Source organism: Grimontia sedimenti (assembly GCF_011045095.1).
In the GTDB taxonomy this organism is placed as follows: domain Bacteria; phylum Pseudomonadota; class Gammaproteobacteria; order Enterobacterales; family Vibrionaceae; genus Enterovibrio; species Enterovibrio sedimenti.
The window spans coordinates 57,672-173,014 of record NZ_JAALDL010000011.1 but is presented as its reverse complement, the minus strand read 5'-3'; the positions used below and the strand labels follow the sequence as shown (position 1 = coordinate 173,014).

110 protein-coding genes and 3 pseudogenes (2 of these 113 cut by a window edge) are annotated in these 115,343 nt (G+C 48.1%); 60 read left to right on the top strand and 53 right to left on the bottom strand.

Annotated features, from left to right (window positions below):
• Nucleotides 1–592, top strand: partial view of an ABC transporter permease gene (locus G5S52_RS15310; protein ID WP_165015459.1) — the 3' portion only. Its footprint begins 179 nt before the window's first position; the window shows 592 of its 771 coding nt (coding positions 180–771); the start codon falls outside the window, past its left edge; it ends in the stop codon at nucleotides 590–592.
• A gap of 76 nt (nucleotides 593–668) precedes the next feature.
• Here G5S52_RS15310 and G5S52_RS15305 read toward each other — a convergent pair whose 3' ends face one another.
• The 3 genes from G5S52_RS15305 to G5S52_RS15295 form a co-directional block, all read right to left on the bottom strand.
• On the bottom strand, nucleotides 669–1,817 hold the full coding sequence (locus tag G5S52_RS15305; protein ID WP_165015456.1) for a Na/Pi symporter: 1,149 nt from the start codon (nucleotides 1,815–1,817) through the stop codon (nucleotides 669–671).
• Nucleotides 1,818–2,376: 559 nt separating this feature from the next.
• A complete protein-coding gene (locus tag G5S52_RS15300; RefSeq protein ID WP_165015453.1) occupies nucleotides 2,377–4,086 on the bottom strand; it encodes a hypothetical protein in 1,710 nt (569 codons plus the stop codon).
• Between the two features lie 173 nt (nucleotides 4,087–4,259).
• Nucleotides 4,260–4,802 carry a glutathione peroxidase gene (locus G5S52_RS15295; RefSeq protein WP_165015450.1) on the bottom strand — a complete coding sequence of 181 codons (543 nt, stop codon included), beginning with the start codon at nucleotides 4,800–4,802 and terminating at the stop codon, nucleotides 4,260–4,262.
• Nucleotides 4,803–5,144: 342 nt separating this feature from the next.
• Between G5S52_RS15295 and G5S52_RS15290 the strand changes: the two genes are divergently transcribed.
• Both G5S52_RS15290 and G5S52_RS15285 read left to right on the top strand, forming a co-directional pair.
• Nucleotides 5,145–5,912, top strand: coding sequence for an IclR family transcriptional regulator (locus tag G5S52_RS15290; protein ID WP_165015447.1), 768 nt, complete (start codon nucleotides 5,145–5,147; stop codon nucleotides 5,910–5,912).
• Nucleotides 5,913–6,221: 309 nt separating this feature from the next.
• Complete coding sequence (locus G5S52_RS15285; protein WP_205743923.1) at nucleotides 6,222–7,247, top strand: Tle-like phospholipase domain-containing protein; 1,026 nt, start codon at nucleotides 6,222–6,224, stop codon at nucleotides 7,245–7,247.
• A 112-nt stretch (nucleotides 7,248–7,359) separates the two neighbouring features.
• On the opposite strand, the gene G5S52_RS15280 is transcribed toward G5S52_RS15285, so the two are convergent.
• Genes G5S52_RS15280 through G5S52_RS15270 form a run of 3 tightly spaced genes read right to left on the bottom strand, consistent with a single transcriptional unit; the run spans nucleotide 7,360 to nucleotide 9,520 of the window.
• The gene (locus G5S52_RS15280; RefSeq protein WP_165015444.1) at nucleotides 7,360–8,091 is read right to left on the bottom strand and encodes an amino acid ABC transporter ATP-binding protein; all 732 of its coding nucleotides are present in this window, start codon (nucleotides 8,089–8,091) and stop codon (nucleotides 7,360–7,362) included.
• Nucleotides 8,088–8,762: an amino acid ABC transporter permease gene (locus G5S52_RS15275; RefSeq protein ID WP_165015441.1), complete on the bottom strand. Its 675-nt coding sequence runs from the start codon at nucleotides 8,760–8,762 to the stop codon at nucleotides 8,088–8,090. The genes G5S52_RS15280 and G5S52_RS15275 overlap by 4 nt, the downstream gene beginning before the upstream one ends.
• Nucleotides 8,762–9,520 carry an amino acid ABC transporter substrate-binding protein gene (locus G5S52_RS15270; protein WP_165015438.1) on the bottom strand — a complete coding sequence of 253 codons (759 nt, stop codon included), beginning with the start codon at nucleotides 9,518–9,520 and terminating at the stop codon, nucleotides 8,762–8,764. The genes G5S52_RS15275 and G5S52_RS15270 overlap by 1 nt, the downstream gene beginning before the upstream one ends.
• Before the next feature lie 335 nt (nucleotides 9,521–9,855).
• Between G5S52_RS15270 and G5S52_RS15265 the strand changes: the two genes are divergently transcribed.
• The 7 genes from G5S52_RS15265 to G5S52_RS15235 all read left to right on the top strand — a co-directional run bounded on the left by G5S52_RS15265 (nucleotide 9,856) and on the right by G5S52_RS15235 (nucleotide 18,435).
• On the top strand, nucleotides 9,856–11,538 hold the full coding sequence (locus G5S52_RS15265; protein WP_165015435.1) for a vWA domain-containing protein: 1,683 nt from the start codon (nucleotides 9,856–9,858) through the stop codon (nucleotides 11,536–11,538).
• Nucleotides 11,539–11,560: 22 nt separating this feature from the next.
• Nucleotides 11,561–12,106: a sigma-70 family RNA polymerase sigma factor gene (locus G5S52_RS15260; protein WP_165015432.1), complete on the top strand. Its 546-nt coding sequence runs from the start codon at nucleotides 11,561–11,563 to the stop codon at nucleotides 12,104–12,106.
• Entirely contained in the window at nucleotides 12,103–12,660 is a 558-nt protein-coding gene (locus G5S52_RS15255; protein WP_165015429.1) for a hypothetical protein, read from the top strand. The genes G5S52_RS15260 and G5S52_RS15255 overlap by 4 nt, the downstream gene beginning before the upstream one ends.
• Nucleotides 12,661–13,543: 883 nt before the next feature.
• Nucleotides 13,544–15,232: an ABC transporter transmembrane domain-containing protein gene (locus tag G5S52_RS15250; RefSeq protein WP_368737475.1), complete on the top strand. Its 1,689-nt coding sequence runs from the start codon at nucleotides 13,544–13,546 to the stop codon at nucleotides 15,230–15,232.
• A gap of 224 nt (nucleotides 15,233–15,456) precedes the next feature.
• On the top strand, nucleotides 15,457–16,545 hold the full coding sequence (locus tag G5S52_RS15245; RefSeq protein ID WP_165015426.1) for an efflux RND transporter periplasmic adaptor subunit: 1,089 nt from the start codon (nucleotides 15,457–15,459) through the stop codon (nucleotides 16,543–16,545).
• Entirely contained in the window at nucleotides 16,532–17,194 is a 663-nt protein-coding gene (locus G5S52_RS15240) for an ABC transporter ATP-binding protein (RefSeq protein WP_165015423.1), read from the top strand. Before G5S52_RS15245 ends, G5S52_RS15240 begins: the two co-directional genes overlap by 14 nt.
• Entirely contained in the window at nucleotides 17,191–18,435 is a 1,245-nt protein-coding gene (locus G5S52_RS15235; protein WP_165015420.1) for an ABC transporter permease, read from the top strand. Before G5S52_RS15240 ends, G5S52_RS15235 begins: the two co-directional genes overlap by 4 nt.
• On the opposite strand, the gene G5S52_RS15230 is transcribed toward G5S52_RS15235, so the two are convergent.
• The 6 genes from G5S52_RS15230 to G5S52_RS15205 form a co-directional block, all read right to left on the bottom strand.
• Nucleotides 18,430–19,044: a CPBP family intramembrane glutamic endopeptidase gene (locus G5S52_RS15230; protein WP_165015417.1), complete on the bottom strand. Its 615-nt coding sequence runs from the start codon at nucleotides 19,042–19,044 to the stop codon at nucleotides 18,430–18,432. The genes G5S52_RS15235 and G5S52_RS15230 overlap by 6 nt on opposite strands.
• A 2-nt stretch (nucleotides 19,045–19,046) precedes the next feature.
• Complete coding sequence (locus tag G5S52_RS15225) at nucleotides 19,047–19,649, bottom strand: GNAT family N-acetyltransferase (protein ID WP_165015414.1); 603 nt, start codon at nucleotides 19,647–19,649, stop codon at nucleotides 19,047–19,049.
• On the bottom strand, nucleotides 19,642–20,091 hold the full coding sequence (locus tag G5S52_RS15220; protein WP_235956285.1) for a GNAT family N-acetyltransferase: 450 nt from the start codon (nucleotides 20,089–20,091) through the stop codon (nucleotides 19,642–19,644). Before G5S52_RS15220 ends, G5S52_RS15225 begins: the two co-directional genes overlap by 8 nt.
• A 97-nt stretch (nucleotides 20,092–20,188) precedes the next feature.
• The gene (locus G5S52_RS15215) at nucleotides 20,189–20,695 is read right to left on the bottom strand and encodes a 3-hydroxyacyl-ACP dehydratase FabZ family protein (protein WP_046303701.1); all 507 of its coding nucleotides are present in this window, start codon (nucleotides 20,693–20,695) and stop codon (nucleotides 20,189–20,191) included.
• A gap of 22 nt (nucleotides 20,696–20,717) precedes the next feature.
• Nucleotides 20,718–21,968 (bottom strand): beta-ketoacyl-[acyl-carrier-protein] synthase family protein, encoded by a 1,251-nt coding sequence (locus G5S52_RS15210; RefSeq protein ID WP_165015411.1) that lies wholly within the window; start codon nucleotides 21,966–21,968, stop codon nucleotides 20,718–20,720.
• The gene (locus tag G5S52_RS15205) at nucleotides 21,961–22,248 is read right to left on the bottom strand and encodes an acyl carrier protein (RefSeq protein ID WP_235956284.1); all 288 of its coding nucleotides are present in this window, start codon (nucleotides 22,246–22,248) and stop codon (nucleotides 21,961–21,963) included. The genes G5S52_RS15210 and G5S52_RS15205 overlap by 8 nt, the downstream gene beginning before the upstream one ends.
• A 541-nt stretch (nucleotides 22,249–22,789) precedes the next feature.
• Between G5S52_RS15205 and G5S52_RS15200 the strand changes: the two genes are divergently transcribed.
• Entirely contained in the window at nucleotides 22,790–24,793 is a 2,004-nt protein-coding gene (locus G5S52_RS15200) for a PhoX family protein (protein ID WP_165015408.1), read from the top strand.
• A 64-nt stretch (nucleotides 24,794–24,857) separates the two neighbouring features.
• Here G5S52_RS15200 and G5S52_RS15195 read toward each other — a convergent pair whose 3' ends face one another.
• Nucleotides 24,858–25,286 carry a YybH family protein gene (locus G5S52_RS15195; protein ID WP_165015403.1) on the bottom strand — a complete coding sequence of 143 codons (429 nt, stop codon included), beginning with the start codon at nucleotides 25,284–25,286 and terminating at the stop codon, nucleotides 24,858–24,860.
• Nucleotides 25,287–25,375: 89 nt separating this feature from the next.
• Here G5S52_RS15195 and G5S52_RS15190 point away from each other — a divergent pair, with 89 nt between their 5' ends.
• Nucleotides 25,376–26,215 carry a LysR family transcriptional regulator gene (locus tag G5S52_RS15190; protein ID WP_165015400.1) on the top strand — a complete coding sequence of 280 codons (840 nt, stop codon included), beginning with the start codon at nucleotides 25,376–25,378 and terminating at the stop codon, nucleotides 26,213–26,215.
• A gap of 52 nt (nucleotides 26,216–26,267) precedes the next feature.
• Here G5S52_RS15190 and G5S52_RS15185 read toward each other — a convergent pair whose 3' ends face one another.
• Nucleotides 26,268–27,131, bottom strand: coding sequence for an MBL fold metallo-hydrolase (locus G5S52_RS15185; RefSeq protein WP_165015397.1), 864 nt, complete (start codon nucleotides 27,129–27,131; stop codon nucleotides 26,268–26,270).
• A 117-nt stretch (nucleotides 27,132–27,248) separates the two neighbouring features.
• Here G5S52_RS15185 and G5S52_RS15180 point away from each other — a divergent pair, with 117 nt between their 5' ends.
• Nucleotides 27,249–28,133: a LysR family transcriptional regulator gene (locus tag G5S52_RS15180; protein ID WP_165015393.1), complete on the top strand. Its 885-nt coding sequence runs from the start codon at nucleotides 27,249–27,251 to the stop codon at nucleotides 28,131–28,133.
• Nucleotides 28,134–28,180: 47 nt separating this feature from the next.
• Here G5S52_RS15180 and G5S52_RS15175 read toward each other — a convergent pair whose 3' ends face one another.
• A complete protein-coding gene (locus tag G5S52_RS15175; RefSeq protein WP_165015388.1) occupies nucleotides 28,181–28,684 on the bottom strand; it encodes a lactoylglutathione lyase family protein in 504 nt (167 codons plus the stop codon).
• 112 nt (nucleotides 28,685–28,796) lie between these two features.
• Here G5S52_RS15175 and G5S52_RS15170 point away from each other — a divergent pair, with 112 nt between their 5' ends.
• Nucleotides 28,797–29,681, top strand: a complete 885-nt coding sequence (locus tag G5S52_RS15170) for a LysR family transcriptional regulator (RefSeq protein WP_165015385.1) — start codon at nucleotides 28,797–28,799, stop codon at nucleotides 29,679–29,681.
• Nucleotides 29,682–29,725: 44 nt separating this feature from the next.
• On the opposite strand, the gene G5S52_RS15165 is transcribed toward G5S52_RS15170, so the two are convergent.
• Nucleotides 29,726–31,348: a methyl-accepting chemotaxis protein gene (locus tag G5S52_RS15165; RefSeq protein ID WP_165015383.1), complete on the bottom strand. Its 1,623-nt coding sequence runs from the start codon at nucleotides 31,346–31,348 to the stop codon at nucleotides 29,726–29,728.
• 231 nt (nucleotides 31,349–31,579) lie between these two features.
• On the opposite strand from G5S52_RS15165, the gene G5S52_RS15160 reads away from it, so the two are divergent.
• Both G5S52_RS15160 and G5S52_RS24230 read left to right on the top strand, forming a co-directional pair.
• Nucleotides 31,580–32,440: an AraC family transcriptional regulator gene (locus G5S52_RS15160; protein ID WP_165015381.1), complete on the top strand. Its 861-nt coding sequence runs from the start codon at nucleotides 31,580–31,582 to the stop codon at nucleotides 32,438–32,440.
• A 491-nt stretch (nucleotides 32,441–32,931) separates the two neighbouring features.
• Nucleotides 32,932–36,255: a calcium-binding protein gene (locus tag G5S52_RS24230; protein WP_165015378.1), complete on the top strand. Its 3,324-nt coding sequence runs from the start codon at nucleotides 32,932–32,934 to the stop codon at nucleotides 36,253–36,255.
• 73 nt (nucleotides 36,256–36,328) lie between these two features.
• On the opposite strand, the gene gcvA is transcribed toward G5S52_RS24230, so the two are convergent.
• Entirely contained in the window at nucleotides 36,329–37,240 is a 912-nt protein-coding gene (gene gcvA, locus G5S52_RS15150; protein ID WP_165015375.1) for a transcriptional regulator GcvA, read from the bottom strand.
• A gap of 123 nt (nucleotides 37,241–37,363) precedes the next feature.
• Between gcvA and G5S52_RS15145 the strand changes: the two genes are divergently transcribed.
• Complete coding sequence (locus tag G5S52_RS15145) at nucleotides 37,364–37,657, top strand: hypothetical protein (RefSeq protein WP_165015372.1); 294 nt, start codon at nucleotides 37,364–37,366, stop codon at nucleotides 37,655–37,657.
• A 35-nt stretch (nucleotides 37,658–37,692) separates the two neighbouring features.
• Here G5S52_RS15145 and G5S52_RS15140 read toward each other — a convergent pair whose 3' ends face one another.
• On the bottom strand, nucleotides 37,693–38,910 hold the full coding sequence (locus G5S52_RS15140) for an EAL domain-containing response regulator (RefSeq protein ID WP_165015370.1): 1,218 nt from the start codon (nucleotides 38,908–38,910) through the stop codon (nucleotides 37,693–37,695).
• A gap of 977 nt (nucleotides 38,911–39,887) precedes the next feature.
• On the opposite strand from G5S52_RS15140, the gene G5S52_RS15135 reads away from it, so the two are divergent.
• Entirely contained in the window at nucleotides 39,888–40,346 is a 459-nt protein-coding gene (locus G5S52_RS15135; RefSeq protein WP_165015367.1) for an exoribonuclease R, read from the top strand.
• Here G5S52_RS15135 and G5S52_RS23995 read toward each other — a convergent pair.
• Nucleotides 40,347–40,451 (bottom strand): annotated as a pseudogene (locus G5S52_RS23995) (DUF6506 family protein); the annotation flags it as partial. It abuts the gene before it with no gap.
• A gap of 127 nt (nucleotides 40,452–40,578) precedes the next feature.
• On the opposite strand from G5S52_RS23995, the gene G5S52_RS15130 reads away from it, so the two are divergent.
• The 10 genes from G5S52_RS15130 to G5S52_RS15085 all read left to right on the top strand — a co-directional run bounded on the left by G5S52_RS15130 (nucleotide 40,579) and on the right by G5S52_RS15085 (nucleotide 48,969).
• A complete protein-coding gene (locus tag G5S52_RS15130; protein WP_165015364.1) occupies nucleotides 40,579–41,466 on the top strand; it encodes a LysR family transcriptional regulator in 888 nt (295 codons plus the stop codon).
• Between the two features lie 162 nt (nucleotides 41,467–41,628).
• On the top strand, nucleotides 41,629–42,402 hold the full coding sequence (locus G5S52_RS15125) for a putative hydro-lyase (protein ID WP_205743928.1): 774 nt from the start codon (nucleotides 41,629–41,631) through the stop codon (nucleotides 42,400–42,402).
• Between the two features lie 35 nt (nucleotides 42,403–42,437).
• Complete coding sequence (locus G5S52_RS15120) at nucleotides 42,438–43,415, top strand: TRAP transporter substrate-binding protein (RefSeq protein WP_165015358.1); 978 nt, start codon at nucleotides 42,438–42,440, stop codon at nucleotides 43,413–43,415.
• A 93-nt stretch (nucleotides 43,416–43,508) separates the two neighbouring features.
• Nucleotides 43,509–44,075, top strand: a complete 567-nt coding sequence (locus tag G5S52_RS15115; RefSeq protein WP_165015355.1) for a TRAP transporter small permease — start codon at nucleotides 43,509–43,511, stop codon at nucleotides 44,073–44,075.
• Nucleotides 44,072–45,382: a TRAP transporter large permease gene (locus G5S52_RS15110; protein WP_046303681.1), complete on the top strand. Its 1,311-nt coding sequence runs from the start codon at nucleotides 44,072–44,074 to the stop codon at nucleotides 45,380–45,382. The genes G5S52_RS15115 and G5S52_RS15110 overlap by 4 nt, the downstream gene beginning before the upstream one ends.
• Before the next feature lie 49 nt (nucleotides 45,383–45,431).
• On the top strand, nucleotides 45,432–46,172 hold the full coding sequence (locus tag G5S52_RS15105; RefSeq protein WP_165015352.1) for a 5-oxoprolinase subunit PxpA: 741 nt from the start codon (nucleotides 45,432–45,434) through the stop codon (nucleotides 46,170–46,172).
• Nucleotides 46,159–46,845, top strand: a complete 687-nt coding sequence (pxpB, locus tag G5S52_RS15100) for a 5-oxoprolinase subunit PxpB (protein WP_165015349.1) — start codon at nucleotides 46,159–46,161, stop codon at nucleotides 46,843–46,845. The genes G5S52_RS15105 and pxpB overlap by 14 nt, the downstream gene beginning before the upstream one ends.
• Nucleotides 46,842–47,762: a 5-oxoprolinase subunit C family protein gene (locus G5S52_RS15095; RefSeq protein ID WP_165015346.1), complete on the top strand. Its 921-nt coding sequence runs from the start codon at nucleotides 46,842–46,844 to the stop codon at nucleotides 47,760–47,762. Before pxpB ends, G5S52_RS15095 begins: the two co-directional genes overlap by 4 nt.
• Nucleotides 47,759–48,373 carry a hypothetical protein gene (locus tag G5S52_RS15090; RefSeq protein ID WP_235956282.1) on the top strand — a complete coding sequence of 205 codons (615 nt, stop codon included), beginning with the start codon at nucleotides 47,759–47,761 and terminating at the stop codon, nucleotides 48,371–48,373. Before G5S52_RS15095 ends, G5S52_RS15090 begins: the two co-directional genes overlap by 4 nt.
• A 95-nt stretch (nucleotides 48,374–48,468) precedes the next feature.
• Nucleotides 48,469–48,969 (top strand): GNAT family N-acetyltransferase, encoded by a 501-nt coding sequence (locus G5S52_RS15085; protein WP_165015343.1) that lies wholly within the window; start codon nucleotides 48,469–48,471, stop codon nucleotides 48,967–48,969.
• 82 nt (nucleotides 48,970–49,051) lie between these two features.
• On the opposite strand, the gene G5S52_RS15080 is transcribed toward G5S52_RS15085, so the two are convergent.
• A complete protein-coding gene (locus tag G5S52_RS15080; RefSeq protein ID WP_165015340.1) occupies nucleotides 49,052–49,594 on the bottom strand; it encodes a hypothetical protein in 543 nt (180 codons plus the stop codon).
• Nucleotides 49,595–49,599: 5 nt separating this feature from the next.
• A complete protein-coding gene (locus tag G5S52_RS15075) occupies nucleotides 49,600–51,750 on the bottom strand; it encodes an LruC domain-containing protein (RefSeq protein WP_165015338.1) in 2,151 nt (716 codons plus the stop codon).
• Nucleotides 51,751–52,068: 318 nt separating this feature from the next.
• On the opposite strand from G5S52_RS15075, the gene G5S52_RS15070 reads away from it, so the two are divergent.
• The 3 genes from G5S52_RS15070 (at nucleotide 52,069) to G5S52_RS15060 (ending at nucleotide 53,784) form a co-directional block, all read left to right on the top strand.
• Nucleotides 52,069–52,920 (top strand): SDR family oxidoreductase, encoded by an 852-nt coding sequence (locus tag G5S52_RS15070; RefSeq protein ID WP_165015335.1) that lies wholly within the window; start codon nucleotides 52,069–52,071, stop codon nucleotides 52,918–52,920.
• Between the two features lie 78 nt (nucleotides 52,921–52,998).
• Nucleotides 52,999–53,328: a cupin domain-containing protein gene (locus G5S52_RS24465; RefSeq protein WP_438590723.1), complete on the top strand. Its 330-nt coding sequence runs from the start codon at nucleotides 52,999–53,001 to the stop codon at nucleotides 53,326–53,328.
• A 216-nt stretch (nucleotides 53,329–53,544) separates the two neighbouring features.
• On the top strand, nucleotides 53,545–53,784 hold the full coding sequence (locus G5S52_RS15060) for a hypothetical protein (RefSeq protein ID WP_062665348.1): 240 nt from the start codon (nucleotides 53,545–53,547) through the stop codon (nucleotides 53,782–53,784).
• A 78-nt stretch (nucleotides 53,785–53,862) separates the two neighbouring features.
• On the opposite strand, the gene G5S52_RS15055 is transcribed toward G5S52_RS15060, so the two are convergent.
• The 3 genes from G5S52_RS15055 to G5S52_RS15045 form a co-directional block, all read right to left on the bottom strand.
• Entirely contained in the window at nucleotides 53,863–54,096 is a 234-nt protein-coding gene (locus G5S52_RS15055; RefSeq protein ID WP_165015329.1) for a serine protease, read from the bottom strand.
• A 134-nt stretch (nucleotides 54,097–54,230) separates the two neighbouring features.
• Complete coding sequence (locus tag G5S52_RS15050) at nucleotides 54,231–54,473, bottom strand: HP1242/YdcH family protein (protein WP_062665349.1); 243 nt, start codon at nucleotides 54,471–54,473, stop codon at nucleotides 54,231–54,233.
• A gap of 116 nt (nucleotides 54,474–54,589) precedes the next feature.
• On the bottom strand, nucleotides 54,590–55,435 hold the full coding sequence (locus tag G5S52_RS15045; RefSeq protein WP_165015326.1) for an enoyl-CoA hydratase/isomerase family protein: 846 nt from the start codon (nucleotides 55,433–55,435) through the stop codon (nucleotides 54,590–54,592).
• A 456-nt stretch (nucleotides 55,436–55,891) separates the two neighbouring features.
• Between G5S52_RS15045 and G5S52_RS15040 the strand changes: the two genes are divergently transcribed.
• Nucleotides 55,892–56,077, top strand: coding sequence for a Flp family type IVb pilin (locus tag G5S52_RS15040; protein WP_062665360.1), 186 nt, complete (start codon nucleotides 55,892–55,894; stop codon nucleotides 56,075–56,077).
• A 36-nt stretch (nucleotides 56,078–56,113) separates the two neighbouring features.
• Here the strand turns inward: G5S52_RS15040 and G5S52_RS15035 are convergent, their stop codons facing one another.
• Nucleotides 56,114–58,168 carry a prolyl oligopeptidase family serine peptidase gene (locus tag G5S52_RS15035; protein WP_165015323.1) on the bottom strand — a complete coding sequence of 685 codons (2,055 nt, stop codon included), beginning with the start codon at nucleotides 58,166–58,168 and terminating at the stop codon, nucleotides 56,114–56,116.
• Nucleotides 58,169–58,461: 293 nt separating this feature from the next.
• Here G5S52_RS15035 and G5S52_RS15030 point away from each other — a divergent pair, with 293 nt between their 5' ends.
• The 3 genes from G5S52_RS15030 to G5S52_RS15020 are packed head-to-tail and all read left to right on the top strand — an operon-like array spanning nucleotide 58,462 to nucleotide 60,626.
• On the top strand, nucleotides 58,462–58,878 hold the full coding sequence (locus G5S52_RS15030; protein ID WP_002538230.1) for a DUF350 domain-containing protein: 417 nt from the start codon (nucleotides 58,462–58,464) through the stop codon (nucleotides 58,876–58,878).
• Nucleotides 58,879–58,889: 11 nt separating this feature from the next.
• The gene (locus G5S52_RS15025; RefSeq protein ID WP_165015320.1) at nucleotides 58,890–59,459 is read left to right on the top strand and encodes a DUF1190 domain-containing protein; all 570 of its coding nucleotides are present in this window, start codon (nucleotides 58,890–58,892) and stop codon (nucleotides 59,457–59,459) included.
• A gap of 3 nt (nucleotides 59,460–59,462) precedes the next feature.
• On the top strand, nucleotides 59,463–60,626 hold the full coding sequence (locus G5S52_RS15020; protein ID WP_165015317.1) for a glutathionylspermidine synthase family protein: 1,164 nt from the start codon (nucleotides 59,463–59,465) through the stop codon (nucleotides 60,624–60,626).
• 76 nt (nucleotides 60,627–60,702) lie between these two features.
• Here G5S52_RS15020 and G5S52_RS15015 read toward each other — a convergent pair whose 3' ends face one another.
• On the bottom strand, nucleotides 60,703–62,148 hold the full coding sequence (locus G5S52_RS15015; RefSeq protein WP_165015312.1) for a glyceraldehyde-3-phosphate dehydrogenase: 1,446 nt from the start codon (nucleotides 62,146–62,148) through the stop codon (nucleotides 60,703–60,705).
• A 571-nt stretch (nucleotides 62,149–62,719) separates the two neighbouring features.
• Between G5S52_RS15015 and ectA the strand changes: the two are divergent.
• The 5 genes and pseudogenes from ectA to G5S52_RS14990 all read left to right on the top strand — a co-directional run bounded on the left by ectA (nucleotide 62,720) and on the right by G5S52_RS14990 (nucleotide 69,404).
• Nucleotides 62,720–63,255: pseudogene (gene ectA / locus G5S52_RS15010) on the top strand (diaminobutyrate acetyltransferase).
• Nucleotides 63,256–63,287: 32 nt separating this feature from the next.
• Complete coding sequence (gene ectB / locus G5S52_RS15005; protein ID WP_165015308.1) at nucleotides 63,288–64,553, top strand: diaminobutyrate--2-oxoglutarate transaminase; 1,266 nt, start codon at nucleotides 63,288–63,290, stop codon at nucleotides 64,551–64,553.
• Between the two features lie 14 nt (nucleotides 64,554–64,567).
• A complete protein-coding gene (locus tag G5S52_RS15000; RefSeq protein WP_002538224.1) occupies nucleotides 64,568–64,954 on the top strand; it encodes an ectoine synthase in 387 nt (128 codons plus the stop codon).
• Between the two features lie 69 nt (nucleotides 64,955–65,023).
• Nucleotides 65,024–66,466, top strand: a complete 1,443-nt coding sequence (locus G5S52_RS14995; protein ID WP_165015306.1) for an aspartate kinase — start codon at nucleotides 65,024–65,026, stop codon at nucleotides 66,464–66,466.
• Between the two features lie 616 nt (nucleotides 66,467–67,082).
• On the top strand, nucleotides 67,083–69,404 hold the full coding sequence (locus G5S52_RS14990; protein ID WP_165015303.1) for a PKD domain-containing protein: 2,322 nt from the start codon (nucleotides 67,083–67,085) through the stop codon (nucleotides 69,402–69,404).
• Between the two features lie 65 nt (nucleotides 69,405–69,469).
• On the opposite strand, the gene G5S52_RS14985 is transcribed toward G5S52_RS14990, so the two are convergent.
• Nucleotides 69,470–70,336 carry an NAD(P)-dependent oxidoreductase gene (locus G5S52_RS14985; RefSeq protein WP_165015300.1) on the bottom strand — a complete coding sequence of 289 codons (867 nt, stop codon included), beginning with the start codon at nucleotides 70,334–70,336 and terminating at the stop codon, nucleotides 69,470–69,472.
• 186 nt (nucleotides 70,337–70,522) lie between these two features.
• Between G5S52_RS14985 and G5S52_RS14980 the strand changes: the two genes are divergently transcribed.
• Nucleotides 70,523–71,866, top strand: a complete 1,344-nt coding sequence (locus tag G5S52_RS14980) for an aminotransferase-like domain-containing protein (protein WP_165015297.1) — start codon at nucleotides 70,523–70,525, stop codon at nucleotides 71,864–71,866.
• 72 nt (nucleotides 71,867–71,938) lie between these two features.
• Nucleotides 71,939–72,292 (top strand): DUF2750 domain-containing protein, encoded by a 354-nt coding sequence (locus G5S52_RS14975; protein WP_002538220.1) that lies wholly within the window; start codon nucleotides 71,939–71,941, stop codon nucleotides 72,290–72,292.
• Nucleotides 72,293–72,342: 50 nt separating this feature from the next.
• Here the strand turns inward: G5S52_RS14975 and G5S52_RS14970 are convergent, their stop codons facing one another.
• The 5 genes from G5S52_RS14970 to G5S52_RS14950 form a co-directional block, all read right to left on the bottom strand.
• Nucleotides 72,343–73,029, bottom strand: a complete 687-nt coding sequence (locus G5S52_RS14970; protein ID WP_165015527.1) for an MOSC domain-containing protein — start codon at nucleotides 73,027–73,029, stop codon at nucleotides 72,343–72,345.
• A 12-nt stretch (nucleotides 73,030–73,041) separates the two neighbouring features.
• Entirely contained in the window at nucleotides 73,042–74,043 is a 1,002-nt protein-coding gene (locus G5S52_RS14965) for a cytochrome-c peroxidase (protein ID WP_165015294.1), read from the bottom strand.
• Nucleotides 74,044–74,278: 235 nt separating this feature from the next.
• Entirely contained in the window at nucleotides 74,279–74,950 is a 672-nt protein-coding gene (grxB, locus tag G5S52_RS14960) for a glutaredoxin 2 (protein ID WP_165015291.1), read from the bottom strand.
• Nucleotides 74,951–75,127: 177 nt separating this feature from the next.
• Nucleotides 75,128–75,277: a hypothetical protein gene (locus tag G5S52_RS14955; RefSeq protein ID WP_002538214.1), complete on the bottom strand. Its 150-nt coding sequence runs from the start codon at nucleotides 75,275–75,277 to the stop codon at nucleotides 75,128–75,130.
• A 95-nt stretch (nucleotides 75,278–75,372) separates the two neighbouring features.
• Nucleotides 75,373–76,542 carry an MFS transporter gene (locus G5S52_RS14950; protein ID WP_165015288.1) on the bottom strand — a complete coding sequence of 390 codons (1,170 nt, stop codon included), beginning with the start codon at nucleotides 76,540–76,542 and terminating at the stop codon, nucleotides 75,373–75,375.
• A 276-nt stretch (nucleotides 76,543–76,818) separates the two neighbouring features.
• Here G5S52_RS14950 and G5S52_RS14945 point away from each other — a divergent pair, with 276 nt between their 5' ends.
• The 5 genes from G5S52_RS14945 to G5S52_RS14925 all read left to right on the top strand — a co-directional run bounded on the left by G5S52_RS14945 (nucleotide 76,819) and on the right by G5S52_RS14925 (nucleotide 82,191).
• Nucleotides 76,819–77,568, top strand: a complete 750-nt coding sequence (locus G5S52_RS14945) for a calcium-binding protein (RefSeq protein WP_165015286.1) — start codon at nucleotides 76,819–76,821, stop codon at nucleotides 77,566–77,568.
• Nucleotides 77,569–78,066: 498 nt separating this feature from the next.
• On the top strand, nucleotides 78,067–79,146 hold the full coding sequence (locus G5S52_RS14940) for an ROK family transcriptional regulator (protein WP_046304223.1): 1,080 nt from the start codon (nucleotides 78,067–78,069) through the stop codon (nucleotides 79,144–79,146).
• A 21-nt stretch (nucleotides 79,147–79,167) separates the two neighbouring features.
• Nucleotides 79,168–80,955, top strand: coding sequence for a beta-N-acetylhexosaminidase (locus tag G5S52_RS14935; protein WP_165015281.1), 1,788 nt, complete (start codon nucleotides 79,168–79,170; stop codon nucleotides 80,953–80,955).
• Entirely contained in the window at nucleotides 80,952–81,749 is a 798-nt protein-coding gene (locus tag G5S52_RS14930; RefSeq protein WP_165015278.1) for an AAC(3) family N-acetyltransferase, read from the top strand. Before G5S52_RS14935 ends, G5S52_RS14930 begins: the two co-directional genes overlap by 4 nt.
• A 202-nt stretch (nucleotides 81,750–81,951) precedes the next feature.
• Nucleotides 81,952–82,191, top strand: a complete 240-nt coding sequence (locus tag G5S52_RS14925; RefSeq protein WP_205743920.1) for a hypothetical protein — start codon at nucleotides 81,952–81,954, stop codon at nucleotides 82,189–82,191.
• A 49-nt stretch (nucleotides 82,192–82,240) separates the two neighbouring features.
• Here the strand turns inward: G5S52_RS14925 and G5S52_RS14920 are convergent, their stop codons facing one another.
• The 9 genes from G5S52_RS14920 to G5S52_RS14880 form a co-directional block, all read right to left on the bottom strand.
• Nucleotides 82,241–82,639 (bottom strand): GFA family protein, encoded by a 399-nt coding sequence (locus G5S52_RS14920; RefSeq protein ID WP_165015275.1) that lies wholly within the window; start codon nucleotides 82,637–82,639, stop codon nucleotides 82,241–82,243.
• 143 nt (nucleotides 82,640–82,782) lie between these two features.
• Nucleotides 82,783–83,331 carry a hypothetical protein gene (locus G5S52_RS14915; RefSeq protein ID WP_165015272.1) on the bottom strand — a complete coding sequence of 183 codons (549 nt, stop codon included), beginning with the start codon at nucleotides 83,329–83,331 and terminating at the stop codon, nucleotides 82,783–82,785.
• A gap of 216 nt (nucleotides 83,332–83,547) precedes the next feature.
• Nucleotides 83,548–84,732 carry a tetratricopeptide repeat protein gene (locus G5S52_RS14910; RefSeq protein WP_165015269.1) on the bottom strand — a complete coding sequence of 395 codons (1,185 nt, stop codon included), beginning with the start codon at nucleotides 84,730–84,732 and terminating at the stop codon, nucleotides 83,548–83,550.
• Nucleotides 84,729–85,388, bottom strand: a complete 660-nt coding sequence (locus tag G5S52_RS14905) for an energy transducer TonB (protein WP_165015266.1) — start codon at nucleotides 85,386–85,388, stop codon at nucleotides 84,729–84,731. Before G5S52_RS14905 ends, G5S52_RS14910 begins: the two co-directional genes overlap by 4 nt.
• Nucleotides 85,388–85,792 carry an ExbD/TolR family protein gene (locus tag G5S52_RS14900; protein ID WP_165015263.1) on the bottom strand — a complete coding sequence of 135 codons (405 nt, stop codon included), beginning with the start codon at nucleotides 85,790–85,792 and terminating at the stop codon, nucleotides 85,388–85,390. The genes G5S52_RS14905 and G5S52_RS14900 overlap by 1 nt, the downstream gene beginning before the upstream one ends.
• On the bottom strand, nucleotides 85,789–86,340 hold the full coding sequence (locus G5S52_RS14895) for a MotA/TolQ/ExbB proton channel family protein (RefSeq protein ID WP_046304216.1): 552 nt from the start codon (nucleotides 86,338–86,340) through the stop codon (nucleotides 85,789–85,791). Before G5S52_RS14895 ends, G5S52_RS14900 begins: the two co-directional genes overlap by 4 nt.
• Entirely contained in the window at nucleotides 86,337–87,671 is a 1,335-nt protein-coding gene (locus G5S52_RS14890; RefSeq protein WP_165015260.1) for a MotA/TolQ/ExbB proton channel family protein, read from the bottom strand. Before G5S52_RS14890 ends, G5S52_RS14895 begins: the two co-directional genes overlap by 4 nt.
• Nucleotides 87,668–88,438 (bottom strand): DUF3450 domain-containing protein, encoded by a 771-nt coding sequence (locus tag G5S52_RS14885; RefSeq protein WP_165015257.1) that lies wholly within the window; start codon nucleotides 88,436–88,438, stop codon nucleotides 87,668–87,670. The genes G5S52_RS14890 and G5S52_RS14885 overlap by 4 nt, the downstream gene beginning before the upstream one ends.
• A gap of 130 nt (nucleotides 88,439–88,568) precedes the next feature.
• Nucleotides 88,569–88,946 (bottom strand): response regulator, encoded by a 378-nt coding sequence (locus G5S52_RS14880; protein ID WP_002538193.1) that lies wholly within the window; start codon nucleotides 88,944–88,946, stop codon nucleotides 88,569–88,571.
• Nucleotides 88,947–89,198: 252 nt separating this feature from the next.
• On the opposite strand from G5S52_RS14880, the gene G5S52_RS14875 reads away from it, so the two are divergent.
• The 3 genes from G5S52_RS14875 to G5S52_RS14865 all read left to right on the top strand — a co-directional run bounded on the left by G5S52_RS14875 (nucleotide 89,199) and on the right by G5S52_RS14865 (nucleotide 90,952).
• Nucleotides 89,199–89,528 (top strand): hypothetical protein, encoded by a 330-nt coding sequence (locus G5S52_RS14875; protein WP_205743919.1) that lies wholly within the window; start codon nucleotides 89,199–89,201, stop codon nucleotides 89,526–89,528.
• A gap of 118 nt (nucleotides 89,529–89,646) precedes the next feature.
• A complete protein-coding gene (locus G5S52_RS14870) occupies nucleotides 89,647–89,925 on the top strand; it encodes a VF530 family protein (protein WP_165015254.1) in 279 nt (92 codons plus the stop codon).
• 169 nt (nucleotides 89,926–90,094) lie between these two features.
• Nucleotides 90,095–90,952, top strand: a complete 858-nt coding sequence (locus tag G5S52_RS14865; RefSeq protein ID WP_165015251.1) for a sterol desaturase family protein — start codon at nucleotides 90,095–90,097, stop codon at nucleotides 90,950–90,952.
• A 150-nt stretch (nucleotides 90,953–91,102) separates the two neighbouring features.
• Here the strand turns inward: G5S52_RS14865 and G5S52_RS14860 are convergent, their stop codons facing one another.
• On the bottom strand, nucleotides 91,103–91,495 hold the full coding sequence (locus tag G5S52_RS14860; protein WP_062665438.1) for a RidA family protein: 393 nt from the start codon (nucleotides 91,493–91,495) through the stop codon (nucleotides 91,103–91,105).
• Nucleotides 91,492–92,937 carry an N-acyl-D-amino-acid deacylase family protein gene (locus tag G5S52_RS14855; protein ID WP_165015248.1) on the bottom strand — a complete coding sequence of 482 codons (1,446 nt, stop codon included), beginning with the start codon at nucleotides 92,935–92,937 and terminating at the stop codon, nucleotides 91,492–91,494. The genes G5S52_RS14860 and G5S52_RS14855 overlap by 4 nt, the downstream gene beginning before the upstream one ends.
• A 127-nt stretch (nucleotides 92,938–93,064) precedes the next feature.
• On the opposite strand from G5S52_RS14855, the gene G5S52_RS14850 reads away from it, so the two are divergent.
• The 5 genes from G5S52_RS14850 to G5S52_RS14830 all read left to right on the top strand — a co-directional run bounded on the left by G5S52_RS14850 (nucleotide 93,065) and on the right by G5S52_RS14830 (nucleotide 97,930).
• Nucleotides 93,065–94,339: an amino acid deaminase gene (locus G5S52_RS14850; protein ID WP_165015246.1), complete on the top strand. Its 1,275-nt coding sequence runs from the start codon at nucleotides 93,065–93,067 to the stop codon at nucleotides 94,337–94,339.
• Nucleotides 94,340–94,557: 218 nt separating this feature from the next.
• Nucleotides 94,558–95,868 carry a molybdopterin-dependent oxidoreductase gene (locus G5S52_RS14845; protein WP_165015243.1) on the top strand — a complete coding sequence of 437 codons (1,311 nt, stop codon included), beginning with the start codon at nucleotides 94,558–94,560 and terminating at the stop codon, nucleotides 95,866–95,868.
• Between the two features lie 4 nt (nucleotides 95,869–95,872).
• Complete coding sequence (locus G5S52_RS14840) at nucleotides 95,873–96,532, top strand: c-type cytochrome (RefSeq protein WP_165015240.1); 660 nt, start codon at nucleotides 95,873–95,875, stop codon at nucleotides 96,530–96,532.
• A 193-nt stretch (nucleotides 96,533–96,725) separates the two neighbouring features.
• The gene (locus tag G5S52_RS14835; RefSeq protein ID WP_165015237.1) at nucleotides 96,726–96,905 is read left to right on the top strand and encodes a hypothetical protein; all 180 of its coding nucleotides are present in this window, start codon (nucleotides 96,726–96,728) and stop codon (nucleotides 96,903–96,905) included.
• Nucleotides 96,906–97,462: 557 nt separating this feature from the next.
• A complete protein-coding gene (locus G5S52_RS14830; protein WP_002538177.1) occupies nucleotides 97,463–97,930 on the top strand; it encodes a DUF302 domain-containing protein in 468 nt (155 codons plus the stop codon).
• A 71-nt stretch (nucleotides 97,931–98,001) separates the two neighbouring features.
• On the opposite strand, the pseudogene fusA reads toward G5S52_RS14830, so the two are convergent.
• Nucleotides 98,002–100,088 (bottom strand): annotated as a pseudogene (fusA, locus tag G5S52_RS14825) (elongation factor G).
• 466 nt (nucleotides 100,089–100,554) lie between these two features.
• On the opposite strand from fusA, the gene G5S52_RS14820 reads away from it, so the two are divergent.
• Nucleotides 100,555–101,622: an acyltransferase gene (locus tag G5S52_RS14820; protein WP_165015234.1), complete on the top strand. Its 1,068-nt coding sequence runs from the start codon at nucleotides 100,555–100,557 to the stop codon at nucleotides 101,620–101,622.
• 26 nt (nucleotides 101,623–101,648) lie between these two features.
• Here G5S52_RS14820 and G5S52_RS14815 read toward each other — a convergent pair whose 3' ends face one another.
• From G5S52_RS14815 to G5S52_RS14790, 6 genes are all read right to left on the bottom strand, one after another.
• A complete protein-coding gene (locus G5S52_RS14815; RefSeq protein ID WP_002538173.1) occupies nucleotides 101,649–101,924 on the bottom strand; it encodes a DUF3081 domain-containing protein in 276 nt (91 codons plus the stop codon).
• A gap of 153 nt (nucleotides 101,925–102,077) precedes the next feature.
• Nucleotides 102,078–102,869: a FadR/GntR family transcriptional regulator gene (locus tag G5S52_RS14810; protein WP_205743918.1), complete on the bottom strand. Its 792-nt coding sequence runs from the start codon at nucleotides 102,867–102,869 to the stop codon at nucleotides 102,078–102,080.
• On the bottom strand, nucleotides 102,835–103,788 hold the full coding sequence (locus G5S52_RS14805; RefSeq protein WP_165015231.1) for an ABC transporter ATP-binding protein: 954 nt from the start codon (nucleotides 103,786–103,788) through the stop codon (nucleotides 102,835–102,837). The genes G5S52_RS14810 and G5S52_RS14805 overlap by 35 nt, the downstream gene beginning before the upstream one ends.
• Entirely contained in the window at nucleotides 103,785–105,662 is a 1,878-nt protein-coding gene (locus tag G5S52_RS14800; protein ID WP_205743917.1) for a dipeptide/oligopeptide/nickel ABC transporter permease/ATP-binding protein, read from the bottom strand. The genes G5S52_RS14805 and G5S52_RS14800 overlap by 4 nt, the downstream gene beginning before the upstream one ends.
• The gene (locus tag G5S52_RS14795) at nucleotides 105,659–106,606 is read right to left on the bottom strand and encodes an ABC transporter permease (RefSeq protein ID WP_165015228.1); all 948 of its coding nucleotides are present in this window, start codon (nucleotides 106,604–106,606) and stop codon (nucleotides 105,659–105,661) included. Before G5S52_RS14795 ends, G5S52_RS14800 begins: the two co-directional genes overlap by 4 nt.
• Nucleotides 106,607–106,675: 69 nt before the next feature.
• Nucleotides 106,676–108,259 carry an ABC transporter substrate-binding protein gene (locus G5S52_RS14790; protein ID WP_165015225.1) on the bottom strand — a complete coding sequence of 528 codons (1,584 nt, stop codon included), beginning with the start codon at nucleotides 108,257–108,259 and terminating at the stop codon, nucleotides 106,676–106,678.
• 160 nt (nucleotides 108,260–108,419) lie between these two features.
• Here G5S52_RS14790 and G5S52_RS14785 point away from each other — a divergent pair, with 160 nt between their 5' ends.
• The 3 genes from G5S52_RS14785 (at nucleotide 108,420) to G5S52_RS14775 (ending at nucleotide 111,119) form a co-directional block, all read left to right on the top strand.
• Nucleotides 108,420–109,073: a DUF1028 domain-containing protein gene (locus tag G5S52_RS14785; RefSeq protein WP_165015222.1), complete on the top strand. Its 654-nt coding sequence runs from the start codon at nucleotides 108,420–108,422 to the stop codon at nucleotides 109,071–109,073.
• A gap of 3 nt (nucleotides 109,074–109,076) precedes the next feature.
• Entirely contained in the window at nucleotides 109,077–110,300 is a 1,224-nt protein-coding gene (locus tag G5S52_RS14780; RefSeq protein ID WP_165015218.1) for a M20 family metallo-hydrolase, read from the top strand.
• Between the two features lie 279 nt (nucleotides 110,301–110,579).
• Nucleotides 110,580–111,119, top strand: a complete 540-nt coding sequence (locus G5S52_RS14775; protein ID WP_165015215.1) for a hypothetical protein — start codon at nucleotides 110,580–110,582, stop codon at nucleotides 111,117–111,119.
• A 140-nt stretch (nucleotides 111,120–111,259) separates the two neighbouring features.
• On the opposite strand, the gene G5S52_RS14770 is transcribed toward G5S52_RS14775, so the two are convergent.
• Nucleotides 111,260–111,796, bottom strand: a complete 537-nt coding sequence (locus G5S52_RS14770; protein WP_165015211.1) for a DUF924 family protein — start codon at nucleotides 111,794–111,796, stop codon at nucleotides 111,260–111,262.
• A 255-nt stretch (nucleotides 111,797–112,051) separates the two neighbouring features.
• Between G5S52_RS14770 and G5S52_RS14765 the strand changes: the two genes are divergently transcribed.
• A complete protein-coding gene (locus G5S52_RS14765) occupies nucleotides 112,052–113,572 on the top strand; it encodes an FMN-binding glutamate synthase family protein (RefSeq protein WP_165015208.1) in 1,521 nt (506 codons plus the stop codon).
• Between the two features lie 155 nt (nucleotides 113,573–113,727).
• Here the strand turns inward: G5S52_RS14765 and G5S52_RS14760 are convergent, their stop codons facing one another.
• Both G5S52_RS14760 and G5S52_RS14755 read right to left on the bottom strand, forming a co-directional pair.
• Entirely contained in the window at nucleotides 113,728–113,931 is a 204-nt protein-coding gene (locus tag G5S52_RS14760; protein WP_165015205.1) for a hypothetical protein, read from the bottom strand.
• 652 nt (nucleotides 113,932–114,583) lie between these two features.
• Nucleotides 114,584–115,343, bottom strand: the 3' portion of a protein-coding gene (locus G5S52_RS14755; protein WP_165015202.1) for a hypothetical protein. 497 nt of this gene lie beyond the right edge of the window; the window shows 760 of its 1,257 coding nt (coding positions 498–1,257); its start codon lies beyond the right edge, outside the window — the gene reads right to left on this strand; it ends in the stop codon at nucleotides 114,584–114,586.

The following is a 115,343-nucleotide window of genomic DNA, read 5'->3' as shown; positions in this document are numbered from 1 at the left end:
CTTCGCCAGCTTCTGGCTTAACACGGCTTGGTTGCTGGTGATGATACTGGTGGCAAGCTGGACTATCTGCAAACAGGCCGACACGCCATGGCGCAAAATGCTGCCAGCAGTCTTATGCGGACAATTGGTTTCCCTTGGCATTGTGCTGCCACTATTGATGGTCGGGGTAATTCAAACTTCTCCGTGGTGGCAGGCACAGTACCTAATCCCAGTGGCTGGTATGTTGCTCGGCAATATGCTGTCTGCCAATGTATTGGCGATTGAGCGTTTGCATTCCAGCATGAAACAGCGCCACGCGGAATATCAGTTTTATGTTGCCCTTGGCGCGAAAGAGCCGGGTAAGCCATTTCTGAAAGAAGCTTTTTCTGCCGCCCTGAGACCGCCGCTGGCTGCCATGAGCACTTTAGGTATTGTCAGCCTACCCGGAATGATGACAGGGCAAATTCTGGGTGGTACAGAGCCCTTGCTGGCGGTGAAATATCAACTGGTGATTATGGTGGCCATTTTCATCACAGTCACCTTGTCAGTCGCCACCACGCTCAAACTGAGTAGCCTGCGACTCACTGATAGCTATGGAAGGCTAAACCAATAGCCACATCGCAGAAAGCCAGAAAGCAAAAAACCCGACCAAAAAATGGTCGGGCTTTCGTTATTCAGTAAGCTGTCGATTATGACACTGACAGTACCAAGCCTGGCAGCACAACAAACACAGCAGTCAGGTAGGCTACTACAGCCAATTTTGTTTTCGCCGCGTAGTCGGCCAGCAGTTCTGCTGCTTTCAGCGGCAGTTCGCGCAGGAACGGAATACCGAAGATAACCAGAATACCCAGAACATTGAATGCCAAGTGAACCAGTGCGATCTGAAGAGCAAATACTGCATTACCACCTGTTACAGCGGTTGCAGCTAACAGTGCTGTGATACAAGTACCGATGTTTGCACCCAAAGTGAATGGGTAAACCTGACGCACGCTCAGTACGTTGGTACCTACCAGTGGAACTACAAGGCTTGTCGTTGTTGAAGAAGACTGAACCAGAATAGTCACCAGCGTACCCGATGCAATGCTATGAATCGGGCCACGGCCGATTGCACCGTTCAGTACTTCGCGCGCCTTACCTACCATCAGTTTTTTCATCAGCTTGCCCATCACAGTGATAGAAACAACAACCAGAAGAATACCGAACAGAACCAGCGCTACACCGCCGAACGAACCAGGGAAGATTTCGAAGACTGACTTAGCACCACTCACAACCGGCTTAGTCAAAGGCTTGATGAAATTCAGGCCTTTCAGGCTTAGGTTGTCAGCTTGCATCAGTGGGGATACCAGCCAAGCGGAGATTTTCGCCAGGAAGCCAGTCATCATTTCCAGAGGAAGGAAAATGGCAACCGCAAACAGGTTGAAGAAGTCGTGTACGGTGGCACAAGCAAATGCGCGACGGAACTCGTCTTTACAGCGAGCGTGGCCCAAACTTACCAGGGTGTTTGTTACCGTGGTACCGATGTTTGCGCCCATTACCATTGGGATTGCCATTGCAACTGGCAGACCACCAGCGACAAGACCAACGATAATCGCGGTGACTGTACTTGAAGATTGAATGAGAGCGGTACCAACGATACCAATCATCAAACCTGCAACAGGGTTAGAGGCAAACTCGAAAAGCTCTTTTGCCTGCTCACCTACAGCCCATTTGAAACCACTGCCGATCATAGATACGGAAACCAGCAGAAGATACAACATACCAATGAGTGTTGCCCATTGCATTGCACGTTTTGGATTCGCGGACTGAGGTCCTTGTAGCGCATCAGACTGGATGCTCATAACTCACTTCCTGATAGTAATGTTTTCAGTTCGAAGTGGATGCTATGAATTAAATATTACAGAAATATGAATCCAAGATTGCGACGACACTTTTTTTACTCTTTTTGCGCTCAAAATATGACCAAACAGAAAATTCCCGAATGGCTAGCAGAAAAATCTTTCATGACAAGCCATAAAGATGTTTCGAACTGTTACTATTTCTCTCCACAATGTGACCGCAAAACAACGCCTATAAAGTCAGGCTAACTACCTTAATTTTCATCAATGGGAACTTATTTTACGAAGAACTTGGTAGGCAGAATTTTCCCCCGCACTATTTTTGGCTGATTTGGGATTCTACTAAGGTCGTCAGTTTGGGCGATGTCGGTGTTACCGAACTTAGAAACGTAGCGACTGTATCTCGGCGGCGCTGGCTAGGGTCTGTTGACCTTTGGTGATGACTTTTGCAGCAGTTTGTATGGAGTGTGGCCACCTCACACAATATAACGTCGAAACTTATGCAAGGATCTGAGCCAGCTTAACGAGGTCGTGGCTGGCTCCTTGATATCACTAAAAGTGTTTACTCACCCGGGTAGATGATAAACGTAATGCAGCTGTTATCTACGTAGCTCCAGCTATAGTCATTTTGAGCGCAGAAGGTGACAGGTTGTACCTGGCCAGAAGAAAGGTCGTGTGTATAAGTCTCACCTAATTGATAAGTCGACTCAGCAACCAAACTAGCGGCAGCGACAAAGAAACTTCGGTTGAATGGATTGTCCGATTTAAAGACAGTGGGGGACGCGTCAAAGCTGACTTGTTTTGCGTCAGCGACATCTAGGTTCACTCTCTTACTTGTCTCTCCATTATATTCTTCACCATTCACTCTTACGATAGCTGTAGGAGCGTCTGTTCTGACTCCTCTTGCGTAGATGTATTGCGACACATTGAAGCCTTTTGACGAGTTCCCGAAATAGTCATCTTGATACGCGCCATTACTTGCTCTTACCTCAAGTTTAAAGTTCCTTGTATTGGCAGGAAGGTCAAAATCCAAATGCTTTTCACTGGTGAGAAGATTCAGTACGCGATGCTCTGCAAAAGTTCTGTCCGTTAGCGACCATTCATAAGTGATAGGATCGGGTGCCGTGTAATTCACTTCATTCTCAATCTGAACACTTCGAGTAACAGTGGTAGATACGGTCTCTTCAGATTGGCTAGTGAGATTTTCGAGTGTGGGGCTCGATATAATGTCATCGTCAGTCAGAGACGAAACAACTTTCCAAGTGTCAGACTCACAGTCGTTTAAGTCATAACACCACATAAAGTGCAAGTCGCCATACTGCGGATACTTAAAGCGCAGTACCGACGTTCCTTCTTTAAGACCAGCATAAATCAGGAAGCTATCCAACGGGCTTTTTAACAAATCCCAATACCCGTCTTCTCTGTAGGCAGCAGCATCAAGCTCAACGCACTGATCAGGGCCAACGGTTACCGCAACCGCAGGATTCGCTGGCGAGACTGACAAACTATTACCATCATGACAGGTTGGCAGTGTCGCCGTTCCATTCACTTCGATATTCAAATACCGCTTTACAACTTCTCCACCACCCTCAAGTCGGACAAACACTTTTTGGGTTTCTGCCCCGTCGGTGTCCATCAAATAATCGTAATGATTCAAAGGGCGATAGGTGAGTGTGTTTCTTGCCTGATTGACGATTAGCTGTCCGCGGCTTGGCTGTTCAACCTCAATAAACTTAAGGTCCAAATCACTAAACGCATCCACACCAACTGTTTTGTCGGTTTCTTTGTCCGTTGTCAGCGTGATCGCTTCTGGGCTGTGGTTGGTGATGGCTACATTGATGCACTTTTCAAAACCTTCCAAGGTCTCACTGTCGTAGCTCGACTTATCAGCACAGCCCGTCAGCAAAAATTCACCTGGGCTGTTTTGCATGAACGTATAGGAATCGCCTTGGGATTCTGACAAAACCGCCATGCTGCCATTGCTGACCTCTTTCAACGTCCAATCGTGCTCGGGTAACCCCTCTCCTTCAACCGTTGCAGTAAACGTTGAAGACTCGCCTGCAAAAAGATGGACCGTTCCCTTATTGTCCAGCGGCATTGGAATAAAAGTGCGTTGATCGTACGCCAAAGAGTATGATTCAAGCGAACCACTGCTGGGCTTTGACTCTTCAGGAGAAGTCGACCCGCCATTACTCGTAATACCTGAATCACTACTTCCACCGCCACAGCCCAATAGAGCCAACGCTATTAGTATGCAAGTCATTGTGCGCATAGAACTTCCTTGTCAGTTTGTTCAAATTGTTCTTTGCACACACTATGAACTTACATTCACAAGCTCAATGCTAGTAATCGATTACATAATCAATAATTTGTATTTCCTTTTAACTTCTGGCGAGTCGCTCAAACTTTGTTGCAAATAAAAATAGTTTTCATTTGAGAGTAATTTTATTTCTGGACGATACTATCCAAAGTCATTGTTATCTTTGGGGATATAGGGCTGACCGAACTCGGGAACGTGGCAACCACTTCACCCTTTGCGTTGATCAGGTACTTGTAGAAATTCCATCTCGGTTCGACCCCTGCCTGCTTACTGATTTCTGCAAACACCGGGTTAGCATCACTCCCTTTTACAGGACTTCTCGCCATCATTGGAAACGTCACGCCATAATCGAGGTAGCAGATTTTTGCTGAACGCTCCTCGTTACCTCTGTCTTGGTTAAAGTCATTGGACGGAAAACCAATCACACTGAAGCCTTCCTCTTTGTATTTTTGATAAAGCGCTTCTAATTGCTCAAACTGCGGCGTATATCCACATTGGCTAGCAGTATTCACCACCAGCAAGGTTTTGCCTTTGAAGGTCTCGCAAAGGTCGACTATCTCGTTAGAGTTAAGCTTTCGCTGCGAGCCATTGAGAATATCTGGACAACTTTGTGCTGATGCTGGGGCGCTGAGAACCAGGGTGATAACGGCTGGGATGAGCATTTTCATTAGCAAACCTTTTTGAGTAGTTGTCGACATTGAGCATTACCCAATCCAGAGAAAAAAGATCAGCTCACTGCACTGTCGATTGACCGTAAACCGTTTTCATTTCACCCCAGCATCGACTACCCGTAAGTCTCAGACGTATCAGTGAAGTCCTCTCTCGATACTCGCCTTAAAGAGCCGTAAAAAAGAGTGTGTCATTTTCAATGCCAGTGGTGAATTAGTGTGAAAACAGGATACTTAAGGGACTCACTTGTGTGAGCAAGCTTATACAGGTTCGCCCCGACAATACGGTTTGCTGCCTGACGCGGATATACTTTCTCCATATCGATAGAATCAGGTGCAGGGATGACGACAGAAAGACGCGAAAAAGCCTCATCAATAACCCGTGTATTGGAAATTATCCAAGCAATCTCCTGCTCAGAGCGGCCTCCGAGTCCGGCCGAACTGTCTATCATGCTCGATATTCCTAAACCCAGCATTCACAGATTGCTGCAACAGCTTGAACGGGAAGGCTTTGTACAAACCAACATGCGTGGAAACCTTGTACCAGCCAACCGTATGCATGACATAGCGCTCGGTGTATTACACACCACACACTTTAAAGCTATTCGACAAGCCATTTTGCAAAAGCTCGCCAATGAGGTAGGTGAAACCTGTGGTATCTCTCTGCCAAATGGCATCGATATGATCTATTTCGATCGCGTGCAAACTAACTGGCCACTGCAGATTAATTTGCAGACTGGAAGCCACACGCCAATTTGGTGCACTGCCAGTGGAAAGCTCTATCTCAGCACCTTGTCGAAACGTCGCCGCCAAAGACTTGTCAATAATATGAACCTGGAACGGCATGCGAAAAACACCATCACAGATCCCATTGATTTGGAGCGTGCACTCACGGAGATCGAAAAGCAGGATCTTGGCATCGACAATGAAGAGTTTATCGATGGTATGGCAGCTATCGCAGTGCCTATTCGTAATGAAGATGGACAACTGCATGCATGCTTGTTTACCCATGCTCCGGTATTTAGAAGTTCATTAGATGACTTACTGAAGTTCGAGCCGCAACTTCGACGTGCAGCAAGGGACCTTGAAGCCCTCATGAAAGAAGGTTAAGACACTTAAAATCCCGATTTTTACCTGCCCGCCCTACAGCTATTCTGCTACATCACCTATGATGTCGGCAGTCTTGTTTTGTGGGTAAACTCATCATATTCAAAACCATCTCAATATAAATATTCGTAACAATTTCAGATGCTTAAAATCATTTTTGGATAATACCCCCACTAGAATTAAGCAGTCTTATCATTGCTACAGTTTTATGCTGGCAGGATATCTCAGACGCCCTACGATGAATATCGATACATAAAGTATCGTTTTGACACAAGGCAGTATCGTCAATCATCAATAAAGGGATAATTTCTCATGAAGAAGATCACTGTATGCTCATTAGCCATTCTGATGGGCTTCTCCGTTCACTCAGCTTCAGCAACAACTCAGGAAGAGCTGGGCAATATTGGCGCTTATGTTGATTCAATCCTGAATCCGAACATGACCAACACAGCAAACACCACAGGCACGACGTATAAAACCCACCAGCCTCCTTCCATTAATCAAGCTGGTAACGCGCTACATTATCTTGCCTTTGCAGAATATGTTTACAAAAGTTGGGGCGCACCAAGCGGATGGACACTGACGGAAACTATTCACGATAGCAGTACGGGTTTTCATGCCGCCGTTTATACCAGTGGCAGCAACGCAGTGATTGCATTCCGTGGCAGTGAACTGGGGACTTCTGATTGGGTAAACAATGGCATTATGGCCGCAGGAGAAGTGCCACCGCAGTACCGTTTAGCCATTTCAGAGTCAGCGCGACTGGCTAGCCAATACAGCGGCTACAACATTCACTACACTGGTCACAGCCTTGGTGGTGGTCTTGCTACGGTTGCCGCCATTCGCACAGGCAAATCAGCTACCGTCTTCGACGCATCAGGCATAGGTAACGCCGTATTAAGTGAGATTCAACAATCCATGGCTAACGCAGGTGTTAGCGCCGCATCGTGGTCAACCAATGCCGGGCGAATCACCAACTATAACCTGGAAGGCGAATTCGTATCTGATGGCGATTACCAACAGGATGCCGACGTGATTGGCGTGGATTCAAAACAGTATGGCAATATTTTCTACCTCTCCGCCGCACGTTTCACACCTCTGTTTTTCCTCGATACTGGCCTTTCCCGCCACTTCACTACGCCACTGAGAGAAGAACTGCAATTTCTTTCCCAACCGGTTTTTCGTGTTAATGCCAATGACTGGAACAGCATCGACAACGATATTAATGGCTTTACCGCCCTGTTCTATATCGATTGGACTGACGACACGTTGGACTTGATGGCGTGGCAGGCTGAATACGCCATTAACTCTTTCCCAAGTTTCCTTGAAGATCTTTAACAGCAACGTTGGCTAGGGGCTGTTGACCCGCGGCAAGAAAAAGCCCCTTAATCGGCCAGATTAAGGGGCTTTAATTTAAGGGAACATCAACCAGGGGGAACAGTTGAATTCTTTACGCCGCACGAGCCACGAAGGCTTTGGTGCGTTCGTTTTGAGGGTTACCAAAAATCTGGGATGGCGGCCCCTGCTCGACAATCACACCACCTTCCATGAAGATCACCTTGTCGGCAATCTCACGGGCAAACTGCATTTCGTGGGTCACCACAATCATGGTTTGCTTTTGCTTGGCGAGTGCTTTCATGACCGCCAACACTTCTTCTACCCATTCAGGGTCGAGCGCAGACGTGGGTTCATCAAACAGGATCACTTCGCCTTTACACGCCATAGCGCGGGCGATGCCGACACGTTGCTGCTGACCACCGGAAAGTTGCGCAGGGTATTTCTCTAAATGCGCTTCCATCCCGACGCTGACCAACAATTTACGTGCAGTTTCCAGCGCTTTATCTTTTGGCTCTTTCCATACGGTGATCAGCGATTCCGCCACGTTTTCCAGTGCGGTTTTGTTGGCGAACAACGCATAGCTCTGGAACACAAAACTGCTTTGTTTACGAAGCTGGTGAATCTCGTTTTTCGAGACCTTGCCAGCGTTAACACGCACATCACCAATCTGGATTTCACCACCACTTGGTACTTCCAGATAGTTCAGACAACGAAGCAGTGTTGACTTTCCCGTGCCAGATGGACCGATGATCACCACAATCTCACCTTGTTTGACGTCGAGATCGATTTGCTTCAGCACCTCGACATCACCAAAGCGTTTGCTCAAATTTTTTACTTCAATCATCGTGCATACGCCTTGTTCAATCGGACTTCCATCACCGTTTGAATACGGGTGAAGAAAATCACCACCAGCCAGTAAATCAAAGCCACCGCCATGAAGGCTTCAAAAAACTTGAAGCTCGAAGAGGCTTCCATTTGTGCCTTCGCCATGATTTCCGCCACACCCAGCGTAAACGCCAGTGACGTACTTTTGATCATGTCGATGAAGTAGTTCATCAATGAAGGTGTTGCGACGCGTGCTGCCTGCGGCAGGATAATGCGTTTCATTGCCTGGAGTTCAGTCATGCCGACACTCAGGCTGGCTTCCATCTGGTTCTTATCTATCCCCAGAATCGCCCCGCGAATACTCTCGGCCATGTAGGCGGAGAAATGGAGCGACAAGCCAATCACAGCGGCAGTGAAAGCATCCATCCCTACAAATATCGGGAAGACCTGAGGAAGTCCGTAATACAGTAAAAAGAGCTGAACCAGTAGCGGTGTGCCGCGGAAGAACGAAATGTACACGGCGACGACAGAGTCGAGCACTTTGACTTTGAACACCCTTACCAGTGCCAGCAGCACCGACAGCACCAGAGCAATCACAAAGCCAATCAGTGACATTTCCAGAGTTATTCCCAGATACTTCACCAGTATCGGGAACAACTCCAGCATGTAGTTAAAGTCGAAGCTCTGCATTATTGCGTGATGTCAGAGTCAAACCACTTCTCTGAAATCTCGCTGAGGGTGCCATCAGCTTTCATTTCAGTCAGTGCCTGATCCACTTTAGCTTTGATAGCCAGCTTCTCAGGAGTGTTCAGGAATGGCATTGCATTCTGGATAGTTTCGAACGGTTCCCCCGCCAGTTGCAGTGGCAAACCGGACTTTTTGATCAGCTGTGCAGAAGAAACGCGGTCCATCACGAATGCATCGGTACGACCCAGTGCCACATCTTGTTCGAAACCAGAATCGTAAGTGATGATGTTGATCTCGTTGGCTTTGTCGTAGTTGCGCAGCAGTTGCTCGAAGTTACTGCCAAGGTTAACCGCGACTTTCTTGCCTTTTAGATCCTCGATACCTTCGATGTCTTCGCGGCCTTTACGTATAACCACCTGAGCACCGTCTACCACATACGGAACAGAGAAAGCGTATTTCGCTTTACGTGCGTCAGTCATGGTGATTTGGTTACTGATGGTGTCGATGTGACCCGCTTCCAGCATGCCGAAAAGGCCAGAGAAGTTTGCAGTTACGAACTCAACGTCGTAGTCCGCACGCTCGCCAATTTCATTCCACACATCGATCTCAAAGCCTTGCAGCTTGTCCATTTTCACAAAGGTGAATGGGAAGTAGCGGCCAGACATACCCACTTTAATTTCTTCTTGGGCAAGCGAAGCGGTCGAAGTGAAGCTCGCTGCAAGTGCGACAGTAGCAAGCAAAACGTTTTTCATAGAAGGCATGGTTACAACTCCAATTGTTATTCTGTTTATTCCCCAAACGGCCTTTGGGCTTCAACACCTTACTCCCGATACGCTTAATGTTCGTAAGGTGTTTCGATTTATGGAGCCAAATGTAACTCATACATTTTTTTGTGATAAATAACGAAATGTTCTATGTAATAATCTGCAAATGAGAGCATTTATAGATACATTCGCCGCATTGATTACTTTTTGTGCAAACAATGCTCTGAGCTATCCTCGCTCCGTCGAATTTTAAAAAGCCGTAAAAAATTTCACCCCCTCTGCCTCACTCGCCCGTTTATACCGACAAACCAGCAAGAAAAAGGAATCGGTATATGAAATTCAATCAAGTCACTATAGCTATTGTCACAGCACTGACCGTGATTGTCGGCTGTTCAGAATCCATGAACGACCCAACCCAAACTACGCCTCAACAAGAATCGTCAAGGATTCAGGAAGAACAGGAAGAATTGGTGGAACTGGAAGTTATGGATGCAACAAATACCCTACCCGCTGCGCCAACCACAAAAATGGCGCATAGCCGCGTTGCGGCGAACCATCAATTCATGGTGATGCCCATGCCCGGCATTGACCCTTATATACAAACCGAAAACCGCGACAATTACCTCGATACACCGAGCAATGCCACAAAATTAGTGACAGCGTCACCTTTATCGACATTTTCTATTGATGTCGACACCGGCAGTTACGCCAATGTGCGTAGTTATCTGAAGATGGGAAACAAGCCACCTGCAGATGCCATTCGCGAAGAAGCCTTCATCAACTACTTTGATTACGCCTACCCGACGCCCGCAACCAAAGCCCGACCTTTTTCTGTCAGCACAGAACTTGCGCCAGCGCCATGGAATGTCGAACGTAAAATAATGCGCATTGCGCTCAAAGGTTACGACATTCCGGCCAACGAGCGTAAAGCATCGAATCTGGTGTTTCTGGTAGATGTGTCAGGCTCCATGAATGAACCCAATAAGCTGCCATTGTTGGTACAAAGCCTCTCTCTGCTCGCTAAAAACCTTGGTGAGAAAGATAAGGTCAGTCTGGTGACCTATGCCGGAAACTCCTCCGTCGTGCTCGAACCCACCAGCGGTGACAATCAACAAGCGATCGTCGATGCCCTTAAAAGCCTGCAGGCAGGCGGCGTCACCTATGGTGAAAGCGGGATCAAACTGGCTTACCGCCAAGCGAAGAAAGGCTTTATCAAAGATGGCGTAAACCGCGTGGTTCTGGCGACAGACGGTGATTTCAACGTCGGTGTAACCAGTTTAGATGCGTTAAAAGATTTGGTGGAAGACGAGCGTCAGAAAGGCATTTCACTCACCACACTAGGCTTTGGACGTGGTAACTACAACGATGCCATGATGGAGCAACTCGCCAACATCGGCGACGGCAACCATGCTTATATCGATACCTTGCACGAAGCGCAAAAGGTACTGTTGCGACAGATGAGCGGCACACTGCAAAGCATCGCGGAAGATGTGAAAATTCAGGTCGAATTCAATCCTGACACGGTTAAGGAATACCGCCTGATTGGTTACCAAAACCGTAAGCTGCGTGATGAAGATTTCAACAATGATAAAGTCGACGCTGGTGAAATCGGTGCAGGACACACAGTCACCGCCTTATATGAACTGACACTGGTTGGTGACCAAGGACGCATTGACGATCTGCGCTATCAGCAGCAAAAGACAGACGCCGCCTCACACAGTGACGAACTCGCCCAGGTCAAAGTCCGATATAAGCTGCCCGGCAAAGACAAAAGCCAGCTCACCACTCAGGTGATTACCGGCAGCAAAGGCAAGCCAACATTCACTCAGGCCAGTGCGGGTTTCCAGTTTGCCATTGCGGTTGCCGCCTTTGCGCAGAAGCTCAAAGACAATCACTATGTGGATGGTTTAGCCTACAGTCAAATAGCTGATATCGCGCGTGAAAACCGGGGCAAAGACCCATTCAACTACCGCGGCGAATTTATCACACTGGTGGAGATTGCGCAGAACCTTTAGGGGCATTCGTTAACAGGCATCCATGGATAAACAAACCGACGAAACATTGATGGTGAACTTCAGCAAAGGTGACCAGCGCGCCTTTGCTGAGCTCTATCAGCGCCATAAAAATCCTTTGTATCGCTATTTCATGCGTCAATTAGGCGCAGCACAACATGCCCGAGCCGAAGAGTTATATCAGGATGTCTGGTACCGCGTGATTGATAAGCGGGAAAGCTATGCGCCGACCGCCAAGTTCACCACCTGGCTGTATCACATTGCCCATAATCTGGTGATTGATGAACACCGAAAAATGATGTCATCCAGCACTTATGCTCAATCACTGGACGACAATCAGAGCGAAGTGCCTGATTGGGACGGCGATAAGCAAACTGCCATCAAAGCCTGTATGGCACTGCTCGCCCCTTTACAGAGGGAAGCGTTTCTACTTCGCCATGAAGCAGGCTTTGAGCCAGCACAAATTTGCGAGATCGTCGGCGCGAAAGCAGAGGCTGTGAAAACCCGGCTTCGCTATGCCATGGATCAACTTCGCCAGTGCCTGACCAAAAAACTCGGAGAAAGACAATGACAGCGCCAATCAAAGACGAAGACATCGTCGCGCTGTACAAGGAAAGCGCGACAGAGACACCAGGCAAAGACCTGGACGATCGCATCCTTGCTTACGCCAACAGCCAGCATAAAAAACGCATACCTTGGTGGACCTACGCAGGTCTCGTGGCAACAGTCTCTTTTGTCGCCTTGCTTGCGCCTTGGCAGTGGGTGGATCAGACCCTTGAAGCTCCTCAGGACATTGAGTTTATGAGCACACCAGAAACCATGAGCGAGGAAGCCTTGTCCGACAGCGCAATAGAAGCGGTCCCGTCTATGGAAATATTGCCACCAAAACCTGAGGAGCAGCGTCTATTCCGCAATTCACCTGCGGCAGCGAAATCCCTGACGCAAATGGAGATGGAACGGGAAGATGCAACAAATACTGAGTTTGCTGAAGTCGAAAAGCTGCTGAATGCAGGCAAAGAGCAAAAAGCACTAGAACTGCTGAAGCAGATGCTGACTGAAGATCCAACTCTGCTAGAGAAGCTACCGCAAAGACTGAGAATTTTGGTAGAAACAGAAGGAAAATAAAGTGAGATCTGGTTTATCACCAGATCTTGTCTTTGAAGGGAGATCTTTTTCACTTTTGGACAAAAGCTTTCCCTTATACTTATAAGGGTAAGTTAGATGGAGATTTCGGACAATTTTGGCTTAGATGGGTTTGACTGACATTGAGTACGCTAATTTCTACAGAGACTGCGACCAAACAGAGCAACAAAATCGATCCAAATATCACGTCTACAACCTCCATACACCGCCAAACCTGACCATTAGATTAAGTGCAATTAAAATCAATGCTTTAGCACCCCATATCGGCTGACAACATCCTTGCGGTCATCAATGCTCAATTTTAAAACATCACCCGTATTTAATTCACTGGATTAGAAATTAATTAGACATGGAATTTAATTAAACTAGTTCTTAATTGGTAATTAATTAAAAATTAATTAACAGGTATAAAGTTTACAGCTTTAATTTAAACATTATAGATATCGTCATGAGTTGACTTTCAAAAACGCCTCTACAACAATGGAGTTGCATTTGTTTAATAGACAAACTAAATGCATATATTGATTCCGTTAATCATTAATTTAATTAGCAAAAGGGAAAAATGATGAAGAAAGTCAGTTTCGTTGCAAAAAAAGGCCCTGTTTTAGCCACTAAGAGCAAGCCTCACAAGCCAGGTCCTAACCCAGGCCCTTGCTGTACGCCTTAATATTTTAGAGTAGACTCCTAATCTCTGAAATTTAAACAATATAATTTAAGAAAATCCTTTTAAAAGGCATTGTCATTCTTAAATTTAGGGGATGTTAATTCATCCCCATTTTGTACTAAAGTTGTGAGATTCGTGGTTTCTAACATGTCTTTTTGATTTTATAATTGAAATATACTTTCATTACATAACGATAAGATTGTGACAAGAATTTCTTATTTATATCAACTTATCTATAAAACGAGAAAACTTCATTCTTTTTCATTTTTGCTGTTGGCTGTGTTGTTAACCGCATCTCAAGCGCCGCTTCCCTACCTGTCTGGCCATCTCATCGACCAAGTTCTTCCCAGCTCAGACTCAAATTTGCTACTCAAAACTGTATTACTGCTCGCTGCGCTTTACTGCAGCTACCTGATTCTAAGCTATGTTAATGCTTGGTTTCGTCTGAGAGTACGGAAAGAGATCATGATTGAGTTCAATCAGGATGTGATAAAGAGCATTCTGGGTATGAATTACAATCAAAGACTTAGAATCAATAATGGCGATCTCTTGTCTCGGGTAACAAGGGATATCGAGCAATTCGAAGATATTATGCCTTACGGGCTATCAAGTGCGGTTCATCATATCGTCTTGTCTTTAGTGCTTTTAATCATCATTTTCATTATGAACTGGAAATTGAGTTTAATATTACTCGTTCTATTGCCTATAGCCGTTATCGTCTACATGAGGTTTGATGGCGCGCTATGGTCATCTTCTAAAGATGAAACTGATGCCTCAGTAAGAAAAATTACAGTCATACAAGAAACCATTGAAGCTGATGCTGAAATAAAACTATATGACTCTTCAAATTTCTTCTTAAAGTACTGCCGAAAAGCGGTTGAAAACCTAGAACATAAACGTTTAATCCGTCAGTTATACGATACCAAAGTGAGCATGATTATTATGGGAATACCCATGCTGGCGATGGTGATCATTTGGTACCTTGGCGGTGCGATGGTTATTGAAGAGCAACTCACCATTGGCTTAATCATCACCTATACCGCCACATTAAACTTGATGGTGCCTTCACTGATTAGAATTATTGAGTTTGCTTCAAGCATCCCCAATGAATTGACTGCTTTAATGCGTGTAAAGGAATTGTGCGATTTAGCTCAGGCGCAATCTGAACCAGTTTCGGAGCGCAACACTGAGCCATCTCCTCTCATTGAAGCCATGGAATTAGAGGGAATGAGTTTTTCCTACCAACGCGACTACCCTTTGTTCTCTCATCTCGACTTAGCATTCGATAGAGGCAGGGCACATTTGATCAATGGTGGTAACGGTGCAGGTAAATCGACGCTGCTTACCATTTTGAGTGGAGAGCTGAAACCCCAGTCAGGGCATATCAAGCTGGACACGGCGCTTTTAGACACCTTATCAAACCGCTCTCAGTGGATTTCGATGGTTCCGCAGCGAATCCATATTATTTCTGATTCCATTCGCAACAATGTCTCTTTTGGTATGGATATTGAGGATGAAAAGATTCATAGCGCCTTGTCTCTTGTGGGTCTGGATAACTGGGTACAACGACTCGAGCAAGGTATCGATCATGTCATCAAAGACACACATTCAGAACTATCTGGCGGTCAAATTCAAAAATTAGGCCTGGCTCGGGCGTTATTGCGTGATACGCCAGTTTTGTTAATGGATGAACCTACCAATAACCTAGATAGTAAAGCAGTAAAGTTACTCATAGATATTATTCGAACACAAAAACAGTCCAAGATTGTCGTGATTGTTAGCCATGATGACCGCTTATTTGATGCGGTTGATCGGGTCGTTTACCTTGAAAATGACAGTTCAAACGATTCAACTCGAGTGACAGAAACATCGACTAGACAAGGTAAGTAGGACGAAAGTGTGGTTTTTCTACGAAATCTCAATCTTTGGTAGTCATCAACGCACTCAGGATGTTTAAGTGAGGCTAGGCGGCAGCTGAAAAATCAAAGGGACGCCCCTTCTAACAACCGACTCAAAAGCCGAACAATGTAAACGAGATAACGTCTTCATGTTGTTTGGGTACATAGGGAATTGAAAACCTCTGTTATGAAGTTAAAACAGTATGGACACAATCAATGAGACGCTATTTCAAAAGCATATTCGCCGCCGTCATTCTGGCTGCCATTGCTGCTGGCTACTTTTTCTATGAAGAGCCGCCTCTTAGTGTTTCTGGTGTTGAGGTGCAACGTAATGACATGGCCTACATCATTCGCGTTACAGGTGAGGTGATCAATGACCGAACCGTTTCCCTGACCGCCTTGGTTAATGGCCGTATAGAGGAAGTTTATGTTGCCCGTGGCGATCGGGTGAAAAAGGACGACACCTTGGCTTCCATGGATAACCGCGCATCAATTGCCAGACTCAAACGCGCTCAAGCCGTCGTTCAGCAAGAAACTGTTCGCTTGAAAGAGCAGAAACAACGTTACAACAGACTGTCCGAACTCTCCGATAGAAAGCTCGTCGCTGTCGAAGCCCTCGACCAAGCTCAATATGAACTCGAAACGGCGAAAGCCTCGGTTGCTATTGCTCAAGCCGACGCTCAAATGAGCGCAATTGAACAAGATTGGCAGAGACTGGACGCTCCCTTCGATGCCGTTGTCACGGATAAGTGGACCGAGTCCGGGCAATGGGTTGAGGCCGGCACACAGCTTTTCCAACTCGTTGCTGTCGAGGGTTGGGAAATAGAAGCCAATTTAGATGCTGTGGACACTGGAAGAATTCATCTTGGCCAGGTCGTCAACGTAAGTTCTGATGCTTTTCCTGACCTAGTTTGGCAAACCCAAATCCATTGGATAGGCCCCGCGATTGAACGCTCAACAGAGCGCTATTTGAATACCTTTCCCGTTCGCATGGCACTGGGAGCAGATGCGCCACAATTGCTCTTGGGGCAACAACTGGATATCGAAATTGTTATCGAAGAACGTGGCAATGCGCTCAGCCTGCCCTACAGCGCCTTACGCGAGCGCGAGCCGGGGCTTTTTGAGGTTGCGCTGATTGAACAAGGTGCGATTCGCTTACAACCTGTTGAATCAGGGTTAGAAACCGACACACATGTCGAAATACTCAGCGGGGTTCAAGAAGGACAGACAGTGGCGCTGTTTGATAGCGGATATCTAGAGAATGGGCGTTCAGCAAGGTTTATCACTAACGATGATCAAAATTGAATCCTTGCATAAATCCTATTTTCGGGGAGACACCCCGCTACCCATCATCAGGGGTGTTGACCTGACTATCGATCAGGGTGAATTCGTCGCGATCATGGGTGCCTCAGGTTCGGGGAAAAGTACCCTTCTCAACATCATTGGCTGTTTAGACAAAGCAGATAAAGGCACCTACCACTTAGACGGCATAGGTGTTCATCAAACTGACGATGATGGACTTTCAAAACTCCGCTCATCTTTAATGGGGTTTATATTTCAGTCGTTTAACCTGCTCTCGCGCCGTGACGCATTAGCGAATGTCATGCTTCCATTGGTGTATCAAGGCACTCCGTCTTCTCAGCGCCAGGCGCTTGCTATTGCCGCTCTTGAACGCGTCGGCCTCGCAGATCGTGCCACTCACTTACCTAATCAACTCTCAGGTGGTCAGCAACAGCGGGTTGCCATCGCTCGGGCACTGGTCAACAAACCCAAACTACTGATTGCAGATGAACCCACCGGCGCTTTAGACAGTAAAACAGGTCAGCAGGTGATGGACTTGTTCAAGGAGTTGCATGCTGAGGGTCATACCATTGTGATGGTCACACACGATGCGCATTTAGCGCAGGCGGCTGACAGAGTTGTGCATATGCGAGATGGCAGGATAGTGGTATGAAGGAATTACGAATTCTGCCTGATTTGTTCAGAGAAGCCCGGCTTGCCATGCTGGCGAACTGGGGCAGATCCATGCTGAGTATGATTGGTATTGCCGTCGGTATCGCCGCAGTCATGACGGTAGATACTGTCAGTACTGGCGGTAAAGCTTTCGTCATGCAGGAGTTAGAAACCTTTGGTCTCAAGTCTGTTTGGGTATATCGCGCAAATAGCAGCAAAGATCCCCACAAGCGGATGCGGACAGGCACAGGCATCACCAATAACGATTTAATCGCACTTCAGGGAGATTGTTGCCCATCCGTCAACCTGATCAGCCCCATCGTTAAACCCAGAGGCTCACCTCCCATCGTCCAAGCCGGCAATCGCTACAGCAATGCTGAAGTGGTTGGCGTCAATGCCGCCTTTTTAACCATCAACAACGATCAATTGCGGATTGGCAGAGGCCTAAGAGACACAGAAATCAGAAATCGCAGACCTGTCGCTATTATCGGCGAAACCGTCGCCTCAGATTTGTTCCCTGGCATATCGAACCCTTTAGGTCACCCGTTTCGAATATCGGGTCGTGAATATCAGGTTGTTGGCGTGCTCCGTTCTAAAAGTCGGGATTTACTGGCCAGCATCGGCTCTGCGGGAGGCGATGTGAATAACCGCATCTTAGTCAGTTACCCACTGGTACAGGCACTTAACGGCAATAATGACGTGAGCTACATTCAAGCTGAAGCCACAACGGTAGAGGCCGCAGAAGCAGCCGCTGCACAGATAAAAGGCGTGCTTTCCCGTCGTTATCAAGGCGTTTTTGAATATCAAAGCAGCACACTCGCTTCCTACATTAGAACCACAGACAACATTCTTGGCGGCGTGACCATTATCGGCATTATTGCCGCTTCTAGTGCGTTGATCGTTGGTGCCATTGGCGTTGGTGGGATCATGAGCACGGCGGTTGCTGAACGGACGCGGGAAATCGGAATTCGTGCCGCGATTGGCGCCCACCGCAGCCACATCATGATTCAGTTTATTGTGGAATCCGTGCTCATTTGCCTGATTGGCGGTTTGGCGGGTTTAGCCGTGGGCATGCTGATCGGCGTGATCTTGGACTTCTTTACCGGCTTTCCGTTATTCCCCGGCATCTTGGGCATCAGCATTGCCCTTTTTGTATCTATTTTGGTTGGATTAGTTGCGGGATACTTGCCCGCCCGAAGAGCAGCCCAAATGAAACCCGTGGACGCGCTTAGGGACTCATGAACTGACCTTAAGGCTGTCCTGATATTCCTCATAGAATGATGCGGAAAGGATAAAGATATTTCTAGTGAGATGAACAATCCAGACGAACAACAGGGAATCAGTCACCACATACGCAACGCCAAGGAGTATTACGAAAAGAAAGAACTCTAATGAGTGCCACCCTAGCGGTCTGTTTTCCTCATGAACAGCCCAAAACAATAAGGCTGACAGGAAAATAGCGGCCCACGCCGGTAAAGCCAACATCAGCGTACTGATTAAAAATACCCGCCATATCAGCTCTTCGTAACCTGTTATCCCCAATTGAAATATCAGATAGTTTCTGTTTTCTTTTAGGCACTTGATCCCGCGGATGCTATCAGCCATAAACTTTTTGGGTTGTGGCGAACTCAGTGGCATTCCCGCGATAAGTAAGACGCAGCCAACAACAATGCCACCCAAGACCGAAGCGCTGATTTGAACAAAGGATGCCAGTTGCCAATCCAGATAGAAATACAAGGTATAAGCGATGACGGGCAGCATGAGCAGAATGCCAACGCGATCCCCAATGAATCGCGGGTAAAGAAAAGACAAACAGACAACGGCGATGAGCAGCAATACAAGCAAGGCCACGTTTAGAAGAGCCCTTGCCTAAAGTGACGGCGCAATACGCCCTCTTTGTGCTCTTGCAAAAATGCCCGGAAATCCTCTGAAAACATGGCGTAAAGATGGTAGTCGTTCCATCCATCCCCCACAGGGACATAGTTTTTCAGCACACCTTCTTTGATACCACCAAATTCTGCCAGACGAATGGAATCCTCATTCCCTGAAAGAACATAACCATAGACCTTATGTAAATTCATGACATTAAAGGCCATTTGCAAACTCAGCAGTGCTATCTCTGGCCCAAAGACACTGGTACGGTATTCCGCTTCTCCCACGAGGTAACGAAGATCTGCAGTGCGGCTTTTCCAATCGATGTTATTGAACCAGACCATCCCGATTGGCTTGCCACTTTTGACTGAACACACCAAGCCTAAAAGGTTGTCTCCACCATAAACCGCAGCATTTTGTTCAAGCCAACTCATCACTTGGTCCTGAGCACCATCTACAAACGTCGAGCTGTCAAAAACCGTTGAATTCAGATAGGGGTCTTCCAGCCAGCGAGCAATGGTATCAATATCTTCGAGATTGGGACGACGCAAAGCACAATAAATTCCACGAACACTGTCAAACACGTTGATCCTCACTTCCCAGCATTAATAAATCGTAATAAGCGCCTTCAACAAACAACTGATCTCTCAAACGGGCTTCTTCAGTAAAACCTAATCGTTTCAGGCAATCTATCTCTTGCTGTTCATGAGGGAGTAACTGGACATAATACTTACCGATGCTGTAGTTCCGGGCCAACCAGTTCATGACGAACTTGATATTTTCGTCAGCAGAGTCACACAGCAAATGAACATCTATATAGGCAATGCCCTCGAACACAGCTCTTATTCTGAGAAACCCGACTTTGGTGGTTCCACTCAATACCACGAAATCTCCATCACCCAACGCCGCATCAAGTTCGGATTGTGAGCAGCCAAGAGGGTAAGCCAGGTTTTTATATGTTGAACATTTGAATCCTGATGATGCTAAATCAAGATAATCATCCACCGTTGCCAATCTAAATGACACTGAAATCTCCACTCTTTTTTATAAGGAAAACACGCTCACTATTCGGCGAGGTCTATACCCAAACGACCTGAATATGCAGGATTCAGGTCGTTCAGGCCTATGAGGCATGTTGAGAAATATGCTCAATGAGATTTTTTCGCTTGATAAACGACAGATCGAACGTGGCAGCCAACACTTCCCGCCCATTCACATAGGAATTACCCGTTAGCCTAGCGCCCAATCGGTTGATGGCCTTTATACTGACGCGCGCTTCTAAGGTGTCTCCCGGCAGAGCAGGAGACTTAAATCGCATTTGGCTGACAGTGCTGGCAACCACATCGGTTTCTTCTTCAAATTCACTCCGGTAGTGAATCAATACAATGCCGGCCTGTGCTAATGCTTCACCCATCAAAACGCCAGGCATCATGCTGACATGTTTGAAGTGTGCATCAATCAGATCTGAAGATTCAGGGATATGGTATTGCGCCACGGCCTCAGACTCAGTCAAATAACTTACTGAATCAACGAATAAAAAGGCATCACCATAGGGCAAGATTGAACGGACAGCCGCTTTACTCAATCCACCCTGTGGCCCCCTCAATCCATCAATAATATTTCGATTCATAGACGCCATTCACAGACAAAGGTCATTCCACTTTTTGCAGAATGGTCGCCGCATTCGTGCCACCAAAACCGAAATTTAAAGACAGAACTCTCTTCAAATCAGCTTGTGTGGTTTCACGTACGATGGGAGCATCCTCAAACAGAGGGTCAATATTTTCGATATTGATGGATGGCGCAATGAAGCCATCTTTTAGCATGGCGATGCATGCAATCAGCTCGATAGCACCCACCGCCCCTATGGCGTGTCCAGTCATGGATTTCGTTGACGAGAACCTTGGAACATTGCCGCCAAATGCACGGCGTAATCCATTGACCTCCGCCACATCACCCGCGACGGTGCCTGTCCCATGCGTATTGATTGCATCGATATCGGCAGAGTCAATACACGCGTCTTCTAACGCGCTGGCAATACAGTCAACAAATGTACCGCCATCAGCTTGAGGCAGAACCAAATCATAAGGATCTGAGTTAGCGGCATAACCTGCGATTTCTGCATAAATTGGCGCATTACGCGCCAACGCAGAATCAAGTGACTCTAAGACAAGCACTCCTGCCCCGCCGCTAATCACAAAGCCATCTCTGTCGCGATCGTAGGGGCGTGATGCCGTTTCGGGGGTGTCATTAAAGCCGGTGGACAGCGCCATTCTCAACGCTTGAAAGGAAGCGACGATCAGGTCGCTCACTTCCTCACAACCACCTGTGATGGCTCTGTCTATCACTCCATCACGTATCAGTTCATACGCATGTCCGATATTGTGCGTACCTGTCGCACACGCCGACGAAATAGAATAGCTTCGCCCATTAATACCAAAGAGTTTGGTGAGAAGTGCACTCGGGGTGCTGCTCATGGATTTGAGCACGGTATAAGGTTCAGTTCTTCGAACCTGACCATCGAAATACCTTACGCCTTCTCGGTGTATCACACCGACATCCGCCACACCGCTGCCGACAAGACAGGCCGTTCGCGGGTCAGAGAGCGCTTCAGAACTTAAGCCGGAAGCCGAAATCGCGTCATTGGCGGCAACACTGCAATAGAGTGTTGAGGTCGGCATCGCCCGGCGGAGTTTGAGCGGAATGTTCGTGGACTGTATTTTGGCTTCATCTAAATCAATTAAACCGGCAACACGGCTCGTTAATCCATATTCAGACCAAGATTCGACAGCGCGAAGACCACTGCGACCAAGCTTTAGCGATTCAGTAAAAGTGTCAAAGTCGTTGCCGATGGATGAAACAACGCCAACCCCTGTTACGACAACACGTCTACGATTATCCATTTTTTTCGCTTAGCTTGGATTCAATGATTTCTAAAAGATCACTCACAGTGTCAAGCTTGATTAAGTCTTCGTCATCGATGGATATCCCCAAAGAGTCTTCCAAATCAAGAGTGAGTGAAACTGCTTGCATTGAGTCCATACCAAGATCATCACGCAATGACATCGATGGGACAATATCTTTCGCTGAAATAGCACTTTCTGACTCAGACTCTAATCGACTCATGATTTCCGATATTATCGAATCTGTTAAATATTGTTTGTTCTCGAGGATAGAATTCATATTAATTACACCAACCACATGAATTAATTATAAGGTTCGTATATCCGAACAACGACAAGACGAAATAATTCAATCAATTGTTTTTATTGCCATCGATGTGGAGAATTATCTAGTTGCCGTTAGCTTATCTTTCACGGCAGCCTGCTTCAAACCCTTTCAACATTTCTTCTGTCAAAATATCATCACATCTCAAATACAAAACATAAAATACAATTTAAATACCATTCCCATTCGAATGAGACCAATGGATAACCTTGAATTTTTATAGCCCTTTCAAACAACTCACACTATTCTAATTAAAACTCATTAAATACAACCTACATGTTAATTTGGGAATTCGTGATACTCTCCCATAAATTATTCAGTGAAAAATCAAACTTCATTTTCAGCCATTTTTAAAAATACTACCTTTGCTGTATATATACCCAAACCGAATAGTATTCATTTTTCCTCCACCGAATGTTCATCTTTGTTCATCAAAAGTGTCAATTTCTGCTCCCAGACTGGCTGCGCCACAAACATAACCAATAGGAATTGAGCAATGAGTAAGGAAACGTTTGACCCTACGCTACGCAACCATAGCGGCAACAAACCGTTTGATGAGGTTCTGGAAGCAAACCTGTCACGACGCAGTGTATTGAAAGGCGGCGTGGGTGTTGGCGCACTCACTGCGATGAGCTCACTCGGCCTTTCCGGTTGTTTCTACCCAAACGTATCGAATGCTAAGCTGAATTTTGAGTCGATTCCTGGCTCACTGACTGACGCGGTGACTGTGCCTCCTGGCTATAACGCTCAGGTGCTTGTTCCTTGGGGAACACCGCTCAACGCACAAGGCAACACATGGCAGGATGACGGCACCAACACTGCAGAAGACCAGATGAACGCCATTGGTATGCACCATGACGGCATGCATTTCTTCCCGTTAAACAATAGCGACGAAGAAGGCCTGCTGTGTATAAACCATGAGTACATTGATTTGCGTGCCCTGCATCCGAATGGCCCAACCGTCGACAATGGTCTTCGTACTATCGTTGATGAAGTTCGCAAAGAAATTAACGCGCATGGCGTGAGCGTGGTGCGTATCCGCCTGGAAGCTAACAAGTGGGTCATGGTCGATAACGACCCACTGAACCGTCGCTATACCGGTGCAACGGAAATGGACGTTTCCGGCCCGCTGGCATACACCCCGCTCTTGGTGACTAAACACTCGCCAAACGGTAACACTGCACGCGGTACGCTGAACAATTGTGGTAATGGCTATACGCCTTGGGGCACTTACCTGACCTGTGAGGAAAACTGGCCGGGTTACTTTGTGAATACGGGCACTCAGACGGAGGACCAGGATCGCCTCGGTGTCTCTGACGACAACACCCGCTATCTTTGGGAAACACTGGCTGGTAACGCGGAAGAATTAGACGATGAATTCACCCGCTTTAATGTGACACCTTCCGGTGCATCTGCGTCTGACGATTACCGCAATGAAGCCAACGGCCACGGCTATATTGTTGAAATCGACCCTTACACAGCTGACTCCCGCGCCCGCAAACGTACCGCGCTTGGCCGTTTCCGCCATGAAGGTTGTGTATTCGGCAACGTGAAGCACGGCAAACCTGTCGTATTCTATGCAGGCCATGACTCGCGCTTTGAATACATCTACAAGTTTGAATCTGCAGCGCGATGGAACAAACGTGATGCGCACCGTGCTGATCGCCTGTCAGTCGGTGATAAATATATGGACGAAGGTACGCTGTATGTTGCCCGTTTCAACGACGATGGTACAGGCACCTGGCTACCGTTGACGCTCAACAGTGCAACGACTGACGGCGGCACTTTGTCGGATCATTTCGATTCGCTGGAAGCGATAATCCTCAATACACCAGGAGCCGCTGACAAAGTGGGCGCAACCCCGATGGATCGCCCTGAGTGGTGTGCCGTTGACCCCTTCTCTGGCTCGGCTTACATGACGTTGACCAACAATACCCGCCGCACTGAAGGCAATTCAGCGAACCCACGTGTAAACAACAAATTCGGCCATATTATCCGTTGGGATGAAGGTCGCCGTTCTACTGAGTTCAGCTGGGATATCTTTGTCTTTGGTGCACCGGCAGATGGCGATGCGGACACTAACCGCTCAGGCTTGACTGAATTCAACCAATTCGCAAGCCCCGATGGCTTGGCATTTGATAAGCGCGGCATCATGTGGATTCAAACTGATAATGGCACAGATGAAGTAGAAGAGTACACCAATGACCAGATGCTGGCAGTGGTGCCTTCGCCGTTGATGGATGACGAATTTAACCAACTCCCCATCAGCGAAGAAAACCAAGGTGAGCTGCGCCGTTTCTTCGTTGGGCCAAACGGCTGTGAGGTCACCGGTTTCGCGATTAGCCCTGACTACCGTTCTGTGTTCGTGAACATTCAACACCCTGGTAACTGGCCATATTCGGATGATGCGACGGAAGAAACCCCTAGCGATGTGGATTTGCGCCCACGCGCCGCAACCGTAGTGATTCGCCGCAACGACGGTGGTCCAATCGGTACTTAATGAGCCATTGGCTTAAAGAAAAAGGGACGCATCAGCGTCCCTTTATATATCGAATTGATGCTTGTTAGTCACGCTTTTCAACGGTGAAATCATCAAGCTCCAGACGCCAAACGCCATCAGCTTCTTTCACCCACTTCTCCAGCGTGATATGGCCTTCGCCGATATTCATTTTCCAGCGGGATTCCATCACCACAGTTTTGTCATCCAGCTCTGTAAATTTTGGTTCTATGTAAACCAAATCTGTCGCACCATCACTGATCAATTGCTTCCAGAATGCCGTTGCCGCCGGGCGGCCATGATACACACCAAACGGGTGGGAAATCATGGTCGATTCCATGGTGTAAGCATCACCCAGATATTTGTAGTCACCTTTATTGAATGCAGCGATCCACTGTTTCGATGCTTCTTGCGCCTCTTCAATCGGACCCGCATAAGCTGCACCTGCGAATACCATTTGAGTCGCGATTGCCACTGCCATTAATTGCTTTTTCATCCTTCACTCCACATCGCTTTATTTGGGTTGAGCAAAGAGTACCTACGCATTATTGTTAGATATATATCGCACAATAGAAAACACTGTTTATGGAAACTAAACATATTAGCTACCAAATGCAGCTTTACGTCGCCTTGGTTAGGGCAGGCAGTTTTACTCAGGCCGCAGAACAACTGGGCATTACCCGCTCTTGGCTCAGTCAGCAAATCAGTGGATTGGAGAAGTCACTAAACACCCTGTTGTTGCATCGCACCACCCGCACGCTGCGGATGACAGATTCCGGCGAGCGCTTTTTTGAACATGCCGTAGCAATGGAAAATTTGCTGGAAAAAGCCCAAGAAGATATTTCTTCAACCCAAGCGGGCATAAAAGGAAGAGTCCGAATTTCCTGCCCAACAGCCCTGGCATCGGTATTGGTTGTCCCTACGATTAAAACCTTAAGGTGCGAACATCCTGAACTGGATATCGAACTTGTCGTGACGGATACCATCCAGGATCTGCTCCAGGAGAATATCGATGTGGCGATTCGTGTGGGTAATCTCCCAGATAGCAATTTGAAAGCCAGATTACTCGGGCGCTTTCACCAATGCTGGTATCAGTCACCTGAATTGCCGGAAGATTCAGATGACCAGATTCTGCTGCCATGGCAAACCGCAGAGCACGCCAACGTGCTGCGTGTAAACAATATCCTTACCGCTGCAGAAATGGCAAAGCAGGGATTGGGACGTGTATTGCTGCCTGATCTTTTTGCCCAATCTTGTTGTAAACAAGGATTGCTGGCGTTGGTTTCAGGAGCAGAGCCTGAGCCAGAACAACAACGTGATGTTCACGCCATTCACGCTTTCTCAGAATTTACACCGGCGCGAATTCGTTTGGTCATCGACACCCTGATATCGCAGTTCCAGCTTTCGCAATCAAACATGGGCTAAACAAAAACGGTGACAGCCAGAGTCACCGTTTTAAGCGCTGCTTGTTAGCACATCACCACTGGGTTTCACCTTCGTGCACCTGCGCGCCAAGCTCCAGCGTGAAGGTGGCACCCAGTTTCGGGTAGTAACCCACCATAGTATCAATCACGCCTTTGCTGTTTTCATTCTTGGCTTTCGCGTCTGCAAAACGCTCAATCCAAGTGGCTGTGTAATCAATGGTTGAAGGATCCAGTTTGCCTTCGGTTTTCATGTGACCCGGGATCACCAGCTCAGGTTTTAGCGATTGCATTTCTTTGAGTTGATCCAACCAAGCGGTCACTTCTTCATCGGTTTGGGTGTCTGCCATCCAAACGTGCATACCTTCAACAATACCGACGTTACCCAGAATGGCTTTTTCTGAAGGGATCCAGAGGTACGGACGATGCGCCAGCACGCCTTCTGTGCCTTTGATTTCGATAACTGCATCATCGACTTTTAGCTCTGTGCCGTTAAATACATCCGGTACACGTGGTTGCTTCGGGGCATTCGAACCCATTTTGGGGCCCCAGAAACTGATCTTGGTTTCCAGCTTTTTCACGATAGCGTCACGTACTGCCTGCGTGGTCAGCACATTCGCATGTGGGAAGATTTCAAGTAGCTGTGAAGCGCCGAAGTAGTAATCCGGATCCGCCTGACTGATGTAAATGGTTTTCAACTCTTTGCCGGAGTCCAATACTTTGGCGGCGATTTGCAAAGCATCCGCACGGGTAAAACCTGTGTCGATCACCATCACTTCTTTTTCACCTGCAACGACGGTAGAAGTCACGTTGAAGCTGTTGTCGTCTCCGTAGTAAACGTCAAATGTCAGTGGTGTAGTCTCCGCCATTACTGGGGCAGTCAGAGCGAAAGAGAGCGCTAAAGCAATGGTTGTTTTCATTGTTGTACTTCCTCGTTATTTGGGTTTGGGAAGAAGCATAACGATTGGATATGCTCGGAAATAGCGCCTATTCTTTGCATCATTATTTCTTTAATCGATCTAATTAAAACTGAACTTATGGATAAGTTGACTGCCGCAAGGGTGCTTCTCGATGTGGCGCAAACGGAAAGTTTCACCGCCACAGCTGACAGATTAGCGATGTCCCGACCTATGGTGACGCGCTATGTGGAAGCTATGGAAAATTGGCTTGGAGCGAGGCTGTTAAACCGCACTACCCGCAAAGTGTCACTTACCAATATGGGTAAGCAAGTGCTGCCAGATATGCAGCGATGGGTGGAGCAGGCGCTGCACTTGGAAGAAAGCTTGATGCCCGGCGAAGCGCTGAGTGGATTTATCCGCATCAGCACCAGTATGTCGTTTGGTTTTTCCCTGCTGATGCCAGCACTGCACGAGTTTCGGGAGCGTCACCCTGGTGTCACCATTGATATCGACGCACAGGACAGAGCGGTTGATCTGGTCGCCGAACGTGTTGATCTCGCTATTCGCACCGCCAGCAATCCTGATCCTGCGCTGATTGGCCGACCGCTTGCGCCCTGTGAATCAACCTTGGTTGCCTCTACTGCTTACCTGAAATCGCGGCCGCCTATCTTGGTGCCGGAAGATCTCAAGGCGCACGAATGCCTGGGCTATAAGAACTTTGGCCGGCACGAGTGGCATCTCACCAAAGGTCATGATAAACAAACCATTGAAGTGAACTGTCCGATCACTGGCAACGAGGCAACAGTGTTGCTTCATGGCTCATTAGCAGGAATGGGAATTTCCATGCAGCCGACGTATCTGGTAGAGGAAATGCTGGAAAAAGGCGAGTTGGAAGAGGTATTGCCGGAATGGGAATTGAACACCCTGACCATCTATCTGCTGTACGCATCACGCAAGCATCTTTCAAGGCCTGTGCGCGCTTTGATTGATTTTCTGGTTGAGTATTTTTATGGGAAATTCTGACGTTCAGGAGCAAGCCCTCCCCTTAAAAGAGGAGGGAGTGTAGACGCTTACTTGTAAGCACCCGCCGCGTAATGCAGTTCGTAAGAGTGACTGTAGATCTCAAGGATGTTACCGAACGGATCTTCCATGTAGATCATGCGGTAAGGCTTCTCACCTGGGTAGTAGAAACGTGGCGCTTTCATGCGCTTCTTGCCACCTGCCGCGACAATTTTTTCTGCCAAACCTTCCACATCCGGGTCCTGCACACAGAAGTGGAAGATGCCGGTTTTCCAGTATTCGAAGTTGTTCTCTGGGTTTTCCTGATTCTTGAATTCAAACAACTCAACACCAATGCGGTCACCAGTAGAAAGGTGCGCGATGCGGAAGCGTTCCCAGCCGGCACCGAATACGTCAGTACACATTTCACCGATGGCAGAATCGTCTTCAACAATCTCAGTCGGCTCCATGATGAGGTACCAACCCAGTACTTCGGTGTAAAACTTCACCGCTGCATCCAAGTCAGGAACGGAAATACCAATGTGTGAAAAGTTACGTGGATATGGCGTTGTCATGGTTAAAATCTCTCAATGCGTTATCGGATGAAGAGAAGTTTACCCACCACCTTTTTCATTGAAAAATTATCGATTATTATTGAATCCATAATATTCTGTTATTCATTTCCATATGCTGAACCCTAAATGGCTCAACACCTTCGCCACGCTGGTTGAAACCGGCAGCTTTACCAAAACCGCTGAACGGCTCTACATGACGCAACCCGGCGTCAGTCAGCATGTGAAAAAGCTGGAAGACGAGTTGGGGGAAACCCTCATATACCGTGAAGGAAAGCAGTTCGAACTGACACGTGAAGGCATCATGCTGAATACCTTTATCGCCGAGCAAAAGCAGCAGCAGGCAGACTTTCTGGCGAGAATGAAAGATGATGCTCCCCATCAAGGGGCCATCCGCATTGCCTGTTCCGGAGCAATGGCGATGAAGCTGTATCCGTCTTTGTTGAGCCTTCAAGCCGAACACTCCGGTTTATCGGTGCAGCTTGAAGCCGCGCCCGCAGACAGAATTCGTCAGATGCTGATGGATAACCAAACCGATATTGGCATCACTACCCAAAAGTTCGATCACCCTGCTTTTGAAGAAACCTTACTCGGTGAAGAAGCACTTTGTGTGATCGTGCCTTCCATCGCTGATATTCCCCAAGGCGACTTCCATACCCTTGCCTCGCTGGGCTACATCCATCACCCTGATGGAAGGCACTATGCTGATTTGGTGCTTGGAAGTAACTTCCCCGAAGAATACCGTGGCGTCGATTCCTTAAATCATCGCGGTTACGTCAACCAACTGGGGCAGATCCTTTTGCCCGTATCAAAAGGCATTGGTTTTACCGTGTTGCCAGAAAGCGTCATGAGTCGATTTGAGCAAAAAGAACAGCTTACGTCGCTCCCGCTCGAGTCACCGGTTTCGCAATCCCTGTTTATTTCGAAGAAGAAACATCGTGATTTGCCGAAGCGGTTCGAAGCGGTGATGGAAATCATTCACCAATCAACATGCAAATAAAAAAGCCGCCCAAGCTGGCGGCCAATGTCTTCAAGCGTGAAGACTTAACACACTTTAAACTTGCCAATCAGTGCATCAAGCTCATCCACTTTTCTGTCGAGCGAGGCAATGCGATCGGCACTTTGCTGAGCACTACCCAGCGACTTAGAAGAAATATCGCTGATAGCGGTAATATCTGAGGCGATTTCTCGGGTCACGGATGTTTGCTCATCCGCTGCTGTCGCAATCGTGCTTATCATGCTTTGCACGGATGCCGCGCCATTGAAGATGTCATCCAGCGCTTTCACAGCGCTCTCGCTGTGGTTCACACCAATCTCAACCAAACCACAGTTCTCTTCGGTACTGGTGACGGCATTTTGTGTGCCCGTCTGGATCGATTGGATGATAGTAGAGACTTCCTGCGTCGCCTGCGTAGTACGCTCCGCCAGTGCACGAACTTCATCTGCTACAACGGCAAACCCACGCCCAAACTCGCCCGCACGCGCAGCCTCGATTGCCGCATTCAGTGCAAGCAGATTGGTTTGTTCAGCAATCCCCTGAATCACTTTGATCACATTGCCAATTTCTTCACTGTGGCTGCCCAGCTCACGCATCGATACCGACATTTCCTGCATTTGCACAGACACCTGCTGAATACTGTTTACCATCTCACCAATCACGCGACGGCCTTCATGCGCTGCTTCCTCTGAGCGTTTGGCTTCATCAAAGGTCGCTGTGCCCTGATTCGCTACTTCAGAAATGGTCAGGCTGAGCTCTTCAGACGCAGTCGCAATCAAGGTCGCTTTTTCATCTTGCATCGATGCGCCTGAAACCACATCCTGACTGATGGTAGACAGTGCTTTAGCCGAAGAATGCACCTCTTCCGTTACGCCACGGATGGATGAAATCAAGCTTACCAAAGATGCTTGCATGGCATTCACAGACACCGCCAGACTGGCGAGTTCATCACCAGACTTATCTTCAATCGACTCATTGGAAAGCTCTCCATTGGCGATACGCTGGGCCGCTTGATTCAAGATTGTCAGACGACGTGTAATCGAGGTGGAGAGCAAATAAGCGATGCCGCAGGAGAGCAAAATAGCCACCACTGCGAGAGAAAGCAGAGTCATTCGCATCACTTCATAGGCTTCAAGCAGACTGCCAAGTGCCTTATCAGTTTCAGCCACTTCCTCAGAAGAGACTTGATCGAGAATGTCTTCGATGGGCGACAAATGGAGCAGATAAACATCGTGAAGTTCTTCGACCAGTTCAGCCATTTCACCGCCATTACCTACCCGAGGAAGAATGTTGTTTTCAAAAGCAGTCAGGTAGGCCTTCATGTGGTCTTCAATTTCAGCCAGTTTCTGAAAGTCTTCCGACCCCGGTGTTTCCAGCAACCGTACTTGAGCAATCAAATCCATATACTCTTTGGTATTGCTCTTTAAATCTTTCGCTGCACCGGTTACTCCATTTATCACCCCCATAGAATCGCGGTAGACATCACCCGCCTCATCAATCAATCCTAAATAGCCAATGGCTTCCGGCACGTCATCGGTTCTTACTTCAATACCGACTTCCTGCAGAAACGCCAGTTTTATCCAGACAAAAGCCACCATGGTAACTAATAGGCTTAGAATGCCACCAAAACCCAAATACAATTTTTGACTGACTGTCAGCTTCCTCAACATGCTGCTTCTCCTTCCCGATGAAATGAATCATTTACCGTATGATGTATCGACCCACACACCATTCGCTTTAGTGATAAATCGAACAATTACACAACATGCAGACCGCGTTCTCTCAGGTTGGGCACATCATGCGTTACTATTCAGAGGGTTAGTTTTCGAATAAAAAATGCGCAGGATTTGTTAAAAAGCCCGCTGATAACTTGTAGGGATGGAAACAAGGGAGAAACAGCAATGAAACGCCAATCAACTGCCGAGCACTACCAGAAAAGGCTTTCTGTACTATCGGATTACATCTACGAAAACCTGGAAGGTGATCTCGATATGGATAGGCTCGCTGAGGTTGCGTTGATTTCGCCTTACCACCTGCACCGAGTCTATCGCGGGATTTACGGCAGTAGTCTGACGGACTCGATTCGTTGGATACGCCTTCACTATGCGGCGGATAGATTAATTAAGACGGACATGAGCATTGAAGCGATTGGCCGCCTCGCGAGATACAACTCTGTGCAAAGCTTCACCCGTGTTTTCAGTGAGACCTTTGGCATGCCACCTGCACGCTTCAGGCGTGAGGGTGACCATGTTCAATTTTCGCAACCAATACGGAAAAACGAGGACTACCCCATGCAAGAGATCACAGTAAGAGACAGTGAAGCACTGACACTTATCGGATTCGAACACCACGGCGATTACATGAAGGTTGGACAGCAATTCGAGAAGCTGCAGGGCTGGCTGGCGACCCGCAACCTCTTTGATCCAAGCACCCGTTTCTTCGGCGTGTATTTTGATGACCCGGATACTGTGCCTACCGACGAGTTGCGCTCTCTGGCTTGTATCACAGTAGCGAATCCAGATGAGTTCCCTATAGAAGAGGGATTGAAGCGTTTTGACATTCAAGCAGGTAAATGTGCGGTAATGCGCTACAAAGGCCCATACGCAAATATGGATGCGGCCTATCGCTGGTTATTTTCTGAATGGTTACCAAATTCCACTGAGCGTGTGGGCAACCAACCGGCCTATGAAGAGTATCTCAATGATGTTCATTCAGTACCACAAACTGAGCTGCTAACGGATATTTATATCCCTCTTGAATAGGATTTATTTCCCATATTCTTTAGTAAACACGCCATTCAAGGCGGCGTTCAATTGGCCGCCTTAATCTTCTGTTATTTAAAGTATTAATAATCAGACATCTTCATATTAATGCCCGAATACTGCGCCAAAAACCTAACTAAACCTGCTGTTTTACAAGGTTGAAGACAACAGAAAACGTTAACGTTTATATTTTAAATCTCATGCTTTTTTCATCCCCATTCAAAATGGCGAATAAAAATTCAGTAATGAATGTTACAAATAGCGTAATGATCATTAGATACAGTCAGTTGCAGCCCTACTTTTAGCATGGCTATTTGGTGGCAAATTTTCATCCTTCATACTTCCCTAAAACTCCTTATATGCAACTGACAACATTGTCTTATTGATAAGACTTAGACACATTCCCTGTGCGGTTTTTGACCTTTATATTTCACAGCTGAATAAACCAGCACAAAACAATAACAAGACATGCTCAAAAGGGAGACTATGACGTGGCAAACATTATCAATGGGACAGAAGAAGACGATAACCTGCGCGGAACCAATGATGTAGACACGATCTACGGTTACGGCGGTAATGATTTTATCCAGGCGGATGGCAACACCGACTACGTTTACGGTGGCGATGGCGATGATACGGTCATCGGTGGAGACGATGACGATATCGTCCATGGCGATGCCGGTAATGACTGGGTACGCGGGGGGTTTGGCAACGATTTTCTCTACGGCGATGATGGCGATGATCGCGTCGAAGGCAATACAGGCGATGATTTCCTTTACGGCGGTCGAGGCAATGATTTCCTCTACGGCGGTGAAGGGATAGACGTCCTGTATGGCGAAGAAGGGAATGACCGTTTAAGAGGTGGCGAAGGTAACGACACACTTCACGGTGGCACAGGCAATGATGTGCTTTTCGGCAACGAAGGAAATGACATCCTAAATGGTGACACAGGCAACGACGTGCTTTGGGGAAATGAAGGCAATGATCACCTCGTGGGTGATGATGGCAACTACCCTGAAGTCGGCCAAGGTTCAAGCGGTAGCAACGGTGTCCAACTGAAAGCCGATGGTCCAGCCATTGAAAGTGCAGCAAACACCGGGTGGACCACCACGACTGTCACTATCGACGGCGTGCCTTATGTGGTGACCACACAGTTCGGCTATAGCGGTACCACCATCATTTCCCGCGTAGAAACAGATGGCACCCTAACAGAAACCGATCGCATCACCTTTGATAACAGCACCAAAACAGCGTCTATCTCTTCCAGCGGCGACATTACCGCTGACATGGCTGATGCAGGCCTGTCGGTTAACGCACTCGGTAATGGTCTCCACCACTCCAATATTTCGTTTGTTGATGGAAAAGCAACCCTGTTCCTGACATCCCAGAACAGCGGCTCTATCACCACGTTTGAAATCTCTCCAGACGGTACTCTCTCTTTGGAAGGTGGCTTGTCAGAATTCGGCGGTTCGCAAACCTGGCTACGTGACGGCATCATCCGTGAAAACGTGGTGTTTGAAGCCAACGACGGTAGCGAATATGTCTATGTCACCCGTCCTTTCCAGGATCGTGTCGATATCCTGACCTACGATCCGGAAACCGGTGTAATGGCAGAGACCGGCAAATCGGTTGTAGCTGGTGATATCACCTCAAGCATCGATATCATCGAGGCTTACGGCCAGACATTTGCCGTCGCGAGTGGCAATGCCAGCGTTCATCTCTACTCAGTCAATGAAACGACAGGCGACTTGACCGCGATTGATACCGAGGCCGTCACTAACGGCAGCGGTAACTCTGTTAACTTTTATCAAACCTCAGATGGCACCACGTATGCCATTACCTCAAGTTCTGGTGGTGATTATGCCTCGGTCTTTGAATTGGGTGCTGATGGTTCACTGACGCTGACTGACACTGTCGATGGTGGCGGCGCGTATATGTCGACCGCAGGCTATGTGGAAGGCCAGCCTGTGTTTGTGATGCCAAATGCGACCGAAGGTGTGGATCTCTTCACTATTGATGCAAACGGCCTGCTTGAGCTGCGCACGACCATCACGGATCTTCAAAATGACAACACGCCACCCGTGATTGTCCAGACAGTTGATGGCAGCTATTACCTTGTCGATGCAGACGGCAATGCCTCTTCGGTAAAATTAGCGGTTGACGATTTCTTCAGCGAACCACGCAATGACTTGCTGTTCGGTGGAGACGGTAATGATTTACTGGAAGGTGGTGCTGGCAATGATGTTTTGCGTGGTGACAATGGCTCAGCCTCTGAAATTGGTCTTTTCCAGCAAGGCGATGTGGTCACCAATGATGCTAACTCCGGCTGGACCACCACCACGATCGACATTGACGGTGTGCCTTATGTTCTGACAACCGTATGGGGATACAGCGGTGCAGCTATTCTCTCCCGTGTGGAAAATGATGGCACACTGACAGAAACCGATCGCATGGTGTTCGACAACAGCACCAAGACTGTCACTACCACCTCGCAGGGTGACATTACCGCACAAGTCCAAGATGCCGGTTTGTCCGTGGGCTCAATGGGTAACGGCCTGACACATTCCAACATGGCGTATGTCGATGGACAAGCCACCCTGTTCCTCACTTCACAGAACAGTGGCTCAATCACAACCTGGCATATTTCAGACGACGGTAAGCTGTCTCTGGATGGCGGCCTGTCCTATTTTGGCGGCTCGCAAACCTGGTTACGTGGCGGTATCGTGCGGGAAAACGTGGTATTTGAAGCAAACGACGGCACTGAATATCTGTATGTCACCCGCTCTCAGAATGACCGCATTGATATTCTGACCTACGACTCTGAAACCGGGAAAATCGCCGAAACAGGTAAAACCGTTGAGGCGGGCGATCTGGTTTCCGGTATCGATATCGTTTCCATCGGCTCACAAACTTACGTAGTTTCCAGCGCCAATGGCAGCGTCAACCTGTATGACGTTAATCGCGTTACCGGCGACCTGACGCTGGTAGATACCCAAACGGTCACTGAAGGTGGTGGCAACTCCGTGAACTTCTACCAAACGTCAGATGGTGCTACCTACGCCATTACCTCTGGTAGCGGCGCGGACTACGCATCTGTATTTTCTGTCAGCGAAGAAGGCACGCTCAACCTCACTGACACCATCTCTGGTGGTGGCGCTTACATGTCCTCGGCAGGTTATGTGGATGGCGAGCCAGTGTTTGTCATGCCAAATGCAACCGAAGGTGTTGACCTCTACACCATCGATGGAGATGGTAAGTTGATTCACCAACTTAATGTCACTGGCATTCAGAATGACAATACACCACCTGTTATCGTTCAGACAGAAGACGGCAGCTACTTCCTGGTTGATGCCGATGGCAATGCTGCCTCTATAGAGCTTGGCTTTGGCTATGACACCATGTCCATTGAAGGAAATGGTTATGACGATGAGCTTCACGGTGGCACAGGCAATGACCGTCTGGAAGGCAACCAGGGCGATGATAAGCTCTATGGCGATGAAGGAAACGATGAGCTTAAAGGCCAAGACGGAGAGGACTTCTTATCTGGCGGCGCTGGATTTGATACCCTCACAGGCGGCAAGAATGCTGACGTATTCTTCTTCGACAGCGAGTCTGGTTCTGACACCATCACCGACTTTAATCTGCGTGAAGATAGCATCCAGATTGACAGCTCACTCGCCAGTGGTGCCGATGCACTTCTGTACTGGCAAAGCGGCGCTGATACCGTGATTTCCGTTAATGATGGTGCTGCGACGATCACGCTGGAAAACGTCGACGTGGACCGCATGTCTGCGGACATGTTCGATTTTACGTGATCGACATTACCTGATAGTTCACATCAAAAAGCAAAACGGCCCTCAGGGGCCGTTTTTACTGTCTAACGCTTTCTTATTCAGCACTGAGCTCTGACGTTATCCAACGGTGGAATGCCTGAACCTTTTTAATCCTGAGGTGAGATTCCGGGCAGACAAAGTAGTATCCAAATGCCACTTTCTGGTTGTGCTCACGACCAAAGGGATACACCAAACGCCCTGCTTTCACATCCAAGTCCGCCAGTGCAGTGGAAGTGAGAGCCACGCCTTGCCCTTCTATCGCCGCCTGCATGGCGAGCGCTTCGCTTGAAAACTGATGCCCGGAATTGGCATCTAAATGCTCAACACCCGCCGCGCACAACCACATTCCCCAGCAAGGTGCCTGCGCCTGCGTGGTTTGCCAATCAGAGCGTAATAACATGTGGTGCTTCAGGTCTTCTGGCGAACGCAAAGCATGTTTACCTTCCAGCAACGCGGGGCTACATACTGGCACCACTTCTTCTGGAATCAGTACCTCACAGTGCACACCAGTGTAATTGCCACCACCATAGCGAAGCGCAATATCAACGCCATCCTGTCTGAAATTCACCAGCGATTCGCTGGCATCTACACGCAAGCGATACGCCGGATACTGCTGGTAAAAGCTCCCTAATCTTGGCAGCAACCACTTTGCGGCAAATGTAGGGGATACACTTACCACCAGCTCGTTGCTGTGACGATGCCGATGCAGTTGCCGAATTCCCTCCTCGAGTTTGGCGAACCCTTCTTCCATAAACGGATAAAGCTGTTCACCCACTTCGGTAAGTGAAATTGAGCGCACCTTGCGCTCAAACAACTCAACCTCTAGATAGCTTTCCAGGGTTTTAATTTGCTGACTAACGGCAGCTGGCGTGACATGCAGCTCTTTCGCAGCCTGCTTAATACTGAGGTGCCGAGCTGTACTTTCAAAAGCTCTCAGCGCGTTCAACGGGGGAAATTGAACTTCCATGATTTAGTTTTCCTTATCCATGAAGCAGGAAACCTCGTTTGTTGTAGCAGAAGTAGTAGCCCAAGATTGGTTTCAACTTAAGCATATCTTAGTCAACAGAGAGAAAAACTGGAGGAGAGGCAAATGAGGATATCAGAAAAGAAAAGCCATACTTTGTTGGTCGCGCCTTTTGAGCAGAATCAAGAGACGCGTATTGAACTCAGCCGAATGATCTGGAAATTGGTCGAAAGCGTGATGGCGAGGTATCGGGCACTTCGGCTCATACATCAAAGGGAAAAGCTTCGCGATTCACTCGCAAGCTATCCGGACTACCTCCTTAAGGATTTCGGATTAAGCCCGGAAGAAATCAGTGTTATTAAAACCCGTAGTGCTCATTTAAAGTCAGAACAAATTGTGCACAGTGTGAGAAGGAATTGAGCGCTGACCTACCCTAGGTGAACTTTCCACCTAGGCTAGGACTTCACTTTATCGCTAAGTTCACACTGCGCTTCCCACTTTACATACCAAGCCTCCAACTCCTCTATGGGCTTGGGATGACAGATAAGAAAGCCTTGTATCAGCATATTTGGGTAATTGGATGTCAGGTATTCCAACTCCTCATCCAACTCCACGCCTTCGGCAACCACTTTGCATTCGGATTCCAGAGAGAAATCCGCCAGAGAACGGACGATAGCCTGACCAAAGTGATCTGTGTGGATCTTGCTAATCAGTGAGCGATCAACCTTCACTTCTGTAAAAGGTAAGTGACGAAGATGTCGAAAGTTGGCAAAGCCCGTCCCAAAATCATCAAGCGAAACACCGAAACCCTGCATCCGCAAACGATTCAAGGACTCCAGTTGTTCCGGGGAATTCAACGCCGACTCTTCGGTGATTTCCAACGTGATTCGCTGTCGTAATACATTCTTTTCTTTAAACAGCGCATCCAAACGGTTGGGAATACTCAGATCGTCCAACTGCTCCGCAGATAAGTTGATGCTAACAGTCACTTCCTGCCCGAAAATCGCCGACAAGGTTTCCATGTCAGACGCTGTTTTTTCCGCAATCGTCGTTGTCAGTAAGTCGACTAAGTCATGCTGAACTGCCGTAGACAGAAAACATCCAGGTAAAATCACCCCTCCACTGTCAGCGTCCAGAATGCGTGCTAATACCTCAACACTTTCAACGCAACGAGTGACGGGATTCACTTTCGGCTGGTAATAAGGCACCACACTGCCATTGATCAGGTACTTGATCAGGGCTTCACGCGCCATTGCAGAATTTTGTTGAAACTGCATTTCATGCGGCTTTGGCAGTTTGTTCAGTGTGTTTTCCAAGGCATCAAGGGTGATTGGCTTTGAAATGCTACCCAGTAGATAGACCCACTGAAGCTTAGCGATTTCCGCAGCCAATTCGGTAACGCGGTTTTCCAAATCGGAAATAATGCATACCGCACCTCGGAAGTTCATCTTCCCTAATTCACGGATAACGCACATACCATCAATATCTGGCATCCCTAAATTAGTAAAGACCACGTCATAGTGTGTCTTTCCGATGTTTATTTCATCTAATGCTGTTTGTGGGCATGAAAAACAGCTGACTTTTTCATAACCCAAGCAGTTAAGCATTTTTTGAATCAACAACAACACGGACTCGGAGTCATCTATGACTGCAACATGTTTAGTATTTTTCACTCTCCCACCAACCCAATGTCCTATTAGTGCCAAGAATACTTCAATCTTGTTGTTGACTAAAAGATCTGCGTTTTATGGTAATTAAAATTGACACACAGACCTCTTCTCTTCTCTATATTTTTTATTCTTAGAAGAGTGATAAATCTAATCATTGATATGAAATTAACTTGATAGAAAATCACCAAATCAAACCAAATCAACGATTAATAATTAATAGAAAACATATCAGCTTTGTGCCAGAAGCGTTTGAAAAAATTGTCTCCTTTTTGGGAGTAATTACAATAAAATCACCTAACCCCATGTTTGTAAAATTATTTTTCCGCAGACGAGTAAGTTTACATCCATATCACTTCGTATCAAATGGTTTCATATCGTCATCATTGAACCATTTTAGAGACATATGACTTAATCATATGAATCAATTTACATATATAAAATCAGATCTCTAATAATACGTTTCGAGCACATGAGATAAAAGCTCGAGAAATAATGTATGAGACTCTTAACTCATAAACCATAGACATACATTTAAACAGACATTTTAAACACAAGAAAGCGGTTGCTGTCATAAATGATGTCGCTATCAAGATATGTCAAACATCTCCATCTTACTGCGGGAAAATTCAATCATTTCAATTAAAGATTTTAATTTAACTGATACTAATAAAACGAAAGATGAAAATTATTGAGGGACATCTTCGTCTTTAAAAGACTAACATTCATATCAATATTGGAAGGAAGATCATTAATTTGAGGAATCAAAATGAAGCCTCAATCGACACCAAAGCATTTTGTTCATCCCGCAAGTCAGAGTTCGTTGCTCCAGGATTCATTCGTGTTCGTCACCTAAACCCAAAAAACATAAAGAGTACAGCACCAGTCAACTCACCCTGAGGGAAGGCTTCAATTCGAGCATCTTCAGGTCATTTGGGTATAGAATACGGGCTTGAGAATTTGTAACGAATTAGAGTGCCCTTATGTCTCGTGACTACACCTTCGAATGCCTTGTCACCATGCCACGTCATGAGCTGGAAGAATTCAGCGCCCGAATGATTAGCCGTATGGTGCCAGAAGATGTGATGACTGAAATCTTCACATTTGATCAGGAAGAAATAGACAGTGAAGAACGTTTATTGTCAGCACGTCTTGATGCCATGTTGCGAATGACTGCAATCGCACTGAATGAAACTCAACAAGCTTTTGACGATTCAGAACATGCAAAGCAGAACAGCGAAAGAATGACGCGATTGCTCCTTTGGCATTTCTACGCCATCTCTTTTCGTTTGGAGCAAGCCATTACGTTGGAAAGGCATTGTGAAGAAGTTGAGAAACTGCTGAAAAACGCACCGAGAGATGTGTTTGGCTGGGTGAATACCCTGACAGAATTACTACACACCTATGCCGAGATCAGTGCAGAACAGAACCCTGAAAGCTAACTAAGCATTTTCCCCCAGCTTTTTCAGCTCCTTTTCGCTGAAGTTTACAAACCCGATCGGAACATCGCTGCCTAGTGCAGCGATGATCTTTTCTGCACTTTCCGCCCCAAATCCACCTCAAGCGCGCTGTGGCAACTGTTGCCTATCCCCACCTCCCATAATCTACCCACGAAATTGAAACCTTAAGATTTTGCTCTATCTTTTCAGATACACGCAGTTTGTAGAACTCCTCATGAACCTGAAACGCATTGAAACCTTTGTACTCGTCGCCACCCTTCGCAGTTTTCGCAAAGCCGCTGAACAACAGTTCACGACCCAGCCTGCCATCTCGTCGCGCATTGCAAGCCTGGAAAAAGAGTTGGGCGTTATTCTGTTTGACCGCGAAGCCTCGCCCATTACCCTGACCGCCAAAGGCCGCGAACTGCTGCCCTACGCTGAGAAAATGCTACTTACGGCGGAACAATTTCAAAAGCGGGCTGAAAACAATGCACTGTTTACGGGAACCTTGAGACTGGGAATTTCTGAAACCGTCGTGCACACCTGGCTGACGGAGTTTCTTCGGAGCTTTAACGATAAGTTTCCGCGGCTGGATATCGACATCACGGTGGATGTGACGTCGAACCTCCGTCATGACTTATTGGATAGAACGCTGGATTTGGCCTTCCTGATGGGACCGATTTCGGAGCCTTCCGTCCAAAATATGCCGCTTTGCCGCTATCCGCTGGTATGGGTGGGAAGCCCGTCGTTGGGGCTTTCTAATCACAAAATGACACTGGCTGAACTGGCCGACTTCCCCATCATTACTTACGCACGCAATACACAGCCCTTCGGCGAAATTAAAGAACAGTTTGCTCAGGCTGACGCCGCCAACGCCCGCTTCTTTACCTCAAGTTCTCTTTCTGCCTGTTTGCGGATGACCAGAGACGGATTGGGTCTGGCGACCCTACCGACTGTCATTGCCGCTCCTGAAATTGAAACGGGAAATCTGCTACTTGTTGATTGCGGATGGGGGCCCTCTCCGCTCGGCTTCACCGCTTCTTATCTACATGCCCCAATGAATGGCGCGGCGGAAGAAGCAGCAAAACTGGCGGTGGAAGTGGCGGGGAAAGCAGGACATTAATTTTATTTATCGGAAAAGGTAAAAAACTATAATTGGACGAAATGACACCAACCTGCAACATTTAGTTAACACAACATGCATTCAACGAGGCGAAGGAAAGCCATGAGTCAACTTGCAGGACAGGAAGCCCCTCTGTCGTCTAATCACTATGAAGCTGCATTAATGCAGGCCCGCGAACTAAGAATGCTGGCACGAGACGGCAAGTTTATTGGCCCCACCAGCGGATTTGCTCCGGGTTTGGCTCAAGGAAATGTAGTCATCCTGCCTAAGACTTGGGCGGATGATTTTTTGGTGTACTGCCAGAAAAACCCCGTCGCTTGCCCGCTACTTTCAGTATCGGCTCCTGGCGAGCCATTGATTGATTTACTTGGCGAGAACATAGACATCCGCTCAGATGTGCCGGAATACCACATCTTCAGAAACGGCGAGTTAGCAGAGAAAACACACGATATTAAAGATCTCTGGTTGGGAGATATGGTGACCTTTGTATTGGGTTGCTCATTCTCGTTTGAAGATGCCCTGATTCGTGCTGGCCTGTCCCTTCGTAATATTGATTGCCAATCGAATGTGTCGATGTACCGCACCAATTTACCGACAGTGCCAAGCCAATACTTCAACGGCAACATGGTGGTCTCCATGCGCCCGTTTAAGCCAGCGGATGCCATCCGCGCTATTCAGATCACATCCCGTTTCCCTAAATCTCACGGTGCGCCTGTGCATTTTGGGAATCCGGCTGATATTGGTATTGAAGATCTCTCCAACCCGGATTTTGGTGACGCAGTACCCATCAAAGACGGTGAAATTCCTGTTTTCTGGGCGTGTGGCGTGACACCACAATTAGCGATTGCTAACGCCAAACCCCCTATCGCTATTACTCATGCGCCCGGCAAAATGCTGGTGACGGATGTCAGTAACGAACAACTCTCAGTTTTATAAATATTAATAGGACACTAGTGAAAAGGAGACTTCCGATGAAGTTGTTGAAAAACCTGCTGCCAGCCATGGCAGTGTCTCTCGCTGCACTTTCTGTGCCTTCTGCACTCGCTGCGCAATGGCATATGCCGACACCTTACGGTGATGCTAACTTGCCGACCAAAATCGCCTATGACTTTGCTGAGCAAATCAAAGAGTCCACAGATGGAGAGGTCGATATCAAAGTTCACTCGGGCGCATCTCTGATGAAGCACCCTGAAATCCCTCGCGCGGTGCGCACAGGACAAGTGCAGCTTGGCGAAGTCTTCATTGGCATCATGGGTAATACCCACCCTATTTTTAAGCACGACAACATTCCTTTCCTCGCCACTGACTATGAGCAAGCCCAGAAACTGTGGGAAGCCGCTAAACCAGAGATTGAAAAGCAACTCAGTAAAGAAGGCATGATCCTGCTCTACACCGTGCCATGGCCTGCACAAAGCCTTTACACTAAAAAGCCGGTGAACTCGCTGGCTGACATTAAAGGCACCAAGATGCGCGCTTATAGCCCATCTACATCCCGTCTTGCTGATCTGATGGACACCACACCCACCACGGTTCAGGTGCCGGATATTCCACAGGCATTTAGCACTGGCATTATCGATGCGATGGTGACTTCACCATCGACTGGCGCAAACGGTCAGGCATGGGATTACCTGAGCCACTTCACCGAGATCAAAGCCTGGATTCCAAAGAACTTTGTCGTCGTGAACAAGCGCGCATTTAAGCGTTTGGACAAAGACGCTCAGAAAGCCATTTTGGATGCAGCAGCAGCAGCCGAAGCACGTGGCTGGGCAGAGGTTTTAGATCAAGAAGCCAAAGACACCAAAACACTCGCAGACAACGGCATTGTGGTATCGAAACCTTCCGAGCAATTGCTAAACGAGCTTCAGGCGATTGGCGTGACCATGACAGAAGAGTGGGAAGCAGAAAACTCACAAGCGCTAGCGCCTGTTTTGAAAGCCTATAAAAACTAAGTAAGTAGTTACTTACTACGACGTACCCTCCCCTGGAAACGGACTTGGGGAGGGCTTTAATACCCTGAGCTACGCCTGTCTGGAAGCATTATTATGAAACGAGCTCTGTACCTGCTGTCGGGTGGTTTATCCGGCTTCTTTATTGTGTTGATCATGCTGATCATCCTCGCCCAAATTATTGGCCGTATGATGGGCTTTATTGTCCCGTCGGCAGAAGATTTCTCCGGTTACGCTTTGGCTGCCTCAACCTTCTTTGGCCTTGCCTATACCTTTCGTGAAGGTGGTCATATCCGCGTTAACCTTGCTATTCAAAGGTTGCCAGAATCGCTGCAACGCCCTCTGGAGACTCTGGTCCTAACCCTTGCGTTTTTACTGCTTTGTTTCTGTAGCTATTACTGCACTTACATGGTCTGGGAATCCTATGACTTTGAAGAAGTCACCCACGGTTACATTCCGATTCCTCTGTGGATTCCACAAGTGCCACTCGCGGTCGGCATGATTGCATTCAATCTCGCTGTGCTGGATAGCCTGATTGACAACATTCGCGGTATTACCCCCCATTACAAGCAGTTGGAAGGTGAAGACGTTTCGCTCGAACTGATTGAAAGCCCTGACGAAGCATCAGCTCCGCAGGTAAGCAGCAAGGAGCGCGCAAAATGACGGACATGACCTTAATCTCATTTATTCTTGCCATCTCCATGCTGCTGTTTTTAGCCGCTGGTTTATGGGTATCCCTTGCCTTAATTGGTGTCGGTGTCATGGGTCTGTACATGACGGGCAACGAACAAATCGGCCTGCTGTTTGGTTCTTCAAGCTGGGGAGCGAGCACCAGTTGGTCGCTGACAGCCCTACCAATGTTTATCTGGATGGGTGAGCTTCTGTTCCGAACCCGCCTCTCGGAAGATCTGTTTAAAGGTCTTTCGCCTTGGCTGAGCAGTTTTCCCGGCAAACTGCTACATGTGAATGTGTTGAGCTGCGGCATATTCGCTGCGGTATCAGGCTCATCCGCCGCCACTGCGGCTACCATTGGACGCATGACCCTGCCCGAGCTGAAAGCACAGGGCTACAGCGAGAAAATGGCCGTCGGCACGCTGGCAGGTTCAGGTACTCTAGGTCTTCTTATTCCACCTTCCATCATTTTGATTGTGTATGGGGTGGCCGCGGAAGTCTCCATCGGCCGCTTGTTTATCGCCGGAGCCCTACCCGGCATCATGTTGATGCTCCTGTTTGTGGGTTACACCACCATCTGGGCATTGATGAATAAAAATGAAGTGCCTCAGCACTCGAGTAACGATGTTAATTGGCAAGTTAGATTCAAAGCGCTGAAAAAGCTGCTCCCGATAGTCGCCCTTATTTCCTTTGTTTTGGGGTCGATCTACGGCGGTTTCACTACACCGACAGAAGCAGCAGCGCTTGGCGTGTTTGGCGCCATGGTTTTGGCCGCCCTTACCGGCTCGTTGAGTCGCCAGAGTTTTATCGACAGTTTACTGGGTGCCGTGAAAAGTGCCTGTATGATTGGCTTTATTCTCGTGGGCGCGCATTTTCTTACACTGGCAATGGGATTTCTCGGCATTCCCCGCGCGTTAGCGGAGTGGATTGCTGCGATGTCGCTGTCGCCGTTTGAACTCCTGCTTTACCTCACCATCTTATTTGTGGTGCTGGGCTGTTTCCTGGATGGTATTTCTGTGGTGGTTCTGACCGTTGCAGTGGTATTGCCCATGGTGCAGCAGGCAGGCATTGATTTACTGTGGTTCGGTATCTTCATCGTTCTGGTGGTGGAGCTGTCGCAAATCACCCCGCCCGTCGGTTTCAACCTGTTTGTTATTCAGGCACTCACGGGCAAAAACATTCTGTATGTCGCACGCGCTGCGTTTCCGTTTTTTATGCTGATCCTTTTAGGGTTAGTGTTGATTACCGCCTTCCCGGAAATCGTGACCTATCTGCCGACTACCATGAGTCAGCGCTAGCAGGACAAACTGCTTCTAAAGAAAGCAGAGCAACAAGGAGTGAGTTGAGATGAAATTAAATTGCGACATGGGAGAAAGCTTCGGTGCCTGGACCATGGGGAAAGACGCTGAAGTGATGCCCTGCATTGATATGGCAAGCATCGCCTGTGGCTTCCATGCCTCGGATCCAGTCACGATGCAAAAGACCGTCGCCTTAGCCCTTGAACATGGCGTCACCATTGGCGCCCACCCTGGCTACCCAGATTTGATGGGATTCGGCCGCCGCAAATTTGATTGTACAGAAGAAGAGCTTTTTGCCTGGCTTGGCTATCAAATCGGTGCGCTGAAAGGTATTTGCCGTCAACAAAAAGCCATTGTCGATTATGTAAAACCCCATGGCGCGCTCTACAACACCATGATGAAAGACATGGCAGTGCTGAAGACGGTAATGCTTGCGGTAAAAGCTGCTGCACCGGGTTGTCCCTTGGTGGTGATGGCAATTCCTAAGCGCCAACCTATTCTCGATTTAGCCGCAGACGTCGGCATTGACGTGATGTTTGAAGCTTTTTCTGACCGCGCTTATGACGATGAAGGGTTCCTCGTCGACCGCCGTATTGAAGGTGCGGTTCATGGTAGTGCTGATGCCATTATCAAGCAGGTACAGCAGATTGTTGAACAAGGTTCTGTCACAACTCTGAGTGGAAAAACACTCAAGGTGGATGCAGATACGCTCTGCATTCACGGAGATGGTCCCCACGCTTCGGCGGTAGCCCAAGCATTGAAACAGTGGAGGGCAAATGGCGCGAATTGAGGCAGTCAATGAACAGACATTGATTGTGTATTTTGGGGACAGAATTGATGATGCTATCGCCGCTGACGTCAACCGCGCCATCTTTCAGGTTCGGGAAAGTCTGGGGGATTTAGTCACAGACATCATCCCCTCCTACAACTCAATGTTGATTGGCTTTGACTTAAACAGAACGGATCGTTTTGACATCATAAAACGCATTCGGCTGGCGCTAGAATCCAACACTGACGCCGTCACCAATAACAACGACAATCAGGTAGTTGAGATTCCTGTCTACTACGGTGAGGAAGTCGCGCTGGATATGTCGGATGTGTGTGACAAAACCGGCCTAGACAGTGAGTCTGTCATCAAACTACATAGCGAGAAGGAATACCGCGTTTATGCCATCGGCTTTAGCCCCGGTTTTGCTTATCTTGGCAGTTTGGATGACGCGATAGTCATGCCGCGTAAATCCACACCACGCCTCAAAGTACCAACGGGCAGTGTAGGGCTGGCAGACAACCAAACAGCCATTTATCCAAGCAGCACACCGGGTGGCTGGCAAATTATCGGCCGTACACCATTGAATATGGTGGACTGGGACAGCGAATCATTGGCCAAAGTCAATGTCGGCAACAAGGTAAGGTTCTGCCCTATCGATAAGGACGAGTTTTTGAAGCAAGGCGGCGTGTTATGAGCTTTGAAGTACTGAACCCTGGCATGCTTACCCTGCTGCAAGACAGTGGCCGCATCGGCTTCCAGCATTTGGGCATCACCACTGGAGGCCCAATGGATGAGCACGCTTTTTACTGGGCAAACCGTCTACTGGGAAATAAACCAGATGCAACGCAGCTCGAAATCACCTTCGGCCAACTGCAGCTGCAGGTAAATGCCGCCACAACCCTTGCTATTGCAGGCGCAGATCTTTCAGCCACCTTAAACGACAAAGCTATTCAACCCTGGCGCACCTATGCAGTAAAGCCCGGTGATGTCCTGGCGTTTGGTGCACCCAAAAGCGGACTGCGGGCCTATCTCTCCGTGGCTGGCGGCTTTGAATGTGAGCCCAAGCTGGGCAGCTGCTCCACAGTGAAAAGGGAGCAACTGGGCGGTTTAACCGGTCTTGGTGATGCCCTGAAAACGGGGGATATTCTGCCCTTCACCGCAACGACTGAGTTCACCGAACAGCGCACGCCTAAATGGGCGATTCCCGACTACGATGCGCCGCTCGAACTCGGGGTAATGCCGTCCTATCAGCATGCGTCATTCAGCCATGATGAACAGATGACGTTTTTCACCAGTGAGTATGAAGTCAGCCAGAACATCGACCGCATGGGTTATCGCTTATCTGGCGCACCAGTGAAAAGCAGTCTCGATGGCATCATCTCAGAAGGTATCGCCTTTGGTGCGATTCAAATTCCGAATGATGGCCAACCGATCGTACTGATGAAGGACAGGCAAACCATTGGTGGCTACCCAAAAATAGGCTGTTTGAGCAGTTTAGGTGCCGGCCAACTTTCGCAGCGCCAACCCGGGCAGATTGTTACCTTCTCCCCCATGGATGTTGCGGATGCCGAAGTGGAAAGAAGGCTCTTCAACCGGGTCATTTTCGGATGAGTTCATCTCAGGGGAAAATGGTGCACATCGACAAGACCACGAATGCGCGGCCGGATGATGTGCGCCCTTTCCTCAAGGCGATTAATCGGTATATCTCAGCCAAAGATAACAACAAGCCACACCTGCTCACCAAAGTGTTTACAGAAGCATCGCTGCTGGAAATGAAGGTCAACACCGACAGTATTTCGTTTCCCTCAGATGTGGTTGGCGTTGAAGCAATCAGCCATGTGCTGTCCTCCCAGTTCAACCAGCGTTTTGAGAACGTTTATACCTTCTGCTTGTCGGACTCCATTGTCAGGGATGACACTCTTCTCACCTGTAAGTGGCTCGTCGTGATGACAGAAAAGGACAATGGCACTCTGCGCATAGGTTGTGGCTATTACGACTGGCTGTTCAACGATGATTCTTCTATCTCGGCAAAAGATCCGAAAGTGGACAAGCTCACCATCACCATTGACTACATGGCTGCCATTCACTATTCGAATAAAGATCACTTGCTCGATGGGATAGGCGAGCTGCCTTACCCTTGGTGTTTCAGCAGTTCCCTGAGTATTGAAATGCCAATGATTGAGGACTTAAAAACAGTGAGACGCTTTCTGGAACAGGATTAGAAGCAGCCCTATATTTTATCTGGCGAAACGTGACGATTTTACGCTACGCTTCGCCTACACCCTTTGCTTGTTTACTGTCAGAAAAACAAAGAAATATGAATCTAATAACAAGAACTGCGCTAGCTTCAGATGCCAAAAGCATCACCGATATCGTCAACCCCATTATCGAAAGCGGTCGATACGTGATTCTCGACTCTGCTTTTTCGGTGTCAGACCAGAGTTTCTTCATCCAATACTTCCCGGTAAACGGCGTGTTTTTGGTTGCTGAAGACCATGACTCGAAAACCGTTCTTGGCTACCAAACCGTTGAGCCATACGCGAGTTATTCACGCGCACTGGACCATGTCGGCATTATCACCACCTATGTCGATGAAAAACATCATCGTCAAGGCATTGCAACGTCGCTGTTTGCTTCCACGCTCGATATCGCGCGCTCACGTGGCTTTGAAAAGCTGGTAGCCCAAGTCCGAGCTGATAATGAAACCGCGCTGCACGTTTATTTGAAACATGGCTTTGAAGTGTCAGGACGCGCGAAAAATCATGCGAAAATTGGCGGCAAGTACATCGATGAGATTACGCTGGAACTGTTTCTGTAACGTTTAAATTTGCCTTTTAAAAAACAGCCCAGACAAGTGTCTGGGCTGTTTTTTGGTAGCGTCGCTTTCAAATTTACACTGCTTACCAGACCCAGCTCGTTTCTGTGTTCGGAATCCTTTTCTGGACAGGCGGCGTTCCATCAGTAAACCACACCTCAGCAAGCACGTAATAGTGAGATTCTGAAGAAACAAAATCGACAATCGCTTCTCCTGATTCCAAGGAAGAGAAAGCCATTCGACTGTTGTAGGCCGCCGTGTAGGTTCCGTTGTCATTCGCAGAAAACTCGCTGTATATCGACACTACACCGGGTGATGTTGAATAGCCGCTGATGTCGACGACAAAACTCTGCTCCAACACAGGGCTATATGAGAAACCATCAGGCACAACTGTTTCGTTAAAACTCGATGCTGAACTGGTGACGGTCTCCGGAATGTTTGCTTCGCCACCAGAGGTATCAACCATTATTTCAAACTCTGACAGACTCGATACTTCAACATTACTTTCCGGTGCAGACTCATCAGCGGTAACGGTTGAAGACACATTTGAACTACCGCTTCCATCACCACCGCCACCACATGCGCTCAGAAGGGCCATTAACGCTAACAGACTGATATTCTTATTCATGGCACTTACTCCTCAGACAAGTAGTATTTGTTTTCAGTCGCTTTTTCTAATAAATACCACTGAAGATTATTTTCACCACCAGACTCCGCATAGCCTGCAAACTCTGGGTATGCCTCGACAAGGTCGACATGCTCTCTCGGCCAAGACCACTCATCCGGAATAAGCAGCGCCCAAGGATGATTCGAAGAGGTTTTAAAGTAACGTGATGTTGCTGGGTCGCTGGAGTCGCTCCACCACCCCAGCCAGTAGGTGTCGAATTGCTCTGTCGGCGCCTGATCGGCGAGGTGGATTTCTAATCCTCGTCCAGGGTTATACCAGAGCCCGTCGCGGACATAAGCACCCGGTGTGGCAAAAATAAACGGGTCATAAGGCATTGTCATCAGAGAGCTCGTATCAGTACCCTCGTTGAAATACACATCTATTTCGAACTCGAAGACCAACGCTTCCTGACAATGCTGCGCCGTTCGATAGTACATACAGCCTGCTGGGAGTTTCTGTTTGAGATCGTCTGAAACAATGAATATTGCCTCATTGGAGTCGCTCTCTAAGCCGTTGCTCTCTTGTAACACTGAATTGTGTGTCAAAGTGCTCGCTGAGCTGATGTCAGACCGGTTTATTCCCCCGAGTCTGAATGCAAACCCATTGTGATAACCAGCGCCGTAGGCTGAAAGATAACCTTGAATTAATACACGGGTAATCGCGCTGTTTTCATCCAGTGTTTCTGTGATGCGGAATTTAAAGACAACATCGTTGAGATCGTAATCCCCTTCTTTAGGCCAGTTGTCCTCAAAAGCAATCGTGGCATATCCACTCTCGCTGGGGTAGTACCGCAGCGAGGAGCCATTTTCCATGATAGTCACAGGATGATCCTCAACTTCGCCGGTTGTGGCACCACCGAAGTAATCGAGGCCAGACGCTTCTGAAAAACGGAAACGAGACCAGGTCGAACCAATCGTCGCTCCTGCCGGAACCGCAATGGAGAGAGAATTGATGCCCGAGGTTAACAAACTGTCGCTAAAGACCTTCTCACCTGTGTCTTGAAAATCGCCGTCCTGGTTCCAGTCTATCCATGCTGACAAATAACCAGCAGTAGATGCCTGAACAGAAACCAGAGACGTGTTACCCACTTCCAATGCGGTAACAAAGCCAACACCGTCTTCATCCGCTAAACCGGCTTTGTTGTCATCAAGAGGGGATGTAAAGCCGTCACCTTCGCTGTCTGGTGCGATGGAGCCTAAGTAGAAACCGCTATCCACTTCGTGACGCGGACCGTTGGAGGCAAGCAACGTTTTGTAGCTGTCTGGCGCGTCACCAAAATCAATCGTCGAATCTTCATCAATAATAGGGGCGTTTGCACAACGTGCACCGTCATTTTGTCCAGATATCGGCCCTGAGGCGAATAGCACTGCCTCCAGGTTTTTATCATCGATATCGTCTTCGTTTGAAAGGTCAATTCTGAAGATTTTGCCATCATCATTTCGGGAGATGTAAAAGTTGCCATCAACGTCGAAATAGACCGCGCCAAAGCCACCAGATGGTGGGCCGATATCAGCCACCAAACTGTAAACCATATCGGAATCACCTGTTTCTAAGTCCACGCGATACAGGTTGTAGGAGTTGTTGTTGACTGCATAGAGATTGCCATCAATCGGGTTGATCGCAACGTCTGACGTCCTGAGATTATTGAGGTCGGTGTCTAATGTGGTCGCTGTTAATGTCGCCGAAGGGTCTGATTCCAGTGGAGAAAGGTCAATTTTGATGATTCCCAGCTCTCTGCGGTGCAGATAGTAAATCTGATCATGCACATCACCACTAATAAACTTCGTGTTGTTAGGCAACCCATTCACTGTGAGTTGTTCACCAACATAGTTTTGACCAATCCGTATCACCACCTCGTTGTCATAATCAAAGCCGTATATATAGCGGTCTGATTGGTTAAACCCAACAGCATTGATATGGGTGTTGAGACCAGTGGTTTCTGCCAACGTTGAATAGCCACCAGTGACAAGGTTCACACCATAAACTTTACTGGGTGAGCTCTGGAACAAGAAGGCTTTACTGGGACATGTATCAAAAGGCTCAACGGAAGCTGGTGTTTCAGCGTGTACCGAGGAACCAAAAAGAACGGTTAATAAAATGGGGATAGATAGACGCACGACATAGGCTCCAATTAAGTCCGGACTTAAGAGCGTATAAACAACATCCATGCCATGTCATTATCTTATTGATTAAAAAGAATTTATCAATTTGCGTCTCAGGAATACTCTCACTTCAAATCCAGTACTGAGAAAACAGATCTGTACTGTGTCATTTTGAGAAAACAGGATGAAGTAACACTTAGTCATTGTTTGTATCTTCCATAAGCCAAAACTCAGAAAGCGCTTCCTGCACAATGTACCCGAGCTACATTTATTAGGAACATAGTGCAAGCCAATCATCACTCGCTTGCCCGTTTATCGATGAGGGAAAAGACCGTGAAAATTGCCGTTACCGCCGCCAGTGGGCAATTGGGCTCAGAAATCGTCAAAGCGCTGATTGACGTAATACCGAGAGAAAATGTCATTGCTTTAGCTCGCACCCCAGAGCGCGCCAAAGAACTTGGTGTTGAAATCCGTCCCGGTGATTACGAAGAGCCAGAAGAGCTTGAACAATCACTACAAGGCATTGGTACCTTGTTACTGGTATCCGGAATGGACGCGCCTGACAAGCGCATTGGCCAGCACCGCAATGTGATTAATGCTGCCAAAAAAGCAGGGGTTAATAAGATTGTTTACACCAGTGTTCAAGGCGCTGAAGAAGGCACAGCTTTTTCACCCATTATTCAAAGCAACAGGCAAACCGAGCAAGATGTTCGTGAATCGGGGCTTAACTGGGTGATAGGCCGCAATGGTATCTACATTGAACCCGATATCGAATACATCGAGAATTACAAGAAAGCTGGGGTTATCACCAATTGTGCGGGGGAAGGCAAATGCGGGTATACCTCCCGTGGTGAACTTGGTTATGCCTATGCCCGAATGCTGACTGAAGACAAGCACAACGGGCAAACTTACAACCTGCATGGTGAAGCCCTCACTCAAACCCAGTTAACGGAATACCTCAACGCGACATACCACACTCACCTGACTTACGTGCCTCTGTCTTTTGAGGATTATCAAGCAGAACGTATCGCAGAGTTGGGGGAGTTTCTCGGTACGGTTATCGCTGGCATTTATCAGGGTATCAGTGAAGGTAAGGTCGACAACCCCAGCCATTTTCTGCAAGCTGCTGGACGCGAGCACCAAAGCTGGGGCGATTACTTTGCGGATATAGAGACGGAAGATTGAGCAACCGGTTTTATCAGTCCTTTTAGAGTAAATAAGCGCGCTTTACTGGCGCGTTTTTACTTCATGAGCTGAGAAGCTTTGGTTATACAAGCTTCAAGCAGTTCATCGACAACCCCATCATCATTCAGTGCTCGGGACACCACCACACCGCCTATCATCAGGGCAGCGAGCGGGCACGAAGAAATCTACATTTTCATAGGAGGACAAGGCGAATTTATGGTGGATGATAATCGATTCGAGGTCACCACTGGCTCTGTCGTCCGTGTGGCTCCCGAAGGCGTACGCGGTTGGAGAAACACCTCTAATTCACCGCTTTACTACGCCGTTCTTCAGGTAAAAGCAGGTAGTGAAACGGTGAAAAATACCATTGAAGATGGCCGTGGTGTAAATCGCCCTGTTATCTGGTAAAAGCACCTATCAAATCTTCAAATCAAGGCGGGTTGAGTTTCATTATCACCCGCCTTTCTCTTAGCTAATTGTGCGATCCATGCCCACCGATAATGGCGGCTTTTCCGACCTGCTCAATGGTATTATTAACCGGTAGCACAGAGCGTCTAACTTATTGACTCACGGTAAAAACCTTCTATTTACCCCTATTAAGGTGAAGCCAATAAGGAGAACACTATGCTCAGATTTCAGTTCTATAAATCGCAAGACGTTGTGACTCACGTGAAACTGGATACACCAACCACTAAAGAAGAAATCAGACAGCTGACTGAGCAAGGTTTTATGGCGTCAGGTGAGATTGTTTCAGCACCGACAATTCTGAAAGCTATGGAACAATATCAGGCCAGCCAGGAAGAGAGCATTCATGCTTACGCTACCTTCGGTGTGGTCATGGGTCTATTTCCGGGAATCCGTTAAATCCCTTTGATTCAAAGAAAGTGCGCCACTTGCATAAACAAATGGCGCGCTTTTTATGCCGCTTTGCTAACACTGTTGTTACTCAGCGCAGAATGCTTCAAAGAGCTCGGGCGTATTATCAAACCCTTCAACTTCAGCAAGCTCCCAAGGGCGCTCACATCGGTTGGTATGGGCACACCACTGAAAACCTGCAGAAGGGATGCAGCCATGGCTATCACGATCTGCGCCTACCATGGTGTCAGTATCTGCAGCATTCTCTGCGCAGCCGGCCATTAATAGTGCCATCAGAGAAGTTAGGGTGAGGTTTTTCATTAAACACCATCTTTTTGGGGTATTCAGGCCTGAATGTAAGCACACTTTTTCCGGTAAAGAGAGCGCGAATTTGGGATAAGGAGAATAAAAAAACGCGCCGGAGGCGCGTCTTGTCGTTCAAAACTGACTGCTTTCTATTTTGCCTGTTGTAGGCGGTGATAAAGCGAGTCTTTCAACACGGCACGGTCGTGCTTAAGCTTGTGCATTTCTTCATCATCAATCGGAGAATCTCTCAGCTCCAGACTACGAATTTCTTTATCAAGCGCATTGTATTTTTTTGTGTCTTCTGCGAATGCAGTATCTTGATTGGAGAGCTCAGCGATCAGGTCCTTGAACTCTGGGAACTCATTAACGAGTGAGTGGTTTTCACCTAACATATCAGCCCCTTATTTTTATTTCCTTGGTAGTTGAGCTTTCACCATAAAAAATTCTCAACCATGTAGATATACCCATGGTTGAGAATAGTCGACTTCTCGCTTTAGCTAAAACTGGATCAGTTGATGTTTTGCACATCCATGACCAGATTGTTCCAGTTACGCTGATTCTCGATATCGTGCTCAAGCCCTTGATCGTCAGCGATCTGGAAGCGCTTCACTGCTGGGGTTTTGCTGGTTGCCTGGTACAGCCAGTAAGCCTCAGCTTTCAGTGCTTCGTCGATAGGTTTATCGATGGACTCGTAAACCATTTGCTTACAAGCATTGATAGATTCTGCAGGGAATTTCGCAATACGCTTCGCCAAGGTATCAACATATTCACCAATCTCATCCGGCTCCAATGCCTTGTTGATGGTGCCATAAGCCTCTGCTTCATCTGCATCGAAGTCACGCGCACTCAGGATAATTTCCAGTGCACGGCCAAGACCGACCTGACGAGCCATTCGCGATGCACCACCGCCGCAAGGCAAGATACCCATGCCAACTTCCATCTGCATAAACTTGTATTTTCCGCGAGCCGCAAAGCGCATATCACATGCCAACGCAAACTCATGGCCGCCACCTCGGGCAAAACCTTCCAGCTTGGCGATGGTTGCTTGAGGTACTTTACTGATTCGTTCCAGCACTGCCTGCAAATCGAGCAGCTGCGCTTCCTCGCGGGAAACAGCTTCTGTCGACATGTCTTTTAACAGATTGGTGTCGTAGTGACATACCCAGATTTCAGGATTTGCAGATTGAAAGACAACCACTTTTACATCGCGGTCACGTTCCAGGCGCATAGCCAGTCCGTTCAAATCAGACAACATTTCCTGTCCCTGAACGTTTACTGAGCCAAAATCGAAAGTCACTGTCAGGACACCTTCGTCCTGACTAGCGGTAAATGTGGTGTAGCCTTCATAAGCCATATTGAGCGTCCTTTTGTTTTTTTGTTTCGGTCGACTTTTAAGCTAACAACGGCACCGAACAGCAACAATAAACAAAAGGAAGGAAACAGTTTCCGCTAAAAGTTGAAAATGCTTAGGACTAGAAAAAAATTTAACCACCAAAGGTCAATAGACCCTATAAAGGCCAAAAATCAATGTGATAGCGCTCAAGGAATAATGAATTCGTCTCTACGAGACAACGGCACCAATCAATCTGTTTAATAGGCCTCATGCTCATAATCAAACTTGCTATATGAGACACAAATATATTGAAAATAATTCTACTGTTTTCATCAGTTTTTTATTTGTAGGACACTTTACGTATTTCGATATAAAGCGGCGAGAATTTAAAGGGTTAGTTAAAGTTTGACCATGACTGGAATATCGGACAGCACACGGCTATGTTAGAGCAGGAAAAAGAACCAAAAAGGTATGAGAATGTTCAATTACATTCGACGTTACATCTTGGATGAGTCCGGAGTGACCGCCATCGAGTATGCCATTATCGGCGTTGCTGTTTCTGTGATTACGCTTGCCATGTTTGCAGAAAATTCTGCGCTTCCAAGTGCATTGGTTAGTGCAATAACAGTCATAGAAACCAATATTAATGCCGCTGGCAATTAAAAAACGCGCCTTATCTGGCGCGTTTTTCTTATCCCGTTACAGCACGGGCTCTACACCCATCTGGTCAAGACAGAAAGCATACACATCAGCGCCTAAATCCAACACTTTGTGCATCGGCATGCCAGCTCCATGTCCTGCATTCACATCAATACGGATCAATACAGGGTTGTCTCCACCATGTTTTGCCTGAAGCTCTGCAATAAACTTGTAGGAGTGCGCGGGCACCACGCGATCGTCATGGTCAGCCGTCGTCACTAATGTCGACGGATAAACAACGCCTTCTTTCACATTGTGCACGGGTGAATACCCCAGCAGATATTGGAACATCTCTTCACTTTGCGCAGAAGTACCGTAATCGTACTTCCAGCCCTCACCGGATGTGAAGGTATGGTAGCGGAGCATGTCCAACACGCCAACCGCTGGCAATGCCACTTTGAAAAGGTCGGGACGCTGCGTCATACATGCGCCCACCAGCAAGCCGCCATTAGATCCCCCGCGAATAGCCAGTTTCTCTGATGACGTGTACTTCTCAGCAATCAAAAATTCAGCTGCCGAAATAAAATCATCAAACACATTTTGTTTCTGAAGCTGGGTGCCAGCCTGATGCCAGGCTTTTCCATACTCACCGCCACCACGCAGGTTGGCGACGGCATAGATGCCGCCCATTTCAATCCATGCTGCAATGCTTGGGTTGAATGCAGGCTCCAAGCTGATATTGAAACCTCCATAGCCATACAGAATAGTGGGATGAGAACCATCGAGCTCTATGCCCTTGCGGTAGCAAATGGTCATCGGTACTTTGGTGCCATCTTTGGAGGTGTAAAACACCTGACGCGACTCAAGCTTTTCACTGTCGATGGTGCAGGCGCTTTGACGATAAAGTGCTGTCTCACCGGTTTCCGGATCAAAGCGGTAAGTGTCTGCTGCCGTGGTGTAATTGGTAAAGGTGAAATACAGCGTTTTATCTTTTTCGCGACCTGAGAAGCCAGATGCTGTGCCTACACTTGGCAGAGCCACATCACGCACCTTCTCGCCACTCAGGCGATACTGCTTAACCTGGGTCTGAACATCGACGAGGTAGCTGGCGAACAAGTAACCCGAACCCGTTGAGATACTAAGTTCATGTTCGGTTTCCGCAATCAAATCTTCCCAATTCGTCTGCTGTGGGTTTGCAACGTCCACCGCCACGATACGCCCCATTGGTGCGTGCCAATTGGTGTAGATAAGAAGTTTTCCGTCGTGATGATCGATAACATCACTGTCTGCGCTGTCATCGTCGGTCAGGCAAACGCGATCACCACCGCCCTTCAGGTCTTGCACATAAAGCATGTTTCCTGAGGTGGCATTAGCACCTGAGATCACCAAATAGTGATCATCCTCTGTGGTGTAGCCACCAACATAACGGTACTGCGGATCATCATCTCCACCAAACACCAACACATCGTCCGTCTGTGCGGTGCCTAAAGTGTGAAAGTAAAGCTTATGGTGTTCAGTTCTGGCTGAAAGCTCGCTACCTTCTGGCTTGTCATAGGTCGAGTAGTAGAAACCTTCACTGCCACGCCATTCGATCCCCGAAAACTTTACGTTCTCAATTTTGTCAGTCAGCAACTCGCCGGTTTTTGCATCCATCACATAGATGGTTCGCCAGTCGCTGCCGCCTTCAGAGGTCGAATAGGCAATAAATTTGTCGTCGCGGGAAAAGCGCAGTTGGTCAAGTGATGTGGTGCCCTCTTCACTCCAGCTATTTGGGTCAAGAAACACCTCGGCGTCCGCAACCTCTCCATTGGTATTGGTACGGTATACCACGGACTGATTCTGCAGGCCGTCGTTGCGATAGAAATAGGTGTAGTCCCCGCGATCGAACGGTGCAGATTCTTTCACATAATTGTTGGCCGCTTCGAGTCGCTCACGAATGGCGTGACGGAAGGGAATATTATGCAAACAACCAAAGGTGACCGCATTCTGGGCTTCTACCCATTGCGCGGTTTCGTCACTTAAATCATCTTCCAGCCAACGATAAGGGTCGGCCACTTTCTCGGAGAAATATGTATCGACGATCGTATCTTTGCGTGTTTTTGGGTAATCAAACATGACTTCTCCATCCATGGTTTGGGTCTAAATGAGCGAATTATAGAAAGTGGGCTTTAATGAGACCTTGGTCATACAATATTTTTCATAGGTCGCTCGCAAACTCACTCATAGGAACGTTGTAAACCAATAATTCCAGCAATAACTGAGTGTCTTTAATTTTGAGACGATTTACTTCGCAAAGTCGTGATAGCTTAAGGCCGTTTTTCGCTAACAAACATAAGCTTATACTTATCGACCCCGCAAGCCTTTAGCTTAGGTGGGGATAATGATTAAAGGACTCACAGGATACCACTATGGATATGCTCGCCGGACTGCTTTCAGGTCTGCCAAACTTCATCATCTATTTTGCTGCTTCGCTGGCATTTGTGCTGATTTTTAAGTTCATCTACATCCGCATTACGCCTTACGACGAGTGGTCACTGATCAAAGATAAGCAAAGCGTAACAGCAGCAGTTGCTCTTGGCGGTGCATTCTTGGGTTACTGTATTGCCATTGCCGGTGCGGCGCAAAACTCCGTCAACATCGTCGACTTTATGGTGTGGGGCGTGATTGCCATGCTGGCACAATTTATTGCCTTTGCCATTGTCCGCTTTGTCATGCTGAAAGAGCTGACTACTCGCATTGAAAACGACGAATTGCCAGCCGGTATTATTCTGGCAGTCGTCTCTGTTTCCATCGGCGTACTGAACGCTGCGTGTCTGACCTACTAACGGAGGTAGTCATGAAACGGAGTCAAAACGTTATTCGTCCAACCATGGACAAAGCCTCCAAAGTGATCCCTTTTGCGTTTGTCGGAGGTATCTCAGGTTGTTTTTTCGAACCTGAAACTGAAGGTTTCGTGTTCCAGTCTGCACAAGATTGTGCGCGCTCATTTCCGGATCAAATTGAAGAGTGTCGTATCGCCTATCAGGATGCACTGGCGGATGCCGCGCAATCTGCACCCCGTTATAACAATGAATATGAGTGCGAAGCGGACTTTTTAGATGGCTGTGATCGTTACAACAACTGGTACATTCCAGCGATGGCAGGCTTTTTCTTCGCCAACATGCTGGATGACGACTACTTCAAGAAAAAGAAGAAACGTTACTATTCCAAGCCACTGTATGGATACCGCGGAAAGTACTATTCCGGCGATGGTAACTTCTTCAGCTCGTCGAGCAACAAATCGGTGAAAGTCTCCACCAGCTCGATCACCAAGCCAAAATCCAGCGGTACTATCGGACAAGTAATGTCACGCGGCGGTTTTGGTAAATCCGTATCACGCGCGTCTTCTTCGCGCAGTGGCGGTTAAGCAATGTTCAGGCGGGATATCCCAGAGCGCCCTCACTGGCGCGAACTGGCAAAGCAATACGGGTTTGGATTTCATACCATGTATGGCGAACCTTACTGGGATGAAACCGCCTACTATCAATTCAACCTCAAGCAAATTGAGGAAGATCTGGAGAAACCTACCGAAGAGATCCACCAGATGTGTCTTGATGTGGTAGAGCGTGTCACCCGAAGTGATGAACTACTGACCAAGTTCGGCATTCCCGAAGCCATGTGGGATTTGGTCGCAAGTTCCTGGCGACGCCGGGACCCATCTCTCTATGCCCGTCTTGATTTCACCTATGACGGTGTCAATCCAGCCAAGCTTTATGAAAACAATGCAGACACACCAACTTCCCTGTTTGAAACCGGCTTCTGGCAATGGGTATGGCTTGAAGATGTGGTGAACAGCGGACGCATCCACCAGAGTGCTGACCAGTTTAATATCCTTCAGGATTACATCATGGAGCGCTTTGCCGAGCTTGCCAAACGCCAACCGGGCCAGACGCTTCACTTCAGTTGCTGTAAAGACACAGAAGAAGACCGTGCGACGGTTCAGTACCTTGAAGATTGTGCCAAAGAGGCGGGATTACACACTGGCTTTGTCTACGTTGAAGATATTGGTGTGAATGATGCCGGCGAATTTGTCGACATGAAAGGACGGGTCATCCGCTGGATGTTCAAGCTATATCCCTGGGAGTTCATGTTTGACGAGGAGTATGCCCAATTCTTGGGTAGCGCTACGATTAACTGGCTGGAGCCGATGTGGAAGTCAGTGCTTTCCAACAAAGCACTGCTTCCGATGCTTTGGCAGCTCCATCCTAATCATCCTAATCTATTGCCTGCCTACTTCGCGGATGATCCGAAAGCATCTTCCCTGTCTGACTATGTGGTGAAGCCATTATTTTCACGAGAAGGTGCCAACATCGAAATCGTCAGAAATGGCGCGCCGACCTTTAAAACTGATGGGCCTTATGATCTTTCCCAAGCTATCATCCAGCAGTACCAACCCCTGCCAAAATTCGGCGACAACTTCACCTTGATTGGCAGCTGGCTGGTTAATGATCGCGCGGCTGGCATTTCGATTCGAGAAGATGCTTCCCTCATTACGCAGGACCTCGCCCGTTATCTGCCTCATATTATTCTTTAGAATTTGTCGCTCATGGAGATAAAAAAAGCGACTCAGATGAGTCGCTTTGGCTTAGGGGGATGTTTTCTTTAAATGATTACTGCTGATTTACCGAAGGGATCACTGGGTACTGGACACCCGCCATCTGCTCGATGCAGTGAATCACCTGACAGCTGTAACCGAATTCGTTGTCATACCAAATGTAAAGCACACAGCGATTACCGTCGGCGATAGTCGCTTCGCTGTCTACCACACCCGCATAACGAGAACCAACGATGTCCGAGGACACGATTTCTGTCGATTGGGTGTAATCAATCTGGCCCGCCAACGGAGACATGAGCGCCGTCTCACGCAGGTAGGTATTCAGTGAATCGCGGTCCACGTCTTTACCCAAGTTCAAGTTGGCAATCGCCATCGAGACGTTGGGGGTTGGAACGCGGATAGCATTACCCGTCAGCTTTCCTTTTAATTCAGGTAACGCTTTCGCAACGGCTTTTGCAGCACCTGTTGATGTCAGTACCATGTTCAATGAAGCTGCACGTCCGCGGCGATCACCGTTGTGGAAATTATCAATCAGATTTTGATCGTTGGTGAATGAGTGTACCGTCTCGATGTGACCCGACTCCACGCCATAACGATCGTTCATCGCTTTCAGCACAGGGGTAATCGCGTTCGTGGTACAGCTTGCGGCTGACACTATGGTGTCGGTGTCTTTGATGTCGCCATGGTTAACACCAAATACGATGTTTTTAATGTCGCCTTTGCCAGGAGCAGTGAGCAGAACCTTCGCAGCACCTTTCGCCGTCAGGTGGTTACTCAGGCCATCAACATCACGCCACATGCCAGTGTTATCCACTACCACTGCGTTATTGATGCCATGCGCTTCATAATCCACTTCAGAAGGATGGTTCGCATAAATGATTTGAATGTAGTTACCATTCACGATCAGAGCGTTACGGGCATGGTCCACCAGAATGGAACCGTTAAAAGGCCCGTGAACAGAATCACGACGCAGTAAGCTGGCGCGCTTTTCAAGATCGCCATCTTTACCGCCACGTACAACAATCGCGCGTAGACGCAGTGGGTAGCCTGGTCCGCTTTTTTCTACCATCAGGCGCGTTACCAAGCGCCCAATTCGGCCAAAGCCATACAACACGATATCTCTGGGCTCCTTAAGACTCGTGGATGGTGGCAGGTCTGCGATTGCTGTTTTTAGAAAATCGTCTAGTTGAGCTAGGTCTTCGTGATCACGCCAGTAAACGCTGGCGAGGCGGCCTAGGTCAATTCGGCATGGAGAAAGTGGAAATTGTGCCAATGCTTCCAGAATAGGGAGCGTATGCGCGGTAGTGACTTCCTGTCCTGTGTACCAACGTGCAACACGGTGTGATTTTAACAAATCAATGGTGTTGGCATTAATGACTGCACGGCCATAAATTTGGATTTCAACGCCCTTTTCACGGTAAAGCTTACCAATGAGGGGGGACATAACTTCTGCGTCGGTCTGACTTTGTTGCCATTGGGTAAGATGTTGTTCTGGACTCATCGTGACTTTCTTTGCCTTTTTGGGATTTAGGGTATAAAAGTGTAATCAGTAACTGTTTTTATTATTTTGGCGAAGAGTCTAACGGCCTGATTATTATTAACCTAGCAAAAATAAGTCATCATTTATCTCATTAAAATTCAGCCAGTTACTCTTCTTTCCGTTAAAATATTACAAGTGTAAAACGCTTTCATTTTGTTTCTCTTAAAATCTGATTGAAAGTTTACTACGTAAAACTTTCAGTTCTTCCCTCCAAATCAACTTAATATGCCTCACTAAAAAACGATATCACCATAGGTGTTATTGCCCTTTGATCAGCGAAACAACAACAGTTAACACGGGATCTGTCGCTGTATTCGGTTTTCATCTCTTATCGATACAGAATGATTCACTCAAAGCACATTGATTACACATCTAAATGTTTCGTTTTTGCGTCATTTTTATTGAGCGCATATAAAACAGTGAGTTATAGACATAAATATGCTTATTTGTGACTCAGACTTGATAAAAATTCCATCAGATGTATCATTTAAAGGGCTTAAATGCTTAGACCTCTAAAGGATTAATTGAAACAATGAGTACCGAGACGATACACCAGAGCGCGACATTGACGCGTTTGAGGACGGACGAAGACGCCTGGGTATTTCGCACTCCGCGAATCGAAGATGGCATCAGGATCCACGAGCTTATCGCCAGTTGTCCCCCACTCGATGAAAACTCCTCGTACTGCAACTTCCTCCAATCTTCCCACTTCAATGAGACCTGCATCCTCGCAGAGCATAAGGGTTCCGTCGCCGGGTTCATTTCTGGATACCTAAAGCCTGGAGCCCCTAACGAGCTGTTTGTCTGGCAAGTCGCTGTTTCTCCGAAAGCACGCGGCAAAGGTCTCGCCTTTCATATGCTGCAAGAGCTGTTGATGCGCGATCACCTCTCAGACGTCAATGTCGTAGAGACGACTATCACCGGATCCAACAAAGGTTCCTGGAGCTTATTTCGTAAGCTTGACGCCGCACATGGTGAAAACGGTGAAGTCACAGTGTTTCTCGACGAAAACAGCATTTCAAAGGAAAACACGACACGGAGTTTTTGTTCCGCATTCCTTTGAAATAAAACCATTCTTAAAAATAGAAAACGGATTCCAAATGGAAATTTTTAACAAGCAAGAGTCAAACGTTAAGTCATACTGCAACAACTTCCCAGTTGTCTTTACCTCGGCAAAAGGTTGCTGGCTGACCACAGACTCAGGAGCACGCTACATTGATTTTCTGGCCGGCGCAGGTTCACTGAACTATGGCCATAACAACCCCATTCTGAAAGAAGCCTTGGTCGAGTACATTTCAAACGACGGCATTACCCATGGCCTGGATATGTTTACCGAAGCCAAAGCTGCTTTCCTAACCGCACTCCGTAATCACATCTTCGCTCCCAGAAATCTTGATTACAAAGTGCAGTTCACGGGCCCAACCGGTACGAATGCAGTAGAAGCAGCGATGAAGTTGGCTCGCAAAGTGACGGGCCGCACCAACATCGTCACATTCACCAATGGTTTCCATGGGTGTACCATGGGCGCACTCACGGCTACTGGTAACCAACACCACCGTGGTGGCGCCGGCACTCCGTTGTTTGGCACGTCCCGCATTCCTTATGAAGACTACGCTGGCATTGACGGCCTTGCGCTGTTCGAAGCCATGCTGAACGACAACTCAAGTGGCCTCGATAAGCCTGCTGCTGTGCTGCTTGAAACCCTACAAGGTGAGGGTGGTCTGAATGTCGCTTCAAACGAGTGGCTACAAAAGCTGAGCAAAATCTGTAAAGCCCACGGCATTCTGCTAATTGTTGATGATATTCAGGCTGGTTGTGGCCGTACTGGCACCTTCTTCAGCTTCGAACCATCTGGTATTAAGCCAGACATCGTGACCCTGTCTAAGTCTATCGGCGGATACGGTCTGCCAATGGCGCTGGTGCTGCTGAAACCTGAGTTGGACAAGTGGCTACCAGGTGAACATAACGGCACTTTCCGTGGTAACAACCACGCCTTCATTACGGCAACAAAAGCGATTGAGCATTACTGGCAGAATGATGATTTTGAAGGCCACATTGCTGAGCGCAGCCAACAAGTTTCCAAGACTATCGACCGCTCGCTGAAGCAACTTTCTTCGCTGTTTGTTCGCGCAAAAGGCCGCGGCATGATGCAAGGTATTGAGTGTAAAAGCGGCGATATCGCCAGCGCGATTTCGCGTCGTTGCTTTGAGAAAGGCATGGTCATTGAAACCGCAGGTCCTGACGATGAAGTCGTGAAGTTCTTTTGTCCGCTGACAATCAGTGAGTCAGAGCTTGAACAAGGTCTGCACATCTTTGAAAAAGCTGCGCAAGAAGTTGCTAATGAACTTACCCGCAAAGCGTCTTAAGGGAAATAAGAAACATGATCGTAAGAACTCTGGAAGAGTGTAGAAACAGCGAGCGCCGCGTAGCATCAGAAACCTGGGAAAGTGTTCGTATGCTGCTGAAAGATGACCAGATGGGTTTTTCATTCCACATCACGACCATCTTTAAAGGCACTGAAACCCACATTCACTACAAAAACCACTTGGAGTCTGTGTACTGCATGTCTGGTGAAGGTGAAATTGAAGTGGTAGGTGGCGAAACTTACCCGATCAAACCGGGCACACTTTACATTCTGGACAAACACGATGAACACTTCCTTCGCGCTTACGAAGGCGCGGACATGGTAATGGCATGTGTATTTAACCCGCCAATTACCGGACAGGAAGTTCACGATGAAAACGGCGTTTATCCGCTGGTAGATTAATAAAAATTAGCGTCTTTTGGGGGCCATTTGCCCCCTTTTTTCTATTTACGACAGACAAGGATTGCAATTATGACTTACACCGTTGAGAAAATCGGCGGCACGTCTATGTCGGCATTTGATGCCGTATTGGACAACATTTTCCTTCGCCCCAAGAATCCGTATAACCGTGTATTTGTGGTTTCAGCCTACGGCGGCATTACTGATGCCCTGCTTGAAAGCAAGCGTTCTGGCGAGCCAGGCATCTACCAACTGGTTGCCAAGCGTGATGAACAATGGGCCGATGCCATCGATGCGCTCGAAGTGCGTTTGAAAATGATCAATGAAAACCTGTTTGCAGATCCGCTTAACCGCACCCGTGCAGACAACTTCATTGCTGAGCGTCTGAAAGATGCCAAAGACTGTATTTCAAACATTCTCGCGACATGTAGCTATGGTCAGTTCACGCTGCGCCAATACTTGCCACAAATCCGAGAGTTTTTATCTTCAATCGGCGAAGCCCACAGCGCTTACAACACTGCTCTGAAGCTAAGAACTCTTGGTGTAAATGCCAAGTTTGTCGATCTCTCAGGATGGGACAACAAGCTTTCCGGCACGCTGGATGAAGTGATTGTTGAAGCGTTTAAAGAGATTGATGTCACTACCGAGCTGCCAATTGTGACTGGCTACGCCTACTGTGACGAAGGCCTGATGAAGACTTACGATCGCGGCTACAGCGAAATGACCTTCAGCCGCATTGCCTGTCAAACCTCTGCGGATCTGGCGATTATCCACAAGGAATATCACCTCAGTAGCGCTGATCCTCGTATTGCGGGTCCTGAAAATGTATTGCCAATTGGCCAAAGTAACTTTGATGTCGCCGACCAGCTAGCCAACCTCGGCATGGAAGCCATCCACCCGAACGCAGCTTCCGGTCTTCGTAAAAAAGAAATTCCGCTACAGATCAAAAACACCTTTGAGCCAGAGCACAAAGGCACGTTGATCTCTCAGGCTTACCAGCCAGATTCCGAGAAAATCGAAATCATTGCGGGTCGCGACAAGGTTTTCGCCCTGCACATTTTTGATCAGGCGATGGTGGGTAACGTCGATAACGTCGGTTATGAACTGATGGAGATGATCGCTGACGAAAGCGTAAATCTGGTCGGTAAAGAGATGAGTGCCAACTCCCTCACTTACTACCTGAGCGGCGTCGCCAAGAACCTTAACAAGCTACTTTACCGCGCAGAAAAACGCTTCCCTGACTCGACAATCACGAGCCACATGGTTGCTCTAATTTCCGCGATTGGTTCGCAGATCAATACCAACACCACCTTGAGCAAAGGCGTGCTGGCGCTGATGAACAGCGATATTTCACCGATTGCTGTTCACTCTTCAATGCGCAACGTGAACGTGCAGTTCGTGGTAAAAGACGAAATGTATGAAGGTGCTATTCGCGCACTACACGACGAGTTTTTTGTGCAAAAAATAACAAAGATAAACAAGTCGCTTAGATTACCGCCTTCATCTTTTTATTAACGTCTAAGCCGGAGTTATCTCCGGCTTTTTATATTTGAATATTGGCAACGAATTTGTTGTCGCCACTTATACCAAATAACTTAAAGGCACTTTGATATAGGCATAACATCTTGAAAACTGCAAATGTCAGCCGTTTTTTTAACGCTAAAATTCTTATACATGAACTATTGAAAATGTAAGATATTCTTTCCTACCGTCTCGTTAGGTGAATATTCATCGAACAAACAAAATAACAATTTTTATCCCATGCTTTTCAATGCATTAAGGTATCACACAAGCCAAACAGTCGCCGTCACACAACCCCACCAAACAGTACGCGCAACAATTTCGTTACACAACAGATGAAAAGAGCACCAGCCACCTACCAAACCCACTATTTTTACGAGTCATGTCATATTAATTGTGCAACAAGACAACGAGAAAGCATTTAAATATAAACTTATTCATCATTTCACCTTCACTATTAAATTTAAATAGAAAATCGCCAGCCTAATAGTTGCCAAATCTCCTCTAGACACTCATTGATAAAAGTCAGCCTTTTTTGACGTAGCTGAAAACACGTAGGTATTTATCGCTGTTGCCTCTAACCCATAAATACACATTGGTGAACAAATAAATGAAACCGAAATTTCATATGCTATCTCTTGGTGTCGCGATCGCAGTAACTTCGCTACCCTCTTTTGCTGCACAACGGATTAATCTTGAACTTACAAGCTTTGCTAAAGCGGACAATCAAGTTGAAGCATTGTTGGAAGGTCAGTCCTACATAGAGGGCTTTTCAGGAAGAGACCTTAGCGGTAACGAGGTGGTAAGAATCAGTCAAACCTATCAAGGCCTTCCCATTTATGGAGAGAGCTTTGTAGCAAACAAAGGTCAGCTAGGACGCTTCAGCGGCTTTGTTGGGAGCGCTATCACTGGTATCGAACAAGACCTCCCGACAACAACACCCTTAATTAGCGATGATGAAGCTCTGTCAACCTTACTAGCACTAAAAGGACACGAGCTATACCAAATCCAACATCCCGAAAAGCAGCTCATGGTTTGGTTGGACGAAAATGATACCGCCCACCTAGCATGGAAGGTCTCCTATGTTGTTTACAGCGATAAGCCAACGCGCCCTATTAGCTTTATTGACGCGCTATCCGGTAAAGTGCTGGACAGCTGGGAAGGCCTAAATCATGCGCAAAGCACAGGACCGGGAGGAAATCCAAAAACAGGTCGCTACCATTTTGGTACTGACTATCCTGCATTTGACGTTACGCAGTCTGGGAGCACATGTTATTTAGACAGCGAAAACGTCGAAACTCTAGATATGAGGCATCAAAAAAGTGGAGGCACTGTCCATAGTTTTAACTGCTTCGAAAACAGTGAACGAGAAGTCAACGGCGCATACTCCCCGCTAAATGACGCTCATGCCTTCGGACAAATTGTTTTTAAAATGTATAAGGAGTGGTACGGCATCGCTCCTATACGCCAGAAACTTCGTATGCGCGTTCACTACGACCGTAATTACGAAAATGCTTTCTGGGACGGCCAACAAATGACATTCGGAGACGGTCAATCCTACTTTTATCCTCTTGTTTCTCTGGATGTTGTTTCTCATGAAGTCAGCCATGGTGTCACTCAGCAAAACTCCGATCTGGAGTACAAAAATCAGTCGGGAGGCATTAACGAAGCGTTTTCTGATATTGCAGGCGCAGCGGCAATTTACTATCTGGAAGGAAGCTACAACTGGAAAATTGGCGATAGGATCAAGAAAGGCAGTGGTGCCATGCGCCATATGGATAATCCTCCACTGGACGGAAAATCCATTGGCCATGCTAAAGACTACTATTCAGGGATAGATGTACACCACAGCTCTGGAGTATTTAACAAAGCCTTCTATCTATTGGCCACAAAGCCGGGTTGGGATATACGCAAAGGGTTTGATATTTTCCTTCGCGCAAACCAGCTTTACTGGCAAGCGAGATCAACGTTTGACCATGCTGCGTCAGGCGTTTTCAATGCTGCCAGTGACTTGGGATACTGTGTTGATGACGTTATCGATGCATTCCAACAAGTGGGCGTTACAGCAGGCGGTAAAACTGGTGAGCACTGCGAAGACGTTTATCCTGTTGTTGATGCTTCTTTCTCACATGAAACCAAAGCACTAACCGCAGTATTCAGCAACCTGTCGACAGGCCCGATTGCTTCATATCAATGGGATTTCGGTGATGGCCGCTCTTCTTCTCAGCAGAGTCCATCACACACTTATGCGACAAGTGGGACTTATTCCGTCTCGTTGACAGTCGCTGATAGCAAAGGTAACAGTGACATTGCGGTTAATACGGTAACGGTGTCTGATTCAGACAGTTCATGTTCAGTTGCTGCTTGGGATCCCAACAAGAGCTATGCTTCCGGTGATATTGTGAGTTTTCAAGGTAAAACATATAAAGCGACTTGGTGGTCTACTGGCGCACAACCAGATCTCTACCCCCAAGTCTGGTCTGTAAACGGAGACTGCCAAACATTACCGGGAGATAACCTACCTCCTGTTGCGGATTTCAACTTCTTCGCTTCAGGGCTCACCATTAGCTTCCAGAGCACATCGACCGATGATACAGGCATTGTTAGCCACACATGGCAGTTTGGGGACGGCACTGAGTCATCAGAAAAAAGTCCGACGCATACTTACCAGCAGCAAGGTAGCTATGAAGTAAAGCTTATTGTGGCTGATACCAAGGGATTGACCGACGAGAAAGTCATCACGATTGTGGTTTCCAACGATAATCCGACAACAGAGTGCTATCCCGTTTGGCAGTCAGGTACGGTTTACAGCAGTGGAGAGCGCGTTTCCCATAAAGGCAGTGCGTTTGAAGCAAAATGGTGGACGCAAAATGAAGAGCCGGGTACAACGGGCGAGTGGGGAGTTTGGGAGAACTTGGGGCCTTGTTCTTAACTCTGTAAATTAAAAAAGAGCAGCTTGGCTGCTCTTTTTTACTGGCTGTTCAAGGGCTTAATTTATCACTGAGCCTTAATAAGAACGGAAGTATCCATTCGACCAAAACCTTGAACTTGGAGGCGGGCGTATTTTTCGTCTACCTCTTTGGTCAATGGCAGTTCAAGACCTTTGTCTGCCGCTTCATCCAAACAAATTCCCAAGTCTTTGCGCATCCAGTCGATAGCAAATCCAAAATCGAATTTGTCCTGCGCCATGGTGACAGCACGGTTTTCCATCTGCCACGAACCCGCCGCGCCATGCTTAAGCACGTTGACCATTTGTTCAATATCCAGACCTGAGGCCTGCGCCAATATTAACGCTTCACTTAAGCCTTGCAAGATACCCGTGATGCATATTTGATTGGCCATTTTACAGCGCTGACCCTGACCATTTTTACCCATCAAAACGGCTTGCTTGGCATAAGCATCAATCACAGGTTTCACCGCATCAAATACTGTCTGGTCGCCGCCACACATCACGGTTAATACCCCGTTTTCCGCGCCTGCCTGACCGCCTGAGACTGGCGCATCAATAAAGTGAACACTTTTCTCCTTGCATGCTTCGGCGAGCTCTTCGGCCAATGTTGCGGATGTAGTGGTGTGATCAACCAGCACACTCCCTGCTTTCATACTGGCCAGTACGCCATCATCGCCATAAATCACACTGCGGACATCATGATCATTGCCAACACATACAAAGACCACATCACAGTCTTGTGCCGCCTCACGTGGCGTAACGGCAAAGTCACCTTTGTATTCATCTGCCCAGGCTTGAGCTTTTGCCGTGGTACGGTTGTAAACGGTGGTATTGAATCCAGCGTTTTTGAGGTGGCCAGCCATCGGATAGCCCATAACGCCGAGACCGATAAATGCGACTTTTTCCTGAGCCATGATGACTTCTCCTTTTGGTATGCGTTGATGTCCGTAATGGAGGTTGTTTAACTATTTCTTGAGCGACTATAATTGCATCAATTGACATATGTCAATTTTAAATAATGATATAATTAAGTTATTTCAATTATTCGTACCTTTGGTCATAATTTAGTCCATGCCGCGAGCAGACACAGGGAAGACCTTTTGAGTGAAACCAAATTCAAAGACATTGCCAATCAGATAACCTCTCGAATCGAGCAAGGTATTTACGCTGCTGGGGCCAAACTACCGCCTCACAGAGAATTGGCCAATGAACTTGGCACCACGCCAGCCACCGTTTCAAAAGCCTATAAGCTACTGGCGGAGTTAGGACGCGTTGAATCATTTGTTGGGCGTGGTACCTTCGTTCGGGACAAGTCTGCTCTTAGTCAGGTTATCCAACCTCAGCATCAGGAATTAGATTTTAACTTTTCTATTCTCCAGCCCTGTTTGGGTTTGAACCTCAATACACTTACTCAAGCATACTCTCAGGCAGCTGAAACCCTTTCACCGGCGTTACTCGCGTACGCTGATGACTCAGGCCATTCAGCCCACCGGGCGGCTGGAGCAACCTGGTTACAGAAATATGGCCTTCAATCTGCAAGGTCCCAGAATGTACTGCTGACAAACGGTGCGCAGCACGCATTGTCGCTCTTAGTTGAAACCCTGACAGAGCCTGGGGACACCATCGCGGTCGAAGCGCTGACATACCCCGGCATTCTGGCGATTGCCAATCTCGCTGGCCGAGAGGTTGTCGGTGTTAACCTTGATGAAGATGGCCTCTGTCCCAAACATTTAAGGAAGGTCATCAAGCAGCACTCGCCGAAGCTGGTTATCTGTATTCCTTCACACCAAAACCCGACTGGCATCACCATGCCTGTTTCAAGACGTCAGGCAATCGCCGACGTCATCAAAGCCTCTTCTGCCTATCTGGTCGAAGATGACATCTATGCCTTCTTGAACAATGCCCCTATCCCAGCTATTTCTGACCTGCTGCCACAGCAAAGTATCTATATCACCAGTTTGTCGAAAGCTGTCAGTCCGGCGATGCGCTGCGGTTATATCAAAGCACCGGATGCCTTACTGCCTGTTCTGGCAGCTCATATCCGCGCGAACATCTGGCTGGCATCTCCCATTAATTTCGCGGCTGCGACAGACCTGATTGAACAAGGCACCGCCTTTGAACTGGCACGAGCACAACTTCGCGAGGCAGAGTATCGCCAAACCGTGGCAGCAGATATTTTCAAAGACTTCTACGAAACAGCGTCGGGTTTTCATATCTGGTTGAAGTTACCTGAACACTGGCGAGTAGACAGATTGGTAGAAGAAGCGAAAAAGAGAGCGATTCTTGTCAGTCACGGCGGGTACTTTTCAGTCGGTGACACCCCAAATTGTGTCCGACTGTCGCTGATGTCTATCAGCTCAAGAGATCGGTTTGAAGAAGGGCTAGGCCAATTCGCAGAATTATTGGCCAGTAAGCCTATGCCATTCAGTGATTTCCTGAATTAACGACACAGGAATAAAGCACCTTTGGAATGAAAGTGTTACTCTAACGGCGAAATTTCCCATGAGAATTGAAAAATGAGCAAACTAACTGCAGACGTTCAGGCAAATCTGATGTTGTTCGTTGAAGAAACCAAGCGTACTAACGTGGTTTGGGGTCTGAAAAACGAAGAGGAAGGCTGGCTGGCTTGCGACTCGAGCGAGTTCGAAGAAAGCGAAGTGATGCCATTCTGGTCTTCAAAAGAAGACGCTGCGCAACACAACGTCGATGAGTGGGCTGATTTCGAAATCACTGAAATCCCACTGGATGTGTTTGTTGAAGACTGGCTTATTACGCTGGATGAAGACGGCGTGCTGGTTGGTACCAACTGGAATGCAGAGCTGGAAGGCAAAGAAGTCGAGCCTTCTGAGCTGGCGAAGATGTACCTGTAAGGGTCAATTGCTTCCCAAAAAAGCCGCGACCATGTTCGCGGCTTTTTTGTTTAGGCGAAAATGCCTTTCAACCTTGGCGTCCAGTCTTCTACTTGCTGCGTTTCCATGCGTTTGTTGACGGTACGCGTCCAGCTAGCGGACAACCCTTCCTGTGCGGCAATTAATCTCAAGCCTTCCGGGTTTAGTGGATCACCAAAGTAGTAATCGCAGGTTTGTTTGATGGTCAAAGCGTTTTCGGCGCGCTCAATCAAAATCAGTGGCTCCGCAGCACTGACAAACCCGGGCGTGATCACACGGTACAACCAGCCACATTTGGCTGTTTCCTGCATCACCTCTGAAAACGTCTCTACATTCCAACGCTTGTTGAGCTTGTAGCAAGGCGAGCGGGGCTGACTCACCTGAATCACGGCTTTTCCCCACTGGTATTTATCACCAATGCAGACATCGTCTTCTGTCATGCCTTCAGTGCTGATATTTTCACCCATCCCTGCGGGCCGCCAGTCGGCCATGTCGCCAAACTTCGTGCGCCAAAAGTCATAATGCTCAGATGGATATTGATGCAATGCCCTTTCAACACCACCATGGTGTTTATCCGACGCACACTCATCTCCTTGAAGCCCCAGCGCGGATAGGAATATTTCCCCTTCGATCGGCTGCTTTCCCATGGCGGTCATCATGCCAAACTGACTTTTCACTTTTCCGGTAAAGACCTTCTTGATGGGATACATTTTTTGCATCATCGTTCCCTGTTATTCGTGGTTCGAGAATTCGATTTTCTTTTTATTGTCGAGCGATCGTAGAAATGCCGTCATGTCTTCAACATCCTGCTCATTGAGTTTGACACCCAGTTGGTGCCACGCCGTATCTCGCACGGCCTGTTCCAGCGAAAATACTGCGCCATCGTGGAAGTATGGTGAAGTCTGACCGACATTTCGCATCGTGGGAACTTTGAAGATGAAATTATCTGCGCTGTTTCCAGTCACTAACGCTCTTCCCTTGTCGATTTCATTGGGGTATGGATTCACCAACCCCATTTTCATAAAGAGTTGGCCTCCCATCAAAGGGCCGTTGTGGCATGCATGACACCCCACCGTAATAAACCGCTTCATTCCGCGCTTTTCCTGCGCTGAGAGTGCGGTGTCGTCACCCATCAGCCATTCATCAAATCTGTCTTGCGTCACCAATGTACGTTGGAACGCCGCTAAAGCTTGCGTGATGTTATTGAACACCAGTGGGTTTTCATCCTGAGGAAAAGCCAGGTCGAACTTAGGCTGGTAGCCTTTCTCTTTCAGTCTTCGCACTGCTTCTTCCTCGGAAGACAGCGCCATTTCAATCGGGTTCAGAATTGGGCTTCTTGCCTGTTCATGCAACGTTTTCGCTCTGCCGTCCCAAAATTGTACGAATTGGAAACCTGCGTTCCAGGTAGTGAGGCTATTGCGGCTACCCTGTTTCCCTAATGCCCCGACAGACACCGATAACGGCTCTGTACCCGAGCTGGATTTATCCAGATCATGGCAACTGTTACACGACTGACTGCCATTGCTTGAGAGCGCGGTTTCAAAGTAAAGGGCCTTTCCCAGAGCAATTTGTTCTGGCGTGTCGTTCTCACTGCCGGGCATAGAATGCGGCATCACACCGAACACACTTAAACCCAATTGCCGCAGGTCTTCTGACGCCATGACATCCAACGAAAACAACCACCCAACTGCCAACGCAGCTTTGCTTAACCTTGCCAAACTGTTTCTTTGCATGTGCATTTTTCCTTTCGCTGAGGATAGAAAACACTTAACACATGGTTTCGAGTCAATACAATTAATTTATCCGATAGTCATCCTCGGAATTATCAATGAAGATGAACGCTATCAATCTTGAACTGACCTAGTTCATTGATACACCAGGAAATATCCATGAGAAGTGCAGCATAGGCGGAAGAAAGGCCAAAAAAGAAGGGGCGCTATTTCGCCCCTTCTTTCTCAATTTTGCTAGTTAAGCTGTCGCGATTGGCGCCCCAACCGCCACACTATCGAACAGCGCAACACCCGTCAGTTTGGACACTTCATCCAAGTACTGACGAACATTGCCTGGATAGCGTAAACCTTTCGTCACTGTGTAGTTTCGAAGGAATGGGAATATATTGATGTCGTCATAGGTCAGCACGTTGTTGCGCTGTGAAGGTGGGACCAACCAATCAAGTTTCAGCAGTTCAACATTCAGCTTAGCAATGTACTCTTCGCTGTTAGCAAACGCCTCATCGAAAGACATTTTGATCATGGCTGATTTGTTTTTAGTAAACCAGGCTTTCGCTTCTTCACTCTGGAATTCCGGCAACTCAATCATCGTCCAACGTGGATAAATCAGGCGTGAGCCGAACTGGCCAGCAATGTTCATCCAAGCTGAAATACGCTCACCCATTGTGCCCTCAGCAATCGCTGGATTACCATCGAGATTGTCGAGGTATGAGGCGATATCCAGACTCTCTGCCATGTAGCTACCGTCTTCTTTTTGAAGGATCGGAACCAGGTTGGCACCGACTTTTTCGATACGGGCGTCGACATCGTGGTTTTGAAGATAAACAAGTTCCAGGTCTACCTTCTTCAAGCCTGCAACCATCATCGCTTTCACGCAGAACGGGCAGTGGTCAAACACAAACAGTTTCATGAGACATCCTTTTTGAAACAGGTGCGCCTACACTCTTGTGGCACAAATATGACGCGCAGATTGTAGAGCGTTTTCTCTCAAAGGAAAATGATGATGTTTCAAGCAGGATCACACCGCGATTAATTCGCGAACAAAATCTCATCGCCACAAAAAAGCCCCTTGTCGGGGCTTTTCAGGTTATTCGAGTGGCTCTGTGGGAATCCAGCAGTTTTCAGCGTCATCGTTGGCATCTGACAACACAACCAGAAGCCCCATATCAACCATCTCTTTTAATGTCAGGTCGTCGGCAAGATGCATGGTTTCACCACGCTCATTTTCCAATTCCATATCACACACTCCTTCACGGTGACTTAGTAAAGATAGCATCCGACTGGAGCAGAATACGGGAATTTGGGGTCTTTCAACGTCACCCCAATATCGCTCTATATCTCTACTTTTTTGGGTGTTCTCGTAAACAGCAGATAAATAAGAGGAACCGCACAAACAAAAGGAAGCATCACCAAATTCAGGGTCTGCCAACCTAAGTTCACCTCAAGGTTACCGGCCATCAATGCTGTCAGTGTGACGCTACCAAACACGGCAAATTCATTGATTGCCTGGGCACGTGGCTTGTCTTGTGGCAGGTAAGTTTGGGTCAGTTGACTGGTCGCGCCAATGAACATGAAATTCCACCCGATACCCAGCAATACCAAAGCAATACGGAAGTGCCATTCAGAGACGCCGTTAAGGTTCACCAGAATACAGCCAACGAAAAACAGACTTCCAAGAAGGATCGTCATGCGTGCACCAATTTTTCCGATAATACTGCCAGTAAAGAAAGAGGGTACAAACATCCCCAGCACGTGCCATTCAATGACTAAGGCCGCCTGCTCAAAATGGAAACCGTGTTTATGCATGGCAATTGGTGTCACTGTCATCAACAAATTCATGACCGCATAAGCGACAACGGCAGCGATAACAGCCACAAGATAACCCGGCGCTTTAAGAATTTGACCTATTGGGCTTTGGGCAGGTTGATCCTTTGTCGGTGCAGCAGCAGGTAAGGCAATAAAATTCAGTACCAGTAAAGAGAGTATATAAAGGACAGTGATTCCGATAAAAGCGCCACTGAAGTGGGTACCAGGCAGCCAATGTTGGCTGGCAATAGCAAGGTTAGGTCCAAGAATCGCTGCTAACACGCCACCTGCCATGGACAGAGAAATCGCCTTGTCGCGGCTTTCGGGGTCACTCACTTCTATCGCCGCAAAGCGGTACAGGGTGCCAAAACCAATCCCGATACCTAATAACAAGGTACTAAAACAAAACAGCCAAAACGCCCCTTGTTGCAGGGCATAGACACAAAGTAGTGCCCCGAAAATACCGATGATATTGCCGAGTCGGAAGCCATTCTTGCGTCCAATTTTCGCCATGATGAGAGATGCAGGAATCGTCGCCATCATCAGGCCGACAAACTGGGTTGAAACCGGCAGTGTCACCCAAGTGTCGCTGGGTGAAAGTTGTTGGCCTATCAATCCATTTACAGATATCAGCACAATGTTGCCGCTCATTAACAGCGCCTGACAAAGTGCCAACAACCAGACATTTCTATTCATTCCATGAAATTCCTGAAAAGGCGGGAGGAATTTTCGAGTATCCCGCAGCATGTGATATACAGCAACCTCTTGGCCTGACTTTATCGACACTGCAAATCATAGCTTCCAACAATACAGTCATCCGGCAAATCTGCGAATCCGCTCAAACCCGCGCTCTACTTGGTGTAAGGAGTTCTAACACGCCTGTCTCGAAATTAGTTCATGCAAATCCGACAATTTGTGTGAATCTGTATGTGGTAGGAATTCACTATCAAATCAACAAGGAAGGTGCTGAACATGTCGGTAATTTCGAATGAGCCAGTTGAGATTTATGGCGAGTCTGATGTCGATTTCCTTTACGGCTCAACCCAGCGCGATTATTTCAACTTGGAACAAGACACTGATGATATCACTGTCATTGCTTACAAGGGCGATGACGATATCTTTGGAAGTTACGGCGACGACCTGCTCGTTGGCGGCGCTGGTAATGACTTCATCTATTCTCGCTATGGTAGCAACGTCATGCGCGGAGGCTCGGGCGACGATCAACTGCTGAGTAAAAACCACCCCAGCGATGATCGTGGTGAATACCGTGATGTGCTTTCAGGTGGCTCAGGTAACGATGTGTTGTCATCAGAAAGTTCACAAAACTGCACCATGGATGGCGGCTCAGGCGACGACATTTTCTCCTTCCGCGATTTAGGGGCGGCGCAGTCTGGCGTCAGCTTTTGTATTGGTGGAGAAGGTGCGGACATATTCCGGTTCTACGAATTCGAAGCCCATGAAGATATCGACCCAACTAACTCAGTGGTTCGCATCAAAGACTTTGAAGTCGGTGTCGACAGCCTCAACTTCCACTATTACAGCGATGAATACCGCACGGATGAGGATACCTCCTACATCATCAAACAATTGGGTTCTAATATGGTCATCGACTTTGAGGACAAAGTGACCATTATGCTGCACGGTGTTGATAGCAATACCGTTACCATGAGTGATCTCTTTGCCAACAACCAACCCGACCCAATAGACCCGATTTTGTATTGAATAGAAACAACCGGAAAAGCATCGCTCAGGCGATGCTTTCTTGTTTGGTGACTGCGAAAAAAAACCTCAGCGCAAAGAGGCTGAGGCCATGGTCTGTGACCTTGGTGTTTAAACCCTTTACAGGGACAAAACCAGAGAGTGAATAGTGCATACCCAAACAACCTGATGAAGCAGGATTTAGGTTGTTTGCTTATATCGGAGTGCACGGGTATGGTGGGTTCCCCATGTTTCAGTAGTATGAATATTCAGTCACTATTTCATGACGTTTCCTCTAAGGCTAATTAAGTGTTAAATCCCCACAAAGAGTGGTTGCATCCTGAGATGTTACTGCTCGAAGGTATTTGATATTCAGCTCACTTATTTCAGCCCCCATTCGAGTCACTTCAATCTATTGAACTTATGTTGTTAAACCCGCAGGGTTTTCTGGGCAATTCGTTGTTTTTTTCAACACTGTTAATAACATGATCTTGTGTTAAGTTGTTTTTGGAAACTAAAGCCTTGTCAATCAAGTTGAGCCGCACCAATAATACGGCCGGCATCATCAATTCCCTGTGGCAATCCCCCGGCGTCTCTCGTATAGATGTCGCGGCAAAGCTGGGGTTAGATAAATCCACAGTCACCAAAACCGTCAACCATCTGTTGGATATCGGGATGATCCTCGAGCAACCACAGGTCGTGACGGGCAAAGGCGGTCGTCCTAAAGTTTCCCTCGTCTTCAACCCCGACTTTGGTGTGCTCATTGGTGTGGATGTCAACTCTGACACGTTGAAAGTTTCCGTCGTCAACTTGCTAGGCCAAGTCGTTTATCACGACATGTTACCCATCGACACTCAGGCTTCTATCGATAAGGCCCTGTTGGATGTCCTCGTTCCCTGTGTCGATACCATACAAAAACTGTTTCCGCGGATTCTCGCCATCGGTATTGGCATGCCGGGCGTGATCGACCCCGATAAGAGTCAGCTGTTGGTTTCCCATGCACTGACTGCCCGCACTAACATTAACTTCGCCAATCAGTTCAAACGCCTGTTCCCCTACCCTGTTTTTCTCGACAATGATGCCAATTGCGGAGCCTGGGGCGAACTGATGCAACAACGCAGCCTGCCTTACGATCATTTCCTCTATGTGCTGCTTTCTACTCACCATGCCCGAGAGCTTTACCATCGTCTTGGCATTGGCGTTGGCGTTATCCTCAACCGCCAACTCTTCTACGGTGAGAACTACATGGCGGGCCAGTTCAATAGCCAGCAGCTAATGCGCGGCGCAGAGCCGACACCCAGTGTGATCATTGAAGAATTCTCTGCCCTCGCTGTAAACCTTTGCAGCTTGATGAGCATTCGCCGCATTGTTATTGGCGGCAATGGCCTCTCTTTCGGCTCTGAGCTGGCGTCTTCCCTTCGCAAACACAGCGACGCATTAACCGGCTCCCTGATCGTGAAACCCAATATTGAATTTTCGTTGCTGGGGCCACAGGCCGCAGCGATGGGCGCTGCCTCAATGGCCTGGCAAAAGTTGCTTACACCAGAACTAAAACTGGCAGAGAGCCTAAGTCTCAAACAGAACGGTAATCTTTCAATTTAGGGTTAATGACAAGGACGTCTGATGGTAACCATATTTCCTGCACCAAAACGTTATCTCGCTGGATATGCCAGTAAGCGTATTTGTGTTTCAAGTTTTTTGACGACTTGCCCAGTTAATTTTGGCGCAAAATTGCATCATGCAGCGCTCACTTACCGACACGACCCTTCTTTACAGGAACAAGGTTTTAGAATCAGCTTTGCTGACAACAGTGTTTTAATTGAATACAGCGATCTCGAAGGTATTCGTTACGCACACCTTGCGGTCAACCAATTGATAGAGACACAAGCGGTCGTCAGAGAAGACGCGGTCATTGAAGATTGGCCCGATTTCCCAACACGCTCAGTATTGCTGGACATCAGCCGGGATCGCGTTCCAACCATGGAGACGCTGAAAAGGTTGATTGATTACTTCAGTGCCCTACGCTTCAACCAATTCCAACTCTATACCGAGCACACATTTGCCTACCAAAAGCATGAAACGGTATGGCGCAACTATTCGCCGATGACGGCGGAAGAAATCCGGGAAATCGATGCTTACTGCCACCAGCAAGGCATCGAGCTGGTGGCAAATCAGGCGACGTTCGGGCATATGGAAAAGTGGCTGTGTCACCCTGAGTATCAACACCTGGCAGAGCAAACCAGCGGCTTTTTGGATCAACGCGGTGATTTCAGGGCCGGTGCCTTTGGCTTAAACCCCATCAGCGAACAAACCGCAGAATTTGTCGACGGACTGCTCTCAGAGCTCACGCCCAATTTTTCCAGTGATATCCTGAACATTAACTTCGATGAAACCATGGATTTGGGGATTGGCTCAAGCAAATCCGCCTGCGAGATTTTCGGCAAAGGAAAAGTGTTCCTCAACTACCTAAACAAGGTGTTGGAAATCGCAAACTCAAAAGGCAAGCAATGCCAGATTTTCAGTGACATGTTGTTCCGTTATCCGAATCTTATCGATCAGCTCCCCAAAAACCTCACCTTGCTGAACTGGGGTTACGAAGCAGACCACCCCTTCGACGCAGAACACAAGCAGTTGTCGCTCTTCAGATACCCATTCCACGTTGTGGTCTCCACAGACTGCTTTGCTTCTGTCGCAGGCAGATGGGAGGCCGCCACGACACATATGCGTCGCGCCGCTAAATCTGCAAAACGGTATGGGGCAGAAGGCTATATGGTGACCGAATGGGGTGACATGGGACACGGCCAACAGCATGCCATGCCGATTCCTGGCTATGCTTTCGGCGCCGCCATGGCATGGGGGGAAGAGCAGCAAACTGACAGTGATATGATTATCCCACTCAGTTGGTATTACCCTGACGCGTCTGAGATTGAACTGAATGCGTTGACCGCACTGCAAGATATTTACAGAACCACTGGGATTGAAACACCTAACTGTGCCTTTTTTGGTCCAGTATTGTTTGACCAGCAATCAGGGCGCCATATTAAGCGGATGAAGGGGCTCAGCACCCATAATCTTGAACACTCACTCGCTGAACTGAAAAGCTGGAAGGCGCGGCTCGGCCCACTCCCAGATAATGAACTGAGAAACGACCTTCTTTGGACTATTGATGCGTTAGAGATGGCATGTCTCATTGTGAAAGGGTATACAGAGGAAGAGCATCGCCTTACACAGAATTTCAGTGATGAACGCAAACAAATGTTGCAGGCGAGTTTGCAGCCGTTGATTCAGCGTTATCGCGAACTTTGGCAAGAACATTACCGACCCGGAGGCATGATGCAAAGTAGCAGTCGTCTTGAGTATTTGTCTTCGCTTCTGATGATCAAAGAAACTGATAAGGAAACCTCCCTGTGAGTAACACAGTGAATGACATAAAGACGGCAATCGAAGCACTTAATCTTTCTGGCAAAGTCGTTTTTGCACATTGCGCAATGCGTTCGTTTGGCGGATTTGAAGGCGGCGCAGAGAGGCTGCTGGAGACTTTTCTTTCTGCTGGTTGCACCGTTGTCGCGCCGACATTTACCTATTTCCCTATGTGTCTATCACCCGATGGTGTCGAATACTCGCAAAATGGTTATCGTGGAGAGCTTGAAACAGCCCCCTCTCCTTACGACGCCGATGCTAATGACATTGAACCCTCAATGGGCGCTTTTGCCAAAGCGGTACTTAACCACCCCAAACGGTTCAGAACTGAGCATCCGATGAATAGCTACGCGGCAGTGGGTCCGCTCGCTCAAGCAGTGCTCACCCCCCAAGACGATTTCAATGTCTACGGTGTTTACCAATCTCCTCAAGCCAGAAATGCCGTTGTGCTTTCAATAGGAGTCACCCCAAACAGCATTACACCTATTCATTATGCAGAGCAATTGGCTGGAAAAGCGCTGTTCCGTCGCTGGGCGAAAACAGCCCATCGGGGCGTCGTCGAGACATGCGTAGGGTCATGTTCTGAAGGGTTTATCCATCTTCAGCCTTACCTATCAACAATCCAGTCTGAAAGGCGGGTTGGGGAAAGCATTTGGACAGCATATCCACTCGAAGCGTTGCTCGACGTATGTACTCAGGCATTTCGCACGAACCCCTCCATAACACGTTGTTCTGATGATTGTCCGAGATGTGAAGATATGGCACTTGGTGGAGTTAGAATCTAAAACTCCCCCCCAGTAATCAGAACCTGAACCTCCTTATTTCTGCCCTTAGCCTGAAACGAGTGACACCGTCATCTTTTGGGCTTTTTTTATGCAGTTCGCTCAGGTGAATGCATATACCAGCACTTATACTGAAAGAACTTTGACGACCTCAACTTTTATGTCTACTTTGTTAAACACATGTAACAAAAAAGGGATAAAGAGCATGAAAGGAACGCACAATAATATCAGTTACATAGTGAAGGTTAACGAAAGGGAAGATCTGGGAGGGTTCGCTGCCTCATTTTCTTTCACTTCACCTTCAGGACAAGGTGAAACCGAATCAAAAGCCTATGAGCTCATGAACTCTGATAAATCACTATCAATATTCAAGAGTCAGGAAGATGCGACCAAGGCTGCAGAGCGCTGCGTGAGAATTTGTATCGATGATGGCTTTGTCCGATAAGCCAACACCTATACCCAAAACTAAAAAAGCACCCTTCGGTGCTTTTTTATTATCGGCCAGGCTGCCACTCATCGTATTGTGGCATGTCATGTTCATAACTCAGCCAGCTAACTTCATCTGACTTCCATATGCGAAGCTCTGGGATCTGCCCGGGATCTTCATCCAGCGATGCAACCCGCAGTGCATGAAAGGCACCGCCCTTTTTCATTTTCACCAGTGGACTGCCGCACACCGAACAAAAGTGGCGTTTTGTGCCAGGAGAGGATTCATACTGAGAGACTTTCTCTTCACCTTTCAACCATTGAAAGTCTTCTGGAAGAACCGCCGCCGCAGTGTTAAACGCAGCGCCGTTAGATTTTCGGCAAGCACTACACGAGCAATGCGTAATGGGTGAACTTAACTTTTTAACTTCATATTGAACAGCGCCACAAAGACAGCTTCCTTTCATCACTTCTCCTTATTGAGTCATTACCTTTCTACTGCTCCGGTAATCCTTTTATAATTCAGGCAACAATCTCATCGTTTTATTGATAAATCAACAGCATAAAAAAAGGCATCCCTATGAGATGCCTTTTTTACACTTCTATCAGTTTATGCCGCTTCGGCCGTTTCCAGCTTCTGCGACTTATCAAACATCAGCTTGTAACTCATGATGCCGATAACCAGCGCCTTGATGATCATCATCTGCGGGTTGCCATAGTAAGCCGCCATACCAATAAAGCCTGATAGCAGCATCAACTTGCGGTAGTTGGTTAGCGTAGTCATGTAGAGTGCCAACAAAATGATACCTAGGTCAGCGAACTGCAGTGCCACTGGCAATGTTGGATCGGCAATAAAAGCGGTAACCGCCACATAAGCAATATAAAGGATACCCGCTGCCATTACGCCACCTAACGCCAATATCACTGACTTCGAGGCATTGGTGAAATCTTTCGCATAGCGGTAAGTGTTTAGTGAAGCGACCGAAAGGTTCAGAATAACTTTCGGCCACCAACCCATAAGAAATGCCCACAGCGTGTCATTTGCCGCCGAGCCGAACGCGGCAAAGCGGGTGTATTTCATGCTGTTGAAAATCGTGATACCAATATAAAAAGCGACAGAGGTCCATCCTAGGATTTCTGTGATGAGGTCTAACGTCATTCAGGGTACTTCTCTTACAGGCGAGCGGTTTGCTCTGGGGTGTGTTTTCCATAACCGACAGATAATCATGCCGAATCTTTAACCAATCATTAACACATTTACAGAGTGTTATCAGGCCGAAGCCTGATAATAAAGTGATATTGATGTACTAATCAACGAGTATTTTGGAATTTGTAGTGTGGTGGTGGGAAGGCTTGATGCCCAGTTAAATCAAGCCTATTTCGTTTTCTGGCTAAGGTACTGAATCCATGAATGGCTTTGCGATGATGGTTTAAGCGCATCGGCTCTTTTCGCATGGAGGAGTGCTTTATCGAGCTCATCAAGCTTGTCGTAGGCCAGCGCGCGGGCAAGCTCTACGTCTGAGGCTTTTTCGGGATTGTCGACTTTATCAAGCAGCGATAACGCCTTTCGATAGTGGCCATGTTGAAGCGACAACTGCGCAGCGACCCAGTAATACTTGGGGGCATCTGTAGCAGCACGTTCCCAAGCACCAATCGCCTTATCCCACTCTTTGGCTTGCTGCCAATAAGATGCTTCCATCACAAGGCGCGTCGTATCTTCACCGCCTTGATTCACTACCGCCATGACTGCGGCAGCTTTCTCCGGCACGCCCTGTTGCTGATAAAGCTGTGCCATCATCATCTTTTCAGAATCGGACAGCTTTATACCTTCGCGCGTTGCCAGCACCAGAGTATTGAGCATCTGCTTTTTGTCGTTCAAGCGTTGGTAACTACCCACCAGCTGTATCCACCAGGTTTTCTTGCCCGGTTCAATCGCGATCAATTGCTTAAGCGTGCGGGTAGAACCTTTCCAGTGTTTAAGCTTCAGTTGCGAACCTAATTTCAACGACAAAGAAGAGGGCTTAGCAGATGCTAGCTTCAAGTGGGCATTGATACCTTTAAGCGCTTTACTGTACTGCTCATCCTGATAATGGGCCTGAGCGATACGCAGCCATATCTCGCCATGGTCTTTGCGGGACAGTTCCGGTGTTTCTGACAGCGGATAGTAAAGCTTGAGTGCATCCTGGTAACGCGATTGAGTCATTAGCAAATCTGCCAACATACGTTCAGAATCTTGCTGCGCTTCTGCTTCCAGCACATGACTGTTCACCGCCGCATAGAGGGCATTGATGGCTTTGAGTGCCTCGCCTTTTTGCCAATAAACCACCCCGAGCATACGATTCACGAAGGCGTTGTCATAGTCGGTGGGTTTCGCAGCACTTTCTAATGCCTCAGCGGCTTGTTGCCACTGTTCTTCCGCTTGGAATTCAAGCGCCTTCTGCAATTGCCTCGCCGTCACAGCGGATAGCTCAGACGCATTGGAAGAAGGTAAGAACAATGCGCCCACCAGCAAAATAAGCACTGAGCGACGACTCACTAATTGTTGGATGAAACGCTTCATTTTGTGAGTGCAAACTCCAGTTTTACTGTCTGACCCGGCTGAGGAACAGGTTTTCCTTCAACCAACAACGGCGAGTATTTCCATTTTTTCAGTGCCTGCAGCGCCTCTCGGTCAAAGATGCGTTTTGGAGACGCCTCGATGATTTTCAAGCCAGTAGGACGGCCTTCTTCATCAATCGTAAAACTCACCACCACATAACCTCCAATACCGCGGCGCAAGGCTTTGGCAGGATAGCTAGGTTGAACACGCACCAGTGGCATCGCGGCCTGATTACCCTGTCCAAATGACGGCGTTAATTCGCCCACGGCTGGTGCAGGCGCAGCTTTTATCGCAGGCATGTTGATGTTCATACCATCGACCTGAATATCCATCGCAATATCCGGCATCACAGCCTGAATAGAGGGAGTGGTTGCTGCCGCTGTAGGCGCGCTCATTTGCATACTTGGCGGTGGAGGTGGAACGTCAGGCTTAGGCGGTGCAACGCGGTCACGGCGTTCAATTTCACTTTCCGGCTCAGTCATAAAAACGTCAAAAGCAAACGGCAAGTCTTCGTCTTTCGAGGAGCCAGACGGTGCAGCAACCATGGTAGCCATGAGCGCGAAAAGACCAAACGCGCTTAGCAACCCCATCGGTATTGCTAATAGCATTCGCAGCATTAGGGTTTCTCCGCTGCTAACGCAATCTTCACGATGCCGGCACCTTTCGCTGCATCAATCACTTTCACAACCGTACCGCTGTAAGCGTGCTCGTCCGCTTGAATCACCAGAGATGCTTCAGGTTGCTCGCTCACCAAACGGGTCAATGTCGCTTCAACACGTTCTTCATCAACACGTGTTTTGTCGATGTAGATATCATTGTTTGCCGTTACCGCCACATAAATGCCAACGCTTTTTTGTGAGGTCGCATTGCTCGCTGTTGGGCGGTTCACATCCACCCCGGATTCACGTACAAAGGTGCTGGTGACGATAAAGAAGATCAGCATAATGAAGACGATATCTAACATCGACGTCAGATCGATTTGTGCATCTTCACGCTGTTTTTGATGACGTTGAAATCTCATGCCTGACTCCTTAGTGCCTGAGCCAATGAAGCCTCACGGCGTTCACAGGTTTTCTGTAAACGGGCATGGGCAAATAACCCTGCCAATGCGATGACCATACCTGCCATGGTGGGCAAAGTCGCCAGTGAAATCCCCGCTGCCATTGAACGGGGCTCTCCCGTCCCTTCCAGCGCCATTAAATCAAACACAGATATCATCCCTGTCACTGTGCCCAGCAAGCCAAGCATGGGGCAAATTGCCACCAGCGCTTTCAGGAAATTAAGATTACGATAAAGCTGGGTATGAGCTTCAAACAACCAACTTTCACGCATAGAACGCGATACCCAGGAAGTTTTGTCTTCCCTTGATTGCCACTTAGCAATGGTTTGTTTCTTCAAGCCAGGATAAGCGGCAATCAGAAACAAAAGGCGCTCAAAGACCAACAACCAACTCAAGGCCGCCACCAAGGCTAAGCCCCATAGCACGGGGCCGCCTTGCGTCATAAAATCATTCAGAGAGAGCCACCAATCTTGAACGCTCGGCAGCTCCAGAAACGTCACTTCGGTCATGCCAGCTTCACTATTGGTCGAACGTTATTCGAGGTTTCAGATTGCTCCGCTACAAGGCTGACACCCACTTTTTCCAGCGTGCCACGCAGCGTATCTGCCTGAGTGCTTAGAATGTTGTGAGCAAGCAGAAGCGGGATAGCCGCGACCAGACCCAATACCGTGGTCACCAATGCCATCGAGATGCCGCCCGCCATAATTGTTGGGTCGCCATTACCGTACTGAGTGATCACCTGGAAGGTTTCAATCATCCCTGTTACTGTGCCAAGAAGCCCCAGCATTGGCGCCAGTGCTGCCAGCAGTTTCAGCATGGATAAGCCTTTCTCGAAATGTTGCTGTTCATCCATGATGGCTTCCATCAGGCGAAGCTCCAGCGTGTCGAGTGAGCGATCTGGCTCGTTTCGGTACACATTAAGAATACGGCCTAGCGGGTTGTTCCCAGGCTGCATTGGCGTTCGGATTTGTTTGGCAATAGCAATACGCGCACGGAACATGCTGAAGCCACGCACCAGAGCGATGATGAGTCCTACCGCTAACAGCGCTGCGATGATTTTCCCGACGACACCACCTTGATCAAATCGGTCTGCCAATGTCGGTGTGTTTGCTAACTGTTTGATCACAGTGCCACGGGTTGGATCCACCAACGCAAGTTCTCCACTTGGTAATGAAGAAATCGACACGCTGTTCAGCCCCCCATCCACAGCTGGAAGCTCATTAGCTTGCTGGCGGGTACTATCCCATTCCAGATAACCGTCATTGTTAACAAGGCCAATATTACCGAGGCGCAGCACGTCCTGAGGCGTCACCACACCGTTTTTGTCACGTACACTGACGGATTCAGACCCAATCTCACCACTGTTTTTAAGCTCTTGCAGCATGCCTTTCCAGAAAGCCGTTAACGTAGGTAAAGAAGGTAAAGATTTCGCATCGGAGATGGCATCCAACGCCTTGTCCATGTCAGGTTGATTGATGGTTGCCGGGGCGTTATAGCGCTCAGCATTCACTTCACGGCCTGCTTGACGCACCACGCCAAACACTTCGCCTAAGCTGCCAGTTTCCAATCGCAGTGTTTCTTCCAACGCTGCCAGCGTTTCCTCATTGGTACTGAACGTTGTGCTCAATTGTTCCGCTTCTGCTTCCAATGCGGCTTGCTCAGCCTGCAGCTCAGCAAGTTTGGTTTTCAGTGCTTGCTCGGTTGTGTTGAATCCGGCTTCACGGACAACATTATGCTGTTTTGATTCAGCTTGAGCGGCTTTAGTGTCACTCACCAGATTCGCCGAAGCAGGCGAACTCAGAAGTAAGGCGCTCAGCACTAATACAGAGAATGTTTTCATTGCGCTGCCCCCTTCACCATAGAAATAGACAACGGCAACGCCATCAGTGTAGGAGGCTGCTTTTTATTGGCGACATCAAACGCTTGTTGAATGGCTTCGTAAGCTCGCTTATCAACAGGTAGCCATTTGGTGGTCGATTGATCATAGAACCAGAAAGCATCACCATTGAGGCTTCTCGCCACGAGAGAGAGACGCCCAAGGTGCAAAATGTCGACGTCTCTTTCGATGCCATCCAGAGGCAGCGTTTCCTGATAGATGCCAAGCTTAGCGCCGTAATCCAGTTCGATTTGGTAGGCTTCGAGAATGCGACGGAATTTTTCCGCATCTGCCACATCGGCGCGCGTCATCAAGGTTTTCAGACCATCCACGCGATTTTGGCGCTGTGCTGATTTAATAGGAAGATCCTGACTGACCCAGACATCGAGATCATCAATCATGCGATACATCAGAGGGACAATACCCTGACGTGTCATAGCGATCTCTTCCAACTGCTGGTTCAGGCTTGCCTGTTCCTGCTCCTGATTTTCAACCAAAGATTTAAGGTGATTGCGGTAAAGCGTGAGATTCTCAATTTCACGCTTCAGCTTTTCAATTTCCGCTTTGGTTGACTGGGCTTGCTCGTCGCTGACATCAATACGTTGTTGCGAGGCCGCTGCCGCTTTCACCGTTTGGGTTTCAATAGCAGCCGCTTTATCAATGTCCGTTGCTTGGGCAAGTAAGGGCAGGCTTAACAAGGTCGCAGCGCCGAAGCGCTTTACAGCATTCATGAAGTTGTGTCTCTCTGGGCGTAAAGCATAGTGTAAAACAGCACACATATTTCAGGGTTAATTGCCAAACGGATTTTAATCCACCTGACAAGAGGTGTCAGAACTATGTGCGTCAGATACCCTCACTCCGTCAGACATCGACAGGCTTAGGCGGTGTATTGTCATAAGCAGTTTTAGCGGTTTCCCATAACTCATCTCGGGATGACGTTGCGCTGACCAAGCCGTTAACCCCCGCATAATGCAGTGTTGATAAATCCTCAGCACTGGTCTGCGGCAGCATCACAACCAAAGGCAAAGACGTTGACTGGCGAAGCCTTTTGACGTCGGTCACGCAAGGCAATGCACCTTCTCCTGCCAACAGGATCATATCGAACTGGGTTTGGCTCAGCGCCCGCTCGGCCTGTTTAACATGAAGCACTCTTGTGACCTTACAGCCATGCTCGGCAAGTACACTTTTCATCCAGCCACAAGGCGACAGCACATTTTCGATAAGCAGTAGTTCACGCATTGCATTCAAAACCGCTAATGATATTCATTCTCATTACTATCTCACATCCAAAGTCACAAATACAACTCAATTTATTTGGGGCTATTCCCCTATTTCTCTCTGATTAAGAGTAACTTACTGTTTTTGGATCATGGTCTCATATTTTCGCTATTTATAAATTTGAAACTATTGATAATCCAATGCCCAGAAGCGTAGACTTTACGCGTTAATAATTAGAAACTTAATTTCATTTCAGTTGGTACGAATAGCGCTATGACTAACAACAAACCTTTAATTATTGCTACCGCAGTATTGCTGGTTGCGATGATTGCTCTGACACTTTCTTCCATCACCTATTCCAGCAAAATCTACACAATCCAAATTCAGAAGCAGCATGAGAAACTGCTAAAAGATCCTGAAGATGCAAAGATTGCCGATCTGATCGGTCTGGCAGACATTTGTGAAGATATCCGCTTCAGAGGTACGCTTTCTCTGCACATGAATGACGAAGATACCTTTAGTATTCAACGTGCCTGTGAAGACATCAAAACCCGTCTTCGCATGAACCAATTCAGCGACCAAAGCCTTTCAATGCGTCGTTAAGTTTGGCCCCGCTGAAACATAAAAACTTAGACAGAGGCTTCCGAGCCTCTGTTTTTCGTTGAACAGCCCCACTCATTGTGGCACATTCGCCGCTGTCATTACCTATTCAAGCAGTATTATGGACCATCAACCAAACAACCCGCTTCATGGCGTGAAACTCGAAGAAATCATCAACAAGCTGGTGGAACACTATGGTTGGCAGGCACTTGGCAATGAAATCGCCATTAACTGTTTCCGAAGCGACCCTTCCGTTAAATCCAGCCTGAAGTTTCTGCGCAAAACACCTTGGGCACGAGAGAAAGTTGAACAGCTTTATATCGACACTTTTTTCGGCCAAGACCAAGCTGAAAAAACCGACCCTTGGGCAGCGGCGCTCAAAAAGCTCGATAATGAGTGAGTTGACTTAACGCCCCAAAAACATCCTGAGCATTTTGTCACCAACATTTACCTGATGTATGGTTGAGGTAACTGGCCAGACCATTGGTTTGGCTCTTATACCCAAACGACCTGAAGATGCAGGATTCAGGTCGTTTGGGTATACCATCTCTAATGGCAAAGGAAATGACATGGATACTGGTTGGGAGTCACTCACACTGCTATTCCTTTCCCCGATTTTTCTGCTGTGCATGATTCTCGAATTCCGGATCTTGAAAAAGCAGGGAGAGAAGGATTACTCGCTAAAAGAACTGTTCTGTAACTTCAGCCTTGCCGGTCTACACCAAGGGGCAGATGTCATCGCAACATTGCTCTTGATGCCTTTCTTCCTTTGGCTATTTCAGTTCCGTCTTTTTGATATCACCCTGACACCGCTTACCCTGTTTGCTGTATTCATCTTGCAGGATTTCTTTTACTACTGGTTTCACCGCGCTTCTCACCATGTTCACTGGCTTTGGGCCTCTCATATCGCCCATCACAGCTCTGAGCGCATGAACTTTACCACCGCCTTCCGCCAAAGCCTGACCTACCCGATTTCCGGCATGTGGCTGTTCTGGACGCCGCTGGTTTTAATTGGTTTCCCACCTAAGCTGGTCATTCTAGTTGTCGCGCTTAACCTCGGTTTTCAGTTTTTTGTTCACACCCGGGTGGTTGGAAAGCTGGGCTGGATTGAAAAAGTCTTCAACACGCCATCTCACCACCGCGTGCATCATGCGAGAAATCCTGAATACATTGATCGTAATTTTGCAGGCGTTTTGATCATCTGGGACAAGATGTTTGGCACATTTGTGGAAGAGAGAAAAGACATCGACATTGATTACGGCATACCAAAACCCATTAACAGTTGGAACCCATTCGTTGCCACCTTCCATCAGTGGAAGACCATGCTCACATTGGCATTGTCACCGGGAGTGCCTTTCAAAACGCGAATAGCCTATCTTTTCGGAGCACCAAAAATAGCGGATAACGCTGAATTTGAGAGGAAGTAAAGCCCACAAGAAAACCGTCCTTCAAGGGGCTGTTGACCTTTGGTGATGACTTTCGCAGCAGTTTGTGGGGCTTTATACAAGGCAGAGGCGTCGATGTAGCTAGCCTACATGAGAAGCCGATAACGCAGTAGAAAGTCCCCACAAATGCTGTTATCGACGGTCGTCGCGGTAACAGGTCACGTCCACTTCCACTTTCACATCAACCACCAGATCCGCAACCAAACAAATCCGCGCTGGTGGATTGGCACCAAAGAATTCTTTGAACACTTTGTTGAATGACTGGAAATAGCGGGAATCCGTCAGCACCACTTTGACGTGTACCACATCCTCAAGGCCATAGCCTGCTTCTTCCATGATATCGACACAGTTTTGAATCGCCAGACGGCTTTGGTCAACGATCCCGCCCTCAACAACTTCGCCATCAGTCATTGGCGTCTGCCCAGACACATACAAAAAGCCACCCGCTTCTACTGCACGTGCAAAGGGTAAATGTTGTCCACCAGTGCCAGTGCCACCTTCTACGCCATAGCGTTTAATCGTCATTTTGTTTCTCCGTTTCTTCGTAAAAAACGACCAGCACGCTGCCCTGTCGCTCCTTGTTCTGTCCATGTTTCGGTGCCATTCACCCAAACGCGAATAATGCCCTGTGCCGCTTGCGTCGGTGATTCAAACGTAGCGCTGTCTTTGATGGTGTCCGGGTCAAACAACACCAGATCCGCCATGGCGCCTTCGCGGATAACACCACGATCTTTTAAGTTAAATCTCGACGCGGAAAGCCCTGTCATTTTGTGTACTGCAGCTTCGAGACTGAGCAGTTTTTGCTCTCTGGAATAATGCCCAAGCACCCTTGGAAATGCCCCCCAAAGCCTGGGGTGAGGATGGGGATCATTCGGCAAACCATCTGAACCAATCATGGTTAAACGGTATTGCAATACCCGTTCTACATCTTCATCTGCCATGCAGTGATAAACCGCGCCTGCTGGTTGCAGCTTTTTAGCTGTATCCATCAGCGGCAGGCTCAAGTCTTCCGCAATCGTTTTTAGCGTTTTACCCGCCTGTTCTGGATGCGGCTCCGACCACGTAATAAAGATCTCAATCTCTTCAGTTACCTGATTCAAATCCAGCGTGGAAGAGCTTGCGGTATAGGGATAACAATCGCAGCCTATATCCTGTTTAGCGGCTGTTTTATCCATCAGGGAAATCACGTCTTTTGTGCGTCCCCAATTGCCCGCCCCTGCGCATTTGAGATGCGAAATCACCAGAGGGACGTTGGCATGGGAAGCCGTCTCAAACGCTTCTTCCATCGCTTCAAGAATGGGTTCAAATTCGCTGCGAAGATGAGTGGTATAAATTCCGTTAAACGCAGCCAATTCTGTAGCCAACGCTTTAATTTCTTCGGTTGGCGCGCTGTGGGCAGAAGCGTAAGCTAATCCTGAACTTAGCCCCAGAGCACCTTGTTCCAATGCATCCCTCAGAGTGCGCTGCATCTTTTGCACTTCTAGCTCAGTGGCAGGGCGGTATAAATCGTTCATCACATTGTTTCGAAGCGTAGTATGCCCTACCAGCGCAGCAACATTGACCGAAGGCCGCGCTTTTTCCACCGCATACACATATTCCGCAAAGCTTGGATAATCAAAGTCGCTGCGCTTACCCAACAAGTTCATCGGATCCGGCGGATCGCTGTTAAGCAGCGCCGGGGACGCGCTGATCCCGCAGTTGCCGACGAGCACAGTCGTCACTCCTTGACTGATCTTTGGCAAACATTCCGGTTGACGGATCACATTGGTGTCATCGTGAGTGTGAACATCGATAAAGCCGGGAGCCAGAACCAGAGCTTTCCCGTTTATCTGCTTTTTAGCGGAGAGGGAACCCGGGCTGCCAATGACTGCTATCCGGTCATCCTTCACTGCTACATCGGCCTCAAAAGCTGGCTTACCTGAACCGTCTATTAGATTTACGCGACTTACCACAACATCGAAGTCCATCGATCTGTCCTTGTTGCTTGTCGAATTGGGAGAGATTTGCTGTAGCCAGTACCGCATCGAAGCCTTAGTATTTTGAGTACTTATCAGCCAGCGCGATGGCACACAGTGGATGTTAGGAGAATAAGGAATGAGTCACTCTGCGCAACAACCTATTGATAACTATCAAGTGTCACTCCAAAAAAACTTTCCGCCGGGTACCAAAGGTGTTTGGGCTGAGCAGAAAGATAACGGACGCTACAGCCTGATCGAAGAGGAAATCAGTTTACCCGCCGCAGTGATACTGCAAAGTGCCGTAGAAAGTAATATCCGGTGGATGCAAGCGTTCGCAAACCAACATCAAGCGAAGTTGTGCCCCCACGGCAAAACCTCTATGACACCTTACCTGTTCAAACGACAACTTGAACAAGGCGCCTGGGGCATGACAATCGCCACACCAGCTCACGCAGAAGTTGCAGCCATGGCAGGCGCACAAAACATCATCATGGCCAACCAGTTGGTGGGTAAAGCCAACATGGCCGAGGTTGCCAGACTCCAATCCTGCTTCGATGTGAATTTCTACTGCAGCGTCGACTCCGCATTGAATGTGGAGCAGCTATCGAACTTCTTTGTACAACGTGGCCAGCAAGTGAATGTTTTTATTGAGTTAGGTGTCGATGGCGGACGATGCGGCGTAAGGGGACTGGAAGCGGCTACAGAACTGGCACAACTGATCCATCAGCTACCCGGAACCGCACTGGCAGGGGTAGAAGTCTATGAAGGTGTAATTTCTGGTGATGATGCCGAAGCGCGAGTCCGGACCTTTATCGCCGAAACGGCTGAATTTGCGAAATCCCTCAAAGATCAGGGACTGATTGACACCAAAGATACCATCGTCACTGGTGCAGGTTCGGCTTGGTATGATGTGGTGGCAGAGACCTTCTCCCAATATAACGACTTACTCCCAGTGATCCGTCCCGGCTGTTATCTCACCCACGACACCGGTATTTACGATGTTGCGCAGAAGAAGGTCATGGCCCGCGCAGAGAAAAATCAGGGGGTCGCTTGCCGCTTAGGTGGCGATTTGAAGAACGCGCTTGAGGTATGGGCTTGCGTGGTTTCTACACCAGAACCCGGCAAGGCAGTGATTGGCATGGGCAAACGTGATGCCTCCTATGATGCAGGATTACCTATTGCAGAGCGCGGATTCAGAAACGGCTTGCCAATTGATATCAAAGGGTTGATCGCCACAGCCGTGATGGATCAGCACACCTTTGTCGATGTCCCAGAAGAATGCGATTTACAGGTAGGTGATGTCATCGCTTTTTCCACGTCACATCCTTGCCTGACTTTCGATAAGTGGCGCTATATCGCGTTAGCTGATGACAACTTTACTGTTGAGCATTGGTTACCCACCCAATTTTAACTTCCTAAGATGCTCACTTCGGTGAGCATTTTTTTGTCTCGATACGCATCTAACGACTTTCTTCCACCGTCCCTTTGTTTGTACCTCACTGTTTTATCGGTTCCGAGAGATCCGTCTCTCCAGGTGCTGACTACGCTTTTGCAGCACATTTAAAACGGGCTTGTAGATGAGTAACTGATACCAGTTACCAGGATGTTGGCTAAAAGAAGGAACGCAGCATGAAAGAAGAAAAAAACGCACCAAAAGGTATCTACGAGTATTACGAAAAAAACCCAGAAACAGCAGATGACAAAGTATTCGGAAGGGTTAGCTACCCAGACAGACGAGGCTTTTTGAAAGGCGCAGGGTTAGCCACGATGGCAGCCGTGTTGGGAGGAGCCATTCCCTTTCACCGAAATATGCCTGCTGGCATGATTCCCGCCGCTTTTGCAGAAGGCCTTGAAGATGTGGTGATTGAGGGAAAAGACGGTTTGACCGTTTTAAACGACAGACCCATGAATGCAGAAACGCCACCTCACCTTTTGAACGATGACATCACACCCACCACCCGACACTTTATCCGTAACAACGGTATCCCCCCGACAGATGTCGATGCAGATAGCTGGACACTTACCATTGATGGTCTAGTTGATAAGCCGATGACATTGACCATAGAGGATCTGAAGAAAAACTTCGACGTGGTTGAACAGCAACTGGTGGTGGAATGTGGAGGCAATGGCCGCGCTTTCTTTGAGCCCAAAGCCAAAGGCAACCAGTGGACTTACGGTGCCGTGGCATGCTCAAACTGGACAGGCGTTAGGCTCGCAGATGTGCTCAAAGCCGCGGGTGTTCAGGATGGCGCCGTATACACCGCACACTACAGCGCTGACAAACACCTTTCAGGGAAAGCAGATAAGCTCCCTATATCCCGTGGATTACCTATTGCTAAAGCGATGGGCGGGGAAAATCTGATAGCCTTTGAACAAAATGGCGAACCGCTTCATCCAATGAATGGCGCACCACTTCGTCTGGTGGTCCCTGGATGGCCAGGCTCCTGTTCACAAAAATGGCTAACACGTGTTCAAGTAAGGGATCAGGTTCATGACGGCCCGAAAATGACGGGCAAGGCTTACCGCGTTCCCAACCGTCCTGTCGCACCGGGAGAGAAAGTGGCGAAAGAAGATTTCGTCATCATTGAGCGTATGCCAGTGAAGTCGCTCATCACGTCGCCACAAACCAATACTGAAATCAGTGGTAACGAGTTAATGGTGAAAGGCCACGCCTGGTCAGGAGACCGCAAAGTAGACAGCGTACAACTCTCCACAGACTTCGGAGCAACATGGATGGATGCGGATTTATCAGATCCAGCAAATGAAGGTGCATGGCAAACCTTCAACGCTAAGGTGCAATTCCCCCAACCCGGCTACTACGAAGTGTGGGCAAAAGCCACTGATGATCAGGGGGTGAGCCAACCCTTCGCCATTGCATGGAACCCCAAAGGCTATCTCAACAACAGCTTTCACCGTGTTGCGGTTGTCGTGAAGGGGTAAGTGGATGCATGGATTCAACGTCATTGAGCGGTTTACTCCGCTCTCTTTATCTTTGCTTTTTTTCTTCAGTACTGCGCTTTTCGCCAATGAAGAATTGATAGCGTCAGGAGAACAGCAAGCTCTGGTTTGCAAAGCCTGTCATCAGGTAGAGTCTGATGGTGTTGCGGTTGTCGGCCCGCCCCTGTGGGGGTTGGCGGACCGTAATATCGCCTCTTTTGAAGGGTTCAACTACAGCGGCGGGCTCAAACAACATCAAGGGCAATGGGACGCAGAAAAGCTTGATGCCTTTTTGCAGTCTCCAGCAACATTCGCTCCGGGCACCAATATGGTGTTTCCCGGTGTTGAAGACCCGGGTGCAAGGGCTGCTATAATTGCCTGGCTTGCCAGTAAAAATCCGAATCCTCCACTCTGGACGACCGCTTCCGCTGGTGCTCCTGTTAAGTCTGTTGGAGACGGTATTCTCAAACCCGGAGAAAACATGGCGCTGGTTGCTGCTGTTTGTTCAGCCTGCCACTCTCTTCATCTTGTCGTCCAGCAAGGTTTGAGCAAAGACAGTTGGGATGAAACCCTTGAATGGATGGTGGATGAGCAAGGCATGGACGAATTAGATCCTGATGACCACGAAGCGGTACTGGTTTATCTCTCTACCTACTACGGTTTATAAATCCCACCGCCGGAGACGCTTGTCGTTATTGCCAGGCGTTTCCATTTTCCAACTCAAATCCCACCACCCATGGCCTTAAATGCTTTGGCTTGCACCTCAACGTTATTTACTTCTAAAAAGCTGACAGTTTACTAGATGCGGGCTACGCTTGTGTATATACATTGTATATCTAATGGCGATACGGATTTTGTGCATGGCCAGTAAAAAGAAAAGCGACACCAACAAAAAAGACAGCCAACTCATCATCCGGATCAATGGCCAACAAAGGGATGAATTCGTGTCGCTCTGTGAAGAGCTGGACAGTTCGGCGGCACGGGAAATTCGCAAGTTTATTAAACAGTTCCTAAAGGAAAATGGGTCAAAAGACCTTTAACAGGAGTTCTTCGGAGTAAGTTGTACCTAAGAGCTTCATTTGAGAATTAAATGGAGATTGCATCATGGCAAAGTCAAAGAAAGAACTGAAAAAATCACTGAAGAAAGCAAAAGCGAAAGTGAAGAAAATCAAAAAAGCGCTTAAGAAAGCCTAAGCTTTTTCTCGCTCAAGAAAAAATGCCCCATTCGGGGCATTTTCTTTTTCAGCCGTGGCTAATGAATATCCCTTCTAAATAAACTCGCCAATTGCGGTTACCATACACGAGTGCCAAATTTCTGGTCACAACCCGCTCCAAAACATCTAGATAGCCTTCACTTCATTGACTTTCCTACATTTGATTCTCAGTCATTTAAGTGACTTCTAAAACAATTTGCTAGTCTTTATGTGTCGGCATGCAGTTCTACTTCATCCATTTAAACGTGATGAATGGTATCTTCTGCATACCTAACCATTCATTAACACTGATTTATTGGGCATTTACTCCATTGATGACAGTGCACATGGAGGGTTAGGTATTGGCGATTATTCAATTTGGTATTCGTAAAAAGGATTCAGCTATGAAATTGAACATCCGACTTTTTGCGTTCATTGCTGCCTTCGTTAGCCTGCCTTCAACGGCGCTGGAAGGAATGGTTCAGGTACAAAGCCAATACGATGTACGAACCACTACAGACCGTCTTATAGCGGCAGTAAGAGCGCATGGTTTGAATGTGATAGGCCGTATTGACCACGAGGATGGTGCGCGAGAAACAGGCAGAGACTTGCGTCCTACGGAATTGGTCATTTTTGGGAACCCCAACGTCGGTAGCTCTCTGATCGAGTGTAATCAGACTGCGGGCATTGACCTGCCGCAAAAAGCCCTGATATGGGAAGACGATGATGGAACTGTCTGGCTTGGTTATAACAACCCAGCCTATGTCGTTAAACGCCACAGGTTGGATAAATGCGACTTGGCGGTGAGGAAAGTAGAGAAAGCGTTGGTGACTCTAGCAAGATTGGCCACGCAACCAACACCTCAGCAATAAAAAGACGTTCTACAGACAAACAAAAACCCCGCAGCAAGCTGCGGGGTTTTCTTTTAGAAAGTCGTTAAGAATTACTTCTTAGCGTTACGCTCTTTAACTTCAGCGATAACTTTCTCAGCAACGTTTGCTGGACATGGTGCGTAGTGTGCGAACTCCATAGAGAACTGACCACGACCAGAAGTCATAGTACGCAGGGTACCGATGTAACCGAACATTTCTGACAGTGGTACATCACCCTTGATGCGAACGCCAGTTGCGCCAGCTTGTTGGTCTTTGATCATACCACGACGACGGTTCAGGTCACCGATTACATCACCAACGTGATCTTCTGGAGTGAACACGTCAACCTTCATGATTGGCTCAAGAAGCTGTGGACCAGCTTTTGGCATAGATTGACGGAATGCACCTTTCGCTGCGATTTCGAACGCGATTGCTGATGAGTCAACTGCGTGGAAGGCACCGTCGAACAGCTCAACTTCAACGTCCAGAGTTGGGAAGCCAGCCAGTACGCCGTTTTCCATCATGCCCGCGAAACCTTTCTCGATTGCTGGCCAGAATTCCTTAGGAACGTTACCACCAACAACAGTAGAAGAGAAAGTGAAGCCTGAGTTTGGCTCACCTGGCTTGATACGGTAGTCGATCTTACCGAACTGACCAGAACCACCAGACTGCTTCTTGTGAGTGAAGCTGTCTTCAACTGGCTGAGTGATAGTTTCACGGTAAGCAACCTGTGGTTGACCAACAATCAGGTCTACACCGTAAGTACGCTTCAGGATGTCAACTTTGATATCCAGGTGAAGTTCACCCATACCTTTCAGGATGGTTTCGCCAGAATCTTCGTCAGTCTCAACTTGGAATGATGGATCTTCTGCAACCATCTTACCGATCGCGATACCCATTTTCTCAGAACCGCCTTTGTCCTTAGGAGACACAGCGATAGAGATTACTGGAGTTGGGAAGATCATTGGTTCCAGAGTACATTCGTGCTTAACATCACACAGAGTGTGACCAGTTTGAACGTTCTTCATACCAACAACAGCGATGATGTCACCCGCTTGCGCTGAAGTCAGCTCGTTACGCTGGTCAGCTTGCATCTCAACCATACGGCCGATACGCTCAGTTTTACCCGTCGCTGCGTTCAGGATGGTGTCACCCTTCTTCATTACGCCAGAGTAAATACGGATAAAGGTCAGAGCACCGAAGCGGTCGTCCATGATTTTGAACGCCAGCGCGCGCAGTGGCTCGTCAGCAGAAACAGTTGCAACTTCACCAGTTGGCTCACCAGTTTCTTTGTCAGTCAGTGGCTGTGGGTCAACTTCTGTTGGAGACGGCAGGTAATCTACAACTGCGTCTAGTACCAGCTGCATACCTTTGTTTTTGAATGCAGAACCACAGAAAGTTGGGAAGAACGAACAGTCGCGAGTACCTTTACGCAGGCAGCGCTTGATGTCTTCGATAGAAGGCTCTTCGCCGTCCATGTATGCCATCATCAGATCATCGTCTTGCTCAACAGCAGTTTCGATCATCATTCGCGGTATTCTTCCAGTTGATCAAGCATGTCTTCTGGAACGTCTTTGATTTCGTAGTTTTCTGGCAGACCTGATTCGTCCCAAACGTATGCTTGGCGATTCAGAACGTCTACAACACCTACGAACTCATCTTCACGGCCGATTGGCAGAGTCATAACTACTGGGTTTGCGCCCAGAACGTTTTTAACTTGCTCAACTACGTTGAAGAAGTCTGCACCCATACGGTCCAGCTTGTTTACAAAGATGATACGTGCAACTTCTGATTCGTTAGCGTAACGCCAGTTGGTTTCAGACTGAGGCTCAACACCGCCTGAACCACAGAAAACACCGATACCGCCATCAAGTACTTTCAGAGAACGGTAAACTTCAACGGTGAAGTCAACGTGTCCCGGAGTATCGATAACGTTGAAGCGGTGGTCTTTCCAGAAACAGCTAACTGCTGCAGACTGGATAGTAATACCACGCTCAGCTTCCTGTTCCATGAAGTCAGTAGTCGATTCACCATCATGAACCTCACCAGTCTTGTGGATTTGACCGGTTAGCTTCAGGATACGCTCGGTAGTAGTGGTTTTACCCGCATCAACGTGCGCGAAAATACCAATGTTTCTGTATTTACTTAGATCTGTCATTGTTCGTCTCTATAAACAATTACTGGCTTATATCAGGGCCGGGAGTATAGCAGGCGTCGTCGCGTAAAGAAACATGTAGAACACAGTGATATCAGATAAGTTTTCACTGATAGCCGATTCGATACATTTCTGCGCATCTTGGTGCCACTTTCCTCGCTTCTAGTGCTCGCCTTCTACAGTTTCGGCAAGCTCAGAATATCCAAACACCCTTCATGAGAAATCGCTTCCCACAGGAATAGGGTCGTTCGACTATACAGGGTAGACCCGAATGCGTGATTAGGTTTGGCTTTTCTATGTGGAGATTTGCCGATGCTTTTTCAACCAATCACTTACAATTTGCAACGCTTTTAATTCCCGTCTTCGCATATTCGAGAATCACGCCTCAGATTAAGGATGAGAATTACATATAGTTCGCGTTCACTCTGCTTTTTCTACTAGTGCACGCTGTGCAATTTGAGGAGACTACATGTCCAACGCCCGTATCCCTTCACTAGAGATGGGTCGTTTATTGGCCATTCTCGCCGTTGTCATCATCCACGCAGGCCCTCTTCGTGGGGAGGCTTACAGCGAAGGCATCAACACACTGTCCGATGTAATTAACCAAATCTGCCGCTTCGCCGTTCCTTTCTTTTTTGTTCTGACGGGTTACTTTGTCCAACCTAAACTGACTGAAAACCCAACCCGCACGTTTATGCACTACGCCAAGCCATTGATGCTGATATGGCTGGCTTGGAGCCTTATTTATCTTGCAGTACCTTTCCGGTTGGATGTTGTCATGACAGAAGGCTATCTGACAGAGCGCACTGGATACTGGAACTATCTACTTCAAGCTCCGCTCAACACGCTTTTTGAAGGTGGCTTGGTGCATCTTTGGTATATCCCGGGGCTGCTTTCAGCGCTTGGTATACTCGCTTTGCTGATTAATAAGAACCAGCAAGGCCTTATCATGCCTCTGGCACTCGGTCTGTATGTTTGGGGACTGGGTGCGGGTAGCTACCAACCTATTATGGAAGGGGAAGCACCCATCTTTACCCGCAATGGACCCTTTTTCAGCTTATTGATGGTCACCGCGGGATTCGAAATGCGACGTCGCAATATCCGCTTCTCCAACAAAGCGGCTTGGACAATGACGACTGGCGGCATGGCACTCTGTTTAGCAGAAGGCGTTAACCTGTCTCGATACGATATGTGGATGGCCAATCATGACTTCCTGATTGGCACACCAGTGATGGCGCTAGGATTATTTGCCCTTTTACTGAATCACCCGAACCTCGGCAATACGCCACTCACCTTTGCCCTTAGCAAGCGTGTTTTGGGTGTGTATGTCGCGCATTTCGTACCGTTGATCTTGCTGTTTAATCTGTTCGGCATGCATGCGATTGAAGGGCCGGTGAAAGACATGCTTGTGGCACCTTTGACTATTTTGCTCTCACTGGGCTTGGTGTGGTGCTTAGAGAAGACACCGTTGACGCGATTTCTGGTGGAAATGACGCAAGGAAAAAAAGCACTGACGCCAGCAGAAACCACTAAGTAAAAAATAGCCCGGAGATTCCGGGCTTTTTAATGGTGGTCATCAACGACTTTATCTGTCACTAAAGCCTCGACCTTTTTCAGAAAACTGTCTCTCAGATGGGCTTGGTCGTATTTCAAATCATAGGTGTTGTGGAACCCGATATGCAGTTCCACACCATTACCCCTCAGATAGACGTTGTAACCGTCGTAGTCTGTCGATGCTTCCACACCTTCATAAATCTTACCAAATTCGGTGTCTTCGCCTTTTTCCATCACCACTTCAAAAGCAGCAAGTAACTTCGCTGGGTTGAGTTCATTTTTCATTGCCATTCCCTCACAACTGCCACGTTTTAGCAGCAAGTGCAGAGTGGTTTCTCTGCATTAAAATTATGATTTTCAATACAGAAACGCGCCAATCACGGATCACTGAAAGTTGATCAGTAATGGTATCTCATGCGGCAAGAATGAGAGGGTGGCTTATTGCTGGGGAGCGTGAAGCATGAACCTGCGAGTCATTTCGACTTCCTGCGCTTCCATCAACTTCTGAGCCACTTCCATATGTTCACGCATAATATTGCGGGCATCTCCGGAACGCCCCTCTTTCAAGGCCAGAATCAAATCTTTCTGGTGATTAAAGCCCTGCTCCCAAAGCTCATGATTATGAGGCTCATAAAGGTGCCTGTTGACCGTGAGATCGGTGAGCATACGGGCCATAAAACGGATAATAAAGCCCAGTAATTCATTTCCAGCAAGCTCAGCCAGAATAATGTGGAACTGGAGAGAGTCGATATGTTGTGCGCGCTCATCTTCGGCATTGAGCGCGGGCTGGGCGTACTTTTGAATATTCGCTTCAAGCCTTGCCAGATCTTCCTCTGAGAGACGTCCTGCCAGTGAAGCGACAAGTTCTGGCTCTAACAGACAGCGCAACTGATAGATGTCTTTGACAGAGAGTTCGTTAAAAAAGAAGTAGTTGCTCAGCAGGCTGCTTGCCATCGCTTCAGACACCGCATTGATAAACGCCCCACCCTTTGGACCTGTGCGGGTCACAATGAGACCTTGCGCTTCAAGCACCCGCATGGTTTCGCGGATGGTGCCTTTAGACATGCCAAACAACTCCATCAGTGTTTGCTCATGGGGCAGTTTATCTCCTGGCTTTAGTCCCTGTTCGACAATCCAGGTTTTAATGGCGTCCGCTACTTTATAGGGACGACGCATTTTTGCAGAAGGAGCTGGGTCATTCGAGCGGGAAGTAGCAGGCGACAAATTCATTCTCCTTAATTTGTGTCAGCGGCGGCGAAGCAGCGAGGCACTGAGATTGTGCATTGGGACATCGACCCCCGAATGCGCAACCTTGAGGTGGATTGAGCGGGTCTGGCAGTTCTGCATGTTGTGTGGGTACCTGTAACGGTCTGCCCACAACAGGCGCGCTGTTCGCTAATAACTGAGTGTACGGATGTTTTGGGGAATTGAAAATCATTTCAGCCGGAGCCAGTTCTACCAACGAACCAAAGTACATCACCGCAACTCTATCACTGACCGCTTCGACTACCGCAAGATCATGACTGATGAAAAGATATGTCAGCGAGAGCGTTTGCTTTAGCTCAGCCAACAGGTTCAATACCTGCGCCTGGACTGACACATCCAGTGCAGAAACCGGTTCATCCAGAACCAATATTCTGGCGTTGGCCGCTAGGGCTCTGGCAATGCCAATGCGCTGTGCCTGACCGCCTGAGAATTCATGGGGATAACGTTCAAGGAATTCTTCGCGGAGCCCAACCTGACCGAAAATCTCACGAATACGGTTTTCCCGCGCCGGTTTGTCCATACCATGCAGATAAATAAGCGGGACTTCCATCAACTGGCGAATGGTTTTTCTAGGGTTAAGGCTGCTGATAGGGTCCTGAAAAACATATTGAATACGTTTCCCATTTTCTTCCGGGCGATCCGGTGACAAAACTTCTCCTTCAACCAACACCCTGCCTTCGGTCGGTGTCGTTAATCCCACCATCATTCTTGCCAACGTCGACTTTCCGCAACCAGATTCGCCGACGATGCCCAGAGTTTCTCCTTGCTGCACATCAAGATTAATCGTCTGTACCGCTTTGACACCCGGAAGTGCGGGAGCAAACATTGGCTTTTTAAAAAAGTAGGTTTTCTTCAATCCCTGAATTTGCAACGCAGCCGTCATACCAACCTCTCTTCTGGATAATGACACAGCACCATGCGTCCTGACGCTTCGCTTCTTGCTACTTCACCGGTTTGGCAACTGTCTTTGGCTTTACTGCACCTTGCGGCAAACGCACAGCCTTGCGGCAGTTTGTCCACCACGGGAGGTAATCCCGGAATCGCTTCCAAATCTCCTTTTCCTCGTCCAAGCTCAGGCACACAGGCAATCAGCTTTTTCGTATAAGGATGAGCCGGAGAATCCAGCACAGACTCGGTCGGCCCAGTTTCCACAATCTTACCGGCATACATAACCGCCACCCGATCACAAAGCTGCGCTACTACCCCGAAGTCATGAGTAATAAACAACACCGAGACATTTCGGGTACGTCGAAGCTCGTCCAACAGTGCAAGAATTTGCCCCTGTACCGTCACATCGAGCGCAGTCGTCGGTTCATCAGCGATGATGAGTGAAGGATTATTCACCAGAGCCATCGCAATCGCCACACGTTGACGCATGCCACCGGAGAGCTCATGGGGAAATGCCTTCATCCGTTCTTCAACGTTGGGAATATGTACCGCATCCAGTAAAGAAATCGCGCGCTGCCTCGCTTCACTTGCAGGCAATTTTTCATGCACTAAAATCGCTTCCATCATTTGTTCGCCGACACGATAGAGCGGATGCAAGGTCGCCAACGGATCCTGGAAGATGTATGCCACATCCTTACCACGCAGGCTTCGAAGTGTTTCGTAACTTGCCCCAATCAGGGATTCATCTTTAAAACGGATATCACCGCCACAAATCACCCCGGGTGGCGAGGCTACCAATCCCATTACAGAAAGCGCCGTCACCGATTTCCCCGAGCCACTTTCACCGATCAATCCCAGGCACTCACCCGGTGCGATCTCAAATGACACCTGATTCACGGCCTTATAAACGCGGTGGTTGATGTGAAATTGCGTCTCCAGTTTGTCGACTTTCAATACCGCATGATTCGTTTCACTTGCTTCGACAGATTGGAACTCATCACTCACTTTGGTGGCAGGTTGAGGACGGGTGAGAGCGCCTGATTTCAATCTTGGATCCAGCGCATCACGCACACCATCGCCCAAGAGATTAATGCTCATCACGATAAGGAAAATCATGATGCCCGGCACCACACTCGCATGGGGGTCAGTGATCAACGAATTTCGCGCTTCGCCTAACATGGATCCCAAATCTGCTTGCGGCGGCTGGGAACCCAAGCCCAGAAACGACAGTCCTGCGGTTTCCAGAATCATCCAGCCGATGGTGGTAGACATCGCAATCACAATCACAGGAACGACATTAGGCACAATCTCAGACCAGATAATGCGTCGGTCGGACATGCCACAAAGCTTGGCTGCTTCAACAAATTCACGTTGTGCCAGCGAGACGGTCACACCGCGGATGTTTCTCGCAAAGAAGGGAATATTGACCGCCGCGACCGCTATCAAAGCGTTCAGCAAACCGGGACCCAGTGCTGCGACAATCGCCAATGCTAACAAAATATAAGGGAAGGCCATCAACACATCGATACAGCGCATAAAGAGATTATCAACGCGACCACCATAATAGCCTGCGATAATGCCAATCGCTGAACCAATCAGCGCAGCAATAAGCGCTGCTGCAAAGCCAACGGCGAGACTCAGTTGGGTACCCCAAAGCAAGCGGGATAACAAATCACGACCCAAATGATCAGTCCCTAACAAGTGGCCATCACTGAAAGGGCGTAAAAAGCGGTTGGCAGTGTCTGTCACAGCGGGGTCTTGAAGCCCCAACAGTGGCGTCACCAATACCAGAAAGACAATCATCGACATCACAATGCCGCCAAAGGCCGCCAGTCGGTTTCGAACCAGAAGTTTCAAAAATGCCATCATGCTTTGATCCTCGGGTCGAGCCAACTTTGCAGCATGTCTACTGCAATGTTGAACAGCACGTAACAAGAAGCCACAAATACTACCCCGCCCTGCACAAGCAAAATGTCACGTTTGAGGATCGCTTCCACCAGCATTTTTCCAACGCCCGGCCACTGAAAGACCATCTCGATATACACAGCACCTGAAAGCACAAAGCCCGCCTGAATACCGAGCACCGGAATAATGCTGACCATGGCCGCTTTCAGTCCATGTTTCCAAACCACCTGACGCTCATGTACGCCTTTGGCACGGGCAGTGCGGATGTAATCTTGTCTCAATACTTCGAGCATGGCAGAGCGTGAAAGACGGGCGATAACCCCCGTCGCCACAGACGCCAACGCCAGGGCAGGCATCACCAAATGTTTGAGCAAGTCCGGCAAGTCGCCACCACCGTAGATCGCATACATACCAGAAACCGGCAACCAACGCAGATTGATGGCAAACAGCAGGATCATCATCATGCCGAGGAAAAAGGAAGGAATAGAAATACCAAGCAATACCACCAGAGTGATGCCTTTATCCGTCAACGAAAACTGGCGTGCCGCAGACACCACACCAGCGATGATGCCAAGCAAAGAACACAACACAAAGGAGACACCCGCCAGAATCAGCGTGGCATTGAAACGCTCCAACACCTCGTCAAGCACAGGACGGTTGAGCGAATAGGAACGGCCAAAGTCACCCTGTAGCATGTTCGACAACCAGATAAAGTACTGGCTGACCAGAGGCTGGTCGAGACCAAGGTCTTTATTGATTTTGGAGACATTATCCGGCGTCGCGTATGCGCCCAAAATGGCCGTTGCCGGGTCGCCGGGAATCATCGACATGATGAGAAAGACGATAACCGTTATCCCGAGAAGCACCGGGATCGCGGACAGCAATCGTCGAAGAAAATAGTTACCCACGCGCAGTGCTCCTTTCTGCGTTCATCAACAGGAAAAAGCACTCAGGTCAAAGACCTGAGTGTTTGATTATTATTTTTGTACATCCTTGAGAATAAGGAAGAATGAAGGCTGCAATTTGAAATCCTGCACCTGATTATTGGTCACGGCATTCTGTTTCCAGTTCGCCACAAACACCCAAGGCGCATCTTCCTGCACAATTTCCTGCATTTCGCGGTATAGCTTCGCGCGCTCATTTTGGTCAGTTGCCTCACGCGCAGCTTCAAGCAGTTTGTCGACCTCAGGGTTTGAATAGTAACCCGAGTTGAAACCGCCTTTGTCCGGCCATGCATCAGTGCGAAGCGCCAGGTATGGCAGAGTATCAGGGTCATTGGTCATCCAAGCCATTTCCGCCATGTCAGCTTTACCTTCCAGACCAGGGTTCACTTTGCCAAGGAAGGTATTCCACTCGTAGGTTTCAATCGAAGTATCAAGACCCACCGCTTTCAGATCTGCCTGAATTGCGGTACCCATAGGCACAGGATCCAGCATACCGGAGCCACCTTCAGTAACATAAAACGTCAGCTTTGCGCCTTCCTGACCGGCTTCTTTGATCAGCGCTTTGGCTTTTTCAGGGTCATACGGGTATGGCTGCAGGCTGTCGTTGTAAGCCCAAGCGAAAGCTGGCGGTGTTGGGCCAGCGGCCACTTCTGCCGTGCCTTCAAGCACACCCTCTACCAAAGCTTTTTTGTTGATGGCATAGTTCACAGCCTGACGCATTCGCTTATCCGCGAAGGGGCCTTCCTTGGCATTCAGGATAAGGAACCATACGTGTGGGCCAGCCTGCTCAGCGACTTGATACCGGTTATTCTGGAACTCAGACAAGGCGTTTGGCGGAACTTCCACCATCAAGTCGATGCTGCCTGCCAGCATTTCAGCAACTCGGGTGTTCGCGTCTGTGATCGGACGGAATACCACCGCTTCCAACTTAGCCTTGTCACCCCAGTAATCGTCGTTACGCACCACAACCACTTTGCTATTAGACGCCCACTCAGCGAAACGGAAAGGACCGGTTCCCGATGGTTGACGACCAAAGTCCTTACCATGCTTTTTCACCGCTTCAGGAGAAACAATTAAGCCCGTAGGGTAAGCAAGGTTGGAAAGGAAAGGGGCGTAAGGAGCGTTCAAGGTGAACTTCACCGTCTTAGGGTCGACGGCTTCAACGTTTTCTACCGATGAGAAGAAGAAAGAGAGCGGGAAAGGACCCGTTTCATGATACGGATGTTTCTCATCCAGCATACGGTCAAAGTTGAACTTCACCGCATCAGCCGTCAGCGGTGTACCATCATGGAATGTCACGCCTTCTTGCAAAGTAAAGGTGTAAGTTTTGCCATCTTCACTGACTGTCCAACTCTTTGCTAGAGCAGGCTCCACTTCCAGAGTGCCATCTTTGTAACGGACCAAACCTTCATAAAGGTTCATCAGGATCCGGAAGTCGTTCACTGCGGTAACCGCATGCGGGTCGAGCGACTTTGGCTCAGCCACCTGACCGACGATCAATACGTTCGGTGGTGTCTGCGCCTGCGCAGATAAAGGAACGATCGCACATACCGCTAACAACGCGGTTTTCGCTGCACTCCGCAGCCTTTGCATGAAATCACTTCTTATTTGTTTCATGGGGAAACTCCTTCCCAGTTTGTGGATGTGATGTTAAGAACTGTTTAACTTTTATTCACATTTATCACTATAAATTACTTGCCGCAAGTATTTATCATGATAAATTGACAGGACTGGGTGTTAAATTCACACTTAGATCACTGGCTCAGGAGCGAGACCTATGACTTATTCAATATTGGCACGAGATCCGGAATCTGGCGCGATTGGGGCTGCGGCGGCCACGGGCGCACTCTGCGTTGGAGGTTGGGTGATCAGAGGGAATTTAAAAGCTGGCATGTCAGCCTCACAAGGTGCGAAGCCCAGCACACTCTGGGGAGAAAATGTGCTGTCCCAAATGGCGTCGGGCGCCAGTGCGGCCGATGCGGTCAATGCCATCACCCGAGCAGACTCTGGCGCTGCGCACCGTCAACTTGCCGCACTAGACCTTCACGGTACAGGGGCAGTGCACACAGGAAGCGGAAATGGCCCCGCTCGAGGCAGCCTGATCGAGCCCAATATCGTGGTTTGCGGAAATCTGCTCTCAGACACGCTGGTGTTGGATGCCATGATGAGGGCTTACAAAAACAGCGAAAAATGCTTTGAAGAAAGACTAATCGCTACCCTGTTTGCCGCAGAAAAATCAGGAGGCGACTACCGGGGCTTATTGTCTGCAGCTTTGCTTGTTTACAAGCCCGATTCCCCACCAACAACCCTGCGTATCGACTACCACGATTCGCCCTTGCTCGCCCTGCAAACGCTTTATGAGCGCCACTGCGACCCCGACTATCAGGCATGGAGGGATACCTTGCCGACACAAGAAAATCCGGAGCGATAATCAATGACTCACTTTATAGGCCGACGAGCCCAGGAATATTTAAAGCAACTTGCCGAGTGTACGGACTCAGAAATCGGTGTGACTCGCTTTCCTTTTACGCAAGAACATAAGCGTGCAAACACGCTACTGACAGCATGGATGGAAGAGGCAGGCCTTACCGTTCACATGGATGACGCAGGCACATTGATTGGTCGTTACGATGCAGGAAAAGGTACCAAAACGCTGCTGATGGGAAGCCATCAGGACAGTGTTAAACAGGGTGGCGCTTATGATGGAATCATGGGGATTGTGCTGCCAATCATCGCTCTTGAAGCGCTGAACCGTCAGGGGAAAAAGTTACCTTATTCTGTCGAAGTACTCGCTTTTGCTGACGAAGAAGGTGTGCGTTTTCCCACTGCGCTAGTCGGCCCACGAGCACTGGCAGGCACTTTGGATAAGAGTGTCATCAACCGACCAGACAAAAACGGAATCACTTTACGTTCGGCACTTGCCAGTTTTGGTGTTCAACCTGAGAACATTGACCGACTCAAACGCAATCCTGAAGATATTCTCGGCTTCATCGAAACACACATCGAACAAGGACCCGTTCTCGAACACGAAGGCTTACCTTTAGGAGTGGTCTCGGCCATCTGTGGTATTGAAAGGCATCAACTCACATTTACGGGCCAAGCCGCCCATGCTGGCACAGTACCCATGCACCTTCGTAAGGATGCCCTTACAGCAGCCGCGGAAGTCACTCTGGAAGCAGAAAAACTCGCGATAAAACTGCCGGATTTACTCGCCAATGTTGGGCAGTTGGACGTTACACCCAATGTACCCAATGCCGTTCCGGGCAAAGTTTCCATGATGATCGAGCTGCGTTCTCCCGTCGATGAAGTCAGGGAGAAAGCGGGAGAGTTGCTGCAAGCGTTTGCAAAAGAAACAGCGCAAATTCGCGGGCTGGGCTGCGAAGTCACCCGAATTTACAGCCAACCTGCTACAGCCTGCGACCCTGCACTGCAACTATCGATCGCCACCGCGATTGGTAGCCTTGATAAGCGTGTATTTACCTTACCTTCCGGCGCCACCCACGACGCTTCAGCCATGGCTGACCTCACCCGTGTTGCCATGCTGTTTGTCCGGTGTAAGCAAGGGATCAGTCATAACCCAGCAGAATACGCCAGCGACGAAGACATGGGGTTGGCTATTGAAGCCTTGATGGCACTGCTTCTCGATTTACAGTGTTAACTCTTTAATTCAGAGAATAGCCAAATCACAAGCGAAAAGCCTTTCAATGGATGTTCCGGAAGCAAAGCTACCACGCTTTCGGACATCTATTGCACTTGATATAACGACTCAGGTTTCAACCTCAACCATCATCATTGCCTATCCACTAAGAAGTTCAGAAAAGACAAAGTCCATAAATTGATCCTTTAGGTATCAAAATGTGCAACTTATCAATCCGAAATTGAACCTCATTTTATCGTGATTAGAATGGCGCACTCTTGTAACAAAGGGTGAATAGTGATGAAACTTAAAACCATTCTTCTGGCCAGCGCTGTCGCAATTGGCCTTTCTGGCTGCGTAATTCCAACGGACAGAACTTACTACAAACCAGAGGACAGTTTTGGTGAAGCTGTTGCTTCGCAAAGTTGCGGTTACCTGCGCACCAATCGAGATGCGCTAAAGCAGTCTTTCGACGACTACAGTATAAAAGTCAATGCCAGCCAGGATGGTAGAAATGGCGTAACCATAAGCGTTTCAGCCCTTGTTGATAAACCGCTACTCGACATCAATGACATCTTCTTTGATACCAATAAAGTGCGTCTTATCCAGCCAGAAAATCGTGAAAAACTGAAGACTAAAAACGCCTTCAGACATCAATCTGATGGCACCATCTGGCTCTCACGAACCTTTTTGCTGCCTGATGCTCCTTTCGAACAAGTCATAGAACTTGAGTTAGCCCCTGGCGCTATAACCATAAAAGGCAGCCCTTCAGAACGTATGGTATTCAAGTTTTCTCTAACAACGACCTTCGACGTATTGTATTTTTCGATAAACTGCTGATAGGAAATCGCGAAGGGCTGCACCATGCAGCCCCTCTATACCTTTCCTTCTGACCGAGATGACTCCCCTTACAAAGGAATACCGCGCTCCCAATGCCAGTCAAATTCACTGAGTTCTACGTCTTTAGTTTGTTTACCTACTCAGAAGCTTGAGCCCGGCTGTTTCAGGAACTCAACTTCCTCTGGTGTACTTTCTCGCCCCAAAATCTCATTTCGGTGCGGATAACGACCAAAACGATCGATGATTTCTTTGTGGCGGATTTCGAACTGATAGTTGTCTTCAAGACCCGGTTGATTGAATAAGCGCAGCGCTTCCTCGTGAACAATCTTGGATTCGCTGTGCATATAAGGCATATACAAAAAGCTCCGTTGGAGTGGCGGAAGCTCCCGGTCAATACCTAAAGAAACCGCTTCCTGCGCCAAAGCTAAAGCAAGCGGGTCTTGAGCAAAAGAACGCGGCGTATCGCGATGAATATTACGCGAAAACTGATCAAGCACGATGATTTCTGCCAACCGACCTTCCGGATCTTCCCGCCAGTCAAAACACTCACAGATCGACGCCTGCTCCAATACCTCTCCAAAACGCGCCTCAATGGTGCGATCCAACTCTTCATTCTTGGCAAAGCACTGCTTTAAGGTGAGTTCCTCAAACCAGAATGTCAGCACCTTTCTGTACATCGTTTCTCTCCCTGTTCCCATTCATTCCTCGTTATCAGCTTCATAGGGTATAGCGCACAACTTTCGGCGCGACTGTCTCCAAGACCGGATTATTTGAGTTTACTTCAAAGAGTACCTGTTACTTGAAGAAAACGATTCTTATACGCCCAAAAACGAGTCTCTGAAAGACGCCAGAAAGCATAAGCTACTCCATCCGGTCTATCGAATCGAGAGCAATAAATCCCATCAAACTGGGTAAATGAATAAGGATACAAAATGGAAGTTGTTACCAGCTGGGCATCCCGCGTGCTTGAAATCAGCGCAGCGCTATTCGTCTTTCTGATCGGGTGCGGTGTCCTTGCACTCATCTATATCTACATTCGAGACATCACCCAAACCAAACAAGCTATTCGCCGTAACTATCCGGTGATCGGCCGTTTCCGCTATTGGTTCGAACACATGGGCGAGTTTTTCCGCCAATATTTCTTCGCACAAGATCGCGACGAACTTCCTTTCAACCGCGCCCAACGAAGCTGGGTCTACCGCGCGGCGAAAAATGTCGACAGTACCATTGCGTTTGGTTCATCAAGGGCACTCAACCAGCCTGGCGATATCATTTTTCTCAACTGCCCTTTCCCAACACTTTCTGAGGATGCCGTGCCAGCCAGCGCTGTCACTATTGGAGAAGGGGTAGCAAGAACGCCGTTTACCACATCAAGTTTTTTCAATATCTCCGGCATGAGCTTTGGCGCGTTGAGTGTGCCTGCTGTGCTGTCGCTTTCTAAGGGCGCAAAGAAAGCGGGAGTGTGGATGAACACCGGCGAAGGTGGCCTTTCCCCTTATCACCTTGAAGGGGGCGCAGATATCGTATTCCAGGTTGGTACCGCCAAATACGGTGTGCGGGACGAAAACGGCAATCTGAGCGATGAAAAACTCAAACAAATCGCCGCCCATGAACAAGTGCGGATGTTTGAAATCAAAATGAGTCAGGGCGCGAAGCCGGGTAAAGGCGGTATTCTGCCGGGCAACAAAGTGAACGCAGAAATCGCGGCTATTCGTGGTATTCCCGAAGGGAAGGACTCCATCAGCCCAAATGGACACACGGACATTCAAAGCATTGACGACCTGTTGGACATGATCACCAGAATCCGAGAAGTCACAGGTAAACCTGTGGGTTTCAAAATGGTGCTGGGCGCTTACGGTTGGCTGGATAACCTGATGGAAGCCATTCATGCCCGTGGCATAGAATCCGCGCCGGATTTCATCACGCTCGACTCAGCAGATGGCGGCACTGGTGCAGCACCTCAATCGCTGATGGATTTTATGGGTTTGCCCATCAAACGCAGCCTGCCGATGTTGGTTGACGTATTGGAACGCTATGGCTTGAAACAAAGGGTGAAAGTGATTGTTTCCGGCAAATTGGTCAACCCGGCCGAAGTAGCGTGGGCCATGTGTATCGGTGCTGATTTCGTGGTTTCCGCCCGAGGCTTCATGTTCTCTTTAGGATGTATTCAGGCACTTCAGTGCAATAAAAACAGCTGTCCAACCGGCATCACCACGCATGATCCGAAACTACAAAAAGGATTGGTGGTTACTGACAAAGCTGAGCGTGTTGCCCACTATGCCAAGAGCATGATGTATGAGGTCGGCGTGATTGCCCACTCCTGCGGCGTGACTGAACCACGCAGATTGCGCCGGTTCCATGCCCAGATAATCAATGATCATGGTCTACCACAAGCACTGGATGAAATTCATCCCCCAGCAGAGGTGAAACCAGAGTATCGGACAAACTCTTAGAACGGATGTTGAAGGTGATAGCCCCATTAGGGAGCGGGAAAGTTTTCACCGTGGGGACATGACGGAAAGAAAAGGTTTAAGCCCGAATCCTGCCGGGCTTACCACCGACGCAATCAGACAGTTGAAGATGCCTGCGTCGGTTGTTGAATCTCTAATTACTGGTGTTGCTTAAAGAAGCGCTCGGCACTGGCAAATAGGTTGTCGCACAGCTTCTTTTGCTTGTCATATTCTTCAGAACCAGCAGTCATGGCTTCCAGCACAGCTTTTTCTTTGTGGTATTCACTTACCATCTTTTCAAATCTGGCTTCGTTACCATTTTTCCAAGCTTGTTTCTGAAGGTTTGCTCTTTTCTTTCTCATTGCTAGTTCCTTTTTTGAAATCCCTGAAGCTTAAAGGTTTCAGTATGGGATTATCACTTTGAACGACGGAAATCAGGCTCGTAGAGAAAAGCTACTAAATGGGATATTAAGAAGAAGAATTCACGGAAGTCGTATGACGAAATGATTCGAAAGAAAACTGAGAATATACTTGGACTAAATGTTTCATTCATAGCTCTGACTCAAGAGCTCGTGACACTATACAGATTGCTGAGCGAATAGATAGGCATTTCTTTGTTTGATTTATTTTCGCCAATTGATTCAGCACGTTAATGAGGCATCATCAACCTCTTAATTGGCCTTTGTTGCCATCTTTCTGTGCTATTGATTCGAAGCGCTTAAGCGGTCTACTTGATGATGTTTAAAAGCCTGGTTTTCCTCTTTTTCATCGGAAGTTGTATCTTGTTCGGTTTAAAAGCGCCCAGGGCGCCCGCTTTTTCGCTCTTGAAGCTGGAGCGTTTTGAGGCAGAAACACTCCAGCACAAAACACCTGACACGGGCTAAAACAAGTAAACTAAGCAACGCGCTTGGCTGCTGTCTTTCCGTTACTCATCTTCTACCTGTGCCATACACCAAGATAGATTTCTCGATCACCAAATCGCTCAGCTTCGATATCGACGAGGTAATAGCCCTCTTAAAACACACTGTCTTGACGACAATCCGTCACCACAAGCAAGTTGGTGGCTTCTAACGCTTCATCACTTACCGTGTCCTGCTCATCATCCACATATTCGACAGTGACAGCGCCGGAGCCAAGTAGCGGAGACAGCTCGCGGCAGTCGTGCGGTTGCTCAATGGTGATGTAATCAAGGCCGGATTGAGCAAGCGAGCCCCAGTTGCTGGCTGTTACATAGGAAAACACCACCGAGGCTGTCATATCAGACAAATCACCAAAAGATTGAATAGTGCTGTCTTCCACCGTGATTTGGGATAGATAGGTGGCGTTTGTCAGTGGTGCCAGAGATTCAATATCACCGCCACTGAGTATCACCATATCCAGATAAGGAAACTGAGCCAGATCGTCTAACCGAACCTTTGCGTTTTTCGGCAAATCACAGATAAACATCGTTATGCCATTCACGCGTTCAACCCCACTCGCATCCGCAGATTGTTTCATGCATTCCGCTATCTTTGGCTCTAAGAAGGTGAGCTCTGATATCAACGGGGACGAGTCGTCATCGTCATAGCCGTCATCCTCTTCAAAGAATGCATCATCCTCGCCGCCATTGAGCATTTCTGGCGGCAAATCAAATTCCCCTTCTTCATTCAATATCGCCTGACCGATCAACGCATTGACGATGGCTCCTTCCACTTCGCCAAACTGCTCAATCACAGGAGCGGCATCCTGCGCGATGCACATGTTTTGTATGGCGAATAGAGAAGGCACCGCAGCA

Coding starts and splice junctions, on each gene's coding strand:
- G5S52_RS14995 (WP_165015306.1), top strand. CDS start 65,024: ATGACTTACACCGTTGAGAAAATCGGCGGCACGTCTATGTCGGCATTT.
- G5S52_RS15030 (WP_002538230.1), top strand. CDS start 58,462: ATGGATATGCTCGCCGGACTGCTTTCAGGTCTGCCAAACTTCATCATC.
- G5S52_RS14765 (WP_165015208.1), top strand. CDS start 112,052: ATGGAAGTTGTTACCAGCTGGGCATCCCGCGTGCTTGAAATCAGCGCA.
- G5S52_RS15260 (WP_165015432.1), top strand. CDS start 11,561: ATGGATAAACAAACCGACGAAACATTGATGGTGAACTTCAGCAAAGGT.
- G5S52_RS15060 (WP_062665348.1), top strand. CDS start 53,545: ATGCTCAGATTTCAGTTCTATAAATCGCAAGACGTTGTGACTCACGTG.
- G5S52_RS14790 (WP_165015225.1), bottom strand. CDS start 108,259: ATGAAACAAATAAGAAGTGATTTCATGCAAAGGCTGCGGAGTGCAGCG.
- G5S52_RS15015 (WP_165015312.1), bottom strand. CDS start 62,148: ATGAGTCCAGAACAACATCTTACCCAATGGCAACAAAGTCAGACCGAC.
- G5S52_RS15285 (WP_205743923.1), top strand. CDS start 6,222: ATGAAGAAGATCACTGTATGCTCATTAGCCATTCTGATGGGCTTCTCC.
- G5S52_RS14890 (WP_165015260.1), bottom strand. CDS start 87,671: ATGAAAACATTCTCTGTATTAGTGCTGAGCGCCTTACTTCTGAGTTCG.
- G5S52_RS14855 (WP_165015248.1), bottom strand. CDS start 92,937: ATGGACTTCGATGTTGTGGTAAGTCGCGTAAATCTAATAGACGGTTCA.
- G5S52_RS15050 (WP_062665349.1), bottom strand. CDS start 54,473: ATGTTAGGTGAAAACCACTCACTCGTTAATGAGTTCCCAGAGTTCAAG.
- G5S52_RS15235 (WP_165015420.1), top strand. CDS start 17,191: ATGAAGGAATTACGAATTCTGCCTGATTTGTTCAGAGAAGCCCGGCTT.
- G5S52_RS15040 (WP_062665360.1), top strand. CDS start 55,892: ATGTTCAATTACATTCGACGTTACATCTTGGATGAGTCCGGAGTGACC.
- G5S52_RS14880 (WP_002538193.1), bottom strand. CDS start 88,946: ATGCGTGAACTACTGCTTATCGAAAATGTGCTGTCGCCTTGTGGCTGG.
- G5S52_RS14820 (WP_165015234.1), top strand. CDS start 100,555: ATGTCCAACGCCCGTATCCCTTCACTAGAGATGGGTCGTTTATTGGCC.
- G5S52_RS14840 (WP_165015240.1), top strand. CDS start 95,873: ATGCATGGATTCAACGTCATTGAGCGGTTTACTCCGCTCTCTTTATCT.
- G5S52_RS15085 (WP_165015343.1), top strand. CDS start 48,469: ATGAATCTAATAACAAGAACTGCGCTAGCTTCAGATGCCAAAAGCATC.
- G5S52_RS14990 (WP_165015303.1), top strand. CDS start 67,083: ATGAAACCGAAATTTCATATGCTATCTCTTGGTGTCGCGATCGCAGTA.
- G5S52_RS14810 (WP_205743918.1), bottom strand. CDS start 102,869: ATGAATTTGTCGCCTGCTACTTCCCGCTCGAATGACCCAGCTCCTTCT.
- G5S52_RS15170 (WP_165015385.1), top strand. CDS start 28,797: ATGCTGAACCCTAAATGGCTCAACACCTTCGCCACGCTGGTTGAAACC.
- G5S52_RS15215 (WP_046303701.1), bottom strand. CDS start 20,695: ATGAATCGAAATATTATTGATGGATTGAGGGGGCCACAGGGTGGATTG.
- G5S52_RS15185 (WP_165015397.1), bottom strand. CDS start 27,131: ATGAAAACAACCATTGCTTTAGCGCTCTCTTTCGCTCTGACTGCCCCA.
- G5S52_RS15255 (WP_165015429.1), top strand. CDS start 12,103: ATGACAGCGCCAATCAAAGACGAAGACATCGTCGCGCTGTACAAGGAA.
- G5S52_RS15090 (WP_235956282.1), top strand. CDS start 47,759: ATGAGTTCATCTCAGGGGAAAATGGTGCACATCGACAAGACCACGAAT.
- G5S52_RS14970 (WP_165015527.1), bottom strand. CDS start 73,029: ATGCAAAAAATGTATCCCATCAAGAAGGTCTTTACCGGAAAAGTGAAA.
- G5S52_RS15180 (WP_165015393.1), top strand. CDS start 27,249: ATGGATAAGTTGACTGCCGCAAGGGTGCTTCTCGATGTGGCGCAAACG.
- G5S52_RS15295 (WP_165015450.1), bottom strand. CDS start 4,802: ATGAAAATGCTCATCCCAGCCGTTATCACCCTGGTTCTCAGCGCCCCA.
- G5S52_RS15000 (WP_002538224.1), top strand. CDS start 64,568: ATGATCGTAAGAACTCTGGAAGAGTGTAGAAACAGCGAGCGCCGCGTA.
- G5S52_RS14935 (WP_165015281.1), top strand. CDS start 79,168: ATGGTAACCATATTTCCTGCACCAAAACGTTATCTCGCTGGATATGCC.
- gcvA (WP_165015375.1), bottom strand. CDS start 37,240: ATGGAAGTTCAATTTCCCCCGTTGAACGCGCTGAGAGCTTTTGAAAGT.
- G5S52_RS14945 (WP_165015286.1), top strand. CDS start 76,819: ATGTCGGTAATTTCGAATGAGCCAGTTGAGATTTATGGCGAGTCTGAT.
- G5S52_RS15195 (WP_165015403.1), bottom strand. CDS start 25,286: ATGAAAAAGCAATTAATGGCAGTGGCAATCGCGACTCAAATGGTATTC.
- G5S52_RS14830 (WP_002538177.1), top strand. CDS start 97,463: ATGAAATTGAACATCCGACTTTTTGCGTTCATTGCTGCCTTCGTTAGC.
- G5S52_RS15165 (WP_165015383.1), bottom strand. CDS start 31,348: ATGTTGAGGAAGCTGACAGTCAGTCAAAAATTGTATTTGGGTTTTGGT.
- G5S52_RS15175 (WP_165015388.1), bottom strand. CDS start 28,684: ATGACAACGCCATATCCACGTAACTTTTCACACATTGGTATTTCCGTT.
- G5S52_RS15025 (WP_165015320.1), top strand. CDS start 58,890: ATGAAACGGAGTCAAAACGTTATTCGTCCAACCATGGACAAAGCCTCC.
- G5S52_RS14775 (WP_165015215.1), top strand. CDS start 110,580: ATGAAACTTAAAACCATTCTTCTGGCCAGCGCTGTCGCAATTGGCCTT.
- G5S52_RS14885 (WP_165015257.1), bottom strand. CDS start 88,438: ATGAATGCTGTAAAGCGCTTCGGCGCTGCGACCTTGTTAAGCCTGCCC.
- G5S52_RS15145 (WP_165015372.1), top strand. CDS start 37,364: ATGAGGATATCAGAAAAGAAAAGCCATACTTTGTTGGTCGCGCCTTTT.
- G5S52_RS15120 (WP_165015358.1), top strand. CDS start 42,438: ATGAAGTTGTTGAAAAACCTGCTGCCAGCCATGGCAGTGTCTCTCGCT.
- G5S52_RS15125 (WP_205743928.1), top strand. CDS start 41,629: ATGCAGGCCCGCGAACTAAGAATGCTGGCACGAGACGGCAAGTTTATT.
- G5S52_RS14805 (WP_165015231.1), bottom strand. CDS start 103,788: ATGACGGCTGCGTTGCAAATTCAGGGATTGAAGAAAACCTACTTTTTT.
- G5S52_RS14905 (WP_165015266.1), bottom strand. CDS start 85,388: ATGCTGCGAATGCTATTAGCAATACCGATGGGGTTGCTAAGCGCGTTT.
- G5S52_RS14835 (WP_165015237.1), top strand. CDS start 96,726: ATGGCCAGTAAAAAGAAAAGCGACACCAACAAAAAAGACAGCCAACTC.
- G5S52_RS14800 (WP_205743917.1), bottom strand. CDS start 105,662: ATGATGGCATTTTTGAAACTTCTGGTTCGAAACCGACTGGCGGCCTTT.
- G5S52_RS15115 (WP_165015355.1), top strand. CDS start 43,509: ATGAAACGAGCTCTGTACCTGCTGTCGGGTGGTTTATCCGGCTTCTTT.
- G5S52_RS14900 (WP_165015263.1), bottom strand. CDS start 85,792: ATGAGATTTCAACGTCATCAAAAACAGCGTGAAGATGCACAAATCGAT.
- G5S52_RS15160 (WP_165015381.1), top strand. CDS start 31,580: ATGAAACGCCAATCAACTGCCGAGCACTACCAGAAAAGGCTTTCTGTA.
- G5S52_RS15210 (WP_165015411.1), bottom strand. CDS start 21,968: ATGGATAATCGTAGACGTGTTGTCGTAACAGGGGTTGGCGTTGTTTCA.
- G5S52_RS14910 (WP_165015269.1), bottom strand. CDS start 84,732: ATGAAGCGTTTCATCCAACAATTAGTGAGTCGTCGCTCAGTGCTTATT.
- G5S52_RS15080 (WP_165015340.1), bottom strand. CDS start 49,594: ATGAATAAGAATATCAGTCTGTTAGCGTTAATGGCCCTTCTGAGCGCA.
- G5S52_RS15045 (WP_165015326.1), bottom strand. CDS start 55,435: ATGGCTTATGAAGGCTACACCACATTTACCGCTAGTCAGGACGAAGGT.
- G5S52_RS15280 (WP_165015444.1), bottom strand. CDS start 8,091: ATGATTGAAGTAAAAAATTTGAGCAAACGCTTTGGTGATGTCGAGGTG.
- pxpB (WP_165015349.1), top strand. CDS start 46,159: ATGGCGCGAATTGAGGCAGTCAATGAACAGACATTGATTGTGTATTTT.
- G5S52_RS14865 (WP_165015251.1), top strand. CDS start 90,095: ATGGATACTGGTTGGGAGTCACTCACACTGCTATTCCTTTCCCCGATT.
- G5S52_RS14965 (WP_165015294.1), bottom strand. CDS start 74,043: ATGCAAAGAAACAGTTTGGCAAGGTTAAGCAAAGCTGCGTTGGCAGTT.
- G5S52_RS15110 (WP_046303681.1), top strand. CDS start 44,072: ATGACGGACATGACCTTAATCTCATTTATTCTTGCCATCTCCATGCTG.
- G5S52_RS14915 (WP_165015272.1), bottom strand. CDS start 83,331: ATGACGTTAGACCTCATCACAGAAATCCTAGGATGGACCTCTGTCGCT.
- G5S52_RS14860 (WP_062665438.1), bottom strand. CDS start 91,495: ATGACGATTAAACGCTATGGCGTAGAAGGTGGCACTGGCACTGGTGGA.
- G5S52_RS15290 (WP_165015447.1), top strand. CDS start 5,145: ATGACGACAGAAAGACGCGAAAAAGCCTCATCAATAACCCGTGTATTG.
- G5S52_RS15200 (WP_165015408.1), top strand. CDS start 22,790: ATGAGTAAGGAAACGTTTGACCCTACGCTACGCAACCATAGCGGCAAC.
- G5S52_RS14850 (WP_165015246.1), top strand. CDS start 93,065: ATGAGTCACTCTGCGCAACAACCTATTGATAACTATCAAGTGTCACTC.
- G5S52_RS14920 (WP_165015275.1), bottom strand. CDS start 82,639: ATGAAAGGAAGCTGTCTTTGTGGCGCTGTTCAATATGAAGTTAAAAAG.
- G5S52_RS15275 (WP_165015441.1), bottom strand. CDS start 8,762: ATGCAGAGCTTCGACTTTAACTACATGCTGGAGTTGTTCCCGATACTG.
- G5S52_RS14975 (WP_002538220.1), top strand. CDS start 71,939: ATGAGCAAACTAACTGCAGACGTTCAGGCAAATCTGATGTTGTTCGTT.
- G5S52_RS15130 (WP_165015364.1), top strand. CDS start 40,579: ATGAACCTGAAACGCATTGAAACCTTTGTACTCGTCGCCACCCTTCGC.
- G5S52_RS14780 (WP_165015218.1), top strand. CDS start 109,077: ATGACTCACTTTATAGGCCGACGAGCCCAGGAATATTTAAAGCAACTT.
- G5S52_RS15240 (WP_165015423.1), top strand. CDS start 16,532: ATGATCAAAATTGAATCCTTGCATAAATCCTATTTTCGGGGAGACACC.
- G5S52_RS15035 (WP_165015323.1), bottom strand. CDS start 58,168: ATGTTTGATTACCCAAAAACACGCAAAGATACGATCGTCGATACATAT.
- G5S52_RS15270 (WP_165015438.1), bottom strand. CDS start 9,520: ATGCCTTCTATGAAAAACGTTTTGCTTGCTACTGTCGCACTTGCAGCG.
- G5S52_RS14845 (WP_165015243.1), top strand. CDS start 94,558: ATGAAAGAAGAAAAAAACGCACCAAAAGGTATCTACGAGTATTACGAA.
- G5S52_RS14770 (WP_165015211.1), bottom strand. CDS start 111,796: ATGTACAGAAAGGTGCTGACATTCTGGTTTGAGGAACTCACCTTAAAG.
- G5S52_RS15020 (WP_165015317.1), top strand. CDS start 59,463: ATGTTCAGGCGGGATATCCCAGAGCGCCCTCACTGGCGCGAACTGGCA.
- G5S52_RS14955 (WP_002538214.1), bottom strand. CDS start 75,277: ATGGAATTGGAAAATGAGCGTGGTGAAACCATGCATCTTGCCGACGAC.
- G5S52_RS14760 (WP_165015205.1), bottom strand. CDS start 113,931: ATGAGAAAGAAAAGAGCAAACCTTCAGAAACAAGCTTGGAAAAATGGT.
- G5S52_RS15055 (WP_165015329.1), bottom strand. CDS start 54,096: ATGAAAAACCTCACCCTAACTTCTCTGATGGCACTATTAATGGCCGGC.
- G5S52_RS15300 (WP_165015453.1), bottom strand. CDS start 4,086: ATGCGCACAATGACTTGCATACTAATAGCGTTGGCTCTATTGGGCTGT.
- ectB (WP_165015308.1), top strand. CDS start 63,288: ATGGAAATTTTTAACAAGCAAGAGTCAAACGTTAAGTCATACTGCAAC.
- G5S52_RS14815 (WP_002538173.1), bottom strand. CDS start 101,924: ATGAAAAATGAACTCAACCCAGCGAAGTTACTTGCTGCTTTTGAAGTG.
- G5S52_RS15135 (WP_165015367.1), top strand. CDS start 39,888: ATGTCTCGTGACTACACCTTCGAATGCCTTGTCACCATGCCACGTCAT.
- G5S52_RS14985 (WP_165015300.1), bottom strand. CDS start 70,336: ATGGCTCAGGAAAAAGTCGCATTTATCGGTCTCGGCGTTATGGGCTAT.
- G5S52_RS14950 (WP_165015288.1), bottom strand. CDS start 76,542: ATGAATAGAAATGTCTGGTTGTTGGCACTTTGTCAGGCGCTGTTAATG.
- G5S52_RS14895 (WP_046304216.1), bottom strand. CDS start 86,340: ATGACCGAAGTGACGTTTCTGGAGCTGCCGAGCGTTCAAGATTGGTGG.
- G5S52_RS15245 (WP_165015426.1), top strand. CDS start 15,457: ATGAGACGCTATTTCAAAAGCATATTCGCCGCCGTCATTCTGGCTGCC.
- G5S52_RS15190 (WP_165015400.1), top strand. CDS start 25,376: ATGGAAACTAAACATATTAGCTACCAAATGCAGCTTTACGTCGCCTTG.
- G5S52_RS14870 (WP_165015254.1), top strand. CDS start 89,647: ATGGACCATCAACCAAACAACCCGCTTCATGGCGTGAAACTCGAAGAA.
- G5S52_RS15105 (WP_165015352.1), top strand. CDS start 45,432: ATGAAATTAAATTGCGACATGGGAGAAAGCTTCGGTGCCTGGACCATG.
- grxB (WP_165015291.1), bottom strand. CDS start 74,950: ATGAAACTGTTTGTGTTTGACCACTGCCCGTTCTGCGTGAAAGCGATG.
- G5S52_RS15305 (WP_165015456.1), bottom strand. CDS start 1,817: ATGAGCATCCAGTCTGATGCGCTACAAGGACCTCAGTCCGCGAATCCA.
- G5S52_RS14925 (WP_205743920.1), top strand. CDS start 81,952: ATGAAAGGAACGCACAATAATATCAGTTACATAGTGAAGGTTAACGAA.
- G5S52_RS15265 (WP_165015435.1), top strand. CDS start 9,856: ATGAAATTCAATCAAGTCACTATAGCTATTGTCACAGCACTGACCGTG.
- G5S52_RS15095 (WP_165015346.1), top strand. CDS start 46,842: ATGAGCTTTGAAGTACTGAACCCTGGCATGCTTACCCTGCTGCAAGAC.
- G5S52_RS14785 (WP_165015222.1), top strand. CDS start 108,420: ATGACTTATTCAATATTGGCACGAGATCCGGAATCTGGCGCGATTGGG.
- G5S52_RS14875 (WP_205743919.1), top strand. CDS start 89,199: ATGACTAACAACAAACCTTTAATTATTGCTACCGCAGTATTGCTGGTT.
- G5S52_RS15205 (WP_235956284.1), bottom strand. CDS start 22,248: ATGAATTCTATCCTCGAGAACAAACAATATTTAACAGATTCGATAATA.